The organism is Hymenobacter jejuensis, from assembly GCF_006337165.1.
Classification (GTDB): Bacteria; Bacteroidota; Bacteroidia; order Cytophagales; family Hymenobacteraceae; genus Hymenobacter; species Hymenobacter jejuensis.
In genome coordinates, this window is record NZ_CP040896.1 from 576,714 (window position 1) to 692,056 (window position 115,343).

Sequence of the window (115,343 nt, forward strand, 5' to 3'; positions counted from 1 at the left end):
CTGCTACGCTCATGGGCAAGGACAAAAAAAAGAAAGCGAAACATAAGAACCAGCCGGCGCAAGACCTCTTGGACCGCGCTGCCGTGTCCATTAAAAAGTTTCGCCGCATCACCAAGCAAATTGCCAAGCTGAGCCCAGGGCAAAAACTGGTTGGCGGCTTAGCTTTGGTGGCGACGGGCTTGGCGTATCTGGCTCAACAGCAAGCCTATACGCGCTCTTCTGCCGCAGCAAGTGCCGAAGCCGCCGAAGAAAACAGTGCCTCATCACTCCTTTCGGAGTCCAAAACCGACCCTGACAACGCACGCGGATCGTTGGGCCGGCCTAAGAAACACAGAGAAATCGGGCCCGCTTAGTGGCCCTTGGGGCTGGCTCAAACGCCCCGCTACTTTTCACCTTTTATCGCATGTGTCATGACTAAAAAGAAAAAAAAAGCCAACGTCGGCAAGAAGAAGACGTTGCTCGGCGGCGCCGCCAAATCGCTTAAAAGCTTGGGCAAAACTACCGGCCTCAGCCGTTTGAGCACCGTGCAGAAAGTGGTCGGCGGGGCCGCCCTGGTGGGCTTGGGCCTAAGCTACCTCACCAAACGACGCAGCACCCCAGCCGGTCCCGGCCCCGCTTCCCACACTGGCAGCCCGGAGCAACTTCCGGACACGCCCGGCACTGATTCGTCTTTTGGGTAGCCGACTAAAAAACGGCATCCTTTGCAACTACTTAAGGTTAAGATAATTGCATAAAAGGAACCCGTTTTAGTCGGTTCTCTATTGGGTCGGGCCGTTATCGGTACGGGCTTCGACTACGCTTTGGACCGACGCGGACACCGCCGAGAGCAGATCGTAGCCGGTGGCCTGCTCAATGGCATCGACCGTGGTGCGGTAAGAGCCCCACGTGGTGAGCAGGCTGTTGTCGTTGGGGGTGTTGATGGCGATTACGCGCGTGCTGGTGGTCACGCGGCTGGCATCGTCGGTGCCGTTGGGCAATACGACAATGACCTTCCAGAGGCGGTTGGGCACGGTCACGTGGCCGTTGTCGAGGGTGCTGAGCGGGCCGGCCGAGCCGGTGCCGCCTTTGCCGTAGCTACCGCAGATGAGGTAGAGCTCGTTGCCCGCGTCGACCAAGGTGCGGCAGTAGTTTTCCAGCCCGGCCCAGGTTTGCTGGTTGTTGCGCGGGGCCTGGGGCACCATGTTGCTCATCAGAAACGTGGCCGAGTTGTCGGCCACCGACCCGGTGCGGTCGGCCGAGGGGCACTGGTGGCCCCGGTCAAAACCCGAGCCCGAGTAGCTGGTGGCTTGCACGCGATACCAGCCCGTAGGCAGCGTGTTGTCAGCCGCGAAGTTGTCTTGGCGCGGCGTTGAGCCCAGCCAGGCGCTGCTCAGGTGCCAGCTCACCCAGTTGGGCGTGCCCCGGTCGCGGTGGTACGACATGGTGTATTGGGGCTTGACTACCAAGTAATTCCAATAATAATAAGGATCAGCGACGGCCCCGCTCGGGTTGCCAAGGGCCAAGTTGCTGTCGCGGCTGGCGGTGGCGTCGGCACTTTGGGCCGCCCCTTTCAGTACTGAAGAGGGCGCGACCAGCTCGTCGTGCGAGCAAGACACCGCTAAAACACTCAGGATCAAACCTGTAAGAAAACGGGAAAGAGTTTTTTTCGTCACGATACGTTTTGAAAGGGTGAAGCGACACAAACCTCTTGTTCTTCTCCCCGCGAACGGTTACCGCAACGTTATGTTATCATTAAAAAGCCGGGCAGCGATCTGATCTGACTGCTTTCGGATCGCCAACCCGGCGGATGAAACCATTTGGTAATGTTTTGACTTTGCCGCACTAAGCCGGCAAGAATTGAATCAGTGAAAATTATACTAATTCCTGATTGCCCTAGACAAAAGTATCTACTTGATTAGTTGATTGTTAGCCACAAATGCTGCACGTCAGGGCTGAAGCACTAACTAATCATCGTCGTCTTTGCGGCGTTTTTGCTCCAGCTTCAGAAAGGCGCCCCGCCGGGGCGCCGGCAACACGGCGTTTTCGCCTTTGATGGCTTTCCAAACAACTTCGTTCAAGTCTAGGTCGGGGGCGGCATCTTCGCTGGCGAAGTTGAAGTGCTCCGAGCGCTCCGCGCTTTTGTTCCAAGCCGTGTTTCGGGTTTCCAGGTTGACGCGGGCCGCCTTGACGTGGTACGGCGCCAAGTCGGGCGTGGCTCCAAAACAGCCGTACAGCGGCAACGCGGCCGCATCGTACTGGCTCATGGGTGGCAGCCCCAAGATCAATTCCATCGTGCGCAGCATGCCCGAAGTGGAGTACATTGTGTGGTTGACCGTGCCCTTTTTGGTGTAGGGGCTGATCACCAAGGCCGGCGAGCGGTGGGCATCGACGTGGTCGGGGCCGTTTTGGGCGTCGTCTTCCAGCACAAAAATGACCGACTCCTTCCAGATTCCGCTTTTGGACAGGTGTTCCACTAACTGCCCCAGGGCCAGATCGTTATCGGCTACGGCCGCCACGGGGGCGATCTTTCCGCGGCGCTGGCCGCTGGTGTGGTCGTTGCTGAGCCGGATGGTATTGAAGTGCGGCACGGCACCCAACGCCAGCAACGAATCGAAATCCTGCTGCCAGATGCGCACGCGCTCTACGTCCTTCACATCGAGGTCGAAGCCGGGCGACTTGGGCGAAATATGCCCTTCCAGCGATTTGAGTGAGGTTTTTCCGTTGTCGGCAAACTCGCCGTAGCTGCGGTATGTGAGGCCGGCGCGCTGGCAGTAGTCCCAGATGTAGCCGTCGCGCGGGTAGGCAATTTTGCGCGTGCCTTCGTAGTCGTAGGTGCCGCCGCGGCCGCCGTAGCTGGTGGGCCAGGTTTTCTCGGTGTAGTCGGTGGCGTAGGCGGCCATACTCCAGTTATGGCCGTCGGCACTAACTTCGGCGTTCACGTAAAAGTTGTCGAGCAAGACAAACTCGCGGGCCAAGGCGTGGTGGTTGGGCGTTACCTTTTCCGGAAAAATGCACAGCGTTGTGTCGCCGTTGCCTTCCTTCATATCCCCGAATATTTGATCGTAGGTGCGGTTTTCCTTGATGACGTAGAATACGTACTTGATCGGCGACTTCTCCCCTGCGCGCCGCGGAATGGGGTTACCCGCTTCACCTTTTGCCTGATTCTCAATCTCTTTCGTGAAAGGCGAGTTGGCGTATACCTGCGCCGAATAGGCCTTCAGCTGGGCTTCGTTGGGCTGGTTGATAAAGGACAGCGTTCCCTTAAACAAGCCACCGATGTACTGCACTTCCGATTGCTCGGCCACGCCGGTGTGCGAGCCGCTGGTATCGCTCCGCTTCACCGGCTGCGGACCAGCCGGGTTAGCCAGCGAAGAAAAACCTTTGCCATTGGCTACCAAGATCTTCTGTCCTAGCGTTTTGACGTTGGTTGGGTACCACCCCGTCGGAATGAAACCTTTAGACGAGCTTTTGCCCGGCACCGACACATCAAACACGGCCAGGCAGTTATTGTCGGCGTTAGCGATGTAGAGCGTTTTCTCGTCCGGCGACAGTGCCAAGCCGTTTGTTGTCGAGCCGGTGAGCTTCGTGGGATAAAGCGCAGTCGAGATGATTTCCAGCACTTTCCGGGCCCCAGCGTCAATCACCGACACCGAATTATCGTTGGCATTGGCCACGAACAGATACTTGCCGTTGCGCGTTTGGAGGAGTTCGTTGGGGTGGCTTTCGGTGGCTATTTCGCCCGTGAGCTGGCCGGTTTGGGTATCGTAGAGCGCAATTTTGTCGCCGCCCCACAGCGAGATATACAGCGTGCGGCGGTCCGGCGACAGCAGGCAGCTGTAGGCTTCGTGCCCCAAAGCGACCTTCTTAATTACGGCTTTGGTTTTGAGGTCGAACACGTACAGCGCGTTGTCCTCCTTGGTCACGGTGTAGAGCCGCTGCCGAGCGTCGTCGAGGTCGATGCCCGTGGGGCCGATTGCTTTGGGCCACGCCTGACCGAGGCGCAAGGTGTCGGCGGCGCCCAGCTTTTTGTTGACCACAGGATACACCACAATCACGTTGTCGTTGCCGCCCGAGGCGTACAGCTTTTTGCCGTCGGCGCTGAACTTCAGACCGTACCACGATTTGCGGATGGTCTTTTCATCGAGCAGCGTACCACTTTTAGGATCAATGAGTTGGATGCTCTGCCGGCTCTGGCCGTTGTTGGTGACCGCTAGCAGCTGGCCCGACCGTGAAAGCTGCATGTTCAGTGGCAAATCGCCCAGGGGCAGCGAAGTGCCGGCCGGGCTCAACGACCAGCCGTTGGGCAACAGGATCTGGCGGGCCTTGGGGTTGTTGGTTGGGCGTTGGGCCGTAGCCGCAAAACCACTTATCACGAAAAACAGGCTAACAATTCCTTTACGTGCGTTACGCATTGATATACTGAATGTTATAAGTGATCAGACCGGAGATAACCAACCGAAAAATCAAGGCTTTCGGGCACCGAACAAATCCGGGTAATCGGTGATGATGCCGTCGACGTGCTGTTGCACCAATTGCGCAAAGATGTCGGCGGAATTTACAGTCCAAGGAATGACTTTTATGCCGCGCGCATGGCAATCCTGCACCAAGCCTGCGGTAACCAATTGATATGCAGGACTGTAAATAGCAGGCTTAAAGCTCAGGCCTTTCAGGTTGTGCTCCAGCCCGTACAGGTTTTCGACCAGCAAAGCCGTTTGCATAGCCGGATACAGGCGGTGCACCACTTCCAGCGTGCGCGGGTCAAACGACTGGATGATAACCCGATTTTGCACGCCCTCCGCGACAACCACGGCCAGCACCAGCTTCACAAACTCCGTCGGCGCCGGATGCAGCACGCCGTCGCCGGCGGGCGTGACTTTCGTTTCGATGTTGTAGTACGGGGCCGGCCGTTTTTTCAGGTGCGCGTAGGCTTCCGCCGAGTCAATCACTTCGGCTAATAAAGGCTTGTAGGTGCGCAGCTTTTGCTGACGCGGAAATTTCGGATTGCCCTGGCTGCCCACGTCGAAACGCCGGATTTCGGCATATGGCATGGCGTAGAGGCGGTAGTGCTGCTCATCGGCTTTCGGGATGGGCCTGCCCGCTGACGTGCGCACAAAATCGGCGTTCATGTAGGCATCGTGAGAAAGCAGCGGTTGCTTGTCCTGACTGATGGCAATGTCCATTTCCAGCGTCCTGACGCCCAAATCGAGAGCCTTGCGCATGGCCGGAATCGTGTTTTCGGGCATCAGACCGCGACAGCCGCGGTGGCCTTGCAAGTCGAGGGGGCGCTGTGCTGCCGCACCCAGCGCGCACAGCCACAGCAGCATCAACAACAAGCAGCGCGTCTTTTTCATGGCCTTACCGGTAAAACGGCAAAATCCAGAAGCCGCGCTCCCGGATTTTGCTTACGCATAAGCTTAATCTACAACTATTTAAATATCAATTCCTTACCAGATATTCAAAGCATGAGCTTTCATTCAGCTGTAAGCACCTCCCCCAAGATGATTTCGGACGCAAAGCTAGCGGGGATAAGTTACGGGAATGTGACGCTTGTGCTACGCCACTGTGTTCTGTCACGAGCAACCGGTGCTCACGGCTTGCCCGTGCGGTTGAGTTCTTCCAGCGATGCGCTGTGCTTAACTGCCTCAAAGTTAGCGCCTTTGCTGAAGCGGTAGCCCAACGTTAGACGAACGGTCTGCGAGCCAGAGTACAGGCTGATGGCGTTGATGTTGCCGTTGAGGTTGGCCGTGGCCTTCAGCAAGCGACTCCGAAAGAGGTCGGTTGCGCTAAGGCTCAGGTCGAGCTGGTCGTGCAGGAAGGAGCGCTTCAGGCCTGCATCCACCCACCAGTTGGCTTTCAGTTGATACAGCCCGTACGCCATAGGCCCCTGATACCCAGCACTTACCTGCAACCGGAATTGCCGGGGCAGCTGTACGCTCTGCGACGAGCGGGCCGTAAAACTCACCTGCTCATTCGTCAGCGTTTGGCCCTGTAGCACTTTGGTAAAGCGCTGGTACGCCACGGAAGCGGTGTTTGTCATTTGCCAGTTCTTCGTCAGCGTAACCGGCGCGAGCAGCGTGGCGTTGAGGTTCTGAAAATCGTTGACGTTTTGCTGCTGAAACACAGTCGTTTGGTCGACGGCGCGCTGCTCCGGAATCTCGGCGATGTAGCCTTTCGTCACGGCATAGCCTACCGTCAGGCTGTACTGGTGCTTCAGCATCTGCCCCACTTCCAACGTGCTGGTATACTGCGGCTTAAGCGAAGGATTGCCTTTGATCCAGGAATATGGGTCGAGGTAGAAGATAAACGGATTCAGGGTTTCGTACTGCGGCCGGTCGATGCGGCGGCTGTAGCTGTAGCTGATTTGGTAGTCGGGGCTGATGGTTTGCTGAACTTGCAGGCTCGGAAACAGGCCTAGGTAGCTGCGCTGGGTGGATTGCGCCAGCGTCAGGGAGTGGCCGTGGGTGCGCGTCTGCTCGGCCCGCAGGCCGCCCTGCACGCTCCACTGCTGGCCCAGGCGCGCCGCAACGTTGGCGTACGCGGCATAGATGTCTTCCTGGTAGCGGAAGTGGCTGCTCCGGGTGGCATCCGGCACGGCTTGCCCATCGGTTAAAGCAAAGAAATTCAACTCGTTATCCGATATAACCCGGCTGGCCTTAGCGCCCAGCTCCAGCTTAGTCGTTTTGGTTAATGGCTTGGCGAAATCGGTTTTGGCCGAATAGATGTCGTAGTGTGTCGGGTTGTGACTGGTGAGCAAGGTGCTGAACGGCCCGGCGGCCCGGCCCAAGCTGTCGAAGTGATTTTGGAAGGTCGAGTTGTTGTCGTTGAACAACCGCACATAGTCCGCATCGGCGGAGATGGTGGTGCCCACCGTATCGAGCTGGCCCACATAATGCAGATTGGCAGCCCCATTGGTTAACACGCTATGTGCTTGATTATTAGCCTGAATAAAGAGATCGTCGGGAGCGTAACCGGTGCGCAGGTAGGTGCCGGTCCGGAAGGCGTCGTTGGTGTTGCGCTGGGTTAGGCTGGCCGTAACGCCCAAGCTGTGCCGGCGATTGAGCGCATAGTCGGCGCTGAGGCGCACGGCCGGCACGTAGTGCACGCCGTTTTCGTGGTCGTTTTGGTCGAAGGTGCTGGTCGTGGCTTCGCCCCGAAATTCGCGGTGCATCTGATTGGTCCGAAACCGAGTGCGGCGGGCCATGTCCACCCCTAGGGAGGTATTCCACTTGCCCTTCTTGTAGTTCAGATTGGCCCCCGTGCTGTAGCCGTGCAGCCGGCTGTACTGGTACTGATAGCCAGCGTACACGCTGCCGTTGAGGCCAGCCACTTGGTTTTTCTTCAGGTTGAGGTTGATAATGCCCGCCGAACCCGCTGCATCGTATTTAGCTGACGGGTTGGCGATTAGCTCCAAGCTTTTGAGGTTGTCGGCGGGCATGGCTTGCAACAAGGCCTGCAACTCCTTGCCCGAGAGATACGAGCGCTTGCCGTCGAGCAACACTTGCACGCCGGCTTTGCCGTTGAGCTGAAGGTTGCCGTCTTGGTCTACTGCCACGCCGGGCGATTTGGTGAGCACCTCGTAGGCTGTGCTACCGGCCGCCAGCGGGGTGCCTTCTACATTCACAATCATCCGATCTGCTTCCTTCACCACGGTAGGCCGCAGGGCCTGCACCGTCACTTCCTGCAGCATTTTGGCGTCGTTTTGCAGGGTCAAAACGCCGCAATCTTTGCGGAAATCGGTATTACCAACAGTGAAAGAGGGCGTTTGCAGGGGCGCATAACCCAGCATGGTTACCTTCAGCAGGTAGGCTCCGGGGGTAGGGGTTCTTAGCGAAAACTTACCGGCTTCGTCGGCTGCCACGCCCGTTACGAGCGCATTGGTAGCGGCATTGAGCACCACCACGTTGGCAAAGCTGACGGCCGCGCCCTTTGCATCTTTCACCGTCCCCGAAAGCATGCCCTCGGCAGGCTGGCCAACCACAGCCCGCCCTAAACAGAAGTAAAGCAACCAGAAAAGCAGGCCACGCAGGCGTTGCGGACGAAACAGGGAAGTAAGCGTTGGTTTCATGGCAGTATGGAGGATGGGGTGAAACACACTCTCAGCGCGTCAAGCGACTGATGCTCAAATGTGTGACACACCTCACCCTCCCGAAACCAAAAACCCACGAGAGCGGAAATCCGGACTGTGAACGAGGATATCAGGCCAATGAAAAAGACGGCGGTCAGCCCCAAACGTGCGCCGGATGTAGACGCGATTACACACAAAACCGGCCGCACCGGCTGCTAACAGCAACGGTACGGCCGGCCCAAAACCCAGCCTGCACCCTAGCCTCAGGCGCCGAGCCACTGCTTGAAAGCCGCCGCCCGGCTGCTGCTGACAAACACGTCTTCGTGGGCGGCCGGATTCACGAGCAGGTACAAGCGGCCTTTTAAGTACGGCTTTACCTCGCTCACCGCGTTGATGTGCACCAGAAATTGCCGGTTGACGCGAAAAAACAACTGCTTATCCAACTGTTCTTCCAGCTGGTCGAGGGTGAAATTGAGAATAAACCTTTTCTTCTCGTTTGTCACCAAAAAAACCACCGCATCTTCCGCTTGAAAATACGCAATGTCGTGCAACTGCACCACCTTAATGCTTTGTCCATTTTTCACCAGAAAACGTGAGCGCAGCTGTGGTTGCGGCCCCTGAAGCGACCGCAATAACCCCTGCAATTTTCCTAAGCCATCGGCGAGGTAATGTTGTTTCGATTCTTCGTATTTGCGCAGCGCATGTGCCACGTCTTCCCGCCTTACCGGCTTTAGCAAATAATCGACGCTGTTTACTTTGAAAGCCTCAATTGCATATTGGTTATAGGCCGTCGTGAAAATAATCGGGCATTTCATTTCTACTTGGCTAAATATGTCGAAGCTGCTGCCGTCTGAAAGGTGAATATCACAGAAAATCAGGTCCGGCGCTTGGTGCGTGGAAAGCCACTCTACTGCTTCTTCCACCGAGCCCAGCGTGGCGAGCAGATCGGTATCCGGGCGCACAGCCCGGATCATGTCGGCCAGGATGTCGGCCGCAAATTGCTCATCCTCAATAAGTAGCGTCTTCATAACGGTCAAGGGGTAGCAAGGGAAGGACTACGCGGAAGGTCTGGGCAGTTTTTTCGATGCGCACGGGTCGGTCGCTCAGGTAGCGGTATCGGCTGATGATGTTGTTCAGCCCCACTTTGGTTGAGGTGACGGGGGTAGTGCGCGGCTGCAAATCGTTTTCGACAATTACGCTGTCATTTTCGGCGTAAATACGGATTTGCAACGGTTTTTTAGTTGTGGAGCCGTTGTGCTTAATGGCATTCTCAATCAGCATTTGCAGCGCCGCCGACGGCAGGGCTTTCGACATACTTTCGGGCGGCAAGTTGATCTGAAATTGCAGCTTGTTGCCTAATCGCGTCTGCATCAAGAAGATATATGCTTCTACCAGTTGCAGTTCGTCCTGGAGCGTCACGACGGGCTTGGCGCTGTTGTCCAGCGTCAGGCGGTACACGGTAGAAAGCTGATTCAGAAAGTCGCTGGCCTGCTGCTGATCTTTATAGATCAGGGAGTTGAGCACGTTTAGGCTGTTGAACAGGAAATGCGGATCTACCTGATTTTTAAGCAGTTCTAGTTGCGCTTTAAAGTTTTCTTTTTGCAGTTGCTCAGCCCGCAACAACTCCTGCTGCAATTGCGCTTTGGTATTTTCGCGCTCCACGAAATAATAAAAAAAGAGCGATATAATACTGCTCACGAAAAAAGCCAAGCGCACCCGCATCGGCGATATTTCGACATGAAAGCGAAATAGTTTTATAATCAGAAGGTAGGGCAGAAAAATAAAGAAAAAGCAGATGATAAAGTTATTTAAAAAGGCAACAAGACCTTCAATAACTAATTTTTGAAAAGGCGAAAGAGCATTCAGGCTCTTTTTTTAAAAAAAGAAGCTATTTGCCCATTCGACCAGAATATGACTAACAAATAAACAAATACCAGTCCTAGTTCAATTACTATTCCGCGGTCGAAAATCCAGATGGTGCCGAGGTTAATAAAAACGAAAGTGTAATAAAATGCGATTGCCGTTAGGGCAGCTCTGCCAATGGTTTTGAAGATGGGCGCCTGTAACATTCGCATCAGAGTGCAGCCTAAAAAGTACCTGGGAAGGTAAGAAGTGAGGTTGTATTTGCCGACTCGCACTTGATCGTTGCGCAAGCCGCCCCAAGATGCAGACAACTGCGGAGCGCCGGCAACCCCAAAGCCAATGAAACCGGATAATACAGCGCTGAAAGCCGCAAAATCACCCTCGAAATAAGCAGTGCTACTGGTCAAAACTTACTACATTATACCAGTCAGCCGATCTGCCGTAGCGGGCCGGCACGCTGCCGGTTAGTTTGCACCCGGTGCATCGAAACCGGTAATTGGGCAGCTCCTCTCCTCTTTCTACCTTTTATGGAAACGACACGGACGCTGATCATTGGGGCCAGTGTGGCGGGGTTGGCGGCGGCCGCCTGTTTGCAGCAACTTGGCCTCGACTACCTCATTCTCGAAAAAGAGGCGTGCGCGGCGGCCCCGTGGCGGCGGCACTACGAGCGGCTGCATCTGCACACCGATAAGGGCCTGTCGCAGTTGCCGTACAAACCGTTTCACCGCGCCGTTCCTCGTTATCCGAGCCGTGAGCAGGTGGTGGCGTATTTGGAGGCGTATCGGCAACAGTTTAGCATCGAGCCCCGCTTCCATACCGAAGTAAAATCGCTCCGCAGAGAGGGCGACGGGTGGATTGCCCAGACTACCCAAGGCACTTTCCGCACGGCTTATGTGATCATGGCTACCGGAGCATACGGAACGCCCAAAACCCTGAACGTCAAAGGATTAAATACATTTCCAGGAAAAATCATCCACAGCGCCGCTTACCAAACCGGCCGCGACTTTCAGGGGCAGCGCGTGTTGGTGATCGGGTTTGGCAACTCAGCGGGCGACATAGCCGTGGATTTGCACGAACACGGGGCCATGCCCGCAATGGCCGTGCGCGCGCCGGTCAACGTGATTCCGCGTGACCTGCTGGGCATTCCCATTCTGCGCGTAAGCATTCTGTTGTCGAAGTTACCGGCCCGGGTCGCCGACGCTTTGGCGGCTCCTTTGCTGCGTTTTTTGGTGGGTGACATCACCAAACTGGGCCTGCAAAAAAGACCAGACGGGCCGTTTGCCCAAATTCAGCTCGAAGGGAAAATTCCGCTTCTCGACTGCGGCACGCTCCACCACATCCGGCAAGGAAATATCGCCATTTACCCCGGCCTCGACTATTTTGAGGGAGCCATCGCGCATTTTTCCGACGGCCAGCAGGCGCCCTTTGACGCCGTAGTGGCGGCCGTGGGCTACGAGCCAAGCGCCCCCAACTGGCTTGTGGTGTCCCCAAATCGGGCGGCGGATTTGAAACGCCAGCTGAAGCACCAACGGTATTTTGGCCACGAGGGCTTGTATGGGTGTGGGTGGTACGTGGGCCCGACCGGCCTATTCCGCGAGATTGGCTTCGAGGCCCAAGCCATCGCGCAGGACATTGCCCAGAAAGACAAGCCGAAGTAAGCACCAAACAAGCATTTCACACAGCCAAAAAGCCTCTTCATAACACATTGATAATAAATGTGTTATGAAGAGGCTTTTCTATACCAACCAAGCTTTGCCTAGACTAGCTTATCGGGGGTGATGGGCAATTCGCGCACGCGCTTGCCGGTAGCGTTGAACACGGCATTGGCGATGGCCGGGGCCACACCGATCGTGGCGATTTCGCCGATCCCCTTCGTGCCCAGCGCGTTGACGTGGAAGTCGGGCTGATTCACAAAAGCAACCTGCACATCGGGCGAGTCGGCATGAACCGGTACGTGGTAGTCGGCGAAGTCCTTGGTGACGTAGCGGCCGAAGCGGTCGTCGATGATGGCGTGCTCCATCAGGGCCATGCCGATGCCACCGACGGCGCCACCTTTCATTTGGTTGCCGGCGGTTTTCTCATTGATGATGGTGCCCGCATCGGCACAAGAAACCAGCTTGCTGACCCGCACCTCGCCGGTGAGCACGTGTACCCGTACCTCGGCAAAATGCACCGAAAACGAGTACATGGAGTACTTCTGGCCCGCGTCGTCGGGTTTGGCTTCTACGGCCACAGCCGTGGCGCCCGCCTGCTTCAGCAAGTCAGCGTAGGGCACGCGGGCTGCAGCGTTACCGGCCAGCGTGAGGTAGCCATCCGCCAGGTTTATGTCTTCCGTTTTGGCTGAGGCGAAGGTTGCGTTGCCGGACGCTGCCAATCCGCGCAGTTTGTCTTTGAGCGCCAGGCAGGCCTGCTGCGTGGCCGGGCCTACGCTGTTTACGGTGGAGGAGCCGCCCTGCGTACCGGCCTTGGGAAAGGACGAGTTGCCCAACTCAAACCGGATTTTCTGCGGGTCCAGGCCCAGGGTGTCGGCCGCAATCTGCGTCATCGCGGTGCCGGTGCCGGGGCCGATGTCGGTGGTGGCGCACTGTAGCAAGACGGTGCCATTGGCCAGCAATTGCGCGCCCACGGTGGCCGCGCCGCGGTGCGCGCCAAACGTGCCAACGCCCATGCCGTAGCCCACCAGCCAGTCGCCGTCGCGTACGGAGCCGGGTTCGAGCTTCCGCTTGTTCCAGCCAATGCGTTCAGCACCAAGTTGATAACACTCTTTCAAAAACTTAGTACTCCAGGGTTTTTCTTTTTCCGGGTCCTGGTCGGTGTAGTTGCGCAGCCGGAATTCGAGCGGGTCGAGCTTCAGCAAGTGGGCCATTTCATCCATGGCCGACTCCAGGGCAAATGCACCGGTCGCTTCGCCGGGGCCGCGCATCCAGATGGGGGAGTTTATGTCGAGGGCCGCCAGGCGGTAGCGGGTGGTGAGGTTAGGCGAGGCGTACATCATGCGCGTCTGCGCCAGCGTCGATTCGGTAAACTCCTCGAAGGACGAGGTCTGGCCGATGCTCTCGTGCGTGATGGCCGTGATTTTACCGTCGGCGGTAGCGCTCATGCCGATTTTCTGCCAGGTGTAAGGCCGGTAACCTACCATGGTAAACATCTGCTCGCGGGTCAGCATCAGCTTCACCGGGCGGTTTACCACCTTGGCGGCAATAATGGCGGCTGACTCGTGGGGCCAGCTGTGCAGGGCGTTGCCAAACGCCCCGCCCACAAAGGTGGCAATCACCTTCACGTTTTCCTCGGGCAACCCCCACTCTTTGGCGAAGTCGCGCCGCGTAGCCATGGTGCCTTGCGTCTTGTCGTAAATGGTCAGGCGGTCAGGTGCTTCCCAGTGCGCCGTGATGGCTTGCAGCTCCATGGGGTGGTGCACCTCGGTCGGAATGACGTACTCTTGTTCCAGCTTAATGGCGCCGGTCTTGTACGCATCCGCCTGGCCCCGCTGGTAGTCGTTCATCGGCGACTTCGGATTCTTCTTGGCCGAAGTGGGCAAAAATGCCTGCGAGGCATTGGCTTCCAGATTGGTCTGGTGCTTTTCCGGCGCGTATTGCCCCTTCACCAATCCGGCAGCAAAGCGTGCTCGCTCCAGCGTGTCGGCCACCACGATGGCAATGGGCTGGTCGTTGAAGCGGATTTTATCGTCGTGAAATATCTTAATCGGCCCGCCCGCCGTGGCTGGCTGCGAGGGGTCCTTGCCCGCTGTGTCGAAGCCCGGCACTTTGGGCGAGTTAAAATGGGTGATGACGGCCAGCACGCCCGGTGCACGTTCGGCGGCCTTGGTATCGACGCCCGTAATGCGGCCTTTGGTAACGGTGCTGCCCACGAGTACGGCGTAGGTGATGCCCGGTAGCTGGTATTCGGCCGAATAAGTGGCCGCGCCAGTCACTTTCAGGCGGCCGTCCACCCGGTTCATCGGCGCTCCGATTTGCTTTTCTGGTGTTTTCATAACAAAAGTCGGAGAGTTAAGCCGCAGCGGCAGTTTTGAGGGCCTGCACAATGGCGTTGGGACCCAGCTTCAGCTTGTATGCGTTGTACTTAAAGGCTTTGGCGCCCTGCATGGCAACGGCCGCGGCCTGCCGGAACGTTTCTTCGGTGGCCGGCTTGCCGACCAACGCCTGCTCGGCCGCCGTGAGGCGCCAGGGCTTGTGGGCCACGCCGCCCATCGCCAGGCGCGCCGCTTTGATGTTGTTGCTGCCGTCGATATCGAGCGCCGCGGCTACGGAGAGTAACGCGAAGGCATAGCTGGCCCGCTCGCGCACTTTCTGGTAGTGCACGTGCTTGGTGAAGGGTCCGTCGGGCACGTCCACGGCCGTTATCAGCTCGCCGGGCTCTAGGTTGGTGTCCTTTTCGGGCGTGTTGCCGGGCAAGCGGTGGAAGTCCGCGAACGGAATGCTGCGGTTGCCCTTGGGGCCGCTTACTTGCACCACGGCATCCAGCGCCACCAGGGCCACGCTCATGTCGGACGGGTGCACGGCAATGCACTTGTCCGAAAAGCCGAAGATGGCGTGCATGCGGTTTACGCCTTCCAATGCGCCACAGCCGGTGCCGGGCTGGCGCTTGTTGCAAGGCATGGTGGTGTCGTAGAAATAAGCGCAGCGGGTGCGCTGGAGCATGTTGCCGCCCACCGTGGCCATGTTGCGCAGTTGGGGCGAGGCGCCGGCGTTCAGGGCCAGGGCCAGCAGGGGCTGCTTCTCACGCACTTGCCGGTCCTCGGCCACGGCCGAGTTCAGGGCCAGCGCGCCGATACGCAAGCTGTTATTCTGCTGCTCTATCTTGTTCAGGGGCAGGCGGTTGATGTCGACCAGCTTGTGGGGCGTCATCACGCCGCGCTTCATCAAATCGACCAAGTTGGTGCCGCCGGCGATGAATTTGGCAGTTGGGTCCTTGGCTACCGCGTCAATGGCAGCTTGCTGCTTGCTAGGGCGGACGTATTGGAACGGGTTCATACCTTTTGGCCTCCTTTTTTCACGTCCTGAATGGCCGCCACAATGTTTGAGTAAGCCCCGCAGCGGCAGATGTTGCCGCTCATAAACTCCCGGATTTCGCTTTCCGAGCCGGCGTGGCCTTCGCGCACGCACGCCACGGCCGACATAATCTGGCCCGGGGTGCAGTAGCCGCACTGAAAGCCGTCGTGCTTCACAAAGGCTTCCTGCATGGGGTGTAGCTTGTCACCCTCGGCTAGGCCCTCAATGGTGGTAATTTCCTTGCCTTCGTGCATCACGGCGAAGCTCAGGCAGCTGTTCACGCGCTGGCCATCGACGTGCACGGTGCAGGCGCCGCACTGGCCGTAGTCGCAGCCCTTTTTGGTACCGGTGAGGTGGAGGTTTTCGCGCAGCAGGTCGAGCAGCGTGGTGCGCGGCTCGACGGAGAGCTTGACCTTTTGGCCGTTGACTTTCAGATTCAACGGGACTTTCTCGAAGGCGTCGGCGACGCGCTCGTCGAGCTGGGCCGCGGCAGCCGACACCACCGGGCCGGGCACCAAGGCAAAGGCGGTGAGCAGAGACGATTGTTTGAGAAACGTGCGCCGGTTTTCGTCGTGGTTCGCCGGCACGTCCGGTTCAGGATTCATAGCCATAGGAAAAAAGTATAAAGTGGGCGAGCAACCCGAGCATCAACTACTTACAAGCGCCAGCAGAAGGGCCTCACAGGGCTATTGCAGTAGCGTTCGCAATGCCGGAGGCCAACCAACGGTCGGGTATACGGTAAAAATAACACCTTCCGGCTTTACGGCGCTCGTTGCTTATCAAAAGCCCGGAAGTAAGGTGTTTGTTGGGCGATGTAAATGGCATTCCAAATGAATTCTACATAACGCCCTCATAATCAATGCATTATGTTTCACGGCTTTTTATGATCGAAAGGCACCATTGCCCGAAGTCCGCCGCAGACTACGCTGCCGCGCCCTTTCGGAGTATATGAGTGATGTGGAGGTTACGGAATAAGTCGGTCGGAGCGCAGCTGGGCAAACAGGTCAAAAAACGAGTCTTCGGTGCGCTGGTAAACCGTAAAGCCGCGCTGGCGGCTGTTGGCCATGTCGGTCATTACCTCAATGGGCCGGCCCAGATCCAGGTCGGTATGCCACGGCGAGGCCAGGCGGCTTAGCTCAGGCTCGACGAGGCCGTGCTGGGCGGCGATGCTACGCCACAGATCGGCATCCTGCGCCATTTCGGCTTCCAATGGGTGAATGGTGCCATCGAAGCCCACGGGCTCGACGCCAAACCAATCGGCCAGCCGGCCCCACAACCAGCTCCACCGGAAAATATCGCCGTTGACGACGTTGTAGGCTTCGTTGCGGGCAGCTTCGGTGGTAGCGGCCCATACCAACTGCTTGGCAATCACGCGGGCGTCGGTCACGTCGGAAAGGCCTTCCCACTGCGCCTGCGAGCCGGGCCAGCGAAACGGCCGGCCGGTTTCCTTGCAGATGCTAGCGTACACGGCCAGCGTGGTGCCCAGGTTCATGAGGTTGCCCACGGCCTTCCCGATGATGGTGTGCGGGCGGTGAATGCTCCAGGTAAAGCCGTCGCGGGCCGCCGCGGCGTACACTTCGTCTTCCTGCGCGTAGTAAAAGTTGTCGAGCGCCAGCCGCGGCTGCGATTCGCGCAGGGGCGTGGGCGGCGCAACACCTCCGCTCACGTAGGCCTCAAACGGCCCGAGATAGTGCTTAAGCCCAGTGACCAAAGCCACATGTTGCACCGAGCCTTTGGGCGAAAGCACCGTCAGCAGATTGCGCACCATGGCGCTGTTCACCCGGATGTTTTCCACCTCCGTGTCGTTGCGCATCCAGCTCGTGATGAATACGTGCGTGGGTTTTAGATCGGCTAGCGCCGTTTCGAGGCTAGTTACGTCGAGCAAATCGGCGGCTATTGGTTGCAGGCCGGCCAGCTCGGTGCGCGGGTTTCGGGCCAACCCGAAGGTCGCCCAGCCGTTGGCCAAGAGCTCTTGGGCTAGGTTGCTGCCAATGATGCCGCTGGCGCCGACTACTAGAGCTATGTTATTCATAATGAAATGATTGCGTTTTGATAAAAATTGGGCTGCGCTACCTGCATCTGCAAGGTCACCGGCCCCCGCGAAGTGCAGAGTGCCTCCGGACAGCGACCGTTGGGAAAAGGGCTATACGCTAGATCAGCACCTACAGTCAGGTAAAACAGTGTATTGGCAATCCTTAGCCGGCGGGCATAGGCATTTGGGAGCGTAAAAACCACCTACCGGAAGGTAACCCCAAGCGCTTGCGCTGCGTTGCCAAGGCCATATCTGCCGCAACAGCCACCTGCCCCTGCCCTTGTTGCAACGTGCAGCTTCTTCTTGCTTTTATGTCTTATGAATCCTTTCATCGAAGTCATCACCCTTGCGGGCTACCAAGTGTTGGTCAACTCGCACAGCATTGCCTTGATTGCGGCTACGGATGGGCATACTACACTCCGGCTCACTACGTTTGCGGGGCCCCAACAACAGGATGAAATCCATACGGCGGAGAGCGTGCAGAGCCTCAAGCACAAAATTCGCCACGCCCTGACACCGACTACAGCTTAAGGAGTTGCTGCAAAGCGGGTAAGCCAGCCACGCGAGGGCATTCTCGTGCCCCCTTACGCGGGCCTTTCTGCTCGTTTCGCCGATACGCTGCTAGCAACCCTTTTGCAGGAACCAACCGCCCGAAAAAAAGCAAGCCCATCCGATGATCGGATGGGCTTGCGGTATGCGTCGCTTCGGCGGCTTTTAGTTAGCCAGCTTGCGTTTCAAGGTTTCGTCGAGGGCTTCCAGAAACTCCTCGGTGTAGAGGTAGTCCCGGCCGTGCTCCACCTTGTTGCCGTGGATGCAGACGGCCAAGTCTTTGGTCATCTTGCCGCTTTCCACGGTTTCGATGCATACGGCTTCCAGGGTTTTGCAGAAGTTGATCAGCTCCTGGTTGCCATCGAGAAGCCCGCGGAATTCCAGCCCGCGCGTCCAGGCGAAGATGGATGCAATGGGGTTGGTAGAGGTTGGTTTGCCGGCCTGGTGGTCGCGGTAGTGGCGTGTTACGGTACCGTGCGCGGCTTCGGCTTCCATGGTGCCGCCGTCGGGCGTTACCAGCGTCGAAGTCATAAGTCCCAGAGAACCAAAACCTTGTGCTACCGTGTCGCTTTGCACGTCGCCGTCGTAGTTTTTGCAGGCCCACACAAAATTGCCGTTCCACTTTAGGGCCGAGGCCACCATGTCGTCGATCAGGCGATGTTCGTAGGTAATGCCGGCTTCCTTGAACTTGGCTTGGTATTCCTGCTCGTAGATTTCCTGAAAGAGGTCTTTGAACCGGCCGTCGTACTTTTTGAGGATGGTGTTTTTCGTCGACAGGTACAAGGGCCAGCCTTTCATCAGAGCCTGATTGAAGCAGGCGTGGGCAAAGCCACGGATCGACTCGTCGGTGTTGTACATGGCCAGCGCCACGCCGTCGCCCTTGAAGTTGAACACCTCGAAGGACTGGGTTTCGCCGCCGTCTTCGGGGGTAAACGTGATGGTGAGCTTGCCTTTGCCTTTGGTTACGAAATCCGTAGCGCGGTATTGGTCACCGAAAGCGTGGCGGCCGATGCAGATGGGGGCCGTCCAGTTGGGCACGAGACGGGGCACGTTGCTCATCACGATAGGCTCCCGGAATACGGTCCCGTCCAGGATGTTGCGGATGGTGCCGTTGGGCGACTTCCACATCTGCTTGAGGTTGAACTCCTTAACGCGCTCCTCATCCGGCGTGATGGTGGCGCACTTGATGCCCACCCCATACTGCCGAATGGCGTTGGCCGCATCGACGGTCACTTGGTCGTTGGTTTCATCGCGGTACTCGATGCCCAGATCGTAGTACTTAATATCCAGGTCCAGATACGGCAGGATCAGCTTGTCCTTGATGAATTTCCAGATGATGCGGGTCATTTCGTCGCCATCCAGCTCCACGACGGGGTTCGTTACCTTGATTTTGTTCATGTTTTCGAAAGGGTTATAGAGGAATGCAAGTTTACCATCTGCGTAGCACAATGATACGGTCTCCGACTTTTCTAGGCTGAAATCAATCTTTCATCGCTAGTTAGCCACCACCTGCCACGAAAAGCATGAGCCATCTTTGCGATCGGGGCGAGTGCCCGGCGCATCAACCGCGTACAAGCCCCCGCTTCGGGGCAGGGCCAGCAGGTAGCGGTGAGCAGCAGTTCTGAGCCCGGCTTAGTTGGGAAGCGCAAGCAGCAAAAACCGTGACCCGGTGAGCAAGGCAGTAGGCAGAACGATGTGCGGGGGATATCGGCATGAAATCGGGAAAGGGAATGCGGGCAAGGGAAGCGTATCTGGCTCTGAACCACATTTCTACCGCCGGAATGTAGTAGCTTTCGGGATTGTAAAGTAGTTTTTGGTGCCGGGTACTCCTACCCACTTTTCTTTGTAGCCTTCGTTTCCATGCCTTGGCCGTGCTTTTTTCGCGGTGCCCCCGCGGTGCTCCTTCTCCTGAGCGGCTGCCACTTTTCGGAGCAGCAACCTTTGGCCGCTGACTCGCCCACCAGCCAGCAAGTGGCCTGCTGTGCGCCCGCGCAGGCAGGACGACCGGGTGGTGCCGCACCAAGCGCAACCGTGGATAAGGATATTCGGCCCGACTCGGCCCAGCCGGCGCACATGGTTCGGATACCCGCTGGCGAGTTCCTGATGGGAACCGATGCCGAAAACAGCTTTGCCAACGAGCGGCCAGCTCACCTGGTGCGGGTGGCAGCTTTCTGGATGGACGAACACGAAGTCACCAACGCCGAGTTTGCCCGTTTTGTAGCCGCCACCGGCTACGTCACCGCCGCCGAACAGCCCGTGGATTGGGAGCAACTGCGGGCACAGCTGCCTCCGGGTACTCCGCGCCCCGGGCCTGAGGCGCTGGCGCCCGGCGCCTTGGTGTTTACGCCCCCGGCGCAGGCCGTGTCGCTCGACGACGTGGCGGCGTGGTGGCGCTGGGTGCCCGGGGCCTCGTGGCGTCACCCCGAAGGGCCTGCTTCTACGTTGCGCGGCCGTGAGCAACACCCGGTAGTGCAGGTTTCGTGGACTGATGCGGCGGCGTATGCGCGCTGGGCCGGCAAACGCCTGCCGACCGAAGCCGAATGGGAGTACGCTGCCCGCGGCGGTTTGGCAGGCAAGCGCTTTGCGTGGGGCAACACGCCGCCCGACGACCGGCACCCGCAAGCCAACATCTGGCAGGGCGATTTTCCGTACCGCAACACCCGCACCGACGGCTTCACGGGCACGGCCCCGGTAAAATCGTTCGCGCCGAACGGGTATGGGCTTTACGACATGGCCGGCAACGTGTGGGAATGGTGCGCCGACTGGTACCGCGCCGATACGCACGTCACGCTCGCCCGCCTCGGCAGTTGCGAAAATCCGCACGGCCCCCAGGCTAGCCTCGATCCCGACGAGCCCGCCACTCCCAAGCGCGTCACCAAAGGAGGCTCGTTTCTCTGCCACGTAAGCTACTGCGAAAGCTACCGCCCCAGTGCCCGCCGCGGCAGCGACCCCGCTGCCGGCCTTAGCCACGTAGGGTTTCGTTGCGTGCGGCCATAGTCTTCGCGGGCATTACTCGCCTCCTTTTTCCTTGGCTATCTGCGCAAACGGGATGACGCCTACGCGGGCAGCCCATTTATCGTAGAGGGCGGACAACTCCTGTACTTTCCGCGGATTGCTGGCACTCAGATCGTTGAGCTCCGAGCGGTCGGCCTGGATGTCGTACAGCTGCCAGGTGTTGGCGGGGTATTCAGAGACCAGCTTCCACTTGCCCTGACGCACGGCGCGGTTGCCTTCGTGCTCGAAAAACAGCGCCTGATGCCCCTGCCAAGATTGGCCCTTCAGCACCGGCACCAAGCTAATGCCTTCGGTGGGAGTAATGGGAGTGTTTTTATATGACTTAGGATACGCCACGCCGGCCAGATCCAAGCAGGTGGCCATCAGGTCGATGAGGTGACCGGGCTGGGCGACGGTGCGCCCCGGCTGCACAATGCCGGGGCCGTAGGCGATGAAGGGCGTGGCTGTGCCGCCTTCGTATTCCCAGTGCTTGAACAGGCGGAAAGGAGCATTACTGACGTTGGCACCAGCAAATTCGTACGAAGTAAACGAAGTCGGGTCACTAGACGGCTTGCGGCTGGCTTCCAAAATTTCGGGCCGAAAACCGGGCCCTTTGATGCTCTCGTTGCTGCCTCCGTTATCCGACAAAAACAGGATGACGGTATTCTGATCTTGGCCCAGCTCGCGCAGCGTCTGGCGCAATCGCCCGATGTTTTGGTCCATGCGGTCAATCATGGCCGCATAAACGGCCATTTTATCGTCCCAGCGTTCTTTTTCTTCCTGGCTCAGCGTTTCCCACGCCGGCACGTGCGCATCACGAGGCGAGAGACGCGTGGTGGCACTGATGATGCCCAGCTGCTGCAAGCGCCGGAAGCGTTCTTCGCGCAGCTTGTCCCAGCCCATCATAAAACGGCCTTTGTACTTGGCGATGTCGGCGGGCAGTGCTTGCAACGGCCAATGCGGGGCTTGGTAAGCTAAGTACAGGAAAAATGGCTTACCGGATAACTTACTGTCTTTCAGAAACTTAATGGAGTAGTCCGTATAGGCATCCGTGGAGTAATAGCCGGGCCCAGGCGTGTAGGGCTGGTTGTCAAGGGCCAGGGTCAGCTGCTGATTTGGCCGGTACGGATAGGTGGCAAAATAGCTGCTGGCCCCATCAATCAGCCCAAAATAATGGTCGAAGCCGCGCTGGGTGGGCCAGTGCTCGGGGGCCTGCCCTACGTGCCATTTGCCTCCCATAAACGTGTTGTAGCCCCCGCTTTTCAGGGCTTCGGCGATGGTCACACAGCGGTTGTTCAGGTAGCCCTGGTAGGCGGGCTGCGACCGCGTGTTCACCATGTCTCCTACTCCGGCCTGGTGCTGGTAGAGGCCCGTCAGCAGCGAGGCACGGCTTGGGCAGCAACGCGACGCATTGTAAAACTGGGTCATTTTCAGCCCTCCCTGCGCCATCGCGTCGAGGTTGGGCGTCTGCGTTGTCGAGCCAAAGCAGCCGATGTCCGAGTAGCCCATGTCATCGGCCAGAATGATGATGATGTTGGGCTGCTTCGGTTTGGGGTGCGCTGGCATCAAGCTCAAGAACAAGCCCGCCAGCGGCAACACGATCCACAAAACACCTTTTTTACGCCGCATCGGTCTTACTTTTTGTACTTGAACACTGCAGTTTCCAAGCTCGGGAAAGCAATTTCCTTCCGCAACCTGTACCTACCTGTTCATCCGAAGAGCCTGCCGATTCTACTTGTGCCCGTAGTCGCGGCCCAAACTTTCGCTAGCCGGTTGCTGGTAAATACGCGGGCGTTTCCCCAGGCTGGTGCTTTTTTTCATTAACAGGGACAGTACGCCTTTATTGTTTATAAATACCTGATTCCAAGGTATTTATAAATTAATTTCTTACTAGGACAACAGCTTTCCAATGTCTTGCTCTTACCTAGAGGAATACAAGATGCTAGCAATATTTATATAAATATTTCAACAATAACTATTATTTTTCCATCTAAGCGGTTTAGATTTAACCATACTCCCCGTATGGCGGCGGCTTGCCGGTCTGTGCCGGTTGGCCTATTGTTCACTTCACTTATGCTCCTATGGTTGTTATGGTTACACTTATCCGGACGTTCGTTGTTGCCTCTTCCCTTTCACTGCGTGCGGGATGCATGGGACTGGCGTTGCCGCTGTTTTTGACGATCTCAACAGCCGGCACTGTCCAGGCGCAAGGCCCCACCCCGATCAGTTGGTCGCCCGCCCGCAATGCTCCTTCCGCGCCCCGCACTACTGCGGTGGCCGTGAGCTTCAACCAGGCCTTAAGCAACACTTTCGCCACTCAGCAGGCACTTGTGGTGTTTGGCTCCCAGGCCGGCGGCTTAAAATCGGGCACGCCCTCAGTGAGTGGAAACACGCTTACTTTCCGCCCAACAACGCCCTTCAAACCTGGAGAGACCGTTTTCGCAACCGTAACGACGGGGGTGCAAAACAGCAGCCAGCAGAACTTGGCTCGCCCCTACGCATACCAGTTTACGGCGGCCACGGCGCGCGGCACCGGCTTATTTCGCTCCAATCCCGACGTGCCGCTCAGCAACCCCGCTAGCCTGGCCGTAGGCGACCTCGATGGCGATGGCGACTTGGATCTGGTGTCCGTTAATGCGGTCAGCACGGGCCCCAGCAACACGGTGAGCGTGCGGTTGAATGCCGGAAACGGCACCTTCACTGGAGGCCAAGAAGTGCCCGGCATCGGTCCGGGGAAAATCCTGCTCGGCGACCTCGACGGCGACCACGACCTGGATTTGGTGACCAGTGGGGGTGTGCGCCTGAACAATGGTGGCACGTTTGGCAACCCCGAACCAGCGGGCCTGGGCGGCGCGGCACTCAGCGACGTGGACGGCGATGGCGACCTCGACCTGCTCACCGAAGGCCAGACTACCACCACGCCTACCTCGTCGACGGTCGTGCGGGTGCGGCTCAACAACGGCCACGGGGGCTTCAGTGAAAGCTCTGCTGTGCCCGTGAGCCCCAACGCCTCGACCATTGTGGTGGGCGACGTCAACAACGACGGTGCGCCGGACCTGTTGGCTAGCGGCAGCAACGGCTTCATCGATGTGCGCCTGAACACCGGACGGGGCATGTTTGCCAGCACCGGTCAGCAACTTACCATCGCCACGATGCAAGGAGGCTTGCTGCTGGGCGACGTCGATGGCGATGGCGATCTGGATTTGGTAGCAGCCAATACGGGCAGCACCGTGACGGTGGTGCTCAACGACGGGCAAGGCACTTTCAGCGGCAGCCGGTTCGTGAACTTAGGCTCCTTCGCCGTATTTGCTGCCCTAGGCGACGTGGATGGCGACGGCGACCTTGACTTGCTGGCGGGCGGCTTTCCCAACTCCGTGAGCCTGCGGCGCAACGACGGCTTGGGTAACTTCAGCGGCGACCAGACTTTCGTGGTGCCCGACAGCCCACGCGCCATCGCCGTGGGCGACCTCGACGGCGACGGCACCCTGGATTTTGCGACGGCCAATTCGAGTAGCGGCACAACGGGCTCGGCCAGCATACGCCTGAATCAGGCCGAAGCATCGCTGGCCGCCCGCTACCGGATCAACGCCGGCGGGGGCGCGCTGACTACCTCGCTGGGGGCTTTTGCCGCCGATCAATTTTATGCGCCCGCGCCCGGCAGTACTTATGCGACAAGCGCGGCCATTGCCGGCACCACCGACGATGCGCTCTACCAAACCGAACGCTTTGGCACCAACGGAGTTATGGGTTATGCCCTCCCGGTGGTCAACGGTACGTATATCGTCAAGCTGCACTTTGCTGAACTCTACTGGAGCGCGGCGGATCAGCGGGTCTTTGACGTGAGCGTGGAGGGCAACAAAGTCTTGACAGCCTACGACATCTTCCGGAGAGTAGGTGCCAACACGGCTACCACCGAGTCATTCCCCGTCACCGTCAGCGACGGTACGCTCAACCTCGATTTCTCGTCCCTTAATACCGGTGGCAAGGACAACCCGAAAGTATCTGCTATTGAGATACTTAGCACCACAGCCACTGCACCGCCAGTAGCCAATGCCGGCCCCGACCAAACTATTACGCTGCCCACCAGCAGCGTTACGCTCGCCGGGTCGGGCACGGCGGCTGGCGGCGGTTCCATCAAAAGCTATGCTTGGGCCCAAGTCAGCGGGCCGGCCACGGCCACTTTCAGCAGCAGCACCGCACAGAATCCCACGGTCAGCGGGTTAGCTACGGCCGGCACGTATGTTTTCTCGCTGGTGGTCACCGATAACCAGGACATACCCAGCCCCGCCGACCAAGTGCAGATTACGGTCAACCCCGACCCCACAGGTCCACCCACGGCTGTGTACCGCATCAACGCCGGCGGAGGCGCACTCACTACGTCGCTGGGGGCTTTTGCCGCCGATCAGGCTTTTTCGCCTAGTCCCGGCAACACCTACGCCACTGGTGCAGCGATTGCCGGCACCACCGACGATGCTTTGTACCAAACCGAGCGCTTCGGCACCAACGGCACCTTTGCCTACGCGTTGCCGGTGGCTAACGGCACCTACACCGTCAAGCTACACTTCGCCGAATTGTATTGGAATGCGGCAGGCCAGCGCGTGTTTGACGTGAGCCTGGAAGGCAATAAGGTGTTGACGGCCTACGACATCTTCCAGAAGGTAGGCGCTAACACAGCCGCCGTCGAAACCTTTTCCACTTCCGTCACGGATGGCGTGCTCAACCTTGATTTTACTTCCCTCAACGCCGGCGGCCGGGACAACCCCAAAGTGGCCGCCATCGAAATCCTGGCTGGGCCGGGCAGCAATCCGGCTCCTACAGCGTATCATCTCAACGCCGGCGGGGGCGCGCTGTCCACTTCACTGGGCGCCTTCGCCGCCGATCAGGCGTATGCGCCCGCGCCCGGCAGCACCTACGCCACGAGCGCGCCTATTGCCAATACAAACGACGATGCTTTGTACCAAACCGAACGCTTTGGCACCAACGGCACCTTCGCCTACGCGCTGCCCATCGCCAATGGCTCGTATGCCGTCACGTTGCACTTCGCCGAACTCTACTGGACGGCCGTTGGGCAGCGGGTCTTCGATGTGAATCTGGAAAACGCCCAAGTGCTCACCGCTTACGACATCTACAAGAAAGTAGGCGCCAACACGGCCACGACTGAAACCTTCACGGTAAGTGTCGCCGACGGTGTGCTCAACCTCGACTTTTCTTCCCTCAATGCTGGGGGCAAAGACAACCCCAAAGTGGCCGCCATCGAAGTCGTACCCTCGACGGCCGTAGTCGGCCGCCCGGTGGCACTTGGCCCAGGAGAGGCAGCCGCGGGCCTACAAGTGTTCGAAGCGTATCCTAATCCCTTTGCTGAGCGCGCCACCATTCGCTTCCGGACAACCAAAACGGGCCCCGCCCAACTCCACGTCTACAATGCCCTGGGCCAGCGGGTGGCCACGCTCTTTGAGGGAGTAGCCGAAGTTGGCCATGACTATGAACAAAACCTGTCCGGCACAAACCTACCCGCTGGTGTGTACACGTGCCGCCTACTGCTGAACGGCAACGGACACACGCAACGGCTGCTGCTCGTCAAGTAAGGTTTCACATTCCTGATTCTTACCTCAAAAAAGGTGGTTTTCGCTTGGAAGGCCACCTTTTTTTGAGATAAAACTGATTTTATAATTGTCTCATTTTAAGTATGTTACAAACATCTTACTTTCCACACACCTTTACCTGACGACCTTATGCTTGCGGCCTTCCCCTACTTATCAGTATTGCTGTTTATGCTGCTGAGGGTAGCCGTGTGCCAAGGGCAACAACAAAAGACGCCGGCCGCGCTGGACGCCTACGTGCAGGCGCAAATGAAGCAGTATAAGATTCCGGGCCTGTCGGTTTTGGTGCTGAAAAACGGTAAGGTGCTGAAAAACAAAGGCTACGGCTTGGCCAGCGTAGAATTTGCCGTCCCCACCTCCGACCGCACGGTGTACGCGCTGGCTTCCGTAACCAAGATTTTTACGGCTACTCTCATCATGCAGCTCGTCGAGCAGGGCAAGCTTTCGCTGCAGGATCCTGTGGTCCAATACGTGGACAGCTTGCCGGAAAGTTGGCACACGATAACGATTCGCCACCTACTGAATCATACTTCCGGCATCCGCAATCATTTCATGAACCCCACTTGGGCGACGCTGGAAAAAGCTCACCTCTCGCCCCAACAGGCAGTGGTGAAAGCCGCTGCGGCCCTGCCGCTGGCCTTTCGGCCCGGCGAACAATATGCCTACAGCGTGACGGGGTACCTGCTGCTGGGTATGGTGGTGCAGAAGGTAACTGGTCGTCCCTTCGAGGAATACATCACCCGCACCTTGTTTGCTCCGTTGCATATGCAGCAGACCCAATTTGGGGATTATCGCACGGTCATTCCCAACCGCAGTTCCACAGTATACACCTATCAAAACGGTCCTTTTGAAACCTGGACTTTCACCTACGGCAACGCCGGTTTTACCGCCGCCGGGCTGAATTCGACCACCACCGACTTGGCAAAGTTCTTTACGGCCCTGCACGGCGGCGCGCTGCTCTCGCCAGCCAGCCTCGACAGCCTATTCACTCCGACCCGGCTGCCGAGCGGCCAAATGGTGGACTACGGCTTGGGCTGGGTGATTGAGCACTACCGCGGTCGCACCTGCTACGGCCACGAAGGCGGAGGCTGCGCCTGGGTGAACTACTACCGATCAGAAGGCCTGACCATCGCCGTACTAGCCAACCTAACGGGGTCAAAGGCCGACGCCATCATCAAGGGCATCGCTGATTTTTATTTAAAATAAAGCGCAGTAAGGAATAGTACTTTTTGGCAAGAGCCGTTAATTGAGCACCCGCAGGGCTCCTCCTGTTTTCTCAAGTGAACCTCCACTTTACCGCACGGTATTGCTGCGGCGTTGAGAAGGATCTTATATTGGAATAGCCACTCCGACACAATATCAAATTAACTATCTCACAATCAAATAGTTGTAAACATAAAACCGGACCAAACGCCTTGAAAGACGTTCAATCCGGTTTGGTGGGCCCACTTGGAATCGAACCAAGGACCTACTGATTATGAGTCAGTTGCTCTAACCGATTGAGCTATGGGCCCGGTGCTGAACTTAACCGTAGCGGTTGGTTTCGGCAGTGCAAACTACGAGTTTTGCGTTCGAATTTCCAATTTTTGACTTACCCATGACTTTGCTTCGCCGTTTGCCCAACCTGCTTTTTGACTTCGGAGGCGTTATTATCAACATCAATTATCAGCTCACCTTGGAGGCTATGCGGCAATTTAGTGCGGCGGGCAGCACCATCGAATTCAACCAGCAGCACCAGTCCGATTTGTTTGATCGCATGGAAACCGGACGGCTTTCCCCGGCTGAATTTCGCGATGGCTTGCGCCAAGGCTACGAGCTGACGGGCACCGACGAAGAGCTTGATGCGGCCTGGAACGCCATGCTGCTCGACGTGCCCGCCGACCGCCTGGCCCTGATTGCCGAGCTGCGCGCCCAAGGCCACCAAACGGCGCTGCTCTCCAACACCAATCGCATTCATATTGAGGAGATTAACCGTCGACTAGCCACCACGTACGGGTTTGAGCACGGCATTGCTGATGCGCTCGATCGCGTTTTTTATTCGCAGGAAGTAGGCTTGCGCAAGCCCGGCGACGACATTTTCCACCACGCCCTGCGCGAAATGAACTGGAAGCCGGAAGAAACTCTTTTCATCGAAGACAGTTTTCAACACATCGAAACTGCGCGGCGCCTGGGCTTGCAGACCTTGCACTTGGCGCCGCCGCTCACGCTTACCGAAGCCCTTCCTGCCGCCATCCGTGCCTTCACTCCTGCCACTGCCTGATGCCCCGGCTCCCGAGCCAGCGCTGCCCGTCGAGTTTGTCCGCTACGAACGCCCTGCTCCGCCGCGTTGGCGTGTGTACGGACTGCATTTGCTGCTGTTTGTTATCACCCTGATAACCACAACATTAGCAGGAGCCGAATGGATTACGGGCAAATCCTTTTTTCTGCAAGGCGATGCCGTTAAGCTGAGCGGCTGGCTTTCCAGCGCCGAAATTCAGCGCGGACTGCTGTTTTCGCTGCCGTTCCTGGGCGTGCTGACGGTGCACGAGTTTGGACATTATTTCACGGCGCGGCACTACAAAGTGCGTGCGACGCTGCCCTACTATATTCCTTTTTTTACGGGCGTATTCAACACCATCGGCACTTTCGGGGCGGTAATTCGCATTAAAGATCGCATTTTTTCGCGCAAAGAGTTCTTCGATATCGGCTTGGCTGGGCCGCTGGCGGGCTTTATCGTAGCCGTGCCGGTGTTGATTTACGGCTTCACGCACCTGCCGCACGTGGAGTATGTATTCCAGATTCACCCGGAGTACCGCGCTTACGGAGCCGACTACGCGCAACATGTATACCGCGGCGCTGGGCAGGGGCTGACGCTTACTAAGCCCCTCTTATACAGATTGTTAGAATATTGGTTTGCCGATCCGGCGCTTTTGCCGCATCCCAATGAGCTGATGCATTACCCCATCCTACTAGCGGGCGCACTGGCGTTGTTCTTTACGGCTCTCAACTTGCTGCCCATCGGCCAGCTCGACGGCGGACATATTTTGTACGGCTTGCTGGGTTTCCGCCGCTTCAATCGGTTGTCGGTGATCCTGTTTATCAGCTTCATCTTCTATGCCGGGCTGGGGTTGTTTACCCTACACAGCTCCGCCGATGTGTGGCTGTACGGGGCCGCGCCGTACTTGCTCTACCTGTTCGTGGTATTCCGGCGAACGCTGCCCACACCGCGGCGGGCGTTGCTGCTGGCGCTGGGCGTGTGGTCGGCGCAGCTGGCCCTAACCGTGGCCCTGCCAGGCCTCGAAGGCAACCCCGGCTGGCTGGTATTTGGCTTGTTGCTGGGTCGCATAACCGGCATTTTCCATCCGCCGGCCGCCGACGAGCGGCCGCTGAGTCCGGCGCGTAAAGTATTGGGCTGGGTCATGCTGATAATCTTTATCTTATGCTTTTCCCCGTCGCCCTTCGGGTGAGTTTGCAATAGCCGGCGCGTACTTTTCCGGGTGCGTTACGGATTGGTTGGCCATCTTTGCCAACGCTTTTTTCTATGGTTCTCGAACAACATCAATTACTGGGCGGCGACGTCCTGCTGGCCCTGCGCCCGCACGGCCTGTACGTCCGCAAAAAAGAGCTCAACGGCCACGACGCCTTGGAGGTAGAAATGCCCTACGAGGAGCTTCTGCCGATTGCGGTGCAACGCCGCAGTGCCGTACCTACGCGCTCGCTGGCTGGGGTGCTGTTTGCGCTCCTGCTCGGCGGCCAAGATATATTCAGCAAGCAACTCGCTCAGGGTCAATCTACTGACGAATTCTGGACGGGCGCTTTCCTTATCGGGGGGCTGCTGGGCCTGATTGTGTACTACGGCTTGCAGAACTGGTGGAAGAAATTTACCATTTCCACGGCCCGGCTCAACATCACGCTGGCCGACCGCCCCGGCCAGCGCGCCGAGCTGCACCGCTTTGCCGAGGCCCTCGAATCCCAGACCAAATCGTACCTGCGCCACCACTACGGCCGCATCAACCCGTTAGGGCCTATCGAGTTGCAGCTCAGCCGTTTGCGGTGGCTACGCGAGCTAAACGTGCTCAACGAAGCCGAAGCCCACGCCCTGTCCGTACGCCTCACGGGCCGCCACTCCGAAACCCTGCAAGGCATGGGTCACGAGTTGGAAGCGCCTTTCGTAAATTAATGCAACTACTTTATAACCAAGTAGTTACATTAATTTACGAACATACAGACTATAAAAGAGGAGAACTACTTAGATAAACCAGAAGCCCGATTTCTTCCGCCGTGCTGGCGGAAGAAATCGGGCTTCTGGTTTGTGAGAAATCAGGCCTAACGCCCTTCCAGCGCGGCTACGCCGGGCAGCTCTTTGCCTTCCATGTATTCGAGCAGGGCACCGCCACCGGTCGAGATATAGGAGACTTTGTCGGCGAAACCCAACTGGTGCACCGCCGCGGCCGAGTCGCCGCCGCCGATGAGCGAGAAGGCGCCGGCCGCCGTAGCCTCGGCAATGGCGCTGGCTACAAAACGCGTTCCGAGCGAGAAATTCGACATCTCAAACACGCCCATCGGGCCGTTCCACAGGATGGTTCGGGACTGGCGAATGATTTCGGCGAAGATTTCGCGCGACTCCGGACCGATGTCCAAGCCCATCCAGTCGGCCGGGATGGCGTGGTTGCCGGCTTGATCGATGTCGGCGTCGTTGGAGAAAGCCGTAGCAATGACGCTGTCGCCGGGCAGCACCAGGTTCACGCCCTTTTCTTTGGCCTTCTGGATGAGGCTCTGGGCCAATTCCAGCTTGTCATTTTCGACCAGCGAACGGCCCGTCGAACCGCCTTCGGCTTTGGCGAAAGTATAGGCCATGGCACCGCCAATCAGCAGGTTATCAACCTTATCCAGCAGTTGCTCGATGATCTGGATCTTGTCCGAAATTTTGGCGCCGCCCATGATGGCCGTGAACGGCCGCTCGGGGTTGGTGAGCACGCGGTGTGCGTTATCTATCTCACCCTGAAGCAGATAGCCAGCTATCCGATCTTCGGGCTTAAAATACTGAGCCATCACAGCGGTGGAAGCGTGCTTGCGGTGCGCCGCGCCGAAAGCATCGTTCACGTACACGTCGCCGAGGTGCGAGAGTTTCTCGGCAAAGGCGGGGTCGCCGGCTTCTTCTTCGCTGTAAAAGCGCACGTTGTCGAGCAGCAAAATCTCGCCGGGTTGCAAATTGGCGGCCATTTGTTGCGCTTCCTGACCAATTACGTCGTCGGCAAATTTCACTTCCTGCCCGTATTCCTGCTGCAAGCGCGCCACGAGGCTGCGCAGCGAGTTTTTCTTGTCGGGGCCGCCTTTCGGGCGCCCCAGGTGCGAGAGCAGGATCACCGAGCCGCCGTCGGCCAAGATCTTTTTGATGGTTGGCGTCGCGGCCCGGATGCGGGTGTCGTCGGTGATGCGCAAGTCGCTGTCGAGCGGCACATTGAAGTCCACGCGTACCACCGCCTTTTTGCCGGCGAAGTTGTACTGGTCGAGGGTTTTCATAGAAGGAACGAAAAGGTTAGATGGAGCCTTATACGGCGCGAATGTAGTATAAGCTTAATAGGCTTCGCAGCTTCTGCGGCAAGATGTAGGGAAGCGAGGATATTTTCCGGACTTGATGGCCTCCGGTTGGCGCGCCAAAGCCCTACCAAGCTTACGCAACATTGCCCTACCTTTGCAGCACGTATGAAAATAGGCATCTTCTTCGGCGGCCCGTCGCGCGAGCGGGAAATTTCTTTTGCGGGCGGCCGCACCGTATACGATAACCTCGACAAGGCGCTGTTTCAGCCAGTGCCTGTGTTTGTCGATAGCCGGGGCAACTTCATTCTGCTCGACTGGCACTATATATATAAAGGCACCATTCGCGACTTCTATCCGCCGGTGTCGGCGCTGCCGGCTTCGGAGCACAAGTTGCAGGTGTACCTGGAGTCATTGGGTGAACTGACCACCGAGGAACAAGACCGCATCATCAGCGAAGTAGGCCGCCGTATTTTGCCGCACGAACTCGCTGGGCTGATGGACTTTGCGTTTTTGGCGTTGCACGGCCCCGGCGGCGAAGACGGCGCCATTCAGGGCTTGCTCGAATGGTATGGCATTCCGTATTCGGGTTCCGGCATTCTGCCCTCGGCTTTCGGCATAGACAAGATCGCGCAGAAAAACCTACTCAAAGCGTTGCACCGGCCCACGCCAGACTTCCGCATTATCACGGCGGAAGAATGGGACGAAGCCAACCCCGTCGCTACGCTCGACTACTTGGTGCGCGAATTAGGGTTGCCGCTGGTCTTCAAGGCCCCGCGCCAGGGTTCGAGTATCGGCGTTTCCATCTTGCGCGAAGCCAGCGTAGAAAAATTTCAGGCCGCCATCGAACGGAGCCTGTTTCGCAAAACCCTCTCCCGCGAAGAGTGGCAGGGCCTTTCCGGGCGCGAACGCCTCGCGTGGGTGCAGCAACTGACTGATATCCGCGAAGGGATCGGCCTGCCCGTTGTTTTAGACGAAGAAACCACCATTATCTATCATCCTGATAATCTGATAGATACGCTTAACATGAAATTCGAAGCCGCCGAGCAAGTGCGCCTCACCAACGTCGACGGCGAAGCCCGCGTGTTGGTAGAGTCGTGTGTGGCCGGCCGGGAGTTTTCGTGCATTGTAGTGGAAGACCCCCAAGGCAATCCGCTGGCTTTGCCGCCTACCGAGATCGTGAAGGGCGAGGAAATGTTTGACTACCGCTCGAAATACCTGCCGGGCTTGTCGCGCAAAGTCACGCCCATCGATTTGCCGGAGGCGGATATTCAGCGCATTCGCGAAGCCTGCGAGGAGATGTTCCGCACGTTCGGCTTCCAGGTGTACGCGCGTTTGGACGGCTTTTTCAGTCCTCTGAAATCGGAAGAAGCTGAAAACCAGATTTTCCTCAACGACCCGAATACGACTTCGGGCATGTTACCGGCTTCGTTCTTTTTCCACCAAGCGGCCGAAATTGGCCTCAACCCTTCGCAGTTCCTTACCTATCTGATTCGCACTTCCTTGGCTGCTCGGCGCCGGGGCGGCATGCATCCGGTGCGCTTGGGCCAGTTGTTAAAGCAGCTCGACGAGGCGGTGGCTTCGCGCCAGCACGAGGAGCGGCAGCGCACGAAAGTAGCCGTGATTATGGGCGGCTACTCGTCGGAGCGGCACATTTCGGTAGAAAGCGGTCGCAACATTTACGAGAAGCTGTCGTCGTCGGTGAAATACGAGCCGGTGCCGATTTTCCTGACGGGCTCAGCGCAGGAACACAAGCTGTACGTGCTGCCTATCAACGTGATGCTCAAGGACAACGCCGACGACATTCGCGAGAAAATTGAGCATGCCGAAGCCGGTCACAGCCTGCACCCGGTGCTAGAACGCATCCGCCGCGACGCCGACGCCATCACGAGCACGTATGCCGGCCAACCCACGGCCCAGCCGCGCCGGATTTCCTTCGAGGAATTGGCCGAAATGGCAGACGAGGTGTTCATCGCGCTGCACGGCCGTCCTGGCGAAGATGGTGCGTTGCAGAAGGAGCTGGAACAGTATGGGTTGCCATACAACGGCTCGGGCGTAGAGTCCAGCAGCGTGACCATCAACAAGTTCGAAACCAACCGCCGCCTGCGCGAAGCCGGTCTGCGGGTGGCCGAACACCGCTTAGCAACTCGCCTCGAATGGGATGCCGACCCGGAAGGCTTCTACCGCAGCCTCGAAACGCAATTTCACTATCCCTTCATTGCCAAGCCTTCGGACGATGGCTGCTCGTCGGCGGTGAAAAAGATCAAGAACCGCGCGGAGTTGGAAGCATTCACGCGCCTGATTTTCCGTAGCCAGGAAGATTTGATGCCCGCCGAGGCCACCACGCTGCACTTGGGCTTCAAAGAAGAATTTCCTCAAAAAGATGTGTTCCTGGTCGAAACCCTGATTGAGCGCGACGGAGCCAAGCACTTCCTCGAAATCACGGGCGGCCTGCTCACGCACTGGGGCGCCGACGGCAAGCTCGTGATTGAGGTATTTGAAGCTTCGGAGGCGCTGGCCACCGGGGAAGTACTCAGCTTGGAAGAGAAGTTCCTGGCGGGGGAAGGCCAAAACATCACGCCTGCCCGCTACGCCCCCGAACCAGCTGAGCGTCAGCGCATTTCAGACGAAGTAAAACAAGAATTGCGCCGCGTAGCCGAAGTGCTGCACATTGAAGGCTATGCCCGCATCGACGCCTTCGTGCGGGTGCGCGAAACGGGTGCCGTGGAGGTACTGATTATCGAGGTCAATTCGTTACCTGGTATGACGCCCGCGACCTGCATCTTCCACCAAACCGCCCTCAACGGCTACACTCCCTACGATTTCATCGACCGGATTCTGGAGTTTGGCAAAGAGCGCAACGCAAAACGAGAGTTGGCTAAAAACTAGCGCACACAGTCCAGCCTTTTAATTCTAATTTTCCAGCTCGTAACTACTAGCTTTTCCTTTGATGGCTTTTCTTAAATCGGATACTCCGCTCGACGTTCTGAAGCACCTGCTGGTGATTGGGCTGTGCGGGGCGGCGTTGCTTTTCGGCTTCTTTTTCATCTACCTGCCCCTTACCACCAACCACGGCGAAACCATCGTGGTGCCCAAAGTGACGGGCATGCGCGTCGATAATCTGGAAGACTATCTCGACGAAAGGAACCTGCGCTATTTCGTCGACGACTCCACATATAACCCTACTATCAAGCCATTTACAGTGCTCACGCAGGACCCCGCACCCGGCGAGCGCGTCAAGGAAGACCGCAAGATTTACATCTCGGTGAGCATGAAAAATCCGCCGGTAATCAAGATGCCGAAGCTGGTGGATGGCTCAGTGAAGAACGCGCAGATGATCCTGAAGAGCTACGATTTGCAAGTAGGCAAAATCGAGTTTGTGCCCGATTTGGCGCAGAATTCGGTGCTGAAGCAGTTGGTCAACGGCAAAGAAATCGCGGCGGGCGCACCCATCGCCAAGGGTACCCGCGTCGATCTAGTCGTTGGCGACGGACAAGGAAACCAAGAATTCCCGGTGCCGAACGTTGTGAATATGCCAGAGGACGAAGCGGTTACGCTGCTGGTGGGCCAAGGCCTACTGAAAGGTGAAACCTTCTACCAAGCGCCCGAAGAAGGGCAGCAGGAAGGCACAGTGGTGAAGCAGCGCCCCGTAGCTGCGCCCGGCTCCACCATCCGAACCGGTCAACTCGTGGATTTGTGGATTGCGGGCAAGGCACCACTCACTCCAGTGAATTGATTACCACAACTATTTGATTATCAATTAATTATAAAACGTCGCCGGAAGCCAGAATTTCGGGCGACGTTTTTATTTTTAGGTAGCAGGCGCTTAGCCACCGGTCACTAACTGCTTTTTCAAAGTCGGATCGGCGTAAGCGCCCGTACTAAACTGCGACCGTGCGCGTTCGGCTTGCGTAACTTGCTGCGATGATCTGCCCGAAATATCTACTCTTGTTGCTGCTGCCGTTTGCCGCACAGGCCCAAGTAGTTGCACCGCTCCCGACGGATGCAGCCCGGGGGGCCACGCCAACTACCAATACCGCCCGTCGTGGTACGCAGGCCACGCTGCCGTTCTTCGAGGATTTTACTACGCCTCGCGAAGGCCAACCAAATCCGGATCGGTGGCAACGTAGCGGGGCGCTGGTTAACAACCGCTTTCCGGTGGCGCCACCGTCGCGGGGAGTCGTGACCTTGGATGGCCTCAAGGCCAACGGCCAGCCCTACGGCAGCTCGTCGGCCTACAGCGATACCGATACCCTAACGTCGCAACCGTTTAACCTGAACGGCTTCACGGCTTCTAACCGCGTGTATCTGAGCTTCTTCTGGCAAGCCGGCAGCATCGTAGGTCCAGCCAAAACCAACAGCGGCACGCAGCCCGTAGCTTTACAGCTGGAGTTTCTGGACAATGCCCAACGCTGGCAGCTGGTGTGGGAAATGCGCAGCACCGGCGAGCGCAAAGCCTTCCGGCAGAAGCTGATAGCCATTGATCAGCCGCAGTACCTGCACAGCGCTTTCCAATTCCGCTTTCGCTCGATCGGCAACTTGGGTACCACCCGCGACGCTTGGAGCCTCGACTACATCAAGCTCGACCGCAACCGCAGCGTCGCTGATTCGTCGTACCGCGACATCTCCACCAGTGCCCCGCTAACGAGCCTGCTAAAGCGGTATGCAGCAATGCCTTACTGGCAGTACAACGCCAACCCGACACCAACCAACGAGCTTAACGACCGCACCACGACCACCATTAATAACTTCGACGTAGGCCCGGCCCCAACGCCGATTACTTGGTCGGGCACGTTGCAGGTGCTGCCTTCCGGGCCTGCGGCAACTTTCCTGAATGGCAACCAGTCGCTGCCGGCTTCGCAGCAGCAGGCGGCCATTGCGGGCGATGTTCGGGGGGGCAGTGTAGCCATTCCGCTAAGTGGCGAGGCCAAACGCATCCGGCACAGCATTGTGCTGCAAACCAACGAGCAAGATCCGCTTACAATCCCTAATGACTCAATCTCCCGCATCACGGAACTCGCTGATTACTATGCTTATGACGATGGCACCGCGGAAGCAGCGGTGAGCCTGCCGGCACTGGCCAGCGGCCCGGCCAGCTACTTCGCGTATCGCATCGACCTGAACAAAAGCGATTACGTGCGGGCCCTGCGCATCTACCCTGTGCTGCCCAATGCGGCTGGTCGTGCCATCACCATCAATGTGTGGGACAAGGACCCCGCTGCCGACCAGCCCGCCGCGCAGCCCAAAGCCAGCAAGAGCTTTACCATCGCGGCGCAGGCCCCTGGCGGCAATGGTTTTGTGGAGATTCCGTTTGATGCACCTGTGCCCGTGACCGGCACGTTTTACGTGGGATATGGGCAGGCCTCCATCAGCCAGTTTGTGCAGTTTGGGTTGGATTTGAACAGCGCCCCTCCGGCTAACTATTTGTTTTACAACGCTCAACAATCCTGGAGCGCTACTCAGACAAGTCCGGCTGGCGCTCCCCTAATGCGGCCCGTGCTCACCAACGGCGTCGCGACGGCGGTGGCCGATCCGCGCACGGCCGCAAGCATCGGCTTGTATCCCAACCCCAGCAACGGCATTGTATATGTGCAGGGCCGTTTTGCCCAAGCAACCGTATCAGACGCGCTGGGCCGGTCGGTGTGGCAACAACCCGCCGCCCAGGCCGGCCACGCCACGCTGGATCTAAGTCAACTGCCGGCTGGCGTGTACATTGTGCAATTAAGCTTGCCCAATGGCCTTACCGTAGCCAAACGCTTGGTACTGACCAAGTAACAAACAGTCCGTTTATCAACACAAACATTTAATAATCAACCTTTTAGCATATGCCTGATATCACCCCCGCCGAACTCAAGCAGCGCCAGCAAGCCGGCGAAAAACCCACCATCATCGACGTGCGCGAAAACTGGGAACACGAAGAAGCCCGTATCGACGGCAGTCAGAACATTCCGTTGGGCTCGCTACCTGAAAAAGTAGATGAACTGGAAGATCTTAAGGATCAAGAAGTTATCGTGCATTGCAAAAGCGGTGGGCGCTCGGCCTCGGCCAAGGCGTTTCTGGCGCAGCGGGGCTTCAGCAACGTGCGCAACCTAGTAGGTGGCATGACTGCTTACCAGCAGCAATAATCTACGCTTTACCAGCAGTAGTGAAAGGGAGCCGACGGTGTCGGCTCCCTTTTTGTTTGTTATTGAGCAAACTTTTGTCTCTGTAAACCAGATAGTTGGCTAATTTTTAGTATATTTGATTGTACACAATTAAACATTACACAATCAAACCCGTTTATCCTTCCGACACCATGAGCGAACAAGCTGAAAACCAACCGTATTCTCTGCTGAAGCTGGAAAACCAAGTCTGTTTTCCGCTCTATGCCGTTTCGCGCATGCTGACGAAGGCCTATCAGCCTTATTTGCAGGCCTTGGAGCTGACGTATCCGCAGTACCTCGTGTTTATGCTGCTCTGGGAACACAACGAACTGACTGTTAAAGAATTAGGCGACAAGCTTTTATTAGACTCCGGTACGCTTACGCCGCTGCTGAAGCGCATGGAGCAGAAGCAGTGGGTCAGCCGCCGCCGCGACCCGCAGGACGAGCGCTCCGTTATTATTTCGTTGCAGCCGGCCGGGCGGGCCTTACAAAAGCGGGCCTGCCAGATACCGGAGCAGATGGCCATCAAACTAGCCATGACGCCCGAGGAAATGGCGGCTTTCCGCGATCAATTGAAACACCTTTTAACCCTGCTTGCCTAATCCAAGGCAGGCCTATTTGCCTCAGTATGAGCATCCAAAAAATCTACACGGCCACTGCGAAGGCCACCGGCGGCCGCGACGGCCGCGCTATCTCCAGCGACAATGTCATTGACTTGCCGTTGAGCACTCCGAAAGAAATGGGCGGCCCCGGCAAAACGGGTGCTACCAACCCCGAGCAATTGTTTGCCGCTGGTTATGCAGCCTGCTTCGATGGCGCCCTAAACTTGGTGGCCCGCATGAGCAAGACGCCCATCACCGGCAGTACCGTAGACGCGCAAGTGAGCTTCGGCAAAGACGGCGACAATTACGGCCTCGAAGTAGCCCTGAACGTAAACATCCCTGGCTTCACCCAGCAGCAAGCGGAGGAACTGGTCGCTAAAGCGCACCAGGTTTGCCCCTACTCGCGTGCTACCCGCGGCAACATCGACGTGCACCTGAACACGACGGTAAATTAAGCCAGGCACCTCTCCGCTGCATTCAGTACCCTTTCTGTCATCCCGACGAGGAGCTTTTCCTCCGCTGGGATGACAGATGCATTTTATCCTCTTCACTTTTCCCACCCCGCTATGAATTCCCGCAGCATTCTGTTGGCCAACCGGCCGCAAGGCGAACCTTCGGCCGCCCAATTCCGCTTCGAAACCGCCGAAATACCGCCGCTTCAGTCGGGCGAAGTCCTGCTCAAAACGCTTTATGTCTCGGTCGATCCATACATGCGCGGCCGCATGAACGAGGGCAAATCATACATTCCGCCTTTCGAAGTAGGCGAGCCCATTTCGGGTGGCGTGATAGCGGAAGTTGTAGATAGTCAGAACGATAGCTTACCGAAAGGCACCGTAGTGTTGGGCAACCTGCCGTGGAGCGAATACACGGTTTCCAACGACAAAGGGCTCAACCCGCTCCCTACGGACGGGGCGCCCATCAGCTATTTCTTGGGCCTGCTGGGCATGCCGGGCCTAACGGCCTACTTCGGACTGTTGGACATCTGCCGGCCGAAAGCCGGCGAGACGGTTGTGGTTTCGGGCGCGGCCGGCGCCGTAGGCACGGTGGTAGGCCAGTTGGCCAAAATAAAAGGTGCCCGGGTGGTCGGTACGGCCGGCTCCGACGACAAAGTAGCGTATCTGCAACAGCTTGGCTTTGATGCAGTTATCAACTACAAAACCACTCCTGACATTGCGCAAGCCTTGGCCGAAGCCTGCCCTGATGGCGTCGATTGCTATTTCGACAACGTAGGCGGCGCCATTTCCGACGCGGTGTATGACCTGCTCAACAAGCACGCGCGCATTGCCCTCTGCGGCCAGATTTCGCACTACAACGCTACGCAAGAGCCACAGGGCCCACGGCCCGAACCCAAACTATTGAAAACCAGCACCTTGCTAAAGGGCTTTATAGTAAGCGATTACGCTGAGCGCTTCCCGGAAGGCGTGCAGGCCCTGAGCCAGTGGCTGCAAGAAGGCAAACTTCAGTTTGAAGAGACGATTACCGAAGGCTTCGACCAGATTCCGCAGGCTTTCCTGGGCTTGTTTAAGGGCGAAAACACCGGCAAGCAGCTGGTGAAAGTAGCCGACTATTCCCGTTCCTGATAGCGCGCTCCAGCGCGCTTGCATTTTCCAGATTACCCATGAAAAACTTCACGTTTTATAATCCTGTCAAAATCATTTTCGGCAAAGGCCAGATTCCGACCGTTGCGAAGGAAATTCCGGTGGGCGCCAAAGTACTGGTCACGTACGGCGGCGGTAGCATTTTCAAAAACGGCGTTTACGACCAAGTAAAAGCCGCTTTAGGCGAGTTTGAAGTGGTAGAGTTTGGCGGCATCGAGCCCAACCCACACTACGAAACCCTGATGAAAGCGGTGGCGCTGGCCAAGGCCGAAAGCGTCGATTTCATCCTGTCGGTTGGCGGTGGCTCGGTGCTCGACGGCACTAAGTTTATCGCGGCGGCTATTCGCTACGAAGGCGCCGACCCGTGGGAATTGCTGAGCCAGAAAGCCACGGTGAAAGCCCAAAGCGCGGTGCCTTTCGGGGCCGTGCTGACGCTGGCCGCCACGGGCTCGGAAATGAACTCCGGCGCCGTGATTACCCGCGAATCGACCAAGGAAAAACTCTCGTTCGGTAGCCCGCACACGTTCCCCAAATTCTCGGTTCTGGACCCCGAAACGCTGTTTTCACTGCCGCCACGCCAGATCAGCAACGGCATCGTGGACGCCTATACGCACGTGCTGGAGCAGTACCTCACCTACCCCGTCAACTCGCCGCTGCAAGATCGGCAGGCCGAAGCGGTGCTGCTCACGCTGATCGAAGAAGGCCCCAAGGTGCTGCAAAACCCGCAGGATTATGATGCGATGGCTAACTTCATGTGGGCGGCGACCAACGCGCTGAACGGCACGCTGTCGGCCGGCGTCGTGACGGACTGGGCTACGCACATGATCGGGCACGAGCTGACGGCGCTGCACGGCATCGACCACGCCCGCACGCTGGCCGTGGTGCTGCCATCGCTGCTGCGCTATAAACAAGAAAGCAAGCAAGCCAAGCTGCTTCAGTACGGCGAGCGCGTCTGGAGCATTACCAGCGGCACGCCCGCCGAGCGCGTCGAGGCCACGGTGCAGGCCACGGTTCGCTTCTTCGAGTCGGTGGATATCAAAACCAGGCTTTCGGACTATGCAGTAGGTCCTGATACCATCCAACACATTGTGGAGCGCTTCGAGCAGCGCGGCCCCAAAAACCTGGGCGAACGTGGCGATATTCAGCCCCGCGACGTACAGGAGATTCTCACCATGAGCCTGTAACTCGCTGATGATCACTCCCGAAAATGTTATCTGCGTTGCAGCCGAGTGGGTAGTGCAGCCGGGTCAGGAAGAAACCGTCCGCCGCTTGCTGCTGCAAGCCGCTGTGGCCGTACGCGAGCACGAGCCCGGCAACTTGGTTTATTTGGCGCATCAGTCGCCCGATGAGCCGAGCCGCTTCTTCGTCTATGAGCAATACGCCGATGACGCCGCCTTGCAAGCGCATCAGGAATCGACTCATTACCAGCAGGTTGTAGTCGGCCAGATTGTGCCGTTGCTAGCTGAGCGCAAGGTGACGTTTTACCGTTTGCTGGCGTAAAACCATTTTTCACATTCCGAGTAAGCTTGCTTACTCCGACCTAAACACCTCAGAATCATGAACATATTAATGGTATTGACCTCCCACGATCAGTTGGGCGATACGGGCAAGAAAACCGGCTTCTGGCTGGAAGAATTTGCGGCTCCGTATTACGTTTTCAAAGATGCCGGGGCTACCCTGACGTTGGCCTCCCCTAAAGGCGGGCAACCTCCGCTGGACCCCAAAAGCGACGAACCCGACTCGCAAACCGAAGCAACCAAGCGCTTTAAGCAAGACGCCGACGCGCAAAAAGCCCTAGCCAACACCGTCAAGCTCGACAGCATTTCGGCAGCCGATTTTGATGCCGTTTTTTACCCCGGCGGCCACGGCCCGCTCTGGGATTTGGCAGAAGATACCACGTCGATAAAGCTGATTGAAACGCTGTTTGCGGCAGGAAAACCGGTGGTGGCGGTGTGTCATGCGCCCGGCGTGCTGCGCCACGTAAAAGCCCCAGACGGCTCACTGCTGGTTAAAGGGAAGTCGGTTACGGGCTTCACCAACACCGAAGAAGCGGCGGTACAACTAACTGACATTGTGCCTTTTCTGGTGGAAGACGAGCTTAAAAATGCCGGTGGCAACTACTCGAAAGTTGGTGATTGGCAGCCTTACGTGGTAAGCGCAGGCAACCTCATCACGGGCCAAAACCCGGCCTCGTCGGAGCCAGCCGCCGAAGCGCTGCTCAAGCTCCTGAAAAAATAAGCGGGCAGGGCAAATCAGCCGATCCTTTCCGGCGGATTGCCGTAGTATCAGTAACCTCGGCCGCAAGATCGGCCAGGAAATTGCTTAGTACTTTCTACAGTGCCTTTTTGCAGGATTAGCCCCCTGCCGAATGGATGAGCGCAGCCCCGGTTACCCTTTAGTGGGTGGCCGGGGCTGTTTGTTTTCGACACATGATTACGGTTATAGAACCAGAAAGGTCCATTATATAAGCAATTGACTATTAATTACTTATATAATAAGCCTTCGTCTGTATAGCGAAGCTCGCCTAAGTCCACCAACTCACGGATCAATTCCGTGACGGCGGCGGCTTGGCTGGGCACGAAATGCGTCAGGACTTCGCGGGGCGTTTGCGGCTGCGCTTTTACCAGCGCCACCAACTGCTCGCGAAGCGGCAAAGCGGGCGGGGCGGCGTGCTGTTTTTTGCGTGCTAAGCAATAATCGCAAATGGCACAGGCAGGCGCGTTTTCCTCGCCGAAATACTCCAGCAACAATTGCTGCCGGCAGCGCCCACCGGCCGCGTAGCTGATCACTGCCTCGGTTTTCTGCAAGGCTAATTCGCGTGCTGCCTTCAGGCGCGGCTGGTCGAGAGGCAGTTTGTCGGCGTCGAAGCGCGGCGTGGTGAACAGCGCCTGGGGCGAATCGTGGCGCGGCTGGTAGTGAATAATGCCAGAGCGGTGCAAAAACAGCAGCATCTTGCGCACATCCACCACGCTCAGCCGCAGGTGCGTGGCAAGGCTGTTTTCGGAGATCGTTTGGAAGCCCGCGAAGATCTCACCGCCGTTCATGCGCAGCAACGATTTGATCAGCTTATCGTGCTGGGCATTAGCCACTTGAAACCGATACAGATCGTTGTGGTCGATGGGAATGTGCACGCGTGCCGGGGTGGTCACGGCTTCGTTTACCTGCACGAAACCGGCCCGTTCCAGCGTGCGCAGCGAATTGTGCACATCCAAAGGCTTGACGCGGTACGTTTCGGCAAAGGGCTGAATGTCAAAGTCAAACGCCACCAGCTCGCCGCCACCCACGGCCGTCCGCGAAAAGTTAGCCAGCGCTTGGTACACGCGCCGTACCGTGTCCAGGGGCGGATGCGCCTGTTCGGTGCGGCGGCGCAAGTCGCCCGCATCGTGTGGCCCGACGAGCAGCACAGCAAAGGCGTATTTCTCGTCGCGACCGGCACGGCCGGCTTCCTGGTAGTAGGCTTCCAACGAATCCGGAGCTTCTAGGTGGGCCACCAGCCGCACGTCGGGCTTGTCGATGCCCATTCCGAACGCATTGGTGGCCACAATGATACGCGTTCGGTTCTGCATCCAGTCCTGCTGGGTACGGTGGCGCAATTCGGCGGGCAAACCGGCGTGGTAAGCAGCAGCGGCTAACTGATGCTTTTGTAAAAAAGAGGCCGTTTCCTCGGTTTGGCGGCGCGTACGGGCATACACGATGCTGGTTTTGTCGGCTCCCACGCCGCGGATAACTTCCAGCAGGCGGCGCAGCTTGTCTTCGGTTTGCAGCGCCGAATACGACAGGTTTGGGCGGGCAAAGCTTTGCTGAAAAACCTTGTAATTGGCACGGAAATGCAGCTTTTCAACAATATCCTGCCGGACCTGCTTCGTGGCCGTAGCCGTGAGCGCAATGACGGGCACGTTGGGCACCAACTCCCGCAGCTCGGCGATCTGGAGGTAAGGCGGGCGGAAATCGTAGCCCCACTGCGAAAGGCAATGCGCCTCGTCGATGGCCAGCAGATTGACTTTCATTTTGGCGACGCGCACCCGAAACATCTCCGTCAGCAGGCGTTCCGGCGATACGTACAGGAACTTCACCGGGCCGTAAACGCAGTTGTCGAGCGTCTGGTCAATTTCCTGGTGGCTCATGCCGGCGTACACCGCCTCGGCCCGAATGCCGCGTGAGCGCAGCCGCTCAACTTGGTCTTTCATCAGGGCAATCAGCGGCGACACGACCACACAAATGCCATCGCGCGCCATAGCCGGCACCTGAAAGCAGATGGATTTGCCGCCGCCTGTGGGCAGCAACGCCAGCGTATCCTGCCCGGCCAGCACCGACCGAATAATATCCTCCTGCATCGGCCGGAAAGCCGAGTGTCCCCAATGCTGGCGCAGCAGGAGCAAGATATCGTCGGTGGGTAAAGGCAAAGCAGTGCAGGGGTTGGCCGGACTACGAAGGTACTGCCGCTGCGTGGGAAACTGAAGCCGTAACGCGGACCCTTTACAAACAAAAAGCCCGGCTCCTACCGGAACCGGGCTTTTGTATGCTGAAATAAGAAGGTTGCTTAAGCAGCAGCCGACTCGCCGTTCTCACGGTCGTCGATTGCTTTCTTCAGCTTCGCAATAGCTTGCGTGGCACGCTCCTCGTCCAGACGGTTGATGTTCAGCAACATCTTGGTCTTCTCCTGACGCGTGATCACCGGATGGTTGAGCAAACGGATGATCTCTTCCTTCTGCGGTGCCGTGGCGTACGCAACGGCAGTGGTAGCAGGAGCCTCGGCAGCAGGCGCAACAGGCTCAGCGGGCACGGCTTTCATGGCAGCAGGCTGCGCAGCTGGGGCAGCAGCCGGCGTCACAGCATTGGCACTCACCTTCGCATCGGTCGAGTTGCCGCCGTACTCCATCTCTTCAGCCGGAGTAGGCTCGTAACCAGCGGCCCGGATAATCCAAGCCAGAATGTTGCGGTATGCTTTGCCGATAGCGCGCGTTTGCGCCATGCTCATGATGGCAAACTCCTGGTAGAACTTCTTGCCCGACTCTTTATTCGAGCAAATAGCAAAGCCAGCACCTACGGTATGGCCCGAGCGCAGGTCAAATAGCGTGACCTTGGCTTGGTACTTTATTTCTGTTTCGGTCGAGACGTTGATAACGTGGTCCACGATGGGCACAATGCCCAAGCGCGAGCCGGCGTACTGCCAGCCTTCCACGTTCACATAGTCTTTGCCTTGAACCGAGGTCGAAAGTTTATTCTCCTTAATGAACTTCGCCAGGTCCTTAGCCAGATCCAGCGTCTCATCGGAGCGAGCAATGTCGTAGCTCTCCACTTTGTTCTTCCGAACCTGATCCTTGGTGTTTTTGGTTACCTCGTTCATGGTCTTGTTATTAATTCCCTGTAGTACGTTTTGTTGTTCTATTACCTAACCAAGTGGCCGGTCTTTTAGTGCGAAAATGTACCTATTTTTTAGTAAATTTTCACACTGATAATCAAGTACTTACAAATAAGATTCAAAAATCTCTATTCTAACAGGATTAGTAGAGAAAATCGGGCCAAAAAATTTGGCGTTGCACGGCTGTTTTCAGCTTTACAGCCGGCTGACCCATTCATTCAGGAGCGTGCGTAAACAAACCTGCCGCACTGTTCCGGAACAGCGCGGCAGGTTCAATCTATGGCCCGGATCGGGAACGGGCGCATCACATGCAGGAGCCAAAAAATAAGCCTGTCAGGCCGAGACCCAACAGGCTTATAACGATTTTTAAATCAAGAAGTTACTCCGAGATGTATCCGTCCTTCATGATGATCTTGCGATCGGCCATCTCGGCAAGCTGCTCGTTGTGGGTCACGATCACGAAGGTTTGGCCCAGTTCTTTGCGCAACAGAAAGAAGATCTGGTGTAATTCCTGCGCGTTCTGCGAATCGAGGTTACCGCTAGGTTCGTCGGCAAAGATGATTTCGGGCGAATTGATGAGCGCCCGCGCCACGGCTGTACGCTGCTGCTCTCCGCCCGACATTTCGGACGGCTTGTGGTCGGCGCGGCGCTCCAAGTTCAACATGCCAAGCAATTCGCGGGCTCGCACGCGGGTTTCTTTCTCCGAGCGCCCCGCCAGATAGGCTGGCAGGCACACATTTTCGAGGGCCGTAAACTCAGGCAACAGATTGTGAAACTGAAAGATAAAGCCAATGTGCCGGTTGCGAAACCGCGCCAGATCCGAGCGCTTGAGCGAGCTGACCGATTCGCCATCGAACAGCACTTCGCCTATATCCGGGTCGTCCAGCGTGCCCAGAATGTGCAGCAACGTGCTTTTGCCAGCCCCCGACGACCCCACGATGGACACGATTTCCGACTTCTCGATGGTCAGGTCGATGCCCTTGAGCACTTCCAGCGTGTTATAGCTCTTATGAATGTTAATGGCTTGCAGCAAAGGGGATAGCGTAAAATGGTGAGCCTACTTCAAGAAACAAATCTACGCATTGTAAGGAGTTGTCTGTAGTATGCCCCTGATTCGCGACAGACAATTATTGGATCCTTGCTAGGGGCATTAGTCGGTGCCCAGCCTTATCTTGACGCTAGGTTCATGCCTTTCCTCCTGCCGCCTATGCGAGTTTCCTTGGTCGTGCGCCGCTTCTGGTGGCTGGTGCCGGCAGTACTGCTGGTCGGTGCGGCCCGCTGGTGGTGGAAACCGCACACCCCAACCGCCGATTTGTCGGCGGCCCCTGCCCCTACGGCTCCTAACCCCAGCATTTACGCCGACGGACGGCTTCGCGGCGTGAGTTGGGTCGGCGGCGATTCGGTTACGGATGCCGATTTGGAGCCCCTCATTCGCAATCACGTCACCTGGATGGTCCAGACGCCCTTCGGCTGGCAGCGCGGCGCTACCTCACCCGAAATCGGCATGAACACTGGCGTAGGCAATCGCGGCTATTGGGGCGAAAGTGACCGCGGCTTGGCCTATACCGCACAGCTGGCCCGCCAGCACGGCATTCGCACGATGCTCAAGCCGCATTTGTGGGTGCAAGGCAGCGGAGGAAGCTGGCCCGGCGACGTACAAATGCAATCGGCAGCCGATTGGCAGGCGTGGTTTGCGAATTACACAAGGTTTGTTTTGCATTATGCGCAACTGGCTGAGCGAGAGCACTTTGATGCTCTGTGCCTTGGCACCGAATTGCTACACGCTTCCACGGAGCACGAAGCCGAATGGCGAACGCTCATCCAGCAGGTGCGAAAAGTCTATCGCGGCCCGCTGACGTATGCTGCCAATTGGAGCGGCGAATACGAAAAGATCCGTTTCTGGGACGCGCTGGATTTCATTGGCATTCAGGCTTATTTTCCTTTGAGCCAAGCCAATAGCCCCGCTAAAGCTACGCTGCTGGCCGGCTGGAAACCGCACCTGGCCGCCATCGAACGCCTTCAGAAGCGTTTCAACAAACCCATTATTTTCACGGAGGCCGGTTACAAAACCACTGCTGATGCCGCCGTCGAGCCGTGGAAATGGCCCGATAACATGGCCGTGTTTGCTTCGCCCGACGAGCAAACGCAGGCAGCGTGCTACGAAGCGCTGTTCGAGACGTTTTGGTCGAAACCATGGTTCAAAGGCCTGTTTGTGTGGAAATGGTACCCCGGCCTCGCTGCCGACGGCCCCGCTCGCCGGCACCTCGATTTTACACCCCAACACAAGCCCGCCGAACAAGTCATGGCCCGCTGGTACGGGCGGTAAAAGCCGCGCCTGACGAACTTCAAGGCTGAATGCGCTCGGAGCGCGGCCTACCTCGTAGGGCTTTTGTTTCTTCCCCCACTATTATTGCCTACTTTCGTGCCCTCAACCACCCCGAAATCCAACTCAACTGACCTCTATGAACATTCACGAGTATCAGGGTAAAGAAATTCTGAAAAGCTACGGCGTCCGCGTGCAGGAAGGCATCACGGCCGACACGCCCGAGGAGGCAGTAGAAGCTGCCAAGAAGCTTACCGAGCAAACCGGCACGAGCTGGCACGTGATCAAAGCCCAAATTCATGCGGGTGGCCGCGGCAAGGGGGGCGGCGTGAAACTGGCAAAAAACCTAGAGCAAGTAAAAGACATTGCAAGCCAAATCATTGGCATGCAATTAGTTACCAAACAGACTGGCGCTGAAGGCCGCAAAGTGCACAAGGTGCTTGTGGCGCAGGACGTGTACTACCCCGGCGCTTCGGAGCCGAAAGAATATTACATGAGCGTGTTGCTGGACCGTGCTACGGGCCAGAACGTGATCATTTATACGACGGAAGGTGGTATGGACATCGAGGAAGTTGCCGAGCAACACCCCGAGAAAATTCACCACGAGCACGTTGATCCGCGCGTTGGGTTGCAAGGTTTTCAGGCCCGCAAAATCGCGTTCAACCTGGGCCTGTCGGGCGATGCGTTCAAGGAAATGGTGAAGTTTGTGACGGCACTCTACAAAGCCTACGACGAAACCGACTCCGCCATGTTCGAAATCAACCCCGTGTTGAAGACTTCGGACAACAAGATTCTGGCCGTTGACGCCAAAGTAAACCTCGACGATAACGCCCTTTATCGGCACAAGGATTTCGCCGCCCTGCGCGATATCAAAGAAGAAGACCCGCTGGAAGTTGAAGCTTCGGAGTCGAACCTAAACTACGTGAAGCTCGACGGCAACGTAGGCTGCATGGTAAACGGCGCTGGTTTGGCCATGGCTACCATGGACATCATCAAACTGTCGGGTGGTGAGCCGGCCAACTTCCTCGACGTAGGCGGTGGGGCCAACGCACAAACCGTAGAAGCCGGTTTCCGCATCATCCTGAAGGACCCGAACGTAAAGGCCATCCTGATCAACATTTTCGGCGGCATTGTGCGCTGCGACCGCGTGGCCAACGGCGTGGTAGAAGCCTACAAAAACATCGGCGACATCAAGGTGCCGATCATCGTGCGCTTGCAGGGCACCAACGCCGAGGAAGGCGCTCGCATCATCGACGAATCGGGCTTGAAAGTGTTCTCGGCCGTATTACTGAAGGATGCTGCCCAGAAGGTAAAAGAAGTACTGGCAAGCCAAGGCGCGTAACTGCTTGGTTGTCAAATAAATACAAAAAGCCCCGTTCGGTACACCGAACGGGGCTTTTTGTATAGAATAGCCTGTCAGAAGCAAACTTGCTCCATTCTAAGTTTAGGCATTCCCAACGTTGCTGGCTGCCGCTTGCTGGCCGTTTTGAGCAACGCCTGCATTGTCTTCCGGCGACATGGGCACCTGAGCGCCGGCTACTTTCAGCTCTACTTCCATGTTGCCGCGCGTACCGACCGAATACGGGCAGATCTGGTGGGCTTGGTTGACCATTTCCACCGCTTTCTCAGGAGCAACGGATTTCAGATCTACGTCGAGCACGGCGCTGAGGCCATATGCTTCGCCGTCCTGAAACAACGTCACAGAGCATTGTACGGTCGTTTGCGGGTCGAGCCGCTCGCCGGCGCGTTGTGCAATTACCAACAATGCTTGCTGAAAACACGACGCGTACCCAGCCGCAAACAGCTCTTCGGGGTTGGTAGCGCCTTTTTTGCCGCCCAAACCAGCGGGCACCGACATCTCCATATCGATGATACCGGTAGAGGAACGCACGTGGCCGCTGCGGCCACCAACGGCCGTAGCATCAGCCGTATACAGGGTCTTTTTCATATAGTTAGGTGATTGGATTGTGGGTTGTCGGAGTTGAGTTAGATTAACTCCCTTACTGCCTTTTTAGTTATGCAATCTGCCTTCTCGCTTACTTATCTGCTTTCATCAAATGCAATGCGCGTTTGGCAGGCCATATTTTTCTCTCTACTTTTGCCGCATATCTGTTTCGATCGGGTCGCGTCGTACAACGGATAGTATAAGAGTTTCCGAAGCTCTTGATCCAGGTTCGATTCCTGGCGCGACCACTGTAATCCCTCTTAGCATTGCGCTAAGGGGGATTTTTCGTTTCTGAGTATGCAGCAAGTATGCAAGGCGCTCCGGGGGCGCTGGAAGCGACGCCAGGGCGGTTGACATCGAAGGGGGAAGGCGCGAGAAAAAAATTGAGTGACCTAGACCGGAACAGCCAACCCTATGGCTCGGAAAATCTACAACGGGCTCATTTAACCATTCACCCCGATGATGCTCACGTTGAACCCCGCCGAGCTGGCGGACTTGACCAACCAGATTGTGGCAGCCGTGCGCCACCAACTCACTGCCGAGGCTAAACAAGCCGCCGCAGTACCCGCCAAGAACCGGCTGCTAAAGGTAGCCGAAGCTGCAGAACGGCTTCAGCTCGCCGAAAAGACGGTAACGAAGTACCTGAAAGATGGCACCCTGCGCGGGCGCAATTTAGGCACGCTGGAAAAGCCCGTGTGGCGCGTTCAGGAGCTGAGCGTGGACGAGTTTATCGCCGGTCGTTAACTTTTTCCACGCAGACCCGCCAAAATTGCGAAAGCCAAGCGGTGGGATGAGATGGTGGGGTACCTAGCCCTACCGTCACTATAGCACTCTGCACTTCTACCCCGACCGCTGCCCCACGCTTTCTAGGTAACCGATCTTTGTTTGGTCAGGGGCTAACGAACCGTTTTGTTATCTGCTCAGATAGGGCTGCAGCACCCGCTGGATCTTTGCCAGCACCTTGCCCACTCTCTGGTGGCTTCTGCCCAGTTCCTTGGCGATGCGCTGCTGGCTCCAGTCGTGCACCACACTGAAGCGCATGAAGGTCAAGTTGCGGAAGCTGAAGTGCTGATCATTGTCCCGGCGCAGCCACTGCTCCAATTGGTCCAGCAGCGCGCCGGACTGACTCGGTGGCGTCCAGGGCATCCTCCGTAGCTTCCACCTGCTGCTGGTGAGCGTGGTGGGCTGCCTGCTGTCGGGGCTAGTGCAGCTTCATTTGATTGGAATACTCGCGCTGACAGACAAGTAGGACGTAGTTAAGCAGTTTGCGTTCCCCTTGGTAGGCAAACTCCATCCGGTGGATTCTCTCCGCCAGGCGCAGGGTGATGTCGTCACAGACCTCGTCCGTAGCTAATGTATCCGCCGCGGCGGTGCATGCTTTGGCGGATGGTGTTCTTGAAGTGGCGCTCCTTGCGCAGGAGCAGGTGGTAGTAGCCGGCAACGGTAATGGTGGACAAGCAGGCGGGGGTTCTTTCTACCTCCTATGTCTCCAGAACCTGGATCGTGTTCTTTGCCAGCGCACGCGCGAAGCAGTGGAAACGAAAAAGCCGGCAGATGGAGGTCTGCCGGCTTGTAGCCCAAGGCGAAAAAATAAGCCGTCTCTCTTCCCTGGAGTCCCTCAGACGAGCATACTACACTGCCTCCGCTCGTGAAAGCTTGCCAATTCCGCTTGAATGCGAATGCTTGTTGCTATCCCATCCAGGTCCGGAAATAGCATGTCCTGACGAATACCCAGTCGAAAAAGCTGCTGCTGAATCTGCGTGGCAGTATCCTGCGAAAAAACTAGCTTGCTTATGTAGAGCTGGCTTCCGTCTTCATCCTCAAATCCTACCTCAAAGGGTTGGGAAGGATCTGGTTGGATGGAGAATAAGCCACCTTGTCCGGTTATTCGAGGTGCCAGGTGAGGTGGAAAGAAGAAGCCGTGCTCGCCGTAGACGAAAGGATCAGGCTCTTCAGCTGGGTCTAAGTATTCGCAGAAATGCGCTACGTAGATAGCTCCACCCCGTGTGCAGCAGGGCTGTAGCTGTCCGCTGCCATTTAACTGGGGCTGAGTTGCAAAGTAGGCAGCGACCAGTGGGCTGGTGGTCCAATCCAAAAGTCGGGTGGGCAGTCCATGGTGCTGCGCTACTGCCAACCACTCCCAGTCTGAGGCTGGCTGGTGCACTATCTTGCTGACGGTACGAAGCTTGAAAGCGTGTAGGGTTTCCTTTTCCTGCTCGCGATGCTCGACAGGTCGGCGACCGGCACTGGGTACCAGCAGGTAGTCCGGGTCAGCGACTCCACGGAACACGTGGTGTCCACATCCGCAGTCGCCGAAAATGGTCAACAGGTGTTGGAAGGAGGTTATTTGAACGGTATTCATACAGCAATTTAGCGCTTCAACAGGGCATTTGCGAACGAGTCGGCGGCTTTCGCAGTGCGTAGCATCCCTCAAACAGATTGAATGGTGATACCTTATAGGCTCAACACACGCGGTGCCCTGACACTCAGGAAGGCGGTACTCTGCCTGCTCGCCCTGGTACTGCTGGGGCTCGTGTTCTTAATGCTGGAAACGGTGTTTCCCAGCCCCTGGTGGTCAACTAATAATCTATGTTTGTGTTGGTGGCATGCCGCTGCTCGAACGTAGCGACAGCTTCCCGAAGTGCTTCCGGCTCGCTCGGATCATCGGGATGGTAATTAAGGATGAGAGTCTGGCGCGACTCGAACTCTCCTACCCCGGTGGTTGCCACAACCCGAAGTGCCTCTTCCGTCTCCTCGGTGCTGATGCGCCGCTCACGGAACTCTGTCAGAAACGTGTCGAGTAGCACCTTCTTATGCTGCAGACTACGCCGGCGCAAAATAGGATAAGTATTCTCGCGGGTCTCTTCATTCCATTGCCGCCTTGCCTCTAGATCGGGGCGAAGCTCCAAGGTTTCTTCGTAGACCTCCCTGAGCCCCTCCATTTCCGCATGGGATGACGGCTCAATAAAAAGGGTGATTCGGGACCGCTCGCCCGTGGCAGCGTAGACTTCGATACTACTACCCCCCCCTTCCGATGTGGCGTATCCACAGGGGTAATAATCGCGGTGCTTCAGGTAAAACTGACGCATGACCTCCGCTTTGGTCCCGAAGAATTGGGCTGAATCTACGCGGTAGGCGTAGCGTGGGTGCTGAACAGCAAAGTCGTCGAGCTGTGGAATTTGGTTAAGCATGAGGTAAATAAGTGGTTGAGAAAAGTAAAGCAAGCAGATTTCCGCTACAATGCAATTGTCATAAGGGGTCTGTCTTGCCCTGCTGGCAGTCCTGCTCATGCCGGGCTGGCTTGCCTTCCTGGGGGACGCCACCGGGCTTAAGATCACGGGCAAGCAGAAAGCCCTCCTTGCTGCCGGGCTGCTGGCGGTTACCGGCGCCGCCTTGTACTTGAGCGCCCGGCAGCACCAGCAGGAACTGACACTGTGCAAATCCCTGGTGGCGCAGGGAGACTCGTTAACGGCAGTCGCCACGACCCGGCTAACGGCACTACAGCCGGATGAGGCGTTGCCTCTGGTCCAGTAAGCCCGCACCTGCTACGCGGAAGCAGATGAGCTTGATGGCTCAAGCAAGCTGGCGGCGAAAGCGGATACGATCATCCGGCAGCTTGCCACCGCCCGTGGCATAGTAGCTGGGGCAGAAAAGCTTACCGACAACCAACTGGCAGATCTGTGCGAGAGTGCCACAAATCTCGATGAGCCCGTGCGCGCCTATTACACCGGCGCCCTCAAGCAACTCGTAGCTCAGCGCCCGGGCATGGCTAAGACGTACGAGGCACGCAAAGCCGCTGCCAAGCGCGAAGAAATTGCTGCTGCCAAGCGCGAGCGGGTACGTGCCGCCGAGCAAGCCCAGGCGGAGCGGGTTGCCAAGATCAGCGCCCGGCGTGCGTACGCTGAACACGCCCGGGACGTCTTTTTGGATGGTGGCATGGACATCAAAGTAAAGGTCACGGGCAAGTACGCCGACGTGCTCAACCTGAGCTACCCCCTGTTTTCCGACGTATGGACCCACAAAATGGAAAAGGAAGGGCTCCGAGAGCAATGGCGCGAGCTGGGCTTCCGCCGGGTCAACTTGACCGACAACTACGATTTCAACGTGTACTACGACCTCAAGTAGGGGTACCCTGCCCAGTAGAAAGCCCGGCTGCTTAGGTAGCCGGGCTTCTTTGTTTTTCTTGGTTGGCTCTGGCTTCACGTCGCGGGGCTCACGCCCGCGCCTGGTCGCGGCTTGGGGGTGTGTCTGCAACTTTTTGCGAACCACCCATTCATACAACTTCCTGAATATCACTTATATGCAGGCTCAAAAACGGAAAGATGTATAGCCTTATGGTAGAGCTGTGCCTGGTACGTACAGCCTACAACACCCAAAGCTTGCAAGGAAGAAGAAGGTGACAAGGTGGGCTGCGACCCAACGGGGAGCCCAACCCCAGCACCAAGGCTTAAAGAAGAAGAAAGAAGGTGGACCGTAACCTGAAGACAGTGCTCCGGGTCAGCCAACCCGGGTGAAGAAGTGTGCTATATAGGTTGTCACGGCTCCGGCGGTGACCGGGAGGGGCGTCGTTCTGGTAGGTTCCGGCGCCCCTCGTTCCAGCCCGCTCCGAAACCTGCCGCCCGGACTGGACCCCGGGAAGTAGCGAAAGAACCTACCACCTTAATGGCTCGCGCCTATGAACCTGAACTGTTCTACCCTACCGCGCTCCCCTCACTCCCGGACCTGATGACCACTTGGGGCTACACGCCCCGGCAGATCGAGGACCACGAGGATAAGTTTGCCTACATCCTCCACCTGGTTACGACGCTTCCGCACCTGCTGCCGAGTGAGAATGGCTACGCCAGCCTCCACTTTGACAACCTGGTCCGCATGCTGGGCGCCCGCTACGCCCGCCCCTTCTTGGACCAACTCATAGACGCTGGCATCATTGAGTGCGACGGACGCTACAGCAAGAGCCGGAAGAGCTTTGGCTACCGCATCTGCGCTGTTCATCACTCCCGCACTGTTGCCTGCCTGACCATGGGGACTACTTTGCGCAAGAAGCTCATTGCCCGGCACGAGTCGGAGCAGCGCCAGCTGGTGAGCGGCACCATCCTTTCCCGCATGCACCAGGACCTGCAGCAGCTGCGGGTGCGCTACGAGGAAGCCCGACTGGAAAACCAGCAGGTGTATGACGCAACGCATGCCTTCTTAGTCCAACACCGCGCCCGGCTGGACACGACGACCCTGGTTCCCGCGGATTACCGCGCCCTGCTGGTGGAAGCGCAGCCGCTGCCCGGAGTGCGCCTCAAAACGCTCAAAGCAATGCGGAAGTCGGCGCGCAGCCAGCGTTGCACAGACACTAAATTCGGCACCCGCACGACCCTGTTTTCCATCCTTGCCCGCATGTGCCTGGATCGCCTTGATGGCAACGCCAACCTCCTGCGCAAAATCCACGAGCGCCGGATTCCGCAGCCTAGCCGCCCGGTGGCGGGCAGCCGCATTTACTCCGTGGTGACCAGCCTTTCCTCCTGGCTCCGCCCCTATCTATACCGCGCCCGGGAGGAGCACCAAGCGCTTTACAACCTTGACATCAGCAACTCGCAGCCATTCCTGCTCAGCATTTTGCTGCGGGAGAAGTACGGCACCCAGCTGCCCGCCGATGCCCAGCGCTACATCGACCTGACGTGCGCCGGCACGTTCTATAAAACCATCGCCGGCGCCATGGGGGAACCTTACGCGACGAAGCTGGAGCAGAAAGCCTTTAAGGAGATGTTTTTTGCTTCCATCTTCTTTTGCGAGACCCTACACACCCGCAACTCACGCGCCGGCGCGTACTTCCGCGAGCACTTTCCGGTGGTCACCGCCCTGATCGAGCAGCACAAAAGCCCCCGTTACCAAGCCCTGGCGATTCGGATGCAGCAGGTGGAGGCGGAGATTATCGTCGACACCGTGGCGGCGGCGCTCCAACGCAAGCGCATCTGGTGCGCGACGATTCACGACTCCATCGTGTGCTTGGCGCAGGACAAGGACGAAGTACTGCAGCGCACCCAGGACGCCTTCCGGGCTGCCTACGAGCTTACTCCCGCCGTGAGCGTGGAGAAGTTGGAGCCCGAGGATCAGCCCAGCAGCCATGCCCAGGCAGCATAACTTCTTGGTCACCACAGCATACCAACCCACGGCGTTTGTCGCTAGCAATGAGCATACGTCCTCACAGCGTTTGACCAAGCTATTCCGGTCTGGAGCACGCCGTGGGCGGATGTTGACAGTTGCCCTTTACTTCGCGATGGTTCCCCCCGCAGTGCAGTGTTTATGCTTGCCACGCTTGATTACAGCGGCGCCGTTTCCTGCCTGCTGTTGGCTTACTCGGGTAAGGTCGCAACCTCTTGCATAAGCTGCTTCAACTGCCCCACGTCCAACCTGCTTACTCCCAGCCGTAGTTTGCCTGGGTAATGAGACACCTTTGTTTGAGTTGTGCAGCTTGCCAGGAGCCAAGTAAACAGCCGGGGCGCCTCGCTGGTAATTTTCAGGTGAATATTCCCACTGATGCCACCACCCGGCGCCTGACTGGGCAGCAAGAAGCTCAGGGCAGCTCTGCCATCGTCAGGCGTTACGCTGAAGCTGACCCGCACCCTACCCTGCCCGCCGCTTAGGGCGAGCAGTTTCTGCATTTCCCGGTGCAGGTCAAGGAGGGAGATTTCTAGTAAACTGAACCCGGGCGGAGCGTGAAACGGAGGCATACGGACAGCACTAAAGAGTATGGTGTAGCGCACTACCTGCCTCTGATGAAGCAACTGCAACGCCCATGCCTGACAGCGCACTGAAGCGCGCGATGCGGTACAGGGTTTGCCCAAACTGCACCATGTCTTCTGCTCGGGCGTGGCTGAGCCGGTCACTCACCCGGTGGCAGCGCGCCCAGGTCGGGCAGGAAGTAGTTTTTCCTTCCCGCAGTGTGGCAAGTTCCTGCTCGGGCAGGGTGCCCACGACGGCGCTGGCGGCGATGCCCCAGTGCCGCAAAACGGTCGCATCGTTGAATGGGGTAGCAACCTCGGCAAGCGGTACGCCGGCTGCCGCCGCCACGCTGGGCAGGTGCCGGTCGGTGTACAGGTGGGTGCCGTGAGCCGTGAGCTCAAGGTTGAGGCACCACGACACATGCCCGTATACCCCGGTGCGCAGCTGCCGCGCCAGCCGCGCCGCCCCCGACCTACGGAACGAACAAATTTCCTCGGCATCGACAAAAGTGACCCACACGGTCCGGTCCGGCAGGGGCGCTGCCTGCAGTTGCCCAAGCAGGGCAAGCAGGTGGGCGCAGGAGGCGGTATTGTCGTTGCAGTTTTCGAGATCCGGGTTGGCAACGTCGTGGTGCGCCAGCAGCATCACGCTTGCCGTTGCCCCCGGGGCAGAAGCCCGTACGCACGCCACGATGTTGGCGAAGCGGGGAGCATCAGCTTGAGCGTCGCCATACCCTGAAGCAGCAAAGCAGTCGATCTGGTGCTCTACCCCCATCGTATTCAGTGCCTGCAGCAGGTAGCGCACCCGCCGGTTACGCGGGTCCGCCTGCGGTCGGCGGGCATTGAAATCCGGGGGTAGTGCACAGAGCTCCTGCAGGTAGTCGTAGCTCGTCTTCATGGGCGTCGGCAAAAGGGCGGCGGGGTAACCAAGTACTCATTCAGGGTTTTAGATGCAGAATACCAACGTATTCTGCATTTCCCAGCCATCATACACGGAAGCAATACCCACTTTCGTCGGGTACTTGTCCAGCAGTGCCGCATTATGGCTTGGGGAGCCTTTGTAGGCGTTCAGAACGCAGATTTCCAAGCTTGCCAACTCCTGTGTAGTCAGCCCTCGCATCCGGATGCAGTTTTCCCTGGTGTAGCGGAGCAGTTCTTCGGTCTCTGCATACTTGTGCCCCACACCAGCCAGCCGGTCACTTGGTCTGGGATACTTTGGGTTGAAGTGACCATGCGTACGATGACCCAGGTTGTAAGCAGCCTGAAGACGGGCTGCCCGATCGGCACTAGCGCTACGCTGTAGAGCTGAGCGCCCACAACTCCGACGGTACTGGTTCAGCAGCTGCAGCAACAGCTGCGGGTCTCCCACCTGCTTATGCGCTACTGCAATGCGGAAAGAAGGTAGAGTACCACCTGTATGGGGTACGCATAGCAGTAAGAAGATGGCTAGCCGCTTTACTGTGGACAGAAAAGGTTTCCATCGAGTTGCCACATAGGTCATCTTTTCCCATGTGCCGGGCTGCTTCGTCAGGTTCATGAGCGCACAGTTATGGATGACGATATTCTCTTTCCCCTTTGATGCAGGAGCTCTACTCTTCTGCTCAGCGCGATACGCTTCGTAATCGTATCGTCCGCTACCGGTAGGTCATGATGAGGGCAGAATTGATGACTAGCTCGTGCGCCACCTGTCGGTAGGTTACGGAAACGCCTTGCCGGTTTTCGAGCTTTACCGTTACGCCTACCTTCTTTTCCAGTGCTGATACCATGGACGCGCTTATGGCATTCCGAATGAAGTACAGCTGGACACTGACGCTCGTCGTGTGCGCATCGAACTGGTGCAGGGCAATTTGTTGTCGGTATACACTATCCACGAACTCTCCCACGGGGGTAGATAAGTGCAGGGTCGCTCCTTCATCGTAAGCATGTGCTTGCTCGAAGGAGGTAACCGGGACATCCATTACCAGAAAGTCCAGCTCCCCCTCCTCCACCTGAAACAGCACTGCCGGGCGGACAGTGGGTATGCCCTCAGGGGTCCCGATTTGGGCTATAGTTGTGATTGGCGATGACAAAGCATCCCCAGACCAAGCGAAAACAGAACCGAGCAGGCATAACGCCGCCGGCAGGCAAGGATACAGCGACATACCAATCGGAGTAGGGTTACAGGTTCAAGAAGACAATGGCAGGTAGCTCTTAACGCGCCCACACCGCCAGCGTGGCAGAGCCCACCGAGGATGGAAACCGACGCGTTGTAACCAGCTGCTCATATTCCGTCCAGCACGGCTGCTGGTCGTAAAACTCAGGTAGTCCTCCGCCCCCTAACACCAGAAAATCTGGCAACCCCAACGGATTGCGCGATACCAATTTGTGTAGGGCTCCTTCCGGATCGGTAAAGCGATAGGGATTGTCGCCGAAGCCTTCCCCGGGCTGGATAATGCACAGGTATTTGGCTTGCTGCTGATTACCCAGATAGAGCGCATCGTAGGCGGCAACTCCTTCCGCGTGCAGGTGCAGCAGAGAAAACCGGTCGGCACCGTGGTCGGCAGAATGGGTGCTTCGGCGCTCGTAGACTGCCCACAGCGCGAAGGAGTTTGCCGGCGACGCATACTCGGGCAGCGGACGCTGCATCTGAGGGAGACCCTCACTTGGCTGCCAGCCCCGCGGGGTCAACTCCGCAGCAGACACTTGGCGTAAGCCAATCAGATCGTAACCCGCAAAGCCCGGTGTCCCCTGAAGCTGGGAGCGTATCTGCGCTTCTGTTTCCCGGAAATCAACATGGATAAAACTGCAGGCGTCGCGGCTGAGCAACTCGATGTCATGGGCATCGCTACCCGCTGCGGGATAGTACACACTCTCCTGGAGTATATCCCGCAGTGGCAATGGTCCTCCGGTGATCGTAGTAGCAGTAAGGGCTTGTAGCCAGGCAGGCGTGTCCATGAGTAGTAGAGCGATGGGTGAACTAAAATCAGACTACTCCACTATCACTCCCGCTCAACGCCTACTACACATGGAATAAGTACCACAAAGGTAGGCATTCAAACCACTCAATGCATAAAAGCTGCCAGAATTTTTGGGCGCCTGAACCAGCTTGCCGAGGTGGAGAATCCGGCAGGCATCAAGGCGTTTGGAGAGCACCTCTGTGCATTGCGGGAGCGGGCAGGTAAAAGCCAGGCGGAGGTAGCAGACGTTGCGAATATTGCCAAAACGACGCTGCAGCGTATTGAGCAGGGCAAAGTTTCCGCCACGCTGGACGTACTCATTCGGATCTGCCGGGCTTTGGGTATATCGATGACAGAATTGATGGACTGCCCATCATTGCTGGATGCGGATACAGGACCCATATCCTAATCATCAGCACCAGCGTCCTACCTGCAACAGGTGCTATCGAGGTTCCACCGTGCATCCTAGTTTGTGGCATACACGAGTACCTCACTCTTAGCCTCACAAGCCCAGAACTCGCGGGTGCCGCTCGTTGCTAAGCGCCTACGAGTTCCGGGTCTTCAATCAGCGAGCTATGGATTTGCGACTACGGGCTCTACGGGTGGAGTCTTTACGCGTGCGGGCTTTAGGACTCAGCGCTACCGTTAGCTCATCCATTATCCGGATCCAATTATTGACCCTGGACTCCATCACCTCCATCGTTTGACCCGGATCGGGTGTACCTTGTACTAATCGCTGAAGCGACCAGCTTAGATCAAACAAGAGGGTAATCTGACGGGGTAGATCAAGCTGAAGAAGTCGACGTACACGCTTCTTCTTGTGAAAAACCAAGAGACGATCCTGCGCATCCAATAATCTACAGCCTAACTCGTAGGCAGCTTGATTAACGACGTTTTCAGTGGATGGGTAACCAGTTTCAAAGTTTGCCATGGGGCGGTTGGGAAGGAGATGAGAGCTGAACCCGACTATCGGATCTGACACTGATAGAGGTCTCCAGGCAAATGGTTGGCGAAACCGAAAAATATTTTCAAATATTTCTAACCGTTCCAAAAGCCCCATGGCAAGCTTCTACCTCGCGTTTATAGATGGGCAGTGGCAACGCTTCAGCCGCCTGCCGGCGCGCAAAGCTATACCCCCGGCTCAGCACCAGATCAAGTGGGAACTGGAAGGTTGGGAAGGATACTGCATCGATGAGCAGAAGCGGATGTGGCGTAAACCTCACACGAATCGTCAGGGCAGGAACAAGGGCTGGAAACGAATCCTGCCCATCGAGAAGAGCGCTGGTTATCAGGGCTTCGACCTCTGGCGCGACGGTAAACGGTACTACTACTCTGTTATCCAGCTGCGGCGACTCCTACGCCGCAGCCCAGGCTACGGACCGCTTTCTCCTGCACCAAGTACTGAAGCCCGGGCATGACCAAGCATTGCTCGGAGCCGGAGCTCACGCAACGGGTAAGCCCCCCGGGAGTCCATCAGTTCGCTGGGAATCCACCAAGCGTCGCCAATTGGTCCCGGAGCCTCTTCGAGTAGCTCCGGATACTGCTGCTTGAGCTGATGGTGCAGGCGGCTCGCTTCTATTCCCAACAGCTGGAAGTTGCTGAACCCGCGGCATATCGTAGCCGGCTTACGGGCGTAGCGGTGCCAGCTTCGTAATTCTACGTACAGGTAAGCCTGATGCTTCGTGCAGGTGTTAGCCGCGGTGGCGGCGGGCTGCCGATAGCAGAAGTACAGTTCCTGCCGCTCGCCCAACGCTCCTATCGGGACTTGCTCTTCAGGATACTGCGCATGGCGCCATCGACGGTACAGGGCAAAAAACTCGGACGTAGTTACAGTCTCCATGGGTGTCGAAACAGGATTCGTCCCTTGTAGACCCTTGCCCACGCGAAGGTTGGCTCATTGCTGACCCAGAGCAGCTGCTTGGCTACTTATTGACGGTAGCTTCTCAGCCTGCTCGGGAAGCCACGACAGCAACTGTGGAATCGGCGAGCATCTCAAATAGCCCTGGTCATCTAGGCTCGGCTCATCAGGGTGCGAGCTTGCACCACCTACGCGAACGAATGTAGTACCGCACGTGATTGTAATCGGGTGCGTAGCGTCAGGCGCAAGGTAAGGCAGCATGAACATTCCCTCTGTTGCCGCTTCCATATGGGAATAGGGGTAGCACAGCAGGGTATGGTTTGCTCCATAGTACTGAGCATAGGCGTACAGCTGCCGCAGGTCGGCACCAGCTGGTTTTCCGTACGGGCGTTTCCACTTAGCGTCCAGCACAATGGACCCTTTGCCGGGCACTTTAATCAGGATATCCGGTTCCATCGAGCTTTTGGTACCAGTTCCCTCCCAGAAGATCTGAGAGCGGGGTTTGGTCACCTCCCACCCTAGCGGCTCGTAAAGCCGCTGGAGCGTACGCAGTAGATACTGCTCCCAGAGCCGGTTCATGTTGAACAGCAAGGCTATCAGGTCCTCGCCGCCGCCGCGCAGGTCAGGGCTGTGGTTCAGCAGCAGCAACCGGGCAATACGTAGCGCAGGACGGTAAGCTTCCGTTTTGCGTGAATACGTGAGACGGGAGAAGGTAGCTGCCGTTACCTTGATGGCTGGGGTTTCCGCCCACTGCAACATGGCGCGCGCCGTCCGCCCGCGCAACGTTGGGGAACTGGTGAGCCGCGGGACCAACACCAGCGCTTGACGCACGAGCTGATTGTGCCGGTGCTGGTGGTCGTAGGTCTGGTGGCGGGTGTAAAAGCGCTCCTGATGCACCAGGTTTCGGGCAATGTGCTGCCCAAACTGCAGGGCACCGCGCAACGCCTGCTGCTGCCCTTCTACCTGGCGGTAGCGCTTTACCAGTCCGCGGTGCAGTAGTGCTTCGACCTCATTCAGGAACAGGTTCAGGTAGACATCCAGTAGGCTGTTCGACTTTTCCCGGAGCAAGGCATTGCTCAACGTGTCCACCGGAATTATCTCTGCTTCGTGCAGCATCCGCAGCAGGATATCGTGCCACTTCCCAAGGACCTTCTCCCCTGCTGACTCCACATCGTCGACCTTCGGCAGTATCTCGATGGTGATGTCGCCGACCTGAATTACCCCGACATGGTGCCCGAATACCACCGCCGTGCGCCGCAGGTCGAAGTACAGGTGACCGGCTTGCTCATCATGATAGCGGGCAAGCCGGTCAAAGTGCCGCTGCTCGAACACGGTGTCGCCCTGGGTATCCCCAATGCTGAGCTTTTGGTGCTCAACTACCTGCAGAATCCGAGGCATGGACGCAGGCGTTAGGCGTAGATTTCCTGAAAGTCCTTGAGCTCCAGACTCTGCGGGTCGACTAGGTGATAGACGGGCTTCTCGCTCAGCTCTCCCACAGAGTAGCCTGAGAACTTCTTCAAGCCGATGTTCCCTGCTGCCTTGTTCTTGTTTACCTGAGTGATAAACGCCTCCCCCAGCACCAAGCCAATCTTTCCCCAGTCACCGAAGAAGTACTCCTTCAGCAGCGGCAGGATGTTGCGCTGGAAGGCTTGCTGTAGCCCGGCAAAATCCTGCACGTGGATCAGTAGGGCATGTCCAATGCAGTGGTCATGGTCGAGCAGCTGCTCCAGGCGGGCATTTATAGCACGTAACAGCTGCTCCAGGTCGATGCCATGCATGGGTACTCCCTTGAACACCTGATGAGTGGCAGCCGGCGTCGACCCGGAATTTTGTAGCTGCTGCCACAGGAGCTCTTGATCCTGTTGGGCTAATGCAGTGCATCCCAGCAGCTCGTACAGCTTGGTTTCAGCACTCAGATAGGGCTCCTCGAACCAGCCGCCGTCCTGAAACTCCTCGTGCCACCATAACCGCGAAATCATCTGATGCGGGCTTAGCAACTCAGGCTGCGGCAGCATTTCGGTGAAGCTGAAGCGCCGCCGCAATGCTGTGTCTAACGCCTCTACTGAGCGGTCGGCGGTGTTCATCGTGCCGATCAGATACAGGTTCTGGGGAACTGAAAACTGTTCCTGCGAGTAGGGCAGTGTGACAGTCAGTGCCTCTGTAGCTCCTGCTCGTTTGTCATCTTCAAGCAGCGTAATCAACTCGCCGAAAATGTTGGCGACGTTGCCCCGGTTGATTTCGTCGATGATCAGCACAAAAGGCGGGGGCGAAGTCTTCACGTTACCGCGCCGCTGTGCATTCCATTTGCGTTCGAAAATTATCAACTCGTTAAGCACTACCCATTGTAAGGATTTGGACGAGTCACCCACTAAGGAGCCTATGTCACGGCTGAAGGATGTGATTTCGTTTACGGACGAATACGACTCGTACAATTTTTGTGCTTTGGCTTTACTCACGCTACCGTATGCGCTGTCCTTTTCTTCGGTAGGTGCCGGTTCATCTATTTTACCCTTACCGAATTGAAAACCAAGTTGTCCTGACAACTTATCGATTGTCTTGAGTTCAACCCTGCGACCTCTTTTTGTGGGAAAATAAACGGGGGCACTAGTCCGCTTGAGATCTACGAGGTACTCCAAGAAAGCCGTGTACAGTTCGTCGAAGGTGTACGATTGCACTGCCCCTGCATCGAAGCTTTCAACTACGCTGCTCGCCAAGTCACACATTTGGCGGAAGATGCCTTTACGCACTACGTATTGAACGCTGTTTGCTTGGAGGTTACCAGCACCTGCCTTTTCTAAAGGCACCTTTACGTTTTCTACTTCAGGCTCCTCTACGGTCTCTGCTGCTTCAATTTCAGGTGCTGGCGGCAGCGGCTTGATACCTTCCACGAAATCCTCGTAGGTGAAGGCTTGATGGAAGGTGACGAAAGCAATGCGCCCTGCTGCTCGGTAGTCTTCGAACTTCTGACGCAGCTCAGCGCGTTTCTCCGCCGGGTATTGGGAGGCTAGTTCGGCATCAGTTATGCCCTCAAGCAGCGCTACCGCCCGGGCAGTGGTGTAGTAGGTCTTGCCAGTACCAGGTGGACCGTACAAAATTTGGTTGCGGGCGAAAGCAGCCTTGGGCTTCTGCTTGGGTTTGGGCTCAGCCACTATACCGTCGAGCAAAGCCGCTAGTTTGTGTGGCTGCGTGATATGTTCAGCGGTAAGCCGGTGGCTGCTGATGCCGGGCACCTGTGACTCCGTCAGGTAATATTTCTCAAATTTCGGGTCCCACGTTACTGTTAGCGTAGCGCCATCATTGTGGTTCGCTTCAACGATACCTTTTGCTCTTAGTATCAGAACGGCTTCCCCGATGTCATGAAGGTAGGTGGGAGCTTTAGCAAACACTGTAGCACCTACCGGAATGGAATTAATAAGATCAACGTAATTGTCATCGTATCCATTCTCCCAAATACCCTCCTTGAGAAAACGAGGGAGCTGATCCTCCGGATTAGACCCTTTCCATTTGACGCCGAGAAGGTAAGTAGGTGTAGGCATAAAGTGTTGGAAGAAGCGAGGTGATGATCAGATGAGAATAGTGGAGCGACGGTGCTGCCGGCGCGTCATTGGTCTTAGATTGGCGCTTACTTTGCCGGAATCCACTCGTAAGGGATGAGCGCTAGCCCACCTTTCCCCCACGGCTCCTCCACGAGGGCATCCTGGTACCTAGGATCCTTTAGGTTGGCGTGTTCCAGGACGATGATCTGAAGATTGGGCGCGAGTTCCTGTACTACTCGAAACAGCAGGTCGAAAATGCGCTCCACCGCTTGAATGTCGGTGCTCAGCACTTCCGTCTCCTCAACCTTGCCACTGAGCTCTTTATAAGCCTGAGGCGAAGGGAAGTATACCTGACTCGGCTGGTCCAGTATTAGGAAGTTTGGCACTGGACGCTGTTTGCTTATGAAGTACTTGTGGAGCGCCAGCAGAGCAATCAGGTGGCAGCCCAGCCAGTTAGCAGCGCTACCCATCCGTTCCATGGTGATAGGACGCTCTGGCGTATCGGCGACGACGGTTAGAGCTCGATAGTTCAGCCGATACCGCGTTTCGGGGAAGTCGCGTATGTGCTCCAGTTCGAGTTGCCGTGCCCATTGGGTCATCTCGTTGCCCAAGACGTTGATGATCGACGCCATAACGTCCTCCACCTGTTCTGCTTCGAGCTTCTCGGCTAGGTCATTAACCAACAACTGCGCAATCTTGATCTGGCGTTCCAGGGTATCGTCTTGGGCTACTTCCTCTACCGTATCGAGGTAGTGGCTGATGCGCCCAGCGACGCGTGCCGCTTTTACATTGCTGTCGTGTAAGCCGTTGGCGGCGGTTTGCGCAGCCAGAAGTACCCTCGCACGCTCTTCCGACGCGCGCACTTGCTCATTCAGCAAACTGAGTTCATCGCGTAGCCCAGTGATGAACTTTTCTACGCGCGCACGGTCCTGCTCCACTCCTGCCATACTGACATTGAGCCGGCGCATGGCGTTGTTCAACGCTTGCGCTCCAGCGGTTGGCTGGTCCATGGTCTGCTCACACAATGGGCAGTGTTCGGCATCAACGGCACCATCGGAGTAAGCTTGTACGCTGTTCAGGCGCAGGGCTTGCTCGTACGCTTGGTCTACGTAGCCGTTAGTGGTGCTGATCAAGTTTTCCGCGTCGGTGATTTGCCGGCGTTTCTCGCTGGCGGCTTGCCGCAACACTCGGGCGCCCTCTTGCGCTTCAGCCAGGGGGGTTCCTTCTGGACCGACAACGTCTTGCGCGCTCCACCGGGCAAGTACCTGCAGCTGCTTCAGCAACTCGCTATCGAGTACATCGTTCTGTACCATGCCGACTGCTATAGCCTCGGCATACAGATTGCGAGCAGCGTTCTGCTGTTGAGTGACGAACGAGTCGACGGCACGCTGCTTCTGTTGAAGCGTTTTCAGCTTGCGCATCTCCAGCCTGAGTTCTTGCTCCAGTCGAAGCCGCTCTTCCTGGATGGCGCCCAAGAAGTACTTCATCGTATCCTTGATGTGGGTACTGATGTAGTCGTCCGCCTGGCGCCAGAACAATAGCTTCTGGTTCGCAACGGTCCCCTGGTCCTGGAACAGGTAGTACTTGGTATGAGCGAAGGTCGCCTCAAACGTCTGGGTGGTTCGATGCTCGGCAACGACAGTTTGGTTTTCGGTAATGCCTACCAATCGAGAAAGACTCTCGTTCACCGCCGTGTCGTTGGAATTAGCCACGAGTTGGCTGTGGTCAGGCACGGTCACTGTTGATGCGACGTCCCAGTAAGCACGGCTCTGGGAAGTAGCTAAGCCCTCGGGAGCAGGTTTGACGATGATGGCTTGCTGCTGTTCGATTTGCAGGACTACGCCGTACCACATCACAACGTCGCGGTTCACCCCCTCGAAGACGTTGAACGTCGAGCGCCCTAGGCAGTAGTCGATGATGTGGATGATGGACGATTTGCCGGTACCCGACTCGCCCGTAACGATGTTGACCTTGCCGGTCTCGAACGGTATAACTCTCGGACGCTCGATACCCTTGCCGTAAAGCAGCAAGGAGCGGATCTGCATATTCATATAAGTGGATTATCGCAGTGAGATGCCCCAGGCGGTCAGAATATGGCTGGCACTGCCGGCGGCGCTGAACCACTTGCCCAGGAAGCTGGCTCGCTCGTGGCAGATTGTCATTTCTGCCGATTCGTTGATTTTTCGGAAACGGTATTTCGGGGCGATAAGCAAGCCATGCTCGTCGATTGCCAGGGCGCCACGCTGCATGGCGAAGATGATGGCTTCCTTGGTGAACGGCACCATGGATTGTGCCCGAGCAGAAAATCCGATGCGAAGCTCCTGATGGTTCTGAAACCAGACGTGGAACTTGCTGATGGTAGTACCCGGCAACGCGTTGCGGGTTGCCTTGTGCAGGATGATCGGCAGCACTAGGAAGGCGAGCGGGAAGTCCATGCCGGCACCGCTCTTCTTCGTGTAGGCGTCGACGGCGTCGCGCACAAGCAACGAGCAGAAAGCCGGGTTTAGCAGGTTGGCTACCTCGACGGGGCGTTCTTCCCAGGCTATCATGACTGCGGCGTCATAATGGCTTTGAGTTGCTCCAGGAACTTGGGATGCCAGTACACGCGAGGAGCTGTATCGTCGTCGGCGAGGTGGTGAAAGCTGCCGCGCATCACGTATTCATGCCCTAGTGGCATCTCACTACGAATCGGAATGTCTGCCGTTTGCTCCATCCAGTCTAGCAGTAGGTTGCCGAACCGAACCTGCTCCTCCTCTGTGCCCTGAGCGAGCTTGCTCTCCAGGATACCGATTTGGCGGCGCCATTCTTTAGCTAGCCGCTTTTCATACGTAAGCAGGTCGTCGTCAATAATCAGCGTTTCCTGTACCCACCTGGAGCGTTGCGCGAATGCGCTGTAGTAGTCGACTACCGCATTGTACAAGCGCATTCCGGCAATGTTAACAGCCCGAAGCTGTTGCACGAAAACCCGGCTTGGGTACTCTGCCTCTTCTTTGGGAGTCAACTCGTAGTCCTCGAAGTCAATAGGCAAGCTACCTGGGCGAAAAAGCTCGTTGATTTCGGCAATCTGCTCCTTCAAGGCGTACTGAGAAATCCCGTCCTTCGAGTCGGCGAGCAGGTGCCGAACGATCTTACCGAACCACCACCCTTCCAGCCGCTGGTAGGCGGCGTCCAGATTGGTGGTACGAATGCCGTTAATCAGTTGCTTGATCTTTGGAACTACCTCTTCAATGTTCGGGGCGTTGTCTACGATGTACACCGCAGACAGAAGCCGTTCCTGGTCTATCTCTTTCGTGTTGCTGAACGCATCATATGCTTCCTTAAGCTCCTGATTGCCGCGCGCCGCAGCTACTTCGGCAAGCCGAACACGCGCCCGCACTACGTCACGCCCAGATCCATGCCGCAGCCACTCCAACGGCGAGTCTGCTTTGGCGGTGGTTAGCAGGCAGAGCATCGACTCCTCGGGCTTCAGCTTACCCTCCGCAAATTTGGTGAACCAGACCCGCAGCGTCTTCCAAAGCTCCTTGCTGTGCTCGGTTATTGTAGCGTTGGGCGTAGTGTGGTGCTTCAGTTGCTCCAGAGTTTGTACGTCCGGGCTTCGGCGTACCACGTCATCCAACTCCTCCACGTAGAGTTGCGTGTCGCCGCGGCGGTCGACAAGAAGTGAGAAGAGCGAATACCGGACCTGATGCAGGTAGCCCAGCATGTGCGGACCGGCGGAGAAGTTAGGGCTCATGGCTGACGTGACGGAAGGTATTACTCGAACAATGGCGTCGGCTCCGCCTTGGCTTTGCGCCCGCGCTTGCCCTTCACCGGGGCAGCTGCCCCCGACTGCAGCCGCGCCCGCCGCAGCTCCTCCAGCCGTCGGTGCTGCGTATTCTCGGTTAAAGCAGGCAGCTGATGCTCGGCGAACAACTGGTCGACCAGTTTCTCACCAAACAGCCGCAGCTTCATCAGCGCGGCGGCAGGGTCAGTGTGAACCAACAGTTCCGCCTCGGCACCCAGGCTGTAGAGATTGGGAAAGTCAGCCTTGAGAAAGATGAAGTTGCTGTGGACAGCAGGAAGGAGCGGAAGCATAAGGATCGTAAAATATCATTGAGTGCTAGCAAGGTAATCGTTTGGATGCGGAGCTTAGCGGAAATTTAGCGTGTGGACGATCCACCAAATACGAAGCACGCTCTCCGGCTCATCCATATAGAAAAACAACAATGTACTACTTCGTTCCGGCACCCTATCCTTTCAATCAGCCTCGCCCAGCTCGTGCCGAAGGGGCTGATGTGGATAAAGAGTGGGAAGACCTTCGTTTATGGGTGCAGCAACACGCCAAATACATCCGCATTAGTCAGGTAGCACAGGATGCGGGAGTGAGTGTTGAGGTTGCACAGGCATTATTGCTGCGAGAGAGGGGAAAAAACCGTATACCCCGGACTGTGCAGCGCCTCGATGCCTTCCTGGACGTTTTCACTCGCCCCCCCTTTTGTTACTTCCCCGCAGGCTACTCTGGCAAAAAGTAGAAATCACATTGCTTGGAGATAGGCTATCACCTATCAAAGTGTATCTTTGCTTTCTCACGGAACACCAGCTCGGCTGGAAGCCAATGGACAAAGTATACCTCGCTCCGCGCAACCTGCGCAACGGCTACTACACGCTCTACGCGGAATACTCCCACGCCCGCCAGGTCAAGCGTATCCCCACCGGCGCCCGTTGCGCATCGTCCAACTGGTGTGTCACCTCCCGCAAAGCCATCGGTACCGGCGCCAAGGAAATCAACGCCCAAGTCCAGCCTGTGCTGGACACGCTTAAGGCACAGGTGCAGCACCTGTATCTACAAAATGGCAGCCTATATCCCCCGGTCGAGCAGCTCAACCGCCACCGCGCCAGCCTGGAGCACACCTTACAGGCGGTTTCCACCGAGCCCCCGCTCCGCCAGGTGTTGACAGAATGGATGGCGACGAAGGTCGACTGGAAGACAACTACGCGGCGCAGCTACACCACGCTTCACAACAACATCCGCGATTTTGAGCGCGCCAAGCGCACCACCTGGTACTTGTCCTCGCTCACGAATGCGGACATCCGCACGTGGCAAACGTGGCTTAAGGACAACAAACATGGCAAGGACGGCAGTGTGGGCTACGCCGACTCCGTCTTGGAAAAGCGGCTCCGGCTCTTGCGCACTTTTTTGGGCAAGCGTCACGCCCCGCAGGTGAATCTCGACGACGAGGCGACTAAGCGCCTGCACCAGATCATGCTAACCACCCCGGTCGTGCTCACGCCCGCCGAGCTGGAAGCTCTCGCTGCACTGCCCCTGACCACCGGCAGCCGCCTGGATCGCGTGCGCGACCTGGCGCTGCTGCAGTCGTTTTGCGGACTCCGGATTTCGGACATGAAACGTCTGGAGACTCGGTTTGTCTGCGAGGGTTTTATCAGCTTGAACATGTGGAAAAGCGGCACCAAAGCCGTCTGGGTCCACATTCCTATCTTTCCCCATGCCGCTCGGGTCTTGGCGAAGTACACTGTCGCCGGAGAATTAAAGCTGAAGACCTTCAGCGACCAGAAATTCAATGACTACTTCAAGGAGCTTTGCCAACTGGTGCCGGCGCTGCTCCGGACGCACCTACAGGAGTACAGCCGCCACGGCGTCCGGGGCGTGCGGAAGCAGGCGAAGTGGCTCTACCTAACCAGCCATAGCCTGCGTCGCACCTTCGTGACCATGTGCCTCGAACTAGGCTTCTCCGCGCACGAGATCATGTCTTGGAGCGGGCACACGGACTGGAAGAGCTTTCAGCGCTACGTTGGCAAAGCGCAGCAGCGCCCGGACGCTGCGTCGGACTTTGCCCGCCGCTGGGAAGAGCGGCGACTGGTGCGGGAGCAGTCAGCCAGTGAGTATGCAGTGAGTATGCAGCTTGAGCCACCTGAAGCGTCTTCCACCGCCCTTGCGCCACGCTAAATGCTCCTGGCAACGAATACAGCCGCTTTCAGCGGCGGGTAGCGGAAGCCCGGCAACGGTCAGCTGGTCCTGGCGCGACCACAGAAAAGGCCTTCAGTATTGCACTGAAGGCCTTCTTCATTTACATGGGGTCCGCCCGTCTTCCAACAAGTTCAGCACCAGCTGACGCCGAGCGTGGAAGCGGGCGCGGCTGCACGGCAGGTAGTGTAAAATGCGTAAGTTGGCATATGCTCCCGCCGACAGGTGGCGGGATATTTTCGCAGAACGCAATGACGACGAGAGAACGCCGCTTGGTGGCCGGCACGGTGCTGGTAATGAGCCTACCGCTGGCTCTGGTAATGGCAATGACCCGGCAACAGCCCTTGTTGTCCTCGGCCGCTTATGAGTGGAGCCGTATGCCGGTCACGCCTACGGCCGTGGGCGAAAAGCGCACGGTTCTGGATGGGCCTACCCACACGCTGGCCAACCTAGAAATCCACGTAACCACCCTGAATCCTGGCGAGTTTGCCCATGCAGCTCATCAGCACCCGGAGGAAGAACTCATGGTCGTGCAGGAAGGCACGGTGCAAGCTCTGGTTCAGGGGGCCTTCACTAAGGTAGGGCCGGGGTCGGTGATCTTTCAAGCGCCCAACCTGATGCACAGCATCCAAAACGTGGGCCGCACCCGCGCCGTGTACCACGTCATCAAGTGGCGCGCACTCCCTACGGCGGCCCAGAAGCCCTGAGGCTGCCTGCAGCCGCAGCCCATACCAATGAGAGCAGAAGAGCGAGGCACCGACAAGCGTCGCTCCTTCTTCGGCTGCGAGGCGCTGGCCGCTTCCACCCGTGTTACAAAAACAAGCCGAGGGTGTTGTTACTGGCCAAGCTATCGAGCAGGTCGCGCAGCCGGTGCACCAAGGCCTGTTGTTCATCGGTCAGGCCAGACGCAACCAACTGATTGAGAAGTTCTTGGGCTTCCTGCAACTGGCCGCCGGAAGACAGGTGGGATACCATATCGAAAAGACTCATACAGAACGGATAGATAGAGGAAAACTGGTCTGGCAACCCAATGTACTCTGCTCAGTGCGCCAAACAAGCCACCTCTGTAAATGCGCCGCCAAGCTACATCCGCATAAACCTGATAACCACATGATTATGCGATACCGCCGCACCGTTGCCAACGCGTACTTTGCGCCGTTCCCTTTTCTAAGCTTTGGCTCTTCTGTTCAGCACCTACCATGGAAAAGACCCTCATTAATCCCTGGCATTGGCAAGATCAACTCGGGTATGCGCAGGCCGTAGAAGTTACCCAGGCCCACCACACGCTCTACTGCGCAGGGCAAGCCGCCATGGATGCCAACGGCACACCAGTCGAGGCCGACATGGCCGGGCAATTGCGCGCCGCCCTCGACAACGTAGAAGCAGTATTGACGACGGCGGGTTACAACTGGAGCCACGTGGTACGGCTCAATTACTTCACGACTTCCATTGCCGACTTCTTTCCCCAGTACGGCGCGGTTGTCGACCGGCTGGCCCAGCACCAATGCCGGGCGGCCAGTACCTTGGTCGAGGTTAAAGCCTTGGCTTTCCCCAACCTGTTGGTGGAAATTGAAGTAACGGCCGCCAAGTAACAGAGCCGCTCAGGCTTGGCCTAACCAAAGCGGCTTTGGGGGAGCGGTGCTAAAAGATGGAGCCGTAGGCTTCGAAGCCCGCGCACCAAGCAAAGAAGTTGCGCAGCCGCTCCTGCTTCGCCTGTTTCTTGCGCCGTTTGCGGGCGCGTTGGGCCGCTTTGGCGGCTCCGTTCGGAGCCGAAAGCAGTTGGTAGCGCAGTGTCAGATAGCGCCGCAACACACAGGTGCGGACACCCGAAAACGGACTTGGCAGGGTGGGATTCATGGCGGAAGGAGCTTGATGGGAGAGATAAGATACTGATTTCCGGCGGAATAGCAAACGGCCGCTTCACCAAGCAACGATCGCCCGGCGCAACAAAACCGTCGACACTACTCCGGGCCGACCGCTTTTTCCGGTAAATCCCACAGTGAAATTCCCAGCCTCCGCTGATGCAAATCTGCTCCCTCGCCCCCCCTTCACAGGGCCGAGCGACGCAGTCGGTCAACTGGCTGCAACCGTGGAGTCATGCCAAGCTCACACAACGCCTTTACGATGAGGCAGATAGCTTGCTTCCACGATCCGAAGCGATGCGTCGAACTCGTATAGCCTCGGAACGCCGGTGGCCAAGTCGACGAGGGCAATCTTTTCCGGACTGATTTGCTCCAGATGCATCATCAGGGCGCGCAAACTGTTGCCGTGCGCCACAATCAGCACGCTTTTGCCGGCTCGTAGCTGGGGCTCTATCTGGGCGGTGTAATACGGCACGACCCGCTCGTAGGTATCTTTTAGGCTTTCGCCCTGCGGCGGCGCCACGTCGTAGCTTCTGCGCCAGAGCGCAACTTGCTCAGCACCATACTTTTGGGCTACTTCGGCTTTGTTCAGGCCCTGCAACAATCCGTAATTTCGCTCGTTCAACGCCGCCGACCGAATCACGGGCAGATCCCGCCAGCCGGTTTGCACCTTAATGATGGCCAGCGTATGAATGGCCCGCTTCAGAACGGAGGTATAAGCAATATCCACCGGATGCGGCTTGAGTAGTTTCCCGGCGCGCAGGGCTTCCTGCTCGCCCAGCGGCGACAGATCGACGTCGGTTTCGCCGGTAAAACGGTTTTCCAGATTCCAGACAGACTGCCCGTGCCGGACGATAAGTAAATGAGCCATAGTGTATTGCAAGATCACAGCGGGACAATAGCCCGCATACCAAAGGAAACCCAGCCGAATGAAAGTCTGATGATGCCTCCGCAGCCCGCAGTATAGACAAAACCAAAGCAACCGGCGAGTTCGGACACCTGGCTGTGCGGAGCAGGACTGGGTTCAAGCCCTGCATCTGAGGACATAGACTCGCTATTTGCATGAAATATAACTATTTGACTATCAATTACTTACGTTATACATACAGGATTCAGGCAGTTAAGTATACCTTGCCAGTGCGAGGCGCACCAACTGGGCCGAATGCCTCATCAGACAGTCTGTATCTCTGAAATCTTCCTGTATGTCCGATAGCATCTACTCCGCTCGCCAACAACATATACTACTGATCTCCAGCCTACTAGTGCTGGCAGCACTGATTCTGTATGGGCTCGGCGACACGATTACCGGGTTTTTGGGCGCCGGTATTCTGTTTGTGGTGTTCCGGCCGTGGTTTCAGGCGCTGGTGCACCGCCGCAAGTGGCATCCGCAGGTGGTTACGATAGGGTTGCTGGTGTTTGCGCTGGTGGTTATTATTCTGCCTTTTACGGCGCTCACGCTGCTGCTCGTCGACCGCATTCGCCACTACGGCCAGAACACCAACCAGATCATGGACGTGCTGCACGCCTTCGAGCGCAAAACCGGCTACACGTTCACCAATGAGCAGACAGTCAGGGCGTTGCTTCAGCAAAGCGTGGCGTGGCTCAGCCAGCGACTGCCCGTGCTGGCCAGCGGCCTGTTGCAATTTGTGGTCATCATCGGGCTGATGCTGTTCACGCTTTACTTCATGTACACGCAGGAGCGGCAGCTGTTGCAGGGCCTGCACCGGTACTTGCCTTTCCGGGAAGAGACCCTGGGCGAGCTGGGCGAATCTTTGAAAAACAACGTGAATGCCAACGTGCTGGGGCAGGCCCTGATCTCGCTGGTGCAAGCCGTGCTTACCGGCCTGACGCTATGGATATTTCAGGTGCCGGATGCGCTGTTTTGGGGAATGGTGGCCTTTTTTCTGGCTTTTCTGCCAGTGCTGGGCACGCCGTTGGTGTGGGGCCCGGCGGCGCTGTTCAAGTTTACACAGGGCGACACTGGCCAGGGCGTGGGCATTTTGCTGGTGGGCCTGATCGTTATCATGAACGTCGACAACCTGCTGCGCATCGTGCTGGCCCGCCGCATCGGCGATATTCACCCGCTGATCACGCTGGCGGGCGTGGTGCTGGGGGTGAATATATTCGGCATCCTGGGGCTGGTGCTTGGGCCGCTGCTGCTCTCCTACTTTCTGGTGTTGATGAAAGTGTTTGAGCGGGAAAACCGTCTGCACCGTGCGCCACTGGACCCGCAAGCTGACAGCAGCCCGCAATAGCCGCTGTTGCTTTTGCTTTCCGCACCCACCCGCAACCGCTACCTTCACGCCAGAAAAACGCACCAGCAATACCGGTTACAGGGCCTTATCCTGTGTGGCACGTACAGTTATTGGGATATGGAAGTACTTGAGCGGCATAACGTTATCGTATCGGGAACTGGGGAGCAGGCCTTGGTTTTTGTCCACGGCTTTGGCTGCGACCAGCGCATGTGGCGGCTGGTGGCTCCGGCCTTCGAAGCACGTTACCGGGTGGTGCTGCTCGATCTGGTGGGGGCCGGCCAATCGGATCTGACGGCGTACGACCCGGCTCGTTACGGCACGCTGGCGGCCCACGCCGAAGACGTGCTGGAAGTAATGCGGGCCCTCGCCCTGCCCCCGGCCATACTGGTGGGCCATTCCATAAGCGCCACAATCGGGATGTTGGCAGCCCTGCAAGATCCGGCGCGCGTGGCGGCTCTGGTGATGGTAGCGCCTTCGCCACGCTTTCTCAACGACACTGGCTACATCGGTGGCTTCGAGCCGGCTGACATTGCGGAGCTGCTGGAAGCTATGGACAACAACTACTTAGGCTGGGCCGGGGCCATAACGCCCGTCATCATGGGCCACCCCGAGCGGCCCGAGCTGGCCGCGGAACTCAACAACAGCTTTTGCCGCACCGATCCGGCTATCGCCCGGCATTTTGCCCGCGTTACATTCTTGTCCGACAACCGGGCCGACCTGCCGCTGCTGCATACGCCTACGCTCATTGTGCAATGCTCCAACGACGCACTGGCTCCGCTTCCGGTCGGGCAATACATTCATAACCACTTGCCTAACAGCGAGTTATTTATTATAGAAACTTCTGGTCACTGTCCGCACCTGAGCGCACCGGAGGCTACTATTGCCGCCATCGATCGGTTTCTGGGTTCTGTACGTATTGCTTAGCTATGAGCGAAGCCAACGATGAGCCATTGCCCCCGCTGGACCTGCGCTTAACCCAGGAGAGTCTGGATGATCTTTACGACCATGCCCCCTGCGGCTACTGCTCCTGCCTGCCCGATGGCACTTTGGTCAAGCTCAACCAAACTTTGCTTACTTGGCTGGGCTACACGCGCCACGAACTGGTAGCCCGCCAGAGCCTACAACAGCTCCTGACCGTGGGCGGACGCTTGCATTACGAGTCCTACGCGGCGCCGCTGCTGCTGCTGCAAGGCCAGGTCCGGGAGCTTAGCTACTCGCTGCGCCGCAAAGATGGCTCTGGCCTACCGGTGCTGTTGAATGCCTCGCTGCTGCGCGATTTTGACGGCCTGCCGCTGGTCGTGCGCGTAACGCTGTTCGACATCACCGAGCGCCGCAAATACGAGCAGGAATTGCTACGGGCCAAAGCCGAAGCCGAAGCCCAACGCGAGCAGCTGGCGTTGGTCAATGAGCAGTTGGTAGCCAAAAACGAGCAGCTTCTCCGCCTCAACGCCGACCTCGACAACTTCGTGTACACGGCCTCCCACGATCTGAAACAGCCCATCAACAACATGGCGGGCTTGTTTGAAGAACTCAAGCGCACGGCTACCTTCCACGACCCCACGGCCGCCAACATGGTGGGAATGTTTGAGCAGGCGTTGCAGCAGATCCTGGGCACCATTGCGGGGCTGACCGAAGTGGTACAGCAGCAGCGGCAGATCGAACATCTGCCCGTAGAAGCAGAAGATTTACAAGCGTTTACGGAAGAAATTATTCGCAGCCTCCAGTCTTCGACCGAGCACGAGCCAGCCGAGTTTACGCTGGATTTTGCTGCGGCGCCTAGGCTGCGTATGGCCCGCCCTGCCCTGCACAGCCTGCTCTACAACCTGCTCAGCAACGCCTTGAAATACACCGTGCCCGGCCGTCAGCCTCACATTCGGATCAGCACAGAATGGGCCAATGGAGAGATCCTGCTCCGCGTGCAGGACAACGGCCGGGGCATCGATTTGCAGCGCCACGGCCAGGAACTGTTTCAGATGTTTCGCCGCTTTCATCACGATGTGGCGGGCTCGGGCATGGGGCTGTACTTGGTGCAACGCCTAGTGCACCAAGCCGGCGGACGCATACAGGTCGAAAGTACGGTTGGGCAAGGCACGACGTTTCGTGTTTTTCTGCCTCAATAGCTTTCGAGATGGGCTGACGAGGTTTTCATAACTATCTCACTACCAAATACTTGCCGTTGCAACAGCCGGCCGGCATGCACAAGGAATGCCTGCACATCGGCCAGATTTCGGGCACCGGCGTGGTACTGCAGCCACGCGTAGCCGTCGGCGTATTCTAGGATGCGTCCCAGCGCGTTTTTAAAGCACAAGCGAGCCTTGCTTCACGAAGCGGTTAACCAGTGGGCGGCTTGGCCTTCGTCGGCGAAAACCTGCGTGACAAAGGGCCGCTCGGTGGCCAGCATATAATCCACGTAAGGGCGCTGAGTGGGGTCTTGGTTGAAGCGCTCGTAGATGTAGGACGAAGTCAGGACGGCCAGTTGCAGGCGTTGCGGAGCCAGGCGAGCGGCAGCCAAGGGATAAAAAACGGTACTGGCCCAAGCGCTCAGTTCGGGGTCGGTGCCCTCGCGGCGACGCACGTCCAGGAGCCAGCGGGCGCAATTGTGCTGCTCAGCGGCGGCCAGCATGGCGTGGTAATCGGCTTGCAGCACGGCCAGTTCGGCATCTTGATTCCAGCGCACGATCAGGATGCCCAGGTCGGGGCGGTAAACAATCGTACGGGTAGCAGGGTCAGGGAGAGGCATACGAGCGGAGCGCGGAGCAAGGGCCACGATGAGTGTGAAGTGGCAACGGTAAAGGTAGTGCCCATGGCATTGGCATAACGTTCTTAGCGTTATATTCGTAGGAATATAACGTAAATTTTTAAGCCAAATCAATTTCGCTCTTTATATATAAGTATTTGATTATCAATTGTTTACATGACAAACTTTATAACCTATTCTGTGCCACAAAACTTACGCTTTCTAACAGCCGTCCTCATTGCCGGGCAGCCTTTGCTAAAAAGTGCACAGGCTCAGGCTGTCCCCTCCCCTCCCGACACAACGCGCGCGACCAGCATCGAACTGCGCGAGGTGGTGGTTGCGGCTTCCCGAGTGGAAGAAAGCATCTTGCAATCGCCGGTGACGGTGGAAAAGCTCAACGCGCGGGCGCTGCGCCTGACGCCTGCGCCGTCGTTTTTCGACGCCATCGAAAACGTGAAGGGCGTGCAGGTGATTACGCCCAGCTTGGGGTTCAAAGTCATCAACGCCCGGGGCTTCGCCAATACCACCAACGTGCGCTTTGCCCAACTCGTGGACGGCATGGATAACCAGGCGCCCCACATCGGCGGCCCCATTGGCAATGCGTTGGGGCCCAGCGACTTGGATATCAACACGGTAGAAATTGTGCCGGGCACCGCGGCGGCGCTTTACGGCCTCAATGCCATCAACGGACTAGCCAATTTTACGACGCGCAATCCGTTTGTGTCCGAGGGCCTGAGCGTGCAGCAGAAAACCGGCGTCAACCACCTCCGCGACGCGCATACGTCGGCACACCTGTATTCCGAAACCAGTGTGCGGTTTGCCAAAGTGCTCACGCCCAAGCTGGCATTTAAAATTAACGGCACGTACACCCGCGGCTACGACTGGATTGCCAGCGACCAAACGGACATCAACCCGCGCGGCAACGCGACCACCAACCTGTTCGGCACCGACAACCCCGCCCGCGACCCGGTCAGCAGCTACGGCAACGAATCGTCGGATCGCAGCACGCTGGTGTTGGGCGGCAAAAATTACTCAGTAGCCCGCACCGGCTACCAAGAGCAGGATGTTGTTGATTATCAGCTACAAAATGTAAAGGCCGATGCCGCGCTGCACTACAAGCTGAACGCCCGCACCGAGCTGGCTTATACCTACCGCCTGGCCGTGCTCGACAATGTGTACCAGCGCTCCAACCGCTTTCGGTTGCAGGATTACCGCTTGCAGCAGCACGGGTTGTCGCTTAGCAGTCCGGTGGTACAACTGCGAGCGTACCTGACGCGCGAAAACACCGGCCAAAGCTATAACCTGCGTTCGATGGCCGAAAACCTGGACCGCGGTTTTAAGCCCGACGCCCTCTGGAACCGCGATTATACCGCCGCCTGGAACCAAGCCGTTGGCAATGGCCAGACGGTAGCCCAGGCTCACACCACAGCCCGCGCCGCCGCCGATGCCGGGCGCTTGCAGCCGGGCACGCCCGCATTCGACCAAAAGCTGCGCGAGCTACAAGACATCAATAACTGGGACGTTGGGGCGGCCCTGCGGGTGAAAGCAGATTTGGCGCATGCCGAAGGCCAAGTGAACATTGCCGAAGCGCTGCGCCGCAACCGCCCTTCCTCCTGGCCTGCGTTCCTTGATTTGATGGCCGGCGCCGATCACCGCACGTACATCGTGGTGCCCGACGGAAATTACTTCATCAATCCGGAGAAAAACCGCGACCCGTACAGCAACCTTACCTACAGCAAAACCGGCGGTTTCCTGCAAACCGGCGCACGCGTATTTGGGCAGAAGCTCCGCCTTACGGCCACCCTGCGCGCCGACAAAAACGACTATTTCAGCCTGCGCTTCAACCCCAGGCTGACCGGCGTGTATTCGCCTTCGCAACGACACAACTTCCGGGTAAGCTACCAGAGCGGCTACCGCTTTCCGAGCTTGTTTGAAGGGTTTTCAAACGTCAACAGCGGGCAGGTCAAGCGCATTGGCGGGCTGCGGGTGATGTCGGATGGCGTCTTTGAAAACAGCTATTTGCGCACCAGTATCGATGCGTTCACGGCTGCCGTTTCGGTTTATCAGAATGCCAATACGCCCCCAAACGCTACCCCGGCGCAGCAACAAACAGTGCGGGCGCAGGCCATCGAAACCAACAAGAAGCTGCTGGTAAAAAACCCGTACACCTACCTGCGGCCCGAGTACATTCGGTCGCTGGAGCTCGGCTACAAGGCAGCACTGCTGCCCGGCGGCCGGCTGCTCCTGGACGTCGATTTTTACTACAACACCTACCGCGACTTCATTGCCCAAGTCGAGGCCTACGTGCCCAAAACTCTCAACCCCGATTCGGCCGCGATTTACCTAAACAGCAAAAGCACGCAGAACCGCTACCGGCTCTGGACCAATTCCCAGACCAAGGTGTACAACTACGGCGGCTCGCTGGGCGTGCGCTATGAGCTGCCCAGCGGCTATTTGGCCGGGGCCAACGCCACCTACGCCCGCCTCGACCGCACCGAATCGGGCGACGGACTGGAAGATGGGTTCAACACGCCGCGCTGGGCCTACAACCTGAGCTTGGCCAATGAAAAAGCTTTCCGCAGCTTCGGATTTGGGCTGAATTACCGTTGGCAGGCGCGCTACTATTCCCAAACTTTCCTCGTCAACGGCGACGTGCCGGCCTACAGCTCCCTCGATGCGCAGCTCACGTACACGGCGTCGGCAGCGAACCTGCGGTTTAAGCTGGGCGCCACCAACCTTCTCAATCGCTATTACCAAACCTACCTCGGCGGCCCCAGTGTGGGGGGCTTGTATTACCTGGCCGTTACGTTTCAAGGTCCTAAGGGCTGACAGAGGCACAAAACATAAAATACTTACATACAACGCATTACACATATAAGAGACATCGCTTACATGCTAAAAAGCCCCGGCTCTAAGAGGCGGGGCTTAGTGTTCTGCATGTGCTTTATAGACGCTTGCTTGCGAAAGGAAGTTGCCTCTGGAATGAGGCTAAATTGTTACGAATGGCAGAATAAAGACGGCGGGATCATACAGTTTGCTTGGCTAAGCGTTCTGACCTAAGCCTATACCAAATTGTTTCATCATCCTATGGACTTTTTATAATTTTACCTATAAATAATATAACACATTAACTAATCTTTATTGAATAGCAAATAAAACGATAGCAAGACCAATCCTTTATAAATCATTTTATAATCATCATAAATATAAAGCTTTACGTTATTTCGCATTCACAAACTGCGAAGTGTTTTTTGTATCTATGCAATATGAAAAACTTCTCCTCTTGCTTTGCTATCGGCGCGCTGCTTTTGGGTGTCGCTTGTTCTAAGCCCGGCCCGGACGATGCGGCGCACGACGCAGTGGGTCGCTATGTAAAAACCAATCTGCCCGATCCGGAGAGCTACGAAGTAGTACGGTTCGGACGAAGCACCTCGTTTACGCGCCAAGACTCGGCCGCCCACGAGGCCACGCTCCTGCACGACCACTTGCCGTACTTGGAAGCCGCCGAAGCCCGCGCTCTGGAACAGTACAAAAAAGCGGGCGAGAGCAACAAAGCCAGCTCGTTTTTTGAAACAGAGAAGGCTTACAAGAAAGCTACAGAAGCCAAATTACAGGCCCAGCGCGACGAAAAAGCGCTTACGATGGTCCGGGACACCACACGCCTTGGCACGCTGTTTATGCACACGTACAAGGCCAAGAATAAGTCGGGGGCTGCCGTTGTAGACAGCGCACAGTTCTTGGTGTATAAAAACGGCGCCGTCGAAACGCTTTAACAAGCCCTATAGATAAGTGTTTTATTATAAGCTACTTATGTAATAAGCGAGAAAAACTTCCTCATTGCGCTGGCGGTGGCAATTGGGCTGAGGAGGTGCACTATACTTGACTACACAAGCAAAAGGCCCCGGATACCGCAACGGTATTCGAGGCCTTTTGCTTGTCAACGGATTAGGTGTTCTATTCAGCAGATGAAATATTTTCCTCCCAGCAAAATCCAGACGGCTGAGCTTTGGCGTAGGTGCTTCCAAATTCATTCCATACCACACGTCCCCACAAAATGAAAAAGCACATCCTTTCTACCCTCACGCTGGCCTTGGCCCTTTCCGTCGGTATTACTTCTGCCTCACAGGCCCAAAGCAAGATGAAAGCCAAAGGCACTGACAATGGCATGGGCATGAGCAATACCAGCATGGGCAAGGCCAAAGGCGTCATGGTAGGCGGCGCCCTGATGACCCCCGACAAAGACATCGTCGACAACGCCGTTGGGTCCAACGACCACACGACACTAGTAGCCGCTGTGAAAGCTGCCGGTTTGGTGGAAACCCTGAAAGGCGCTGGTCCTTTCACCGTATTTGCACCTACCAATGCCGCCTTCGACAAACTTCCAGCCGGCACGGTGGCCACGTTGGTGAAGCCTGAGAACAAGCAAACCCTCACGTCCATCCTGACTTACCACGTAGTGCCCGGCCGCCTGACTGCTGCCGAACTTAAAAATGGCCAAGTTTTGACCACGGTAAACGGTGAGAAACTGACCGTTATGAAAAAAGGCAACTCGGTAATGCTGAAAGATGCCAAAGGCGGCATGTCGACGGTTACCATACCAAACGTAATCTCCAGCAACGGCGTAACCCACGTGATTGACACAGTATTGATGCCTTAATTGGCTTACAAACATCGTATTTATAAAAGCCCTTGACTCACTTGAGCCAAGGGCTTTTTTGTGTTTTAGCGGGACTACTACGTCTAGGTTTACAAAAAAGTTGCAAACTGGTATTAAAATATTGCTAGGTTTACGGTCAAATCGATCTCTCTTTAATGCAACAACACTTTTACACACTAATGCAACATTTACAGGTTTCTCTAACACCCTTGCGCTCGTTCGCAAGCGGAAAATGGATTTTAGTGCTGATGCTCTGGCTAGGCTTTTTGGGAAACTCACCACAAGCATGGGCACAATGTAGTAACTGCACTCAGTTAATCACTGGCGATAATAATGGCACACAGGGAGCCAGGAGGAATTTTGCAATAGGTAAAGGCGACGTATTTTGCATCAGCAGTGGAGTTACGTACACTGGCCAGCTGACAGTTAACAGTACAGGAACAGGTGCCACTCCTAGAATCTGTATTAGCTCAGGCGGTTTTAACGGCAGCCTTGTTTTAAATGGCCCGGTAATCATTGACAACAATACCTCTTTCGTTCTCCCCGCAAGCTCTTCCGTTACTTTCCCTACTGGCAGTTCATTTACCAACAATGTTGGTGCTACCGCTTCTTTTAATAACGTTTCCTTCGGCAGTCAAACTACATTAACAAATTCCAGCACCATTACTAGTTCCGGGACTTTCTCCAGCAGTGGAACAATCACCAACAACTACATCATCAAATCCGCTGGTAGCTTTACCAACAGCGGGACTTTAGCAAACCTGTACCTGATCATTGCCAACAGTGGATTCACTAACTCAGGTACCATTACAGGGGTTGTAGCTAGTGATAATGCTAACACAGGCCGTTTTGTAGTTAAGGGAGCTTCTAGTAATTCAGGCAATTTCGGAGTGGGAGCTTCCGGTGGCCGACTAGATTTTTGTGATGCCGAGCCCGGTGCCGGTGGAGGATTTAATTCACAAACTGGCCCTGCTGTAGGTTCTGGCGTATCCTTCTGCAAGGGAACCCTGCCCGTTGAGCTCGTTGGCTTTACGGCCAAAGCCAAAGGCAATGAAGTTGCCTTAAACTGGAGCACTGCCTCGGAAAAGAACAACGCAAAATTCGTGGTCGAGCGCAGCGCCAATGCCGCTGATTTCGAAGCGGTGCTGGAAGTGGCTGGCCGTGGCAATTCTCAAAACACCTCCGTTTATGCCGCTACCGACCAGCATCCGCTGGCTGGCACAAGCTACTACCGCCTCCGGCAAGTTGACCGCGATGGGGCGGCTACTTACTCGTCTGTGGTGAGCGTAAATGCCGCAGGTAAGGCGACGGCGCTCCGCTTGTACCCTAACCCTGCCACCGACCACCTGACATTGGATCTGCGCAACGTTCCCGCTGAGCGGTGCGCCGTGCAGGTACTCAGCCTGACCGGCCGTGTGTTGCAAACCGCCCAAGTAGCCGGGGGCAGCACACCCGAACTCAGCTTAAGTAACTTACCATCTGGAACTTATCTATTGCGCGTGCGCGGAAGCAGCTTCACGCTGGCACAGCGCGTTGTGAAGCTCTAAGTAGAACGAGCAGAACGCATCGGGTACTGGTCACGCTGAGTTTTGAGAAAATTGGACACGCTCTTAAGTACCTTCTAGCCCAGCAACCTACTTTGCAAACACAAAAGCCCCCGGCCTGTTGGCCGGGGGCTTTTGCGTTTGGGTGCAATGAACATGTTTGTTTCTGCAAAATATTTCTATAAATTATTAAAATACTACCAGCAATGTAATCCAACAATTCGCATCCAGTCTATACATTTATGCGCGCCTTTCTCGGTTATCTGCCCTCTTCATCTCCCGTAGCCAATAGAAAATGGCTTGCCGCACTGGCCTTGTCGGTGGGCTGTTTTGGCGAATACTCCACAGCCTGGGCTCAATCTAACAGCCGAACGCAGAATTTTGAGGGGTCTTCCAGCACAGGCTGGGGATATACGGTAAGTGGCAGCGGCGACGGCGGCTTCACCGATGCACTGCACGTGAGTGGCAACTACTCCTTCGGGGTGACCAACGGCACGGGCAACGGCACGGTAAGCAATACGCTTACTTTCGACAACGTGGGCTTCACCGATTTTACCAGCGGCCAGACCAACAAGCTCACCTTCCGGCTGGCGGTTTTGGAAGCGGGCAATAAGGGCGGCCTTGACCAGAACGGCTCTGTGGCCGTGGACGTTAGCACCGACGGCGGCGCCACCTTCACACCCACTATTATTATTACGGGCGCCCAAATCCCAAACGGCGGCAGCGGCCAGACGTTTGATTATGTGCCCATCATCACGTCGATAGCAAGGCCATTTCCGGATGTAGATTTACCAAGGACTTATTTGGTTAACAACAGCCAGAAGCCCAACTCGGTCGGCATCTATTTTGCCACTACCGTTCTGCAGGCCAAAGTACGGATTACGCTTACGGCCAATGCCAAAACCAGCTTACTCATTGACGATGTGACCATTAGCAGTGCCGGGCCGCTGCCCGTCGAGCTGATCAGCTTTACGGCCCGGTCCCGCAACGAGCAAGTAGTGCTGAGCTGGGCCACGGCTTCCGAAACCAATAACGCCCGGTTTGTAGTCGAGCGCAGCCACGACGGCGAGTTGTTTGAGGCGTGGCGGGAAGTAGCCGGCCACGGCACCACGCAGAACCGCTCCAACTACACGATCACCGACGCGCAACCGCTTTCCGGCACCGGCTATTACCGGCTCCGGCAGATGGATTTCGATGGTACGGCTACGTATTCGCCCATTGTTAGCGTAGGAGCCGGCGCCGGGCTTCAGGCACTTCCTACGCTGAAGCTTTACCCTAATCCGGCGGCTGACTTCCTTACGCTTGATTTGCGCAACATCCCTGCCGAGCGCTGCACTGTGCAGGTGCTCAGCCTGACCGGCCGCGTGTTGCAAACCGCCCGAGTCATGAGCGCTAGCTCACCTAAGCTGGATCTGAGCAGCTTACCGGCCGGCACCTACTTGGTCCGCGCGTACGGAAGCAACTTTTGCTTAACGCAGCGCGTGGCAAAGATTTAGTCAATCAATTAATATACAAATACTTATAGTTCACCTTTGATCGGCAGGCTATAGCCACGGCGTTTACAGATTTTCTGGTGACGGCCAACAGATAAGGCCCGTGCCCTACCAAAACTATGGCATTCGTGGCCTTCGCTACGCGTCAGCCGTATAAATCCTTGGTAGCCTCTCTCCTACCCATTTTTCCACTAAATCTCTCAGACCATGATTAAGTACACTGTTTCTGCTTTGGCCCTTTCGCTTGCCCTTTGTACCGCGGCGCAGGCCCAGACCACCAAAACCAGCGCCGACGGCACCAAAACCAAAACCACCGAAGCTGGCATGACCACCAAGGTGAAAAATGACGACAACGGCAACCTCAAGCTGAAAGGCAAAAACGACGAAGGCGCCAAAGTGAAGTCGAAAACCAAGGCTACGAGCGGCTCGATGGGCTCCTCGACGAGCGGTTCGATGGGCTCGGGGTCGATGATGGAAAACAACGGCTCGACCAGCGGCAACAGCACCACAACCCCCGCCGGCTCGATGAGCAACGGCACCATGAACAATGGCAACATGAACTCGTCGGGCACTGCCGCGCCCGTCAAGACCGATAGCGCTTCGGGCTCCGGTACCATGATGAACTCCGGCGCCGGCACGGGCACCACAACTATGCCAGCTGCCACCACGCCTACCACGACCACGCCTGCCACCACCACCGATACCGGCACCGGTACGGGTACCATGAATTCTTCGGGTTCGATGGGCACAATGGACCACGGCACGATGAGCGGCAGCAGCACCGACCAGATGTCGACCAAGACCAAGAAGTCGAAAGACAAGCCGAACAAGACCAAATCGAAGGATATGTAATCCTTTATTAATCAAATATTTATAAAAAAAGCCCGCCGGTACCGGCGGGCTTTTTTTATTAGGAGCAAGAACGAGACAGGTCGGGCCCTACGCCTCCGGGCAGGTAAGCACCGGAATGCGGCTGCTGGCAATGAGGCGGGCGGTTACGCTTGTGTAAAACAGCGCGTCCGAATACGTTTTTTGGCGGGCTACAAACGACAGCATATCGGCGCCTTCGCGGGCCGCCGCGTACCGGATGCCTTGCTCAATGCACGGATAGCGCGAGGTAGACACCGTGTGGGCCACGCCTTCAAGCAAGCCCATGTTCTGGATTTCGTCGGCTACTTCGGCCATCAAGGGCGAGTGTTCGCTGGTGTAGACATGGATGCCAACGACGGCCGGAATCAGCCGCGATAACAGCTGATCGACGTCGCCGGGAGCTTCGGAGAGCAGCATTGGCTCGCTATTCGACACCAACTGGGCGAGCAGCTCCGGCACCAGCCGCGCCGAATGCGGCAGCCGCACGGGAAGCCGGTCGGTGTCGAGCACCACCCGGCGCGGCAAACCGCGGTAGCTGTAGGTCAGGGGCACCACCAGCAGCGGTTGTTGCACCATCCGAATCAGGTGCAGCGCCACACTGGAAGAGGTAGTAGCGGCAGTCGGCTTCTGCGGAAACGCGTTGCCGACCACCGTTACGCTGTTGCCGGTGTGCTCGAGCAGCTGTGGCAAAGAAGGAGCCGCTGCCCCGTACAACACTTCGTAAGTACAGGGCACCTGCTGCTCAACCTGGCGGGCCAGGATCTGGAGCATGTCGGTGGCTTGGGCAGGCGTCGGGGCGGGTGTTGACATGGTCCAGACGCTGCCAACGCCTCGCTCCGCAGCGCTGGGGATTACGTGAATCAGGTTAATGCGCGCCTTCACGTGCTTGGCCAACACCATCGCATACTGCAGTGCATTCGCGGACGTGACCGAGAAGTCAGTCAGGACATTAAAGACTTGTAAAGAAGCCATAAGTGTTATAGAGCGATGTATAGCCGTAGTAATCCATATTCAAAATACGCAGATAACAGGTGCATGTAAATTAACATGGAATTAAAATGAGAATATTTATAATTAATAACTTTCAAGTATATCTATACTGATAAAATATCCTGCATTATTGAGACTTCTGCACTCCTTACAGTCGAAGAAGCCAAACTCCGTTTCTGGCTAAAATCCAATCATGACCTGAGCCCTAGTAGCCTGCTAGCTTGGCCGCGGCTCATGGTCCAGAATATCTTGATATTCAGCGCGATTCTTGCCGACGTAATCGGCCATAAACTCGCAGCTGGTGCGCACCCGCAGGTGATGCTGGCGGGCGTATTGCAACGCTTCTTTCGCCATCGCCTCACCGACGCCCCGGCCCCGCAACTCCTCATCGACGAAGGTATGCGTAAAATCAATTACACTATCGGTGGGGCGCGCATAGGCCAGCTCAGCTTCCTGCCCCTCATAACTGGCGTAAAATGCCTGATCCTTAGCGTTGTGCTTAATCGAAATATCCATGCAATTGGGCAGTTTTAGAAGCGAGGCAAGGCAGACGTTGTATCCGCAAGCGCATTGGCAGACGGCCGTCTTCCAGTCGCATACGCAGTTTCTGCCGGAAAGGCCACCTCTGTTCAACTGATAGCCACAACCGCCGAAATTGCGTAGAAGCTTTTACCTGAGCGATCAGGCCTTGTGTCAACAACCTATGTGCTTTCGATTACGCTCCACTGCTGCGCTAAGCAGTAAATCCAAGGGTAGGCTATCGCTGGCACCTCCGGAAACGACGCCCGCGCTTGCCATCCGGCCCTGCTTTTGAAGATTGTCAAAATTGAATTGTTATGAAAAAACCAGCCAAAAACGCCCCCAAAGCCTCCGCCAAAAACGCTGAAACACCCACCCCCCCGGTACATGCCGAGCACATCGACTCTGCGGCTATGCTGGATGCGGCTACGTACGGCCAGCCCGACGGCCCTACTTCGGGGCCCGACCCGGAAGAGAGCCAAACGGATGAGCTACTGACGCCCGGCTTCAACAACCCCATCGACGACAACAACCGGTAGCCGTCCTAAGCCATTACTAAAGTCCACTCAACCAAGCACTTGAGTGGACTTTTTATGTATAAAGCCTATCTTGGCGGTTTCCCGGCGGCATTACCTCAACCCCCACGCCCGACGCGTATAAGCGGGCAGGCCTGCTTTACTTTGGTTTACTGCGATGGCTCCTTCCCTGCTCGTTCTGACTGATTTTTCGGCCGCCGCCGACCATGCGCTGGCCTATGCCGCCGCGTTGGCCGCGGCCACGCAGGGGCAGCTGGTGCTGCTGCACGGACGGCGCCATTCCATGCTGGATGCCGAGGCTTTCACAGATCGGTTGCAGCACCTGAGCGAAGGTGAGATTGCTGCTGCGCTGGCCGAGCGGGCGCAACGCCAGTCCGTACCGACCATAGTAGAAGCCGCTGGCGACCGGGTGCCCGCGGCCGTAACCGATGCCGTGCGACGGCATGGGTCGTGGCTGGTGGTGTTGGGGAAGCCCGATACCGAATCGGTGCCGGATGCGCTGGTCAGCAGCACGTCGCTGGAGTTGCTGCGAGCGGCTTCTTGTCCACTTTTGGTGGTGCCTGTTGTGGCCAAACACACAGCTGTTCCGCCGCAGCACATCCTGCTGGCTGCCGACGATATGCCGTTGCACATAGCACCGGGCACTGTGGAGGCTTTTCGTAAATTTCTGGAAACCAGCCCGGTTCACTTTACGCTCACTCACGTCGTCGAGCCCGAGGACAACGACTCGTGCGCTACTGCCCTTCAACAGCTGCGAGCTAGCGGCCTCACCGAAGCTGAACAACTTGTACGGACGTATGGCGTCCGGAGCCTACGCCCGGCCGAAGGCATCCGACAAGCAGCCGCCGATACCCACGCCGATTTGTTGGTGTTGCTGGCTCGTCCACACAGTTTTTGGGGGACGCTATTTCATAAAAGCGTTACGGCCGAAGCTGTGCGCCGCAGTCGTATACCGGTGCTGGTATTGCCTACCTTACAATAAATTACAAAACACTACATATCAGCTGTTTATACACACATATGCGAACACACTTATTGTATGATCACCGTCAACCCGCTGCCGGGCACCCACACAGTGATGAACCGCAACCAGTGCGCCGGCGAAACTGCTACAGGAATCACCTTTAGCAGTCCCTTCAACGGTGCTACATTCAACTGGACTTCGATGTGAAGCAGATTGAGAAATCGGGTAGCCGCGGACTAGGCAGAAGCCGGCCGCGTACCGCTTCCAGGTTGCGAGCAAAGAATTGGCGATGGACATGTATGTGGTACGCCTGACTACTGATAAATCCACCCAAACCATGCGGCTGATTATGAATAAATAACAGCGGCTTGGTACACATGAAAAAGGCTGGCAACCGATGGTTGTCAGCCTTTTTCATGTGCAGTTGTAGGATCTTCTTGTCGCCAATGAAAAAGCAGTAAATGGATATAATATAATTAAAACAAGTTATAATGTAATATATTTTATAAAAAATACTGTTCTAAGAAAACTAAAATCTCTATATTATATAACCCGCATATAGCAAGTCACCGAACTGCTTTTTTGTACTTCCCGGTTCAATACCGCACCGTTTGTCAACTGCTTGATTTTGCAATTAGGCTATACCCCACTGCTGGGAACGGCCTCAATAACCCATCTCTCAAATATTATATAAATATTTAATAATCAATCACTTATACAAAACTGATCACACCCTTCAACACCTGCTCCTGCCGTGTCAAGGGTGTTTCTCTGAGCGAGGGTGCTCCGAGCGCCTCGGCTGCGCTTCTCATGCAAGCACAGCCCAGTCTGATCTGTGTGCTGGTAACAGCAATCCTATTTGCGTGCTTGAACTTTTAAAACTGACAAAGCAATGCGAATCCTGTATTTGTTTGTCTTTAAGGCATTTACCTCTAATAGGCGTAGGCCTTGGTCTGACAACCGACTAGCTGTGCTACTGATGTTGCTGCCGTTGCTCCTGCTTACAAACTGGGCTGTAGGACAAGGCAGAGTTTTTGGTACGCCCGGCACGGTGGGCGGGCAATTTGAGGTAGATGGCAACTTCGAAAACAACGGCGCCCCTGACTGGCAAAACGTGCTGAAACTCGGCAGTACCGCCGGGCTAGTGGTGCCGGGCGCAAACCCAGCTACCGGAAGCTTCTGGATTGTCGATGGTAATAATGGCCCGGCCAGTACCCAGCCGGAGCAAGACGTTTTTAAGGGCAACAAAAACAACAACGACGACGACATCAGTGCCGGATCATCCCCTTTCCGCTTCGAAACGGACGGTCGCGGCGCTTCGCCCAACGGCGACCTAACCAACATTTATGGCCATATCGCGCTGATTGAAGGCAAGTTATGGTTTGTGTTTGGGGCGGAGGCCCGGCTGGCCATTGGCGGCACTTACTTCGATTTTGAATACAACCAGCGGGGCATTCGCAAGGAAACTGCCACCGGCCAGCTGATCGGCAACGGCGCGCAGGGCGGTCGGACCGTGGGCGATTTGCTGCTGGTCGTCAACTACAGTTTCGGGCTTTTCCCATCTCTGGCTCTGCGGCGCTGGGAGGCCCAGAGGGCTGGCTACGCATGGTCGGCGCCGCTCCCGTTGCCCGATGATGCCGCTTACGTAACCCTCAACGCCGAGGAAGTAGAAGCAGTAGCATCCAACCGAGCGTTTGCCCGCAACGGGGCGCCATCCAGCACCACCAAGATTTTTCAGTTTGTAGAAGGCGCCATTAACCTAACGGACTTGCACGTGCTGCCGCCCAGCGCTTGCGGCAACAATGCTTCGACCATGCTGGTCAAGACGCGCGCGGCGAATAACTACACCAGTCGCCTCGAAGACTTTAGCCTGTTCAATGTGTCGCTGGGCTCGCTGCTGCCCCCGCCTCTGCTTACCATTCAGGGCAATCCGGTTATCAATTGCCAAAGCCCTGCTAATCAAACAAAACTGATAGCCATTGCCCAACCTGGAACGGGCACGTACGCCTGGAGCACCTCCAATGGCCACATTGTGTCGGGGGCCGATGCCATCAGCGTGGTCGTCGATAGGCCGGGCACGTACAGCGTAACCTTCACCTCGGATCTGAACGGGTGCAGCGCAACCAGTCAGATTCAGGTCAGGGAAGACAAACGGCCGCCCATCGTGAGTGCCGGCCCCGACAAGACCATTACCTGCGCCACCCCCAACGGACAAGTAATGCTGGAAGGCTCGGCCGCTTCGCAATCGGGTGTCGATCTGCTTTTCAGTTATGTATGGGTGGCTTCCAACGGCGGGCATATCGTATCGGGGGCCAATACGGCTACTCCGATTGTGGATGCGGCCGGTACCTACACGCTCACCGCAACCGAACCGGCGCCCAGTGTGGAGCGCCCTGCGCCCGGTAACGGGTGTAGTGCTTCGGACGAGGTAAAGGTGACCAAGGAAGGCAACTTCCCGCCGCTATTGGTGCGCGGACCAACCGTGCTCAACTGTGGCCGAAGCGAGGCTACGCTCTTCGATGAGTTTGTGCTGCAAGCGGCCGGCTCCACTTACACGGTAACTACTTCGAGCGGTCAAATCGTGGTGGCTAACGACCAGACGGGCTTTTTCCGGGTCAATAAGCCCGATACGTATACCATCACCAAAACCTCTCCCGAGGGGTGTAGCAGCCGCCAGCAATTCACGGTAACGGAAGACAAACGGCCGCCCATCGTGAGTGCCGGCCCCGACAAAATCATCACTTGCACTACTCCCAACCGGCAGGTCACGCTGGACGGTTCGGGCGTTTCGCAGTCGCCTTTTGTTGAGGTGGAAAGGCTGACGTTCGCGTGGGTAGCTTCCAACGGCGGGCATATTGTGTCGGGAGCCAATACGGCCAAACCAACCGTGGACGCGGCCGGTACCTACACGCTCACCGTCACGGAGCCATTTTTTGATGGCGGTGGTCGATTTGATGTTCCGGGCAATGGTTGTAGCGCCAGCGATGCCGCCCAGGTGACGCTGCAATGCGCCTCACTAGCAACAACGGCCACCCAGGCCAACCAGCGCGTTTCCCGTGATAATTATCAGCTTATCAATAGTTTACAAGTCTACCCCAACCCCCTTTCAGACAAGGCCATTCTGGAGTTTGCGCTGCCCGACGCGCAACCGTATTCGCTGGAAATATTCGATCTGAAGGGCCGGTTGGTGAGTCGCATCAGCGCGGGGCGGGCCGAAGCTAATCGGGCATATCGCTTCGAGATCGGCGAGAATATGGCGAGTGGCATTTACGTAGCGCGCCTAAAAACCAGGCAATCCGCTGAAAGTCTGCGCATTGTAGTCCATAAATAACATTTCAACCTGCTTACCTCGAAAAAGCCGCTGGCCTTGCCGACGGCTTTTTTATTATTTACCAACGCCATCCCAACTGCACGCCGCCGTAATAGTTGCGGCTCGGCGCCGGCTGAAAATAGCGTCCGCCAAAGGCGTTTAGGTCGTTGCCGAGGCTGTAGTGCCGATTGCCGGCATTTTCGACGCCTGCATAAACATCTGTCTCTAAATGCTTTATAAAAGTACGCCGCCAGCCGATACGCGCCGCGAACGTCCAGTAGCCGGCCGCATAAGCCGTGTTGGCATCGTTGAGCGGAAGGCGGGCTTGGTGGTTGAGCGTGGGGCTGATGTAAAAACCCAGTTGCTGACTGTAGTCGAGGCCTGCGGAGAGCGTGTGCGGAGCCGTGCCGGTAAGGCGATTGCCGCTGTAATCTTGGTCGTTGGAGAGGTAGTGGCCAAAGCGGAAATGGTTGTAGGCGTAGCTGCCCCACAAGCGCAGGCCCGTGGTCCGGAGCGAATCGGTGGTGCGCCACAGCCAGCCGCTGGCGGCCGCCTCGAGGCCGCGCTGCCGTGTGGAGCCGGAGTTGAAGAACACGCTGGTACCCAAGTCGGTAGTGCGCGTCACGATGGTTTGCTTCAGGCGAAAATCAAACAGTGCTACATCTAACGTGAGGCGATTCTGCAACAAGTTGCCGCGTGTGCCCACTTCGAAGCTTGTGCCGCGCTCGGCCTGCAAGCTGCGGTTGAGGCTGCCGTCGGAAGGCCGGATTTCTTCGTCGGTAGGCGGCGAAAAGCCGGTGCTCACGCTGGCGTAGGCCGATATTTGAGCGGTCAGTTCTTTCAGCAGTGCCACTCGTGGCGATACCTGCGGCCGAAAATCGCGTTCGAAGCGGTAATTCTCGGGCTGGGCCGCGGCATCCGAAGCCCGCTCGATGCGGTAGCGCAAGCGGTTGTAGCTCGCGCCTACCGTGACCAAAAACCCGGCTGGCAACTCGTAGTCGGCCTGCGCAAAACCAAAGCCCGTGCCCGTCCGGATTTCGTCGTCGTAGCGCAGCGCGCCGGGCACGCCGCCGCGGTTTTGGTAATTGCGGGAGTTTTCAAAGCCGCTCTGAAACTCGCCGCCCGCTGTCAGGCGCAGCGTACGACCGAAAAGCGTACTGCGGTAGTTAAATGCCGTGCGCCCGCCCCATCCTACCAAGGTATTGCGTTCATAATCAATTAAATATGGTGTTTTGACAAAACTACCCGAAGTATAGAGCGTAGTTTTGTTAGTGAAGCGATCGGTGAAGCGGTACTCGTGGCTCAAACCCAGCAAGGCTGCGCGCGAGCGGTAAGCAGCGCGTTGCGCCACCGTACCCGGCGCCGTGGCTGTGCCGGGGCGCGCTTGCCGAGGGTTTTGCTCAAACTGCGCCCGCGTGAGGCCGCCGGGCAGCTGATAATCGAGGTCGGTGTAGAGCAGGTGCGCGGCTACCGTTTGCTTGCTGGAGGGCGAAAACTCCCCGTCGAGGGCCAGCACATCGCGCCGCAGGGCGCTTTGCTGCCGGTAGCCGTCCACGGATTGGTGCGCGTACTGTGCCCGCACAAAACCCTGAGCCGACCCGCTTTCGGCCACCACGGTATAGCGCCGCAACCCGTAGCTACCCACGGTAGCACCTACCTGCGCCCGCGCTTCGCCGGCCAGTGGCCGCCGGTTGCTGAGTAGCACCACGCCGCCCGTGCCCGCGCCGTACACACTGCCGGCCGGACCTTTGATTACTTCGATGCGCCCGATTGTGGCCGGGTCGAGTAGGTTGAAAGGGGTGCTGCCGCTGGCTTCGGTGAAGGGGATGTCGTTGTAGTACGTCTTGACGTTGCGCACTCCAAACGGCGAACGCAACGTGCTGCCTCTCACACTGATACGATAGCTCGCCGTGGCTCGCTCTTCGAGCCGCACGCCGGGCAGCGTGTTTACGGCCTGCGTCAACGAGGTTTGGCTGAATCGGTTGATTACCTGCGCATCAATCACGCCCACGGCCGCCGCCGTGCGCCGCAGCGGCAGGTTTTGCCCGTACCCGACTACCGTAGCTTCGGGCAGCGTAATGACGCGGGCGGTGTCGGGGGAAGCTGGCGTACGGTTTTGGGCGTGCAGCGGAAGTTGCAGCAGCAGTAGAAGCGGCAGGCAGTAGCGGTAGGGCATGAACAAGCGAAGAGGTCGTTGTGCCTAACTGCAAATCGGCAAGAGAAGTTGTGGAGATACAGCGCTTTCCCGCTGCACCACAAGCCCTATATTGAATGGATAATAGATAACGCCCTTCAGCCGTTCGCTTTCTATGCATACTCTCCGCCGCCACCGTCGCAAGCTGCTATTTCCACCGGGGCTGCTGGCGCTTGGGTTTGTGCTGTTGCTGGGTTGCATGCAGATAGCCAAACAGTCCCATTTACACCTTTATTCAGTATTTCAATTCACGTTACCGCCGCTCCATCCCACTTTTCCTGGGGAGGAGATGCCTGTTTATCTACCACAAGAAAAATTAAACAGGTTTCGCAATTGGGATGATATTGTAATAAATGGAAATCACACCCACGATTCTCTTGCGCTTCTGACAGCTTACAGCTTAACCTCAGGCTATCAACAAGATACAGCGCATGCAAGAGGGTTGCGTGTGTACTTTACTGATAAAGCCCGGTATGGTAGCTTAGTTCGTTTATTTGACATAATGAATATCAATAGCATGCAGAAGTATTGGCTTGATATTCGACGGGCCCCCACAGCCTTTTATGCCTTTACCGACCGGCGTTCTCCCTATAGTGATTCCGTCAAGCGTAGCAAGGATTCGCTGCCAATAATTTCCTGTGGTAGATCTGGCTATCACTTCACCCCAAAGCCACTTTCAATTTGGGATCGTTTCGACAACTGGACTAATTCGTTTTGGGAGCTAGCTACTTGGCAGCCTTTGTACGATTCAGCCTGGCGAATATCAATCTATCTGCTTCTACTTATTGCTGCGGTATCCGTTTGGAAAATGGTCAAATCTGACATTGGCCTGGCATCGCGGCCTTAAATCAGCATTTCTCTCACTTGTGCGTCATGCAGAGCGTGAGCGAAGCATCTCTACTGGTTAGTAACTCAACGAAGCGGCAGAGATGCTTCGCTCACGCTCTGCATGACCGCCTTTTTGGCATCGCCGCCTTTAAAAGTGCTTAGAAGCCACACCAGCGCTGTGTGTTCATCAGGCGCGCTTCGCGCTTAATCTTTAGCTTTAGCCATTATCAAGCGCACGGCGTACTTCCGGCTGGGGCGGCGTACTTTGTTGCTCCTTTTGCTCGGTCTTCTGCATGAAAAAACTCTCTTCTAACCTCACGTTTCAGGTTCTTACGGCGATCACGCTGGGCATTGTGGTCGGCAGCTTGTTCCCCACGTTTGGGGCGGCGCTCAAGCCCATCGGCGACACGTTCATCAACCTGATCAAGATGCTCATTGCGCCCATCATTTTCCTGACCGTGGTGCTGGGCATCGGCAGCATGGGCGACATGAAAAAGGTGGGGCGCGTGGGCGGCAAGGCGCTGCTGTACTTCGAAATCGTGACGACGTTGGCCCTCGTAATCGGCATCACGGCCGCCAACCTGGCGCAACCCGGCGTGGGCATCGACGCGCGGGCGTCGGTAGCTACTCAAACGGCCACGCAGGCCGCCGAAGCCTCCAAATACACAGCGCAGGCCAGCGAAATGAACTGGGTGGAATTTTTTACCCACATCGTGCCGCACAGCGTGGTTGGGGCGTTTGCCGAAGGCGACGTGCTGCAAGTCTTGCTGTTTGCGGTGTTGTTTGGCGTGGCCGTGGGGCGCATTCCGCGGCAGTACAGCGAGCCGCTGATGCAGACGTTCTCGCGCCTGTCGCACGCGACGTTTGGGGTGCTGGCGCTGGTGATGAAGCTGGCGCCGCTGGGGGCGTTTGGCGGCATGGCCTTCACCATTGGCAAGTACGGCATTGCCACGCTGTTGCCGCTGGGCAAGCTGATGCTGGTGGTGTACCTAACCATGTTCCTATTCATTTTCGTGGTTCTGAACGCGGTCATGCGGTTTTACGGGCTCAGTTTGTGGCGCTATCTGGGCTTTATTCGCGAGGAAATTTTGCTGGTGCTGGGCACTTCGTCGTCGGAATCGGCTTTGCCGCGCATGATCGACAAGATGGAGCGCTACGGCTGCTCGCGGTCGGTGGCGGGGTTGGTGATCCCGACGGGCTACTCGTTTAACCTCGACGGCACTTCCATCTACCTCTCCATTGCGACTATTTTCCTGGCGCAGGCTTTCGGCATACAACTCCCAATCAGTCAGCAGCTTACCATAATCGGCATTTTGATGCTGACTTCGAAAGGCGCGGCGGGCGTGACGGGTTCGGGCTTTATTGTGCTGGCTTCTACGCTGGCGGCTACCAAAGTCATTCCAGTGGAAGGCGTAGCTCTTTTGCTCGGAGTTGATCGGTTTATGTCGGAGGCGCGGGCCATCACCAACGTGATCGGCAACGGCGTGGCCACGCTCATCATCGCCAAAAGCGAGAACGAGTTTGACGAAGCTAAGCACCAGTTGGCCCTCCAGGGACTTTCGGTGCCGGAAGAAGAAACGCTGGAAAAAGTGGCCTAAACGCAGGCTACGGGAGCTTCTGTCGCTCAAAAAACGTTTTGGCAAGCAGATGATGTGCTAAGGCTTTTGCAGCTACTTCCGAAGCACAATAGCTATTGAGGAGCCCTAGGAGTTTACTTCATAACATTCACATTATCAAATACTTATAAATTACTAATTGCTTGGCTTGTGCCAGGCGCAAGTTGTTTATGCCCGCTCTCCCACCCGACCTGCGCAAAGCCCTCCTCAATCTGCCGCAGAAGGAAAAAGACCAGCTGCTTTCCCGCCTCGTCAGCCAGGATTCGGTGCTGTGCGAACAGCTCACGTATCGGCTGCTGGAAGGCCCGGAGGCGCTGGAGGACCGCCGCGAATACCTGCGCCGCCAGATCGACGACCCGGTGCGGGGCTTCCACCAAAGCCCGAACGACTTGTTGCTGATTGTGAGGCAGTTGCAAGCGCGCATTGCGTACCACGCCAAAATCACGGACGATGCGTTTGGGGAAGTAGACCTGACCGTGCGCCTGCTCAACCGTGTGTTTGAGCACCAGCCGCAAGTAGCAGCGGGCTTATTGTTCAGTAATTGTTGGCCTTTTTCAGCATCCTTTCGCCGAAAAAGACAGTACATTGAAGTATCTCACCCGGAAGCTTGGCTGGCTTAGCTGCCCACGCCTTCTGCCAGTTGTTACGACCATGACTTACACGCCCAAACCCGAACACATGCGCCCGCCGCAGCACCTGTCGGATGCCAACCTGCGCCAAGCGCTCGAAGAGCTGGATTCCAAAATCAAGACCTTGCGGAACCGGGCGCATGCCACCACGGCCAACTCGCATCATACGTACCATGAGCACATTGCGGCGCTGGAAGTAAAGCGCGCCAAGCTTGCCGAGCAGCTCGGCCCCGCCCCCGATACCGAACCCAACGGCTCCCACCACGAGCGCACGACATGGGAAGAAATCTGGCGCGGCATCGAAGGCCTGCGCGACGATCTGCGCAACATTATTTAGCTCTCGGTAGCTCCAAAGCGGCATCGATTTGGCCCCGTCCCGATTTTACGATCGAGGCGGGGCATTTCTTTGCCTGGGCAGAACCATTCAGCCGGCTTTTTTACCGTTCGCATGGTCTTGCTACCGTTCCTTTAAATGTTGTTTCGCTGCGCAGCCGCCGACGCTAGGTTTGGGACATTATTTCACCTCTCAACCTCTCCTGCGTTATGGAATTGCTGCTTACCCTCCGCCGCCACCTGCAAGCCATTGGGTTGCTGCTCGCCGTTTTTCTGCTGGCTTCGCTTGCCGCCCACGCCACCGACAACCCGGCTGCGCATCCCACTTTCACGGTAAAAGTGACGGGCAAAGGCCGCCCAATGCTGCTTATTCCGGGCCTCACTTGCCCTGGCGCCGTGTGGGACGAAACCGTAGCCCGCTACCAGAAAGACTACCAATGCCACGTCATCTCGCTGGCAGGGTTTGGCGGACAGCCGGCCTCACAGCCCGTTTCCGATCAATTTTTGCAAGATGCTCGAAATCAGATACTTACATATGTTAAAAGCGAAAAGCTTACGAAGCCAGTCGTGATCGGGCATAGCTTGGGCGGCTTCTTGGCCCTGTGGATGAGTGCCACCGACCCAAGCGCGCTCGGTCCGCTCGTTATTGTAGATTCCTTGCCGTTTCTGGCAGCGGTGCAAAATGCTAACCTGACTGCCGACGCGGCCAAGCCCATGGCTGAGGGAATGCGCCAGCAAATGCGCCAAGGCCACATGTCGGTGGCCCAATCGCGGCAAATGTCGGCAGGACTGATGACCGATACGGCCCGCATTACGCAGGCCTCGCGCTGGAGTCAGCTCTCCGACCCCGCCACCGTAGCCCAAGCCATGTACGACCTCTACACCACCGACTTGCGCCAGGATGTAGCTCGTATTCAGCAGCCTACCTTGGTGTTGGGTGCGTGGGCTGCTTACAAAGCTTACGGCTCTACAATGGAAAGCACCCGCGCCATTTATGAGCAGCAATACGCCAAGCTGCCCCAGCACCACATCGAAATGTCGGAAGCCGGCAAGCACTTTCTGATGTGGGACGACACGCAGTGGTTTTTTGCCCAAACGGATGCTTTTTTGAAGCAAAACGCGACGGCGAAGCGTGCGGGCAAAGTACGCTCCTAACCACTGCCCAGCGAAAACAGCAAGCAACAGGTCAGGCTACGGTGAGTGAAGCCCGACAATTCAGTAGCGTTGCAGCTGATCTACTTCTCGATTCTGCATCTTTGCTTTATGTCCGCCCTGAGCCGCCGTACCCGTCTTTATTGGAGCCTACAACTCGGGGGGTGGATAGCCTTTGGAGCGCTAGGCGTGGCGATGTACAGCATCTTTGGCAGGTTCATGTGGCTGGCGGTGAGGCTGGAAGCGTGCGTAGTCCTAACGATGCTTGCCTTGAGTCATGCACTGCGCGAATATGTGCGCCGCCACGCTTGGGTGACCCTCCCCGCTGACAAGCTACTGCCGCGCCTGCTGGTTGCTTTGGGGGTGGTATCAGTAGTTAGCCAACTCATTATTGCTACGCTGGTGGTGTATGTAGTGCGTCCACCGGCGGCCGTGGGCGGCCCGGCCCCGTGGTATCAGTATATCGGCTACGGATTGCAGATTTTCGTCGTGATGCTCATCTGGTCGGGGCTGTATTTTGGCGTACACTACCTCGATCGCTACAAGCAGGTGGAGATTGACAAGCTGAAGCTGGCCGTGGCCGTGCGCGAGGCCGAAATGCGCACCCTGAAAGCGCAGATCAACCCGCATTTCATGTTCAACGGCCTCAACAACATTCGGGCGCTGGTAACCGAAGACCCCAGCCGCGCCCGCCAAATGATCACGCATCTCTCTGATTTGCTGCGCTATTCCATTCAGCTCAACAGCACCGAGCAAGTGCCCCTGGCCCGCGAGCTGGAAATCGTAGAGCATTACCTGGAGCTCGAAGCCGTGCAGCTGGAAGAGCGCCTCGCCTACTCGCTCGACGTCGAGCCTGCCGCCCTCGACGTGCTTATTCCGCCCATGACGCTGCAACTGCTGGTCGAAAACAGCATCAAGCACGGCATCGCCCCGCGGCCCGAAGGCGGCCAGATTACGCTCACGGCCCGTTGCGATGAAGCGCAAGAGGCGCTGTACGTAACCGTTAGTAATACAGGCACTTACGAAACTGATCCTACTCACGAAGGGGTGGGCCTGCGCAATGCCCGCGAGCGGCTACATCTGCTTTTCGGACCCAAAGCTGTGCTGGCCATCGACAACGATTCTGACATGCCCAATACCGTAACGGCCTGCCTGCGCCTGCCCCTCATTCCCCAACCGCACCCGGCATGAACGCCCTGCTCATCGACGACTCGCGCCTCGCCCGCACCGAGCTACGCCACTTGCTGCAAGCTTTCCCCGACGTCACGGTGGTCGGCGAAGCCAAAAACGCCGCCGAAGCCCGCGCCCAGATTCAGGCCCTGCGCCCCGATCTGCTGTTTCTCGACATCCAGATGCCCGGCGGCAGCGGCTTCGACCTGCTGGAATCGCTGGACGTGGCGCCGCAGGTGATTTTTACCACTGCCTACGACGAATACGCCCTGCGCGCCTTCGAAGTCAGCGCGCTGGATTACCTGCTGAAGCCCGTACAGGAAAACCGGCTGGCGGCGGCATTGGAAAAAGCCCGGAATCAAACAGCGATGCCCGCCACGCCCGACGAAGCGGCCGCCCCACCGCTTTCGGCTCAGGATCAGGTATTTGTGAAAGACGGCGAGCGGTGCTGGTTTGTGCGGCTGGCCGATATCAAGCTTTTCGAAATCAACGGCAGCTACACGCAAATTTACTTCGAGGAGCACCGGCCGCTCATCCCGCGCACCTTGCAGCACCTCGAAACGCGCCTCGACCCGAAGGTGTTTTTCCGCGCCAACCGCCAGCAGATCATCAACCTAAAATGGATCGACACGATTGAGCCGTGGTTTAGCAACACGCTCAAAATCAAGCTCAAGCAAGGCCCCGAAGTAGAAGTTTCGCGCAAGCAGTCGGTGCTGTTTCGCGAGATGATGAGCTTGTAGGAGTAGGCGTGTTCCAGCAAGGCATTCAAACAAAAAGCCCCGATTCCGGCCGGAATCGGGGCTTTTTGCATCTATCTACCAATCAAATACTTAAACAGCCGGCTCGCGGAAGCCTACCCACGTAAAGCGCTTGATCACAAACTCGGGGTTGGTGAAGGAGGCGTTGCCGGCGGGGTTGCCGCCCGTGACGTGAAAGTCGGAGAAGCCCGCGTTCTGATTCACGTAGATGCCGCCGGTGAGGTTGAAGCTTACCGGCGTGCCCGCCAGGCTCATCTCGTCCATGATTTGCTCTTTCACCTCTTGGTCGGTGGTGTAGGCTCCGCAGCTGATGGCACCGTGCTCGCGGGCCAACTGGGCCGCCAACCGAATGCTTTCCTGCGTGTCTTTGGTCTTGATAACCAACATGATCGGGCCAAACAATTCCTGGCTGAACTGCTCCACGCGCGAGGCATCGACCTCGTGAATGCTGGGCGAGCACGTCCGGGCGTTCTTGAACGTGGGGTTGTCGACGGTGCCGTGGGCCAAGATGCTGCGGCCGCCGTCGAGGGCCAATTGCTGCACCCGTTCCTGCGTAGCCGAACTCTGGATGGCGCCCAACACATGCGGACCGGCTTTGGGGTTGGTAGCCAAACCCGTCACGGCCGCCGCGATTTTCTGCACCACTTCTTCGTAGGGCACTTGCTGGTCGCCCACTTTCACGCCGGTTTCGGGAATGAAAAAGTTCTGGGGCGCCGTGCACATCTGGCCCGAATACAAACTCACCGAGAACGCCAGGTTCTGAGCCACTTTGTCGAGGTCGTCGCAGGAGTCGAGGATGATGCTGTTGACGCCGGTTTTTTCGGTGAATACGGTTTTGCCCTTCAGGCTTTCCACGTAGTCGCCAAACTGCGAGCCGCCGGTGTAGTCAATGAGCTTCACCGCGGTATTTTCACACAAATCCTTGGTAATCAATCGATTATCAGCGTCAACTCCTAGCTGGCAAATATTAGGATCGAGGTTGTGTGCAGCCAATACTTTCTGCACTTCGGCCACCACAATGGCGATGGGCAACACGGCCTTCGGGTGCGGCTTGATGATGACGGGGTTGCCGGTTACCAGGCTAGCAAACATGCCCGGCACCGTGTTCCAGGTTGGGAAAGTCGAGCAGCCAATCACCAAGGCTACGCCTTTGGGCACGGCGCGCCAGGTTTTGTTGAGGGTGATGTTGTACTTGCCCATGGGCTTCTCCCAGCGGGTTTCCTCCGGGAAGCGCGTCTGTTCTTCGTAGCCGGCGGCAATGGCTTCCAGCGCGCGGTCGGCGGCGTGCGGCCCCGACGCCTGAAACGACATCATGTAGGCTTGGCCGGTGGTGTGCATGGTGGCGTAAGCGATCTCGAAGAAGCGGTCACGCATGCCGTCGAGGGCTTCGGTCAGGAGGGCGGCGCGCTGGGCCGGCTTGAGCTTGCGCCACTGATCAAACGCTTTTTGGGCGCGCTGCACCAGCGTTTCGGGCGAAAAAAACGGGTATTTGACGCCCAGCGGCTGCTGCTCATAGGGCGATTCTTCCTGCCCTACCCATTGCTCGGGCTCGCTTTGCAGCAACTCCGTAAACTGCTGATTGCGGTGGGCCTCAAACTTTTCGCGGCCGAGGCGATCGGCGTCGGCGCCGTAGATGTCGGGAGAGGGATTTTCGGGGAAATGCGCGAAAAAAGTGCGTCCATGCAGGGCTTTGATCGCGTTGTCGAGGGTGGACTGGTGTTTTTGGGTGGTTTCAGTCATGATGGGTTTTAGAAACTGACGGAATTAGTAAGGATAAGGGTAAAAACTTGGTGGAATTTCCGCAAAACAACCCCTAAAGATGCACAACCAACGGCGCAAGCGTGCTTGGTTGGGGCTTTTCACAGAAAATATTCGGGGTAGTCTTTGTAAACTTTCAACAGATCGTCCTGCAACCGGCGCAGCGTGGCTTCGTCCTGGTTTTCGTCTAACAGCTCAATTTGCATCGCGTTCAATTGGCCCACGCAAAGGGTGGCTTTCGACTGATTCTCAGCGATTTTCAATCCGCTGCTGATGCCGGTGGCGGCCGTTCCGAGAAACGTGCAGATGGCAATCAGCCGGCACACATTTCGCCAGCCGGGCGGTAGTGTGCTGGGCACTTTACCGGTGGTTGCTTCTGCCACATTCGCCGCAACCAATTTGCCCTCCGCAGCGCTGTCGCCGGCCAGTGTGGTGGCCAGCAACCCGAAGAAAAGCGAAGCGACGAGCAGGGCAATGTTGAGCCGCCGGTACCGCCGCGCTTTCTTGCTCACGTCCGTCCGGCGTTGGCTTATTTCCGCCAGTAATGCTTCGCGCTTCATACAACCAGTTGGGGGAAGGAATCACCCAAATTCAAGCTAAATTTACAGAATTGCCCTCGAATGCTTTGCTTGTTTGCCTATGAAACCACTGCTACGCCTGGGGTTGGTGCTGGTGTCACTTTTTTTGTTTCATTTCCAGCCGCTCATGGCCCAGACGCGGCCGGTGGCGCCGGGCACCTCCCTGCAACTAGGCACACTCGTGTTCAAGCTCCGGCCAGAGCTGCGCGAGGCGGCCAGCCCCGATGCGGTAGCCGTGCCGGCGTTGCAAAAAGCCTTGCAGCAGCTACACGCCACTAATCTTCAGCAGAAATTTCCGCGCTCGCTTGCGCCCGACCCCGAAAAGCCGGGCGCCGTCGACCTGCGGCTGGTCTATCAGATCCGGTTTAGCACGGACGTGGCGCCCGAAAAAGCCTGCCGCAGCCTGCTGCAAACCGGTGCCGTGGAGTACGCCGAACCGCTTTATACCCGCGAACCGCTCACGCAGCCCAACGACCCGCTGGCCGATTCGACGCGCGCCGACGGCCAGTATTACCTGAAAAACATTCAGGCGTACCGCGCCTGGGACGTGACCAAAGGCGACACCAGCATCGTGATCGGCATCACGGACACGGGCACGCGCTACACCCACGAAGACCTCAAGGACCAGTACAAACGCAACTACGCCGACCCCGTCGACGGCCTTGACAACGACCGCGACGGGTACGTCGATAACTTTCGGGGCTGGGATCTGGCTGATAACGACAACGATGCGTTCCGGCAGTTGGGCAACGCGCACGGCGTGCAGGTCACGGGCTGCGCGGTTGGGCGCGCCGATAACGGCGTGGGTTTGGCGGGCGTCGGGTACGCCTGCAAGTTTTTGCCCCTGAAGATATATCCCACCAACTCGACCGGGTATTTTGCTGGTTATGAGGCCATTGTATACGCCGCTGATCACGGCTGCCAGGTCATCAATATGTCGTGGGGCGGCGCGGAAGGAAAATCGCGGTTTGAGCAGGATGTGATCAATTACGCTGCTATCAACCGCGATGCGGTGCTGGTGGCAGCCGCTGGCAACACCAAAGGCGATTTCGATTATTACCCTGCCAGCTACGATCACGTGCTTTCCGTGGCCCAACTGACTGCCACCGACGCCATTACGGACTACACCACCTACAGCTACCATGTAGCGCTGGCGGCACCCGGACTTAACATTCTGAGCACCAACGGCTACAATGACGCTGACTACGCTTTGCTGTTTGGTGGGTCTTCGTTTTCAGCGCCTATGGTGGCGGGGGCGGCGGGCCTAGTAAGGGCTCGGTTTCCGCAGTACAATTCGCAGCAGGTAGCGGCTCAGCTGCGACAGTCCGCGGACGATATCTATGCTATTGCCGCCAACACGGCTTACCGCGACAAGCTGGGCAAGGGCCGTCTGAACGTGCACCGCGCCGTGGCCCTCACCGACCTGCGCGCCGTACAGATCACGGCCAGCACCTTTGCTCCCAGCCGCCTTGTGCAGCCGCCCGGCGATTCGCTCAGATTAGGCATTGAGATTCAGAACCTTCTGCAACCTGTTGACAATCTGACGATTACATTAACTTCTCTTTCCCCCTATCTCACTGTCCCGCAGGGTACGTATAGTGCGGGCAGCCTGCCTACGCTGGGCCGCGCGACCAACGCCAGCAAGCCGTTTCGCCTGACGGTGGCAGGGCCGGTGCCACTGAACACGAAGGCCACGCTGCGGTACCATATTACGGCTGCCAACGGCTTTCAAGACGATCAGTATGTGAGTGTTACGCTCAATCCGGGGTATGCGGTGCTGGATGCAAACGAGCTGTTGCTGACCCTCACCAGCCGCGGCAACGTGGGCTACGACGGGCTGGGCGCCACTTGGGGCGAGAGCGTTGCGTACCAGAAAAGCGGGGCCCTGCTCTACGAAGGCGGTTTGCTGGTTGCTACCTCGCCCACGCGGGTTTCCGACCGGCTGCGCAACGACCGCAAGAGCAGCGACGAGGACTTTTACCAGCTTGGCCAGCTTACCGTGCAGCAACCCGGCGCTCGCGCCGACCAAGAGGCCTTCGGAGTTTTTCAGGATTCGTTGCCTGCTCTCACTAAGCAACGCACTGTGGGCGTGAAGGTTAGGCAGCACGCATACGCCTGGAGCGCGGCCCCCAACCGCGATTACGTGATTGTTGAATACAAGCTCCGGAACGTGACCGCCGACACGTTGCGCCCGCTGTATGCGGGCCTGTACATGGACTGGGATATGCTGCCCGAGCCCAATCGGAATGCGGCGGCCTGGGATTCGGTGCGGGCCATGGGCTACGCCTACGACAAGGGTTCGCCCAATTTTTATGCGGGCGTGAAGCTGCTGCAAGGCGGGCCCGCCACTTGCTACTCACTCGATAACCGGGCTCCGGCCGGCAGCCCGGTGTACCTGGCCGACGGGTTCAGCGCCGCCGAAAAATTTGTGGCACTCAGCAACGGCACGCGCCAGCGCACCGCCGACCCAACCAACGGCACCGATGTGTCGCAGGTAGTAGGTGCTACGCTGCGCGCCCTGGCACCCGGCGACTCTGCAACCGTTGCTTTTGCCGTTTTGGGCGCCAATACCTTAGCCCAACTCCAAGCGGCTGCCACGGCCGCCCAAGCCAAATACAACGCCGTGCTGCCTACACGCACCGCCACCCTCGCGGCTTCGTGGCAAGTATTTCCCAACCCTACCACCGGGCAGCTACGCGTGGAGCTACCCAGTGGCTTTATGAGCAGCGACTTGTTGCTGCTCAACTCGTTAGGCCAGGTTGTACAGACCGATAAAGTCCGAGCGCCAAATGTCACGCTGGACTTGCGCCGTTATCCGGCTGGCGTGTATGTGTTGCAAATTCGCGGACCGCACACGGTGTTGAGCAGGCGAATTGTTTTAAATCATAAGTAATTTATTATTAAGTATTTATATTAATTCACTTTCCAGATATCCGGCCAATGCGTTGTGTAGCGTGGAGAGCGGAAAGCGGAACGGCCCTGCCAAACGGGGTCGCGGTCGGCGGCGACGGCGTAGCGCACCGTTTGGCGCCCATACCGAGCATTAAGCGTGTCGAGGGCAGCCATGAGTTTGCTGCTCTGCGCTAACAGTTCGGGCGACTTGGTAAACAAGCCCATTTGCCGTTGCGTGGCCGGTTCGAGGCCGCTGAGCACGACGCCAGCTTTGTGATAAGACACACCCGGCCGGGCCAGCTCCTGCAGCCCGTGTAGAGCCGCTTGGGTAAGCTCGCTGGTGTCGTCGGAGGCACTGGCCAGCGTCACGACGGTGGTGTGGGTACTGGGGCCGGCAGTGGGCGCGTATTTATCGGTGCCGAGCAGTACCGTGAGCACGTGGGCGGCGCTGCCCTGCTGTCGTAGCTTTTCGGCCGCGCGGGCAACAAATGTGGCCACGGCTTCGCGAAGCAGACGATGCTCGCAGAGTGGCTTGCCAAAAGAGCGCGAATGCGTCAGGCTTCGCTTCGAGGCGCCAATGGACACCAACTGGCCCTCTTCGTCGCACTCCTGCGGGTCGAAGCTCAGGCAGGAGTGGCCGTGCAGTTCGCGCCACAACCGCACACCTACCACTCCGCCCATATGGCGCCGCACCCACGGCTCGGGCATTGCTGCCAGCTCAGCCGCCGTCCCGATGCCGTTGTCACGCAGCTTTAAAGCGTAGCGTCGCCCAATGCCCCACACATCCTCAATGGGCATGCGCCGGAGCGCGTCCTGCTGCTTGGCCTCTGTGTCGAGCACCCACACCCGCGGCTGCGTTTCCGGCAGCTTCCGGGCCAGGCGGTTGGCCAGCTTCGCCAACGTTTTGCTCGGCGCTACGCCCACGCAGGTCGGGATGCCTACGTGCTGGGCTACCGTACGCTGAATTTCGGTGGCATACTGCACCAAATCAGGGGCGGCGTAGCGCAGGCCGGCCAAGTTCAGGAAAGCCTCGTCGATGGAATAGACCTCTACCTCGGGCGTAAACAAGCTGAGCACCTCCACTACGCGCCGCGACATATCGCCGTAGAGCGCGTAGTTAGACGAGCGCACCCACACGCCGTGCTGCTCCAGAAAGGGCCGCACCTTGTGAAAAGGCTCTCCCATTTTCAGCCCCAGCGCTTTGGCTTCGTCCGAGCGCGAGATCAGGCAGCCGTCGTTGTTGGAGAGCACCACGCCGGGCACCCCGACAAAGCGCGGCTGAAAAACACGCTCACAGCTGACGTAGAAGTTGTTGCAATCGACTAGCGCATACATAGCTATAGTTTTGGCTTGCTAAGACGGCGACCATTTTCGGGGCTGGTTGGCCCAGGCCGCAACGGGCGTTTTCTTTTTCATAAAAGGGTGAATGACATGGGTAACCACGCCCCAGATCTCAAACCGATAGTCGTCGGGCAGCTCGAGGGCTGGGTAGCGCTCGTTGGCCGCTTCCAGCCACATGCGCCCGTTTTCCTGCCGCAGCCGCTTCACGGTGTGCTCACCCTCCACCACCGCCACCACAATGTGCCCATCGACCGGAGTAATAGCCCGGTTGACGACAATAAAATCATCGGGATTGATGCCAGCGCCCAGCATCGAATCGCCGGTTACCTGGGCCAGAAAGGTGGAAGCGGGCCGCTCAAACAAGTAGCGGTGCAGATCCAGGGTTTGATCGGAATAGCCGTCGGCAGGCGACGGAAAGCCAGCGGGCACCGGGCACGCCATCAGGGGTAACTCCAGCGGCAGCGCATCTTCTGCCAACTCAAAATAGACAACTTCACTCATAGAACGCAGGCCGATAGATAGTACTACGCAACCGACGCTGCTATTTACTAATTTTTTTAGCAAATTGTTTTTCTCATCTGCTGAGATTGTTCAATTAATATAGTTTTTTATAGCGGTATATTCCTGGCTTAATTTCATTTTAATCTTATCATTGCGCAATAATTTCCCTGATATATCATATAATTATTTCTTCCAATTTTTTTAGTTTTAGTAAATATTTGTATCTTTGCATATGTCGAAAGTAAAGCTTCCTGTACCTTCTCCCGTCCAGCACTATGCTCGTTGCGTGGACGCCAGCAGCCGCCCCGCAGACTATGTAGGCGAGTGGCCCGAAGCCGGGCGCGTGTATCCGGTGCGCGTGTTGCGTAGTGCTCACACCGGCCAACCCCAGGTACACATTCTCGGTTTTCACGTCGAAGCTCCGTATGGCGCATTTGCAGCCCGGCGCTTCGAAACGGTTGCCGAGGTGTGGCTCAACTAACCCTTTAAGCACATTTTATTTCTGCCGTTTTCGGCTGCTTTCGCTTCGGCAAGGCAGCCGTTTTTATTTTCTGGATCTGGGCATCTTCGTAGTTGTGACAATTCCGTTATTATGGCATAAACATCTGAATATCACATGATTATGTGATTGATCAAGAAATAATAAAGGTGTACCTTCTTCAACTGAACTCTTTCCCACCTTTATTCCTATTGCCATGAATTTTCGAAAATCTACTCGGGTTTTGCCGCTTCTGTTGGTTTTGTCGCTCTCGGGCCTGGCTCAGAACAAGTCGGGTGCAGTTATGCTGAAGGCGGGAAAAGCCGTCACCCAGCCCATGCAGGGTAGCACCAGCTACGACTACCAGGTGCAGCTAAAATCTGGAGAGGCGCTGAAAGCCACCGTGCTGCAAAAAGGCGTCGATGTCGTAATCAATACTTATGGCCCCGACGGCAAGAAAATTGCCTCCTTCGATTCGCCAACCGACCGGCAGGGCACCGAATACGTGACGCTAGTAGCACCACAAACCGGGCGCTACCGCTTGGAAGTCGCGCCCTTCGAGCCCAAAGCCGCGCAGGGCACTTTTGAGCTGACCGTTGGCAAGATCATGACGCCGGCTCAGTACACCCAAAGCCTCGCTGAAGACCGCAAGCGCGCCGATGCCGTGGCCGCTTATTTGCAGACGCCGCATCCTGACAAAACCTACGACGAGCAGGCCGCCGAAGTGATGAAGCTCGACCCTACCGCGCTGATGCTGCCCACTGCTCCGCTGCCCGAAATAGAAGCAGCCCGTTGGCTGGAGGGCACCTGGATATCCACCGGCAAGTCATACGCCAGCGCTATTTCTCCCGAACGCACTTTCTCGGACACCGCCGTCTATCGCTTCGATCCGCAGCACCCCATGATGCTTACCAGAGCCAACAAGCCCGATGGCAAATACGTCCCGGTGATGGCTTACGAGCCCCATAGCCGGCGGTGGGTGCAGGCCAGCATGCAAGCCGGCGAAACCGGCACGGGCTGGAACATGGCAACGGGCAATGGCTGGGCCAACAACCAGCTGATTATGGAAGGCGACGGAGCGTTCATGGGCATCACCAACCATTCGCGCGTGACGCGGACCAAAGTAGACGACACGCACATGCGCATGCTCACCGAAGAGCGCAAAGGCGACGGCACCTGGCAGCCGATTTCGGAAGCCCAGATGGTCAAACAAAACTCAAATAGCGTCACGTCCAAGTAGGGCACGGCACCACAACCAAGCAAAAGCCGGCTTCTCCTCGGAGGCCGGCTTTTGCTTGCGTAAGCCAATCAGGCGGGCTGTAGTTCGGCGGGCTTGCGCTTCCAGCCGATCAGCAACACCCCGATCACAACTAAAACGGTTCCGAATATTTGCTCCGCGAATATCTTTTCGCCCAGGACGAAATGCGCCTGCAAAATGGTAGATACCGGCCCCACCCCACTGATAATTGCCACATTATTGGAGCCAATCATTTTTAAGCCCTGCGACAGCATAAAGGTGGGCAAAACCGTGGCTACTACGGCCAATAATAATCCAAATTGCCACAACTCTTTTCCGGTAGTTAAAGTCTGGAAATGACCTGTGTAAGCAAAGTGAGAAAATACGCCAAATGTTGCCGCCATCATCGCATAGGCGGTGAATTTCGCAGCACCAATTTTAGGAATAATTTTCCCGCTCCCAACGATATAAATGGAATAAGTAATTGCGCATAAAAAGACCATAAAGCTGCCAAAAAGAAAATGCGGGTTGCTTGTATCCAATTGCAGTTCACCAAAATAGGCAATGGCAATACCCAGGTACGTAAGCAGCAGCGCCACTTTTTGGATGCGGGAAATAGGCTGCCCGAAAAAATACGCGTTGATGAATACTGCGAAGCTCGGGTACAAAAATAAAATCAGACGTTCCAAGCCAGCTGACACATATTGTAGGCCAACAAAATCAAATAAACTGCTCAAATAATACCCCAAAAATCCCAGCGAAATCGCCAATACCCATTCTCGGGGTTTCATGCGCACATTGTCTTTGTGACGACTTATTACAAAGGCCGTCACGACGTAAAATGGCAAGGCAAATAGCATCCGTAGCGTGAGCAGCGTTACGGCGTCGGTGTGCGTGCTGCCAAAAGCGGCTTTTACGATAATGGCTTTCGTGGAAAATAGTATTGCCCCGGCCAGTGTGATGAAAAAGCCTACAATCGAAATCGCCTGTTTGGGAGAAGCACTCATTCGGGAAGAAAGGAAATTTTCAGCAGCGGCCCCAAAGTGTATTTGAGGCCGCTACGATTTCAAACGAGCAGAGAAATAAAAAAAGCCGCTTCCTGCTTAGGAAGCGGCTTTTTATAAACACTTAATTATCAATTACTTCTGCGAAAGATTGCTTCCGCTAGCTTCTTTCAAACGGATCAAGTTCAGGGCCGAGCCGGCTTTGAACCACTCAATCTGACCTTGGTTGTACGTGTGGTTCAGCGTGATGAGGTCGGTATCACCGTCGGTGTGATGCAGACGGGCCTGCAACGGCTTGCCGGGCTGAAAATCGGTCAGGCCGAGGATGTCGATGGTGTCGTCCTCCTCGATCAGATCGTAGTCGGCCTTGTTGGCAAACGTGAGGGCCAGCATGCCCTGCTTCTTGAGGTTGGTCTCGTGAATACGAGCAAACGACTTCACGATCACGGCGCGGACGCCCAAGTGGCGAGGTTCCATGGCGGCGTGCTCGCGCGAAGAGCCTTCGCCGTAGTTCTCGTCGCCTACGACCACCGTTCCAATGCCCATTGACTTATACGTGCGGGCTACAGCGGGCACCGTGTTGTAGGGCGTGCCCTGCGTCAGCTGGTCCTTCACCGAGTTGGCTTCGCCGTTGAAAGCGTTGGTCGCCCCGATGAGCATGTTGTTGGAGATGTTGTCCAGGTGACCGCGATACTTCAACCAAGGGCCAGCCATCGAGATGTGGTCGGTGGTGCACTTGCCTTGGGCCTTGATGAGCAAACGCAGCCCGTGGAGGTCGGTGCCTTCCCAAGCCTTAAACGGCTCCAGCAGCTCCAGACGATCAGATTGAGGATCAACGATTACCTGCACGCCAAGGCCGCTTGCAGCAGGCGCCTGATAACCAGCATCTTCTACAGCGTAGCCTTGGGGTGGCGTTTCGAGGCCGTGTGGCTCGTCGAAGCGCACCTGCTGGCCGTCTTTGGTGGTCAGCGTGTCGGTAAGCGGATTGAAGGTTAGGTCGCCGGCAATGGCGAAAGCCGTCACGATTTCAGGCGAAGCCACGAACGCATGCGTGTTCGGGTTGCCGTCGTTGCGCTTAGCAAAGTTGCGGTTGAACGACGTGATGATCGAGTTCTTGCGCTTCGGATCGTCGGTGTGACGTGCCCACTGCCCGATGCACGGACCGCAAGCATTCGCCAATACTACACCGCCCATCTGAGCAAACGTATCGAGCAGACCATCACGAGCTACTGTGTAGCGCACCAGCTCCGAGCCGGGCGTTACGGTGAACTCGGCGTTTACGCTCAGGCCTTTGCTTACGGCCTGCTCAGCGATGGAAGCGGCCCGGGTGATGTCTTCGTACGACGAGTTGGTGCACGAGCCAATCAGACCTACTTCCAGTTTGGCAGGCCAGCCGTGCTCGCGTACGGCGGCGGCAAACTGTGAAATAGGCCAAGCGGCGTCCGGCGTGAACGGTCCGTTGACGTGCGGCTCGAGCTCCGACAGGTTGATTTCAATCAGCTGATCGTAGTATTTCTCAGGCTGCGCATACACTTCTTCGTCGGCGCGCAGGTGCGCGGCAACGCCTTCGGCCAAGTCGGCGATCTCGGCGCGGTTGGTGCCGCGCAGATATTCGGCCATTTTCTGGTCGTAGTTGAATACCGACGTGGTGGCGCCGATTTCCGCACCCATATTGCAGATGGTCGCCTTGCCCGTGCACGACATGCTTTCGGCACCTTCACCGAAGTATTCGACGATAGCCCCGGTACCGCCCTTAACGGTCAGAATACCAGCCACTTTCAGAATTACGTCTTTGGGAGCCGTCCAGCCGCTGAGCTTGCCGGTCAGCTTAACGCCAATCACTTTCGGGAACTTCAGCTCCCAGGCCATGCCCGCCATTACGTCGACGGCGTCGGCGCCACCCACGCCAATGGCGATCATGCCCAGACCACCTGCGTTCGGGGTGTGCGAGTCCGTGCCGATCATCATGCCGCCGGGGAAGGCGTAATTTTCCAGCACTACTTGGTGAATAATACCCGCACCCGGCTTCCAGAAGCCAATGCCGTATTTGTTAGACACCGAAGCTAAGAAGTCATAAACTTCGCGGTTCTCGTCGTTGGCCACGGCCAAGTCTTCCTCGGCACCATCGCGGGCCTGGATGAGGTGGTCGCAGTGCACAGTGCTCGGCACGGCCGTTTTGTCTTTGCCGGCTTGCATAAACTGCAACAGCGCCATTTGGGCGGTTGCGTCCTGCATAGCCACGCGGTCGGGAGCGAAATCGACGTAGGAAACGCCCCGCTCAAACGCCTGAGTTACATTGCCGCCATACAGGTGAGCGTACAAAATTTTCTCGGCCAGCGTGAGCGGGCGGCCAACGGCAGCACGGGCAGCTTCAATGCGCGGCCCCATGCCGGCGTACACGGCCTGAATCATTTCTAAGTCAAACGCCATAATAAAGAAGGAAAGATTGTGAGAGGTTAGGCTCCTGCGAGCGGGCACGCAAATATAGGCGGCCTGCGTTGCGAGACCCAAAGTTATCTTTGTACCCTTACCTTACAAAACCAGTTGCCCTTATCGTTGGTTTAGAGTCGAATTTCTCTTTTTTCTTTTCCATCATGCCTGTTGCCTTCTCTTTTCGCAAGGTGCTCGCTGGGGCCGGTCTTGCGCTGGCCGCGGCGGCCTGCACCTCCAACTCCTCTTCCTCCGAAAAAGCCGCCAGCGGCGAGTCGGCCGCTACCAACACCAATTACCTGAAAGCGGGTACCTGGCGCGGCGTGCTCTCAACGCAGGGCCAGGAAATCCCGTTTCTGTTTGAAGTAGAATCCGGTAATAACAACCAACCCGTGGCCGTGTACCTGCGCAACGGCGCGGAAAAATTAAAGCTCGACGAAATCAAAGCCGCCGGCGACTCTACCACCATTCGGTTGGGCGCCTTTGATGCTGCGCTGGTTGTACGTGCAGATGGCAGCGATAAGCTAAAAGGCACTTGGGTAAAATACGACACGAAAGACCCGTACCGGGTGCCCTTTACCGCTACACAAGGCGAGCAGAAACTGTTTCCGGTTTCCAATGCGAAGCCTCAGTCCTTCGACGGTACTTGGGCGGTCACCTTCAAAGAGGACGATGGCAAAACGTATCCGGCAGTGGGCATTTTCAAGCAAAACGGCACCGACGTAACGGGCACCTTCCTTACGACTACCGGCGACTACCGGTACTTGGCGGGCCAGGTCGACGGGAACACCTTGAAAGTAAGCACGTTTGATGGCAGCCACGGATTTCTCTTCACTGCCAACCGGAACAGCGACATCAATACCATCATCAAAGGCGACTTCTACAGCGGTAAAAGCGGCCACGAAACCTGGACCGGACGGCTCGACGCGAACGCCAAACTCCCCGACGTCAACACCCTTACTGGCATGAAACCCGGTCAGAAAAAGCTCGATTTCAAGTTTCCGAACATCTACGAAGGCGGCGTCATCTCCCCTTCCGACCCCAAGTACAAGGGCAAAGTGGTGGTGGTGCAGATTCTGGGCTCGTGGTGCCCCAACTGCATGGACGAGACCAATTTCCTGGCGCCGTGGTATGAAAAGAACAAGAGCCGCGGCGTCGAAATCATCGGCCTAGGCTACGAGCGCAGCTCCGACCAAAAGAAGGCGTCGGAACGCCTCGTGAAAATGCGCGAACGCATGCATGTGGGATATGACATCGCCGTTGCGGGCGTATCGAACAAAGACTCGGCCAGCAAGTCGTTGCCACAACTGGCTCAGGTTCTGGCTTTTCCGACAACCATTTTCTTAGATAAAAAAGGCGAAGTACGGAAGATCCATACGGGTTTCTCCGGCCCCGGCACGGGTAAATATTATGATGCCGAAATCGCTGAGTTCAATAGAACCATCGACGAGCTACTAAAAGAATAATTCATAACCATCAGATTACCTGACGGTTATGAATTGCGAAAAAGCCGTTGGTTGTGCATAGCACATTTGCTAAGCACAACCGACGGCTTTTGCTTTCTAATGGCAGAGATTAGCAAGCAGGAAGTTCGCGCCGGTTCACGTCCGGAGCCGAAACCGCACCCGAAAATCGTGGCGGGGCCGTAGCGTAATGAGCGGTTCCAGTTGTACGGGCGGCTGCACCACTGGCTCCACGTCGAAACGGCGTAGGGTTTCGAGAAGCACCAGCTGCATCTCGGTGAGCGCAAACTGATTGCCGATGCACAGGCGCGGCCCGCCGCCGAACGGCGCGTAGGCGTAGGGCGCATGTTGGCGTACTTGCTCGGGCGCAAAACGCTCGGGGCGAAAGACTTCCGGCTCGTCCCACAGCTTGGGCGAATGGTGCACGCCGTAGAGATAGATGGATATCAGTGTGCCTTTGGGCAGGAATACGCCGTTGTATTCGTCGTCTTCGAGGCTGATGCGATCCGTAATCCAGGCGGGCGGGTACAGGCGCATGGTTTCCTGTACCACTTGCAGCGCGTAACCAAGCCGGGGCAAGTCGGCAAATGCGGGCCGTCGATCGCCTAATACTTCCGCCATTTCGCGCCGCAGCTTCGCTACTACTTCCGGATGCTGGGCC

At 57.1% G+C, this 115,343-nt stretch carries 103 protein-coding genes and 2 tRNA genes (2 of these 105 cut by a window edge); 57 read left to right on the forward strand and 48 right to left on the reverse strand.

The window, feature by feature from the left end:
- Positions 1-353 carry the 3' portion of a hypothetical protein gene (locus FHG12_RS02120; RefSeq protein WP_139514046.1) on the forward strand. It extends 85 nt beyond the left edge of the window, so only the last 353 of its 438 coding nucleotides appear in the window; the start codon falls outside the window, past its left edge; the stop codon is at positions 351-353.
- 57 nt (positions 354-410) lie between these two features.
- The gene (locus tag FHG12_RS02125) at positions 411-680 is read left to right on the forward strand and encodes a hypothetical protein (RefSeq protein WP_139514047.1); all 270 of its coding nucleotides are present in this window, start codon (positions 411-413) and stop codon (positions 678-680) included.
- A 78-nt stretch (positions 681-758) separates the two neighbouring features.
- On the opposite strand, the gene FHG12_RS02130 is transcribed toward FHG12_RS02125, so the two are convergent.
- The 7 genes from FHG12_RS02130 to FHG12_RS02160 form a co-directional block, all read right to left on the reverse strand.
- A complete protein-coding gene (locus FHG12_RS02130) occupies positions 759-1,616 on the reverse strand; it encodes a DNA/RNA non-specific endonuclease (protein ID WP_230471258.1) in 858 nt (285 codons plus the stop codon).
- 327 nt (positions 1,617-1,943) lie between these two features.
- Complete coding sequence (locus FHG12_RS02135) at positions 1,944-4,391, reverse strand: bifunctional YncE family protein/alkaline phosphatase family protein (RefSeq protein ID WP_139514049.1); 2,448 nt, start codon at positions 4,389-4,391, stop codon at positions 1,944-1,946.
- Positions 4,392-4,442: 51 nt separating this feature from the next.
- A complete protein-coding gene (locus FHG12_RS02140; RefSeq protein ID WP_139514050.1) occupies positions 4,443-5,330 on the reverse strand; it encodes a glycerophosphodiester phosphodiesterase family protein in 888 nt (295 codons plus the stop codon).
- A 236-nt stretch (positions 5,331-5,566) separates the two neighbouring features.
- Positions 5,567-8,044 (reverse strand): TonB-dependent receptor domain-containing protein, encoded by a 2,478-nt coding sequence (locus FHG12_RS02145; RefSeq protein WP_139514051.1) that lies wholly within the window; start codon positions 8,042-8,044, stop codon positions 5,567-5,569.
- 263 nt (positions 8,045-8,307) lie between these two features.
- Positions 8,308-9,072 (reverse strand): LytR/AlgR family response regulator transcription factor, encoded by a 765-nt coding sequence (locus FHG12_RS02150; protein WP_139514052.1) that lies wholly within the window; start codon positions 9,070-9,072, stop codon positions 8,308-8,310.
- Entirely contained in the window at positions 9,053-9,742 is a 690-nt protein-coding gene (locus FHG12_RS02155; RefSeq protein WP_165699278.1) for a sensor histidine kinase, read from the reverse strand. The genes FHG12_RS02150 and FHG12_RS02155 overlap by 20 nt, the downstream gene beginning before the upstream one ends.
- A 164-nt stretch (positions 9,743-9,906) precedes the next feature.
- Positions 9,907-10,314, reverse strand: a complete 408-nt coding sequence (locus tag FHG12_RS02160; RefSeq protein WP_139514054.1) for a hypothetical protein — start codon at positions 10,312-10,314, stop codon at positions 9,907-9,909.
- A 120-nt stretch (positions 10,315-10,434) separates the two neighbouring features.
- Between FHG12_RS02160 and FHG12_RS02165 the strand changes: the two genes are divergently transcribed.
- Entirely contained in the window at positions 10,435-11,565 is a 1,131-nt protein-coding gene (locus tag FHG12_RS02165) for a flavin-containing monooxygenase (protein WP_139514055.1), read from the forward strand.
- A 98-nt stretch (positions 11,566-11,663) separates the two neighbouring features.
- On the opposite strand, the gene FHG12_RS02170 is transcribed toward FHG12_RS02165, so the two are convergent.
- From FHG12_RS02170 to FHG12_RS02185, 4 genes are all read right to left on the reverse strand, one after another.
- A complete protein-coding gene (locus FHG12_RS02170; RefSeq protein WP_139514056.1) occupies positions 11,664-13,898 on the reverse strand; it encodes a xanthine dehydrogenase family protein molybdopterin-binding subunit in 2,235 nt (744 codons plus the stop codon).
- 16 nt (positions 13,899-13,914) lie between these two features.
- Positions 13,915-14,898, reverse strand: coding sequence for an FAD binding domain-containing protein (locus FHG12_RS02175; RefSeq protein WP_139514057.1), 984 nt, complete (start codon positions 14,896-14,898; stop codon positions 13,915-13,917).
- Positions 14,895-15,521 carry a (2Fe-2S)-binding protein gene (locus tag FHG12_RS02180; protein WP_165699279.1) on the reverse strand — a complete coding sequence of 209 codons (627 nt, stop codon included), beginning with the start codon at positions 15,519-15,521 and terminating at the stop codon, positions 14,895-14,897. Before FHG12_RS02180 ends, FHG12_RS02175 begins: the two co-directional genes overlap by 4 nt.
- Positions 15,522-15,880: 359 nt before the next feature.
- Complete coding sequence (locus FHG12_RS02185) at positions 15,881-16,948, reverse strand: SDR family oxidoreductase (RefSeq protein ID WP_139514059.1); 1,068 nt, start codon at positions 16,946-16,948, stop codon at positions 15,881-15,883.
- A gap of 318 nt (positions 16,949-17,266) precedes the next feature.
- Between FHG12_RS02185 and FHG12_RS02190 the strand changes: the two genes are divergently transcribed.
- Positions 17,267-17,479, forward strand: a complete 213-nt coding sequence (locus tag FHG12_RS02190; protein WP_139514060.1) for a hypothetical protein — start codon at positions 17,267-17,269, stop codon at positions 17,477-17,479.
- A 183-nt stretch (positions 17,480-17,662) separates the two neighbouring features.
- Here the strand turns inward: FHG12_RS02190 and FHG12_RS02195 are convergent, their stop codons facing one another.
- A complete protein-coding gene (locus FHG12_RS02195) occupies positions 17,663-18,895 on the reverse strand; it encodes an NADP-dependent isocitrate dehydrogenase (protein ID WP_139514061.1) in 1,233 nt (410 codons plus the stop codon).
- Positions 18,896-19,357: 462 nt separating this feature from the next.
- Here FHG12_RS02195 and FHG12_RS02200 point away from each other — a divergent pair, with 462 nt between their 5' ends.
- The gene (locus FHG12_RS02200) at positions 19,358-20,494 is read left to right on the forward strand and encodes a formylglycine-generating enzyme family protein (RefSeq protein WP_230471259.1); all 1,137 of its coding nucleotides are present in this window, start codon (positions 19,358-19,360) and stop codon (positions 20,492-20,494) included.
- 12 nt (positions 20,495-20,506) lie between these two features.
- Here the strand turns inward: FHG12_RS02200 and FHG12_RS02205 are convergent, their stop codons facing one another.
- Positions 20,507-22,120: an arylsulfatase gene (locus FHG12_RS02205; RefSeq protein ID WP_139514062.1), complete on the reverse strand. Its 1,614-nt coding sequence runs from the start codon at positions 22,118-22,120 to the stop codon at positions 20,507-20,509.
- A gap of 461 nt (positions 22,121-22,581) precedes the next feature.
- Between FHG12_RS02205 and FHG12_RS02210 the strand changes: the two genes are divergently transcribed.
- Positions 22,582-26,076 carry a malectin domain-containing carbohydrate-binding protein gene (locus FHG12_RS02210; RefSeq protein ID WP_165699280.1) on the forward strand — a complete coding sequence of 1,165 codons (3,495 nt, stop codon included), beginning with the start codon at positions 22,582-22,584 and terminating at the stop codon, positions 26,074-26,076.
- Between the two features lie 147 nt (positions 26,077-26,223).
- The gene (locus FHG12_RS02215; protein WP_139514064.1) at positions 26,224-27,297 is read left to right on the forward strand and encodes a serine hydrolase domain-containing protein; all 1,074 of its coding nucleotides are present in this window, start codon (positions 26,224-26,226) and stop codon (positions 27,295-27,297) included.
- 231 nt (positions 27,298-27,528) lie between these two features.
- Here the strand turns inward: FHG12_RS02215 and FHG12_RS02220 are convergent.
- A tRNA-Ile gene (locus tag FHG12_RS02220) sits at positions 27,529-27,605 on the reverse strand.
- Between the two features lie 83 nt (positions 27,606-27,688).
- Here FHG12_RS02220 and FHG12_RS02225 point away from each other — a divergent pair.
- From FHG12_RS02225 to FHG12_RS02235, 3 genes are all read left to right on the forward strand, one after another.
- Positions 27,689-28,351 carry an HAD family hydrolase gene (locus tag FHG12_RS02225; RefSeq protein WP_139514065.1) on the forward strand — a complete coding sequence of 221 codons (663 nt, stop codon included), beginning with the start codon at positions 27,689-27,691 and terminating at the stop codon, positions 28,349-28,351.
- Positions 28,326-29,537, forward strand: a complete 1,212-nt coding sequence (locus tag FHG12_RS02230) for a site-2 protease family protein (protein WP_230471260.1) — start codon at positions 28,326-28,328, stop codon at positions 29,535-29,537. Before FHG12_RS02225 ends, FHG12_RS02230 begins: the two co-directional genes overlap by 26 nt.
- A gap of 74 nt (positions 29,538-29,611) precedes the next feature.
- Positions 29,612-30,250 (forward strand): hypothetical protein, encoded by a 639-nt coding sequence (locus FHG12_RS02235; RefSeq protein ID WP_139514066.1) that lies wholly within the window; start codon positions 29,612-29,614, stop codon positions 30,248-30,250.
- Positions 30,251-30,396: 146 nt separating this feature from the next.
- Here FHG12_RS02235 and FHG12_RS02240 read toward each other — a convergent pair whose 3' ends face one another.
- A complete protein-coding gene (locus FHG12_RS02240; RefSeq protein ID WP_139514067.1) occupies positions 30,397-31,593 on the reverse strand; it encodes a phosphoglycerate kinase in 1,197 nt (398 codons plus the stop codon).
- Positions 31,594-31,776: 183 nt separating this feature from the next.
- Here FHG12_RS02240 and FHG12_RS02245 point away from each other — a divergent pair, with 183 nt between their 5' ends.
- From FHG12_RS02245 to FHG12_RS02290, 10 genes are all read left to right on the forward strand, one after another.
- Positions 31,777-34,497 carry a D-alanine--D-alanine ligase family protein gene (locus FHG12_RS02245; protein WP_139514068.1) on the forward strand — a complete coding sequence of 907 codons (2,721 nt, stop codon included), beginning with the start codon at positions 31,777-31,779 and terminating at the stop codon, positions 34,495-34,497.
- Between the two features lie 61 nt (positions 34,498-34,558).
- Positions 34,559-35,344, forward strand: coding sequence for a PASTA domain-containing protein (locus FHG12_RS02250; RefSeq protein ID WP_139514069.1), 786 nt, complete (start codon positions 34,559-34,561; stop codon positions 35,342-35,344).
- A 188-nt stretch (positions 35,345-35,532) separates the two neighbouring features.
- Positions 35,533-37,383, forward strand: a complete 1,851-nt coding sequence (locus FHG12_RS02255; protein WP_139514070.1) for a T9SS type A sorting domain-containing protein — start codon at positions 35,533-35,535, stop codon at positions 37,381-37,383.
- Between the two features lie 50 nt (positions 37,384-37,433).
- On the forward strand, positions 37,434-37,733 hold the full coding sequence (locus tag FHG12_RS02260; RefSeq protein WP_139514071.1) for a rhodanese-like domain-containing protein: 300 nt from the start codon (positions 37,434-37,436) through the stop codon (positions 37,731-37,733).
- 170 nt (positions 37,734-37,903) lie between these two features.
- A complete protein-coding gene (locus FHG12_RS02265) occupies positions 37,904-38,353 on the forward strand; it encodes a MarR family winged helix-turn-helix transcriptional regulator (protein WP_139514072.1) in 450 nt (149 codons plus the stop codon).
- A 26-nt stretch (positions 38,354-38,379) separates the two neighbouring features.
- Positions 38,380-38,808 carry an organic hydroperoxide resistance protein gene (locus tag FHG12_RS02270; protein ID WP_139514073.1) on the forward strand — a complete coding sequence of 143 codons (429 nt, stop codon included), beginning with the start codon at positions 38,380-38,382 and terminating at the stop codon, positions 38,806-38,808.
- A 111-nt stretch (positions 38,809-38,919) separates the two neighbouring features.
- The gene (locus FHG12_RS02275; protein ID WP_139514074.1) at positions 38,920-39,933 is read left to right on the forward strand and encodes an NADP-dependent oxidoreductase; all 1,014 of its coding nucleotides are present in this window, start codon (positions 38,920-38,922) and stop codon (positions 39,931-39,933) included.
- Positions 39,934-39,971: 38 nt separating this feature from the next.
- Positions 39,972-41,135: an iron-containing alcohol dehydrogenase gene (locus FHG12_RS02280; RefSeq protein WP_139514075.1), complete on the forward strand. Its 1,164-nt coding sequence runs from the start codon at positions 39,972-39,974 to the stop codon at positions 41,133-41,135.
- 7 nt (positions 41,136-41,142) lie between these two features.
- Positions 41,143-41,451, forward strand: coding sequence for a putative quinol monooxygenase (locus tag FHG12_RS02285; RefSeq protein ID WP_139514076.1), 309 nt, complete (start codon positions 41,143-41,145; stop codon positions 41,449-41,451).
- Positions 41,452-41,508: 57 nt separating this feature from the next.
- Entirely contained in the window at positions 41,509-42,189 is a 681-nt protein-coding gene (locus tag FHG12_RS02290) for a type 1 glutamine amidotransferase domain-containing protein (protein ID WP_139514077.1), read from the forward strand.
- A 245-nt stretch (positions 42,190-42,434) separates the two neighbouring features.
- Here the strand turns inward: FHG12_RS02290 and FHG12_RS02295 are convergent, their stop codons facing one another.
- The 3 genes from FHG12_RS02295 to FHG12_RS02305 form a co-directional block, all read right to left on the reverse strand.
- Entirely contained in the window at positions 42,435-44,354 is a 1,920-nt protein-coding gene (locus tag FHG12_RS02295) for a RecQ family ATP-dependent DNA helicase (protein WP_317129696.1), read from the reverse strand.
- A 137-nt stretch (positions 44,355-44,491) separates the two neighbouring features.
- Positions 44,492-45,298 carry a hypothetical protein gene (locus FHG12_RS02300; protein WP_139514078.1) on the reverse strand — a complete coding sequence of 269 codons (807 nt, stop codon included), beginning with the start codon at positions 45,296-45,298 and terminating at the stop codon, positions 44,492-44,494.
- Positions 45,299-45,692: 394 nt separating this feature from the next.
- Positions 45,693-46,346, reverse strand: a complete 654-nt coding sequence (locus FHG12_RS02305) for an ABC transporter ATP-binding protein (RefSeq protein WP_139514079.1) — start codon at positions 46,344-46,346, stop codon at positions 45,693-45,695.
- 174 nt (positions 46,347-46,520) lie between these two features.
- Here FHG12_RS02305 and FHG12_RS02310 point away from each other — a divergent pair, with 174 nt between their 5' ends.
- Together FHG12_RS02310 and sucC are read left to right on the forward strand one after the other, a co-directional pair.
- A complete protein-coding gene (locus tag FHG12_RS02310) occupies positions 46,521-47,639 on the forward strand; it encodes a glycoside hydrolase family 113 (RefSeq protein ID WP_139514080.1) in 1,119 nt (372 codons plus the stop codon).
- A 136-nt stretch (positions 47,640-47,775) separates the two neighbouring features.
- Positions 47,776-48,978, forward strand: a complete 1,203-nt coding sequence (gene sucC, locus FHG12_RS02315) for an ADP-forming succinate--CoA ligase subunit beta (RefSeq protein WP_139514081.1) — start codon at positions 47,776-47,778, stop codon at positions 48,976-48,978.
- A 102-nt stretch (positions 48,979-49,080) separates the two neighbouring features.
- Here the strand turns inward: sucC and FHG12_RS02320 are convergent, their stop codons facing one another.
- Positions 49,081-49,584: an Ohr family peroxiredoxin gene (locus FHG12_RS02320; protein WP_139514082.1), complete on the reverse strand. Its 504-nt coding sequence runs from the start codon at positions 49,582-49,584 to the stop codon at positions 49,081-49,083.
- A gap of 173 nt (positions 49,585-49,757) precedes the next feature.
- Here FHG12_RS02320 and FHG12_RS02325 point away from each other — a divergent pair.
- Both FHG12_RS02325 and FHG12_RS02330 read left to right on the forward strand, forming a co-directional pair.
- A tRNA-Arg gene (locus FHG12_RS02325) sits at positions 49,758-49,829 on the forward strand.
- A gap of 211 nt (positions 49,830-50,040) precedes the next feature.
- Positions 50,041-50,325 (forward strand): helix-turn-helix domain-containing protein, encoded by a 285-nt coding sequence (locus FHG12_RS02330; RefSeq protein ID WP_139514083.1) that lies wholly within the window; start codon positions 50,041-50,043, stop codon positions 50,323-50,325.
- 168 nt (positions 50,326-50,493) lie between these two features.
- Here FHG12_RS02330 and FHG12_RS02335 read toward each other — a convergent pair whose 3' ends face one another.
- From FHG12_RS02335 to FHG12_RS02345, 4 genes are all read right to left on the reverse strand, one after another.
- The gene (locus FHG12_RS02335; RefSeq protein WP_139514084.1) at positions 50,494-50,727 is read right to left on the reverse strand and encodes a hypothetical protein; all 234 of its coding nucleotides are present in this window, start codon (positions 50,725-50,727) and stop codon (positions 50,494-50,496) included.
- A 185-nt stretch (positions 50,728-50,912) separates the two neighbouring features.
- A complete protein-coding gene (locus tag FHG12_RS21250) occupies positions 50,913-51,038 on the reverse strand; it encodes a hypothetical protein (protein ID WP_262711439.1) in 126 nt (41 codons plus the stop codon).
- A 161-nt stretch (positions 51,039-51,199) separates the two neighbouring features.
- Complete coding sequence (locus tag FHG12_RS02340) at positions 51,200-51,871, reverse strand: FRG domain-containing protein (protein WP_165699281.1); 672 nt, start codon at positions 51,869-51,871, stop codon at positions 51,200-51,202.
- Between the two features lie 289 nt (positions 51,872-52,160).
- Positions 52,161-52,871: a hypothetical protein gene (locus FHG12_RS02345; RefSeq protein WP_139514086.1), complete on the reverse strand. Its 711-nt coding sequence runs from the start codon at positions 52,869-52,871 to the stop codon at positions 52,161-52,163.
- Between FHG12_RS02345 and FHG12_RS02350 the strand changes: the two genes are divergently transcribed.
- From FHG12_RS02350 to FHG12_RS21255, 4 genes are all read left to right on the forward strand, one after another.
- On the forward strand, positions 52,870-53,115 hold the full coding sequence (locus tag FHG12_RS02350; RefSeq protein WP_139514087.1) for a hypothetical protein: 246 nt from the start codon (positions 52,870-52,872) through the stop codon (positions 53,113-53,115). The genes FHG12_RS02345 and FHG12_RS02350 overlap by 2 nt on opposite strands.
- A gap of 177 nt (positions 53,116-53,292) precedes the next feature.
- On the forward strand, positions 53,293-53,706 hold the full coding sequence (locus FHG12_RS02355) for a hypothetical protein (RefSeq protein WP_139514088.1): 414 nt from the start codon (positions 53,293-53,295) through the stop codon (positions 53,704-53,706).
- Positions 53,707-54,243: 537 nt separating this feature from the next.
- Positions 54,244-55,710, forward strand: coding sequence for a hypothetical protein (locus FHG12_RS02360; RefSeq protein ID WP_139514089.1), 1,467 nt, complete (start codon positions 54,244-54,246; stop codon positions 55,708-55,710).
- Positions 55,711-56,090: 380 nt separating this feature from the next.
- Entirely contained in the window at positions 56,091-56,213 is a 123-nt protein-coding gene (locus tag FHG12_RS21255) for a hypothetical protein (RefSeq protein WP_262711440.1), read from the forward strand.
- A gap of 97 nt (positions 56,214-56,310) precedes the next feature.
- Here the strand turns inward: FHG12_RS21255 and FHG12_RS02365 are convergent, their stop codons facing one another.
- The 4 genes from FHG12_RS02365 to FHG12_RS02380 all read right to left on the reverse strand — a co-directional run bounded on the left by FHG12_RS02365 (position 56,311) and on the right by FHG12_RS02380 (position 59,138).
- Positions 56,311-57,189, reverse strand: coding sequence for a M28 family peptidase (locus tag FHG12_RS02365; protein WP_139514090.1), 879 nt, complete (start codon positions 57,187-57,189; stop codon positions 56,311-56,313).
- A gap of 48 nt (positions 57,190-57,237) precedes the next feature.
- Entirely contained in the window at positions 57,238-57,828 is a 591-nt protein-coding gene (locus FHG12_RS02370; RefSeq protein WP_139514091.1) for a CAP domain-containing protein, read from the reverse strand.
- 97 nt (positions 57,829-57,925) lie between these two features.
- On the reverse strand, positions 57,926-58,432 hold the full coding sequence (locus tag FHG12_RS02375) for a hypothetical protein (RefSeq protein ID WP_139514092.1): 507 nt from the start codon (positions 58,430-58,432) through the stop codon (positions 57,926-57,928).
- 49 nt (positions 58,433-58,481) lie between these two features.
- Complete coding sequence (locus FHG12_RS02380; RefSeq protein WP_139514093.1) at positions 58,482-59,138, reverse strand: hypothetical protein; 657 nt, start codon at positions 59,136-59,138, stop codon at positions 58,482-58,484.
- A gap of 246 nt (positions 59,139-59,384) precedes the next feature.
- Here FHG12_RS02380 and FHG12_RS02385 point away from each other — a divergent pair, with 246 nt between their 5' ends.
- Both FHG12_RS02385 and FHG12_RS21095 read left to right on the forward strand, forming a co-directional pair.
- A complete protein-coding gene (locus tag FHG12_RS02385) occupies positions 59,385-59,636 on the forward strand; it encodes a helix-turn-helix domain-containing protein (protein ID WP_165699282.1) in 252 nt (83 codons plus the stop codon).
- Between the two features lie 649 nt (positions 59,637-60,285).
- Positions 60,286-60,645, forward strand: coding sequence for a hypothetical protein (locus tag FHG12_RS21095; RefSeq protein WP_139514095.1), 360 nt, complete (start codon positions 60,286-60,288; stop codon positions 60,643-60,645).
- Here FHG12_RS21095 and FHG12_RS02395 read toward each other — a convergent pair.
- The 7 genes from FHG12_RS02395 to FHG12_RS02425 form a co-directional block, all read right to left on the reverse strand.
- Positions 60,600-61,067 carry a hypothetical protein gene (locus FHG12_RS02395; RefSeq protein ID WP_139514096.1) on the reverse strand — a complete coding sequence of 156 codons (468 nt, stop codon included), beginning with the start codon at positions 61,065-61,067 and terminating at the stop codon, positions 60,600-60,602. The two genes, FHG12_RS21095 and FHG12_RS02395, sit on opposite strands and share 46 nt — an antisense overlap.
- 54 nt (positions 61,068-61,121) lie before the next feature.
- Positions 61,122-62,483 carry an McrC family protein gene (locus FHG12_RS02400; RefSeq protein ID WP_139514097.1) on the reverse strand — a complete coding sequence of 454 codons (1,362 nt, stop codon included), beginning with the start codon at positions 62,481-62,483 and terminating at the stop codon, positions 61,122-61,124.
- An 11-nt stretch (positions 62,484-62,494) separates the two neighbouring features.
- Positions 62,495-64,621 (reverse strand): AAA family ATPase, encoded by a 2,127-nt coding sequence (locus tag FHG12_RS02405; protein ID WP_139514098.1) that lies wholly within the window; start codon positions 64,619-64,621, stop codon positions 62,495-62,497.
- Between the two features lie 86 nt (positions 64,622-64,707).
- Positions 64,708-66,672: a DUF3732 domain-containing protein gene (locus FHG12_RS02410; protein WP_139514099.1), complete on the reverse strand. Its 1,965-nt coding sequence runs from the start codon at positions 66,670-66,672 to the stop codon at positions 64,708-64,710.
- Between the two features lie 9 nt (positions 66,673-66,681).
- Positions 66,682-67,170 carry a three component ABC system middle component gene (locus FHG12_RS02415; RefSeq protein WP_139514100.1) on the reverse strand — a complete coding sequence of 163 codons (489 nt, stop codon included), beginning with the start codon at positions 67,168-67,170 and terminating at the stop codon, positions 66,682-66,684.
- Complete coding sequence (locus FHG12_RS02420) at positions 67,167-68,354, reverse strand: ABC-three component system protein (protein WP_139514101.1); 1,188 nt, start codon at positions 68,352-68,354, stop codon at positions 67,167-67,169. The genes FHG12_RS02415 and FHG12_RS02420 overlap by 4 nt, the downstream gene beginning before the upstream one ends.
- A gap of 20 nt (positions 68,355-68,374) precedes the next feature.
- Positions 68,375-68,695, reverse strand: a complete 321-nt coding sequence (locus tag FHG12_RS02425; protein ID WP_139514102.1) for a hypothetical protein — start codon at positions 68,693-68,695, stop codon at positions 68,375-68,377.
- 475 nt (positions 68,696-69,170) lie between these two features.
- On the opposite strand from FHG12_RS02425, the gene FHG12_RS02430 reads away from it, so the two are divergent.
- The gene (locus FHG12_RS02430; RefSeq protein WP_139514103.1) at positions 69,171-70,565 is read left to right on the forward strand and encodes a tyrosine-type recombinase/integrase; all 1,395 of its coding nucleotides are present in this window, start codon (positions 69,171-69,173) and stop codon (positions 70,563-70,565) included.
- Between the two features lie 269 nt (positions 70,566-70,834).
- Entirely contained in the window at positions 70,835-71,290 is a 456-nt protein-coding gene (locus tag FHG12_RS02435; RefSeq protein ID WP_139514104.1) for a cupin domain-containing protein, read from the forward strand.
- Positions 71,291-71,393: 103 nt separating this feature from the next.
- Here the strand turns inward: FHG12_RS02435 and FHG12_RS02440 are convergent, their stop codons facing one another.
- Positions 71,394-71,573 carry a hypothetical protein gene (locus FHG12_RS02440; RefSeq protein ID WP_139514105.1) on the reverse strand — a complete coding sequence of 60 codons (180 nt, stop codon included), beginning with the start codon at positions 71,571-71,573 and terminating at the stop codon, positions 71,394-71,396.
- 209 nt (positions 71,574-71,782) lie between these two features.
- Here FHG12_RS02440 and FHG12_RS02445 point away from each other — a divergent pair, with 209 nt between their 5' ends.
- Positions 71,783-72,175, forward strand: coding sequence for a RidA family protein (locus FHG12_RS02445; protein ID WP_139514106.1), 393 nt, complete (start codon positions 71,783-71,785; stop codon positions 72,173-72,175).
- Positions 72,176-72,224: 49 nt separating this feature from the next.
- Here the strand turns inward: FHG12_RS02445 and FHG12_RS02450 are convergent, their stop codons facing one another.
- Together FHG12_RS02450 and FHG12_RS02455 are read right to left on the reverse strand one after the other, a co-directional pair.
- Positions 72,225-72,440, reverse strand: coding sequence for a hypothetical protein (locus FHG12_RS02450; protein WP_139514107.1), 216 nt, complete (start codon positions 72,438-72,440; stop codon positions 72,225-72,227).
- Positions 72,441-72,689: 249 nt separating this feature from the next.
- The gene (locus FHG12_RS02455; RefSeq protein WP_139514108.1) at positions 72,690-73,316 is read right to left on the reverse strand and encodes a 2,3-bisphosphoglycerate-dependent phosphoglycerate mutase; all 627 of its coding nucleotides are present in this window, start codon (positions 73,314-73,316) and stop codon (positions 72,690-72,692) included.
- Between the two features lie 331 nt (positions 73,317-73,647).
- Here FHG12_RS02455 and FHG12_RS02460 point away from each other — a divergent pair, with 331 nt between their 5' ends.
- The 3 genes from FHG12_RS02460 (at position 73,648) to FHG12_RS02470 (ending at position 76,820) form a co-directional block, all read left to right on the forward strand.
- The gene (locus FHG12_RS02460) at positions 73,648-74,700 is read left to right on the forward strand and encodes an AI-2E family transporter (protein WP_139514109.1); all 1,053 of its coding nucleotides are present in this window, start codon (positions 73,648-73,650) and stop codon (positions 74,698-74,700) included.
- Positions 74,701-74,817: 117 nt separating this feature from the next.
- Positions 74,818-75,624: an alpha/beta fold hydrolase gene (locus tag FHG12_RS02465; protein WP_139514110.1), complete on the forward strand. Its 807-nt coding sequence runs from the start codon at positions 74,818-74,820 to the stop codon at positions 75,622-75,624.
- A gap of 2 nt (positions 75,625-75,626) precedes the next feature.
- The gene (locus tag FHG12_RS02470; RefSeq protein ID WP_139514111.1) at positions 75,627-76,820 is read left to right on the forward strand and encodes a sensor histidine kinase; all 1,194 of its coding nucleotides are present in this window, start codon (positions 75,627-75,629) and stop codon (positions 76,818-76,820) included.
- A gap of 200 nt (positions 76,821-77,020) precedes the next feature.
- On the opposite strand, the gene FHG12_RS02475 is transcribed toward FHG12_RS02470, so the two are convergent.
- Positions 77,021-77,440 (reverse strand): hypothetical protein, encoded by a 420-nt coding sequence (locus FHG12_RS02475; protein WP_139514112.1) that lies wholly within the window; start codon positions 77,438-77,440, stop codon positions 77,021-77,023.
- 198 nt (positions 77,441-77,638) lie between these two features.
- Between FHG12_RS02475 and FHG12_RS02480 the strand changes: the two genes are divergently transcribed.
- From FHG12_RS02480 to FHG12_RS02505, 6 genes are all read left to right on the forward strand, one after another.
- The gene (locus tag FHG12_RS02480) at positions 77,639-80,266 is read left to right on the forward strand and encodes a TonB-dependent receptor (RefSeq protein WP_230471261.1); all 2,628 of its coding nucleotides are present in this window, start codon (positions 77,639-77,641) and stop codon (positions 80,264-80,266) included.
- Between the two features lie 437 nt (positions 80,267-80,703).
- Positions 80,704-81,210 carry a hypothetical protein gene (locus tag FHG12_RS02485; protein WP_139514114.1) on the forward strand — a complete coding sequence of 169 codons (507 nt, stop codon included), beginning with the start codon at positions 80,704-80,706 and terminating at the stop codon, positions 81,208-81,210.
- 365 nt (positions 81,211-81,575) lie between these two features.
- Positions 81,576-82,094, forward strand: coding sequence for a fasciclin domain-containing protein (locus FHG12_RS02490; protein ID WP_230471364.1), 519 nt, complete (start codon positions 81,576-81,578; stop codon positions 82,092-82,094).
- A 179-nt stretch (positions 82,095-82,273) separates the two neighbouring features.
- Positions 82,274-83,641, forward strand: coding sequence for a T9SS type A sorting domain-containing protein (locus FHG12_RS02495; protein ID WP_165699283.1), 1,368 nt, complete (start codon positions 82,274-82,276; stop codon positions 83,639-83,641).
- Positions 83,642-83,880: 239 nt separating this feature from the next.
- Complete coding sequence (locus FHG12_RS02500) at positions 83,881-85,134, forward strand: T9SS type A sorting domain-containing protein (RefSeq protein WP_139514117.1); 1,254 nt, start codon at positions 83,881-83,883, stop codon at positions 85,132-85,134.
- A gap of 204 nt (positions 85,135-85,338) precedes the next feature.
- Positions 85,339-85,983, forward strand: a complete 645-nt coding sequence (locus tag FHG12_RS02505) for a hypothetical protein (RefSeq protein WP_139514118.1) — start codon at positions 85,339-85,341, stop codon at positions 85,981-85,983.
- An 87-nt stretch (positions 85,984-86,070) separates the two neighbouring features.
- Here FHG12_RS02505 and FHG12_RS02510 read toward each other — a convergent pair whose 3' ends face one another.
- Together FHG12_RS02510 and FHG12_RS02515 are read right to left on the reverse strand one after the other, a co-directional pair.
- Complete coding sequence (locus FHG12_RS02510; RefSeq protein ID WP_139514119.1) at positions 86,071-86,973, reverse strand: universal stress protein; 903 nt, start codon at positions 86,971-86,973, stop codon at positions 86,071-86,073.
- A 234-nt stretch (positions 86,974-87,207) separates the two neighbouring features.
- Positions 87,208-87,507, reverse strand: coding sequence for a GNAT family N-acetyltransferase (locus FHG12_RS02515; RefSeq protein WP_139514120.1), 300 nt, complete (start codon positions 87,505-87,507; stop codon positions 87,208-87,210).
- Between the two features lie 320 nt (positions 87,508-87,827).
- On the opposite strand from FHG12_RS02515, the gene FHG12_RS02520 reads away from it, so the two are divergent.
- The 4 genes from FHG12_RS02520 to FHG12_RS02530 all read left to right on the forward strand — a co-directional run bounded on the left by FHG12_RS02520 (position 87,828) and on the right by FHG12_RS02530 (position 92,341).
- Complete coding sequence (locus tag FHG12_RS02520) at positions 87,828-88,049, forward strand: hypothetical protein (protein WP_139514121.1); 222 nt, start codon at positions 87,828-87,830, stop codon at positions 88,047-88,049.
- Positions 88,050-88,203: 154 nt separating this feature from the next.
- A complete protein-coding gene (locus FHG12_RS02525; RefSeq protein ID WP_139514122.1) occupies positions 88,204-89,028 on the forward strand; it encodes a universal stress protein in 825 nt (274 codons plus the stop codon).
- A 57-nt stretch (positions 89,029-89,085) separates the two neighbouring features.
- A complete protein-coding gene (locus tag FHG12_RS21260; protein WP_262711441.1) occupies positions 89,086-89,217 on the forward strand; it encodes a hypothetical protein in 132 nt (43 codons plus the stop codon).
- A gap of 772 nt (positions 89,218-89,989) precedes the next feature.
- Positions 89,990-92,341, forward strand: coding sequence for a T9SS type A sorting domain-containing protein (locus tag FHG12_RS02530; RefSeq protein ID WP_230471262.1), 2,352 nt, complete (start codon positions 89,990-89,992; stop codon positions 92,339-92,341).
- Positions 92,342-92,399: 58 nt separating this feature from the next.
- On the opposite strand, the gene FHG12_RS02535 is transcribed toward FHG12_RS02530, so the two are convergent.
- A complete protein-coding gene (locus FHG12_RS02535; protein ID WP_139514124.1) occupies positions 92,400-94,496 on the reverse strand; it encodes a TonB-dependent receptor family protein in 2,097 nt (698 codons plus the stop codon).
- A gap of 133 nt (positions 94,497-94,629) precedes the next feature.
- On the opposite strand from FHG12_RS02535, the gene FHG12_RS02540 reads away from it, so the two are divergent.
- From FHG12_RS02540 to FHG12_RS02570, 7 genes are all read left to right on the forward strand, one after another.
- Entirely contained in the window at positions 94,630-95,361 is a 732-nt protein-coding gene (locus tag FHG12_RS02540; protein ID WP_139514125.1) for a hypothetical protein, read from the forward strand.
- A 274-nt stretch (positions 95,362-95,635) separates the two neighbouring features.
- A complete protein-coding gene (locus FHG12_RS02545; protein ID WP_139514126.1) occupies positions 95,636-96,940 on the forward strand; it encodes a dicarboxylate/amino acid:cation symporter in 1,305 nt (434 codons plus the stop codon).
- Between the two features lie 188 nt (positions 96,941-97,128).
- Positions 97,129-97,578 carry a hypothetical protein gene (locus tag FHG12_RS02550; protein ID WP_139514127.1) on the forward strand — a complete coding sequence of 150 codons (450 nt, stop codon included), beginning with the start codon at positions 97,129-97,131 and terminating at the stop codon, positions 97,576-97,578.
- Between the two features lie 31 nt (positions 97,579-97,609).
- Entirely contained in the window at positions 97,610-97,924 is a 315-nt protein-coding gene (locus FHG12_RS02555; RefSeq protein ID WP_139514128.1) for a hypothetical protein, read from the forward strand.
- A 206-nt stretch (positions 97,925-98,130) separates the two neighbouring features.
- Complete coding sequence (locus tag FHG12_RS02560; RefSeq protein ID WP_139514129.1) at positions 98,131-99,075, forward strand: alpha/beta fold hydrolase; 945 nt, start codon at positions 98,131-98,133, stop codon at positions 99,073-99,075.
- 108 nt (positions 99,076-99,183) lie between these two features.
- On the forward strand, positions 99,184-100,263 hold the full coding sequence (locus FHG12_RS02565; protein WP_139514130.1) for a sensor histidine kinase: 1,080 nt from the start codon (positions 99,184-99,186) through the stop codon (positions 100,261-100,263).
- Positions 100,260-100,982 (forward strand): LytR/AlgR family response regulator transcription factor, encoded by a 723-nt coding sequence (locus FHG12_RS02570; protein WP_139514131.1) that lies wholly within the window; start codon positions 100,260-100,262, stop codon positions 100,980-100,982. The genes FHG12_RS02565 and FHG12_RS02570 overlap by 4 nt, the downstream gene beginning before the upstream one ends.
- 90 nt (positions 100,983-101,072) lie before the next feature.
- Here FHG12_RS02570 and paaN read toward each other — a convergent pair whose 3' ends face one another.
- Complete coding sequence (gene paaN / locus FHG12_RS02575) at positions 101,073-102,740, reverse strand: phenylacetic acid degradation protein PaaN (protein ID WP_139514132.1); 1,668 nt, start codon at positions 102,738-102,740, stop codon at positions 101,073-101,075.
- Positions 102,741-102,859: 119 nt separating this feature from the next.
- Positions 102,860-103,318: a hypothetical protein gene (locus FHG12_RS02580; protein WP_139514133.1), complete on the reverse strand. Its 459-nt coding sequence runs from the start codon at positions 103,316-103,318 to the stop codon at positions 102,860-102,862.
- A 79-nt stretch (positions 103,319-103,397) separates the two neighbouring features.
- Between FHG12_RS02580 and FHG12_RS02585 the strand changes: the two genes are divergently transcribed.
- Complete coding sequence (locus tag FHG12_RS02585; protein ID WP_139514134.1) at positions 103,398-106,229, forward strand: S8 family peptidase; 2,832 nt, start codon at positions 103,398-103,400, stop codon at positions 106,227-106,229.
- A 20-nt stretch (positions 106,230-106,249) separates the two neighbouring features.
- On the opposite strand, the gene FHG12_RS02590 is transcribed toward FHG12_RS02585, so the two are convergent.
- Both FHG12_RS02590 and FHG12_RS02595 read right to left on the reverse strand, forming a co-directional pair.
- Positions 106,250-107,563: a Y-family DNA polymerase gene (locus tag FHG12_RS02590; protein WP_139514135.1), complete on the reverse strand. Its 1,314-nt coding sequence runs from the start codon at positions 107,561-107,563 to the stop codon at positions 106,250-106,252.
- Between the two features lie 18 nt (positions 107,564-107,581).
- A complete protein-coding gene (locus tag FHG12_RS02595; protein WP_139514136.1) occupies positions 107,582-108,070 on the reverse strand; it encodes a LexA family protein in 489 nt (162 codons plus the stop codon).
- Between the two features lie 232 nt (positions 108,071-108,302).
- Between FHG12_RS02595 and FHG12_RS02600 the strand changes: the two genes are divergently transcribed.
- On the forward strand, positions 108,303-108,551 hold the full coding sequence (locus FHG12_RS02600) for a hypothetical protein (protein WP_139514137.1): 249 nt from the start codon (positions 108,303-108,305) through the stop codon (positions 108,549-108,551).
- A 214-nt stretch (positions 108,552-108,765) separates the two neighbouring features.
- Positions 108,766-109,788 carry a PPC domain-containing protein gene (locus FHG12_RS02605; RefSeq protein WP_139514138.1) on the forward strand — a complete coding sequence of 341 codons (1,023 nt, stop codon included), beginning with the start codon at positions 108,766-108,768 and terminating at the stop codon, positions 109,786-109,788.
- Positions 109,789-109,856: 68 nt separating this feature from the next.
- Here the strand turns inward: FHG12_RS02605 and FHG12_RS02610 are convergent, their stop codons facing one another.
- Both FHG12_RS02610 and FHG12_RS02615 read right to left on the reverse strand, forming a co-directional pair.
- Positions 109,857-110,792, reverse strand: a complete 936-nt coding sequence (locus FHG12_RS02610) for a DMT family transporter (protein ID WP_139514139.1) — start codon at positions 110,790-110,792, stop codon at positions 109,857-109,859.
- Positions 110,793-110,924: 132 nt separating this feature from the next.
- Entirely contained in the window at positions 110,925-113,219 is a 2,295-nt protein-coding gene (locus FHG12_RS02615; protein WP_139514140.1) for an aconitate hydratase, read from the reverse strand.
- Between the two features lie 164 nt (positions 113,220-113,383).
- On the opposite strand from FHG12_RS02615, the gene FHG12_RS02620 reads away from it, so the two are divergent.
- Entirely contained in the window at positions 113,384-114,685 is a 1,302-nt protein-coding gene (locus tag FHG12_RS02620; protein ID WP_139514141.1) for a peroxiredoxin family protein, read from the forward strand.
- 135 nt (positions 114,686-114,820) lie between these two features.
- On the opposite strand, the gene FHG12_RS02625 is transcribed toward FHG12_RS02620, so the two are convergent.
- Positions 114,821-115,343, reverse strand: the 3' portion of a protein-coding gene (locus tag FHG12_RS02625) for a cytochrome P450 (RefSeq protein ID WP_139514142.1). 857 nt of this gene lie beyond the right edge of the window; 523 of the gene's 1,380 nt are visible here — the last part of the coding sequence; its start codon lies off the right edge, out of view; its stop codon occupies positions 114,821-114,823.

Coding starts and splice junctions, on each gene's coding strand:
- FHG12_RS02125 (WP_139514047.1), top strand. CDS start 411: ATGACTAAAAAGAAAAAAAAAGCCAACGTCGGCAAGAAGAAGACGTTG.
- FHG12_RS02135 (WP_139514049.1), bottom strand. CDS start 4,391: ATGCGTAACGCACGTAAAGGAATTGTTAGCCTGTTTTTCGTGATAAGT.
- FHG12_RS02140 (WP_139514050.1), bottom strand. CDS start 5,330: ATGAAAAAGACGCGCTGCTTGTTGTTGATGCTGCTGTGGCTGTGCGCG.
- FHG12_RS02145 (WP_139514051.1), bottom strand. CDS start 8,044: ATGAAACCAACGCTTACTTCCCTGTTTCGTCCGCAACGCCTGCGTGGC.
- FHG12_RS02150 (WP_139514052.1), bottom strand. CDS start 9,072: ATGAAGACGCTACTTATTGAGGATGAGCAATTTGCGGCCGACATCCTG.
- FHG12_RS02165 (WP_139514055.1), top strand. CDS start 10,435: ATGGAAACGACACGGACGCTGATCATTGGGGCCAGTGTGGCGGGGTTG.
- FHG12_RS02170 (WP_139514056.1), bottom strand. CDS start 13,898: ATGAAAACACCAGAAAAGCAAATCGGAGCGCCGATGAACCGGGTGGAC.
- FHG12_RS02175 (WP_139514057.1), bottom strand. CDS start 14,898: ATGAACCCGTTCCAATACGTCCGCCCTAGCAAGCAGCAAGCTGCCATT.
- FHG12_RS02180 (WP_165699279.1), bottom strand. CDS start 15,521: ATGAATCCTGAACCGGACGTGCCGGCGAACCACGACGAAAACCGGCGC.
- FHG12_RS02185 (WP_139514059.1), bottom strand. CDS start 16,948: ATGAATAACATAGCTCTAGTAGTCGGCGCCAGCGGCATCATTGGCAGC.
- FHG12_RS02190 (WP_139514060.1), top strand. CDS start 17,267: ATGAATCCTTTCATCGAAGTCATCACCCTTGCGGGCTACCAAGTGTTG.
- FHG12_RS02195 (WP_139514061.1), bottom strand. CDS start 18,895: ATGAACAAAATCAAGGTAACGAACCCCGTCGTGGAGCTGGATGGCGAC.
- FHG12_RS02200 (WP_230471259.1), top strand. CDS start 19,358: ATGCCTTGGCCGTGCTTTTTTCGCGGTGCCCCCGCGGTGCTCCTTCTC.
- FHG12_RS02205 (WP_139514062.1), bottom strand. CDS start 22,120: ATGCGGCGTAAAAAAGGTGTTTTGTGGATCGTGTTGCCGCTGGCGGGC.
- FHG12_RS02210 (WP_165699280.1), top strand. CDS start 22,582: ATGGTTACACTTATCCGGACGTTCGTTGTTGCCTCTTCCCTTTCACTG.
- FHG12_RS02215 (WP_139514064.1), top strand. CDS start 26,224: ATGCTTGCGGCCTTCCCCTACTTATCAGTATTGCTGTTTATGCTGCTG.
- FHG12_RS02225 (WP_139514065.1), top strand. CDS start 27,689: ATGACTTTGCTTCGCCGTTTGCCCAACCTGCTTTTTGACTTCGGAGGC.
- FHG12_RS02235 (WP_139514066.1), top strand. CDS start 29,612: ATGGTTCTCGAACAACATCAATTACTGGGCGGCGACGTCCTGCTGGCC.
- FHG12_RS02240 (WP_139514067.1), bottom strand. CDS start 31,593: ATGAAAACCCTCGACCAGTACAACTTCGCCGGCAAAAAGGCGGTGGTA.
- FHG12_RS02245 (WP_139514068.1), top strand. CDS start 31,777: ATGAAAATAGGCATCTTCTTCGGCGGCCCGTCGCGCGAGCGGGAAATT.
- FHG12_RS02250 (WP_139514069.1), top strand. CDS start 34,559: ATGGCTTTTCTTAAATCGGATACTCCGCTCGACGTTCTGAAGCACCTG.
- FHG12_RS02255 (WP_139514070.1), top strand. CDS start 35,533: ATGATCTGCCCGAAATATCTACTCTTGTTGCTGCTGCCGTTTGCCGCA.
- FHG12_RS02260 (WP_139514071.1), top strand. CDS start 37,434: ATGCCTGATATCACCCCCGCCGAACTCAAGCAGCGCCAGCAAGCCGGC.
- FHG12_RS02265 (WP_139514072.1), top strand. CDS start 37,904: ATGAGCGAACAAGCTGAAAACCAACCGTATTCTCTGCTGAAGCTGGAA.
- FHG12_RS02270 (WP_139514073.1), top strand. CDS start 38,380: ATGAGCATCCAAAAAATCTACACGGCCACTGCGAAGGCCACCGGCGGC.
- FHG12_RS02275 (WP_139514074.1), top strand. CDS start 38,920: ATGAATTCCCGCAGCATTCTGTTGGCCAACCGGCCGCAAGGCGAACCT.
- FHG12_RS02280 (WP_139514075.1), top strand. CDS start 39,972: ATGAAAAACTTCACGTTTTATAATCCTGTCAAAATCATTTTCGGCAAA.
- FHG12_RS02285 (WP_139514076.1), top strand. CDS start 41,143: ATGATCACTCCCGAAAATGTTATCTGCGTTGCAGCCGAGTGGGTAGTG.
- FHG12_RS02290 (WP_139514077.1), top strand. CDS start 41,509: ATGAACATATTAATGGTATTGACCTCCCACGATCAGTTGGGCGATACG.
- FHG12_RS02300 (WP_139514078.1), bottom strand. CDS start 45,298: ATGAACGAGGTAACCAAAAACACCAAGGATCAGGTTCGGAAGAACAAA.
- FHG12_RS02310 (WP_139514080.1), top strand. CDS start 46,521: ATGCGAGTTTCCTTGGTCGTGCGCCGCTTCTGGTGGCTGGTGCCGGCA.
- sucC (WP_139514081.1), top strand. CDS start 47,776: ATGAACATTCACGAGTATCAGGGTAAAGAAATTCTGAAAAGCTACGGC.
- FHG12_RS02320 (WP_139514082.1), bottom strand. CDS start 49,584: ATGAAAAAGACCCTGTATACGGCTGATGCTACGGCCGTTGGTGGCCGC.
- FHG12_RS02330 (WP_139514083.1), top strand. CDS start 50,041: ATGATGCTCACGTTGAACCCCGCCGAGCTGGCGGACTTGACCAACCAG.
- FHG12_RS02335 (WP_139514084.1), bottom strand. CDS start 50,727: ATGCCCTGGACGCCACCGAGTCAGTCCGGCGCGCTGCTGGACCAATTG.
- FHG12_RS02350 (WP_139514087.1), top strand. CDS start 52,870: ATGCCGGGCTGGCTTGCCTTCCTGGGGGACGCCACCGGGCTTAAGATC.
- FHG12_RS02345 (WP_139514086.1), bottom strand. CDS start 52,871: ATGAGCAGGACTGCCAGCAGGGCAAGACAGACCCCTTATGACAATTGC.
- FHG12_RS02360 (WP_139514089.1), top strand. CDS start 54,244: ATGGCTCGCGCCTATGAACCTGAACTGTTCTACCCTACCGCGCTCCCC.
- FHG12_RS02365 (WP_139514090.1), bottom strand. CDS start 57,189: ATGAAGACGAGCTACGACTACCTGCAGGAGCTCTGTGCACTACCCCCG.
- FHG12_RS02370 (WP_139514091.1), bottom strand. CDS start 57,828: ATGAACCTGACGAAGCAGCCCGGCACATGGGAAAAGATGACCTATGTG.
- FHG12_RS02375 (WP_139514092.1), bottom strand. CDS start 58,432: ATGTCGCTGTATCCTTGCCTGCCGGCGGCGTTATGCCTGCTCGGTTCT.
- FHG12_RS21095 (WP_139514095.1), top strand. CDS start 60,286: ATGGCAAGCTTCTACCTCGCGTTTATAGATGGGCAGTGGCAACGCTTC.
- FHG12_RS02395 (WP_139514096.1), bottom strand. CDS start 61,067: ATGGAGACTGTAACTACGTCCGAGTTTTTTGCCCTGTACCGTCGATGG.
- FHG12_RS02400 (WP_139514097.1), bottom strand. CDS start 62,483: ATGCCTCGGATTCTGCAGGTAGTTGAGCACCAAAAGCTCAGCATTGGG.
- FHG12_RS02405 (WP_139514098.1), bottom strand. CDS start 64,621: ATGCCTACACCTACTTACCTTCTCGGCGTCAAATGGAAAGGGTCTAAT.
- FHG12_RS02410 (WP_139514099.1), bottom strand. CDS start 66,672: ATGAATATGCAGATCCGCTCCTTGCTGCTTTACGGCAAGGGTATCGAG.
- FHG12_RS02415 (WP_139514100.1), bottom strand. CDS start 67,170: ATGATAGCCTGGGAAGAACGCCCCGTCGAGGTAGCCAACCTGCTAAAC.
- FHG12_RS02420 (WP_139514101.1), bottom strand. CDS start 68,354: ATGAGCCCTAACTTCTCCGCCGGTCCGCACATGCTGGGCTACCTGCAT.
- FHG12_RS02425 (WP_139514102.1), bottom strand. CDS start 68,695: ATGCTTCCGCTCCTTCCTGCTGTCCACAGCAACTTCATCTTTCTCAAG.
- FHG12_RS02435 (WP_139514104.1), top strand. CDS start 70,835: ATGACGACGAGAGAACGCCGCTTGGTGGCCGGCACGGTGCTGGTAATG.
- FHG12_RS02440 (WP_139514105.1), bottom strand. CDS start 71,573: ATGAGTCTTTTCGATATGGTATCCCACCTGTCTTCCGGCGGCCAGTTG.
- FHG12_RS02445 (WP_139514106.1), top strand. CDS start 71,783: ATGGAAAAGACCCTCATTAATCCCTGGCATTGGCAAGATCAACTCGGG.
- FHG12_RS02450 (WP_139514107.1), bottom strand. CDS start 72,440: ATGAATCCCACCCTGCCAAGTCCGTTTTCGGGTGTCCGCACCTGTGTG.
- FHG12_RS02455 (WP_139514108.1), bottom strand. CDS start 73,316: ATGGCTCATTTACTTATCGTCCGGCACGGGCAGTCTGTCTGGAATCTG.
- FHG12_RS02460 (WP_139514109.1), top strand. CDS start 73,648: ATGTCCGATAGCATCTACTCCGCTCGCCAACAACATATACTACTGATC.
- FHG12_RS02465 (WP_139514110.1), top strand. CDS start 74,818: ATGGAAGTACTTGAGCGGCATAACGTTATCGTATCGGGAACTGGGGAG.
- FHG12_RS02470 (WP_139514111.1), top strand. CDS start 75,627: ATGAGCGAAGCCAACGATGAGCCATTGCCCCCGCTGGACCTGCGCTTA.
- FHG12_RS02475 (WP_139514112.1), bottom strand. CDS start 77,440: ATGCCTCTCCCTGACCCTGCTACCCGTACGATTGTTTACCGCCCCGAC.
- FHG12_RS02485 (WP_139514114.1), top strand. CDS start 80,704: ATGAAAAACTTCTCCTCTTGCTTTGCTATCGGCGCGCTGCTTTTGGGT.
- FHG12_RS02490 (WP_230471364.1), top strand. CDS start 81,576: ATGAAAGCCAAAGGCACTGACAATGGCATGGGCATGAGCAATACCAGC.
- FHG12_RS02495 (WP_165699283.1), top strand. CDS start 82,274: ATGCAACATTTACAGGTTTCTCTAACACCCTTGCGCTCGTTCGCAAGC.
- FHG12_RS02500 (WP_139514117.1), top strand. CDS start 83,881: ATGCGCGCCTTTCTCGGTTATCTGCCCTCTTCATCTCCCGTAGCCAAT.
- FHG12_RS02505 (WP_139514118.1), top strand. CDS start 85,339: ATGATTAAGTACACTGTTTCTGCTTTGGCCCTTTCGCTTGCCCTTTGT.
- FHG12_RS02510 (WP_139514119.1), bottom strand. CDS start 86,973: ATGGCTTCTTTACAAGTCTTTAATGTCCTGACTGACTTCTCGGTCACG.
- FHG12_RS02515 (WP_139514120.1), bottom strand. CDS start 87,507: ATGGATATTTCGATTAAGCACAACGCTAAGGATCAGGCATTTTACGCC.
- FHG12_RS02520 (WP_139514121.1), top strand. CDS start 87,828: ATGAAAAAACCAGCCAAAAACGCCCCCAAAGCCTCCGCCAAAAACGCT.
- FHG12_RS02525 (WP_139514122.1), top strand. CDS start 88,204: ATGGCTCCTTCCCTGCTCGTTCTGACTGATTTTTCGGCCGCCGCCGAC.
- FHG12_RS21260 (WP_262711441.1), top strand. CDS start 89,086: ATGATCACCGTCAACCCGCTGCCGGGCACCCACACAGTGATGAACCGC.
- FHG12_RS02530 (WP_230471262.1), top strand. CDS start 89,990: ATGTTGCTGCCGTTGCTCCTGCTTACAAACTGGGCTGTAGGACAAGGC.
- FHG12_RS02535 (WP_139514124.1), bottom strand. CDS start 94,496: ATGCCCTACCGCTACTGCCTGCCGCTTCTACTGCTGCTGCAACTTCCG.
- FHG12_RS02540 (WP_139514125.1), top strand. CDS start 94,630: ATGCATACTCTCCGCCGCCACCGTCGCAAGCTGCTATTTCCACCGGGG.
- FHG12_RS02545 (WP_139514126.1), top strand. CDS start 95,636: ATGAAAAAACTCTCTTCTAACCTCACGTTTCAGGTTCTTACGGCGATC.
- FHG12_RS02550 (WP_139514127.1), top strand. CDS start 97,129: ATGCCCGCTCTCCCACCCGACCTGCGCAAAGCCCTCCTCAATCTGCCG.
- FHG12_RS02555 (WP_139514128.1), top strand. CDS start 97,610: ATGACTTACACGCCCAAACCCGAACACATGCGCCCGCCGCAGCACCTG.
- FHG12_RS02560 (WP_139514129.1), top strand. CDS start 98,131: ATGGAATTGCTGCTTACCCTCCGCCGCCACCTGCAAGCCATTGGGTTG.
- FHG12_RS02565 (WP_139514130.1), top strand. CDS start 99,184: ATGTCCGCCCTGAGCCGCCGTACCCGTCTTTATTGGAGCCTACAACTC.
- FHG12_RS02570 (WP_139514131.1), top strand. CDS start 100,260: ATGAACGCCCTGCTCATCGACGACTCGCGCCTCGCCCGCACCGAGCTA.
- paaN (WP_139514132.1), bottom strand. CDS start 102,740: ATGACTGAAACCACCCAAAAACACCAGTCCACCCTCGACAACGCGATC.
- FHG12_RS02580 (WP_139514133.1), bottom strand. CDS start 103,318: ATGAAGCGCGAAGCATTACTGGCGGAAATAAGCCAACGCCGGACGGAC.
- FHG12_RS02585 (WP_139514134.1), top strand. CDS start 103,398: ATGAAACCACTGCTACGCCTGGGGTTGGTGCTGGTGTCACTTTTTTTG.
- FHG12_RS02590 (WP_139514135.1), bottom strand. CDS start 107,563: ATGTATGCGCTAGTCGATTGCAACAACTTCTACGTCAGCTGTGAGCGT.
- FHG12_RS02595 (WP_139514136.1), bottom strand. CDS start 108,070: ATGAGTGAAGTTGTCTATTTTGAGTTGGCAGAAGATGCGCTGCCGCTG.
- FHG12_RS02600 (WP_139514137.1), top strand. CDS start 108,303: ATGTCGAAAGTAAAGCTTCCTGTACCTTCTCCCGTCCAGCACTATGCT.
- FHG12_RS02605 (WP_139514138.1), top strand. CDS start 108,766: ATGAATTTTCGAAAATCTACTCGGGTTTTGCCGCTTCTGTTGGTTTTG.
- FHG12_RS02610 (WP_139514139.1), bottom strand. CDS start 110,792: ATGAGTGCTTCTCCCAAACAGGCGATTTCGATTGTAGGCTTTTTCATC.
- FHG12_RS02615 (WP_139514140.1), bottom strand. CDS start 113,219: ATGGCGTTTGACTTAGAAATGATTCAGGCCGTGTACGCCGGCATGGGG.
- FHG12_RS02620 (WP_139514141.1), top strand. CDS start 113,384: ATGCCTGTTGCCTTCTCTTTTCGCAAGGTGCTCGCTGGGGCCGGTCTT.